At 50.3% G+C, this 115343-nt stretch carries 101 protein-coding genes, 3 tRNA genes and 1 riboswitch (2 of these 105 only partly in view); of the genes, 54 read left to right on the top strand and 50 right to left on the bottom strand.

All coding sequences use genetic code 11. The features are described from left to right. On the top strand, positions 1-780 hold the 3' portion of the coding sequence (locus IMY23_RS02640; protein WP_192820606.1) for a glycoside hydrolase family 97 protein. 1356 nt of this gene lie to the left of the window's left edge; the window shows 780 of its 2136 coding nt (coding positions 1357-2136); its start codon lies beyond the left edge, outside the window; the stop codon is at positions 778-780. A 342-nt stretch (positions 781-1122) separates the two neighbouring features. Here the strand turns inward: IMY23_RS02640 and IMY23_RS02635 are convergent, their stop codons facing one another. From IMY23_RS02635 to IMY23_RS02605, 7 genes are all read right to left on the bottom strand, one after another. Continuing rightward, entirely contained in the window at positions 1123-3267 is a 2145-nt protein-coding gene (locus tag IMY23_RS02635; protein ID WP_192820605.1) for a glycoside hydrolase family 97 protein, read from the bottom strand. 89 nt (positions 3268-3356) lie between these two features. After that, positions 3357-4928: an alpha-amylase family glycosyl hydrolase gene (locus IMY23_RS02630; protein WP_192820604.1), complete on the bottom strand. Its 1572-nt coding sequence runs from the start codon at positions 4926-4928 to the stop codon at positions 3357-3359. Positions 4929-5039: 111 nt separating this feature from the next. After that, positions 5040-7631 (bottom strand): alpha-amylase family glycosyl hydrolase, encoded by a 2592-nt coding sequence (locus tag IMY23_RS02625; protein ID WP_192820603.1) that lies wholly within the window; start codon positions 7629-7631, stop codon positions 5040-5042. Between the two features lie 66 nt (positions 7632-7697). After that, complete coding sequence (locus IMY23_RS02620) at positions 7698-8876, bottom strand: DUF4961 domain-containing protein (RefSeq protein ID WP_192820602.1); 1179 nt, start codon at positions 8874-8876, stop codon at positions 7698-7700. 25 nt (positions 8877-8901) lie between these two features. Continuing rightward, entirely contained in the window at positions 8902-9426 is a 525-nt protein-coding gene (locus IMY23_RS02615; protein ID WP_192820601.1) for a DUF5004 domain-containing protein, read from the bottom strand. Positions 9427-9446: 20 nt separating this feature from the next. Continuing rightward, positions 9447-10853: a RagB/SusD family nutrient uptake outer membrane protein gene (locus tag IMY23_RS02610; protein WP_192820600.1), complete on the bottom strand. Its 1407-nt coding sequence runs from the start codon at positions 10851-10853 to the stop codon at positions 9447-9449. A gap of 10 nt (positions 10854-10863) precedes the next feature. Further along, positions 10864-13956: a TonB-dependent receptor gene (locus IMY23_RS02605; RefSeq protein ID WP_192820599.1), complete on the bottom strand. Its 3093-nt coding sequence runs from the start codon at positions 13954-13956 to the stop codon at positions 10864-10866. 420 nt (positions 13957-14376) lie between these two features. On the opposite strand from IMY23_RS02605, the gene IMY23_RS02600 reads away from it, so the two are divergent. Further along, the gene (locus tag IMY23_RS02600) at positions 14377-15423 is read left to right on the top strand and encodes a LacI family DNA-binding transcriptional regulator (protein WP_192820598.1); all 1047 of its coding nucleotides are present in this window, start codon (positions 14377-14379) and stop codon (positions 15421-15423) included. A gap of 187 nt (positions 15424-15610) precedes the next feature. Here the strand turns inward: IMY23_RS02600 and gldG are convergent, their stop codons facing one another. From gldG to IMY23_RS02560, 8 genes are all read right to left on the bottom strand, one after another. Continuing rightward, a complete protein-coding gene (gene gldG, locus IMY23_RS02595) occupies positions 15611-17326 on the bottom strand; it encodes a gliding motility-associated ABC transporter substrate-binding protein GldG (protein WP_192820597.1) in 1716 nt (571 codons plus the stop codon). Continuing rightward, a complete protein-coding gene (gene gldF / locus IMY23_RS02590) occupies positions 17320-18048 on the bottom strand; it encodes a gliding motility-associated ABC transporter permease subunit GldF (protein ID WP_192820596.1) in 729 nt (242 codons plus the stop codon). Before gldF ends, gldG begins: the two co-directional genes overlap by 7 nt. 128 nt (positions 18049-18176) lie before the next feature. Continuing rightward, the gene (locus tag IMY23_RS02585) at positions 18177-18680 is read right to left on the bottom strand and encodes a hypothetical protein (protein WP_192820595.1); all 504 of its coding nucleotides are present in this window, start codon (positions 18678-18680) and stop codon (positions 18177-18179) included. A 203-nt stretch (positions 18681-18883) separates the two neighbouring features. Next, entirely contained in the window at positions 18884-19804 is a 921-nt protein-coding gene (gene gldA / locus IMY23_RS02580; protein ID WP_192820594.1) for a gliding motility-associated ABC transporter ATP-binding subunit GldA, read from the bottom strand. Positions 19805-19810: 6 nt separating this feature from the next. Further along, a complete protein-coding gene (locus tag IMY23_RS02575; protein ID WP_192820593.1) occupies positions 19811-20524 on the bottom strand; it encodes an SDR family oxidoreductase in 714 nt (237 codons plus the stop codon). Positions 20525-20684: 160 nt separating this feature from the next. Then, complete coding sequence (locus tag IMY23_RS02570; protein ID WP_192820592.1) at positions 20685-21038, bottom strand: DUF5615 family PIN-like protein; 354 nt, start codon at positions 21036-21038, stop codon at positions 20685-20687. Further along, positions 21035-21268 (bottom strand): DUF433 domain-containing protein, encoded by a 234-nt coding sequence (locus tag IMY23_RS02565; protein WP_192820591.1) that lies wholly within the window; start codon positions 21266-21268, stop codon positions 21035-21037. The genes IMY23_RS02570 and IMY23_RS02565 overlap by 4 nt, the downstream gene beginning before the upstream one ends. 108 nt (positions 21269-21376) lie before the next feature. Next, complete coding sequence (locus IMY23_RS02560; protein ID WP_192820590.1) at positions 21377-22090, bottom strand: SDR family oxidoreductase; 714 nt, start codon at positions 22088-22090, stop codon at positions 21377-21379. Positions 22091-22192: 102 nt separating this feature from the next. On the opposite strand from IMY23_RS02560, the gene IMY23_RS02555 reads away from it, so the two are divergent. Beyond that, positions 22193-22921 (top strand): ABC transporter permease, encoded by a 729-nt coding sequence (locus tag IMY23_RS02555; protein WP_192820589.1) that lies wholly within the window; start codon positions 22193-22195, stop codon positions 22919-22921. A gap of 10 nt (positions 22922-22931) precedes the next feature. After that, positions 22932-23750 carry an ABC transporter ATP-binding protein gene (locus IMY23_RS02550; RefSeq protein WP_192820588.1) on the top strand — a complete coding sequence of 273 codons (819 nt, stop codon included), beginning with the start codon at positions 22932-22934 and terminating at the stop codon, positions 23748-23750. Between the two features lie 520 nt (positions 23751-24270). Here the strand turns inward: IMY23_RS02550 and IMY23_RS02545 are convergent. The 4 genes from IMY23_RS02545 to IMY23_RS02530 all read right to left on the bottom strand — a co-directional run bounded on the left by IMY23_RS02545 (position 24271) and on the right by IMY23_RS02530 (position 28022). After that, positions 24271-25572, bottom strand: a complete 1302-nt coding sequence (locus IMY23_RS02545; protein WP_192820587.1) for a NupC/NupG family nucleoside CNT transporter — start codon at positions 25570-25572, stop codon at positions 24271-24273. Between the two features lie 96 nt (positions 25573-25668). Then, positions 25669-26295, bottom strand: a complete 627-nt coding sequence (locus tag IMY23_RS02540; protein ID WP_192820586.1) for a bifunctional nuclease family protein — start codon at positions 26293-26295, stop codon at positions 25669-25671. Between the two features lie 18 nt (positions 26296-26313). Further along, entirely contained in the window at positions 26314-27282 is a 969-nt protein-coding gene (locus tag IMY23_RS02535; protein ID WP_192820585.1) for an electron transfer flavoprotein subunit alpha/FixB family protein, read from the bottom strand. Positions 27283-27284: 2 nt separating this feature from the next. Beyond that, entirely contained in the window at positions 27285-28022 is a 738-nt protein-coding gene (locus IMY23_RS02530; protein ID WP_192820584.1) for an electron transfer flavoprotein subunit beta/FixA family protein, read from the bottom strand. Between the two features lie 61 nt (positions 28023-28083). Here IMY23_RS02530 and IMY23_RS02525 point away from each other — a divergent pair, with 61 nt between their 5' ends. The 10 genes from IMY23_RS02525 (at position 28084) to IMY23_RS02480 (ending at position 35940) form a co-directional block, all read left to right on the top strand. Continuing rightward, positions 28084-28422, top strand: coding sequence for a tetratricopeptide repeat protein (locus tag IMY23_RS02525; RefSeq protein ID WP_192820583.1), 339 nt, complete (start codon positions 28084-28086; stop codon positions 28420-28422). A 387-nt stretch (positions 28423-28809) separates the two neighbouring features. Then, on the top strand, positions 28810-29217 hold the full coding sequence (locus IMY23_RS02520) for a hypothetical protein (protein ID WP_192820582.1): 408 nt from the start codon (positions 28810-28812) through the stop codon (positions 29215-29217). A gap of 94 nt (positions 29218-29311) precedes the next feature. Further along, complete coding sequence (locus tag IMY23_RS02515; protein WP_192820581.1) at positions 29312-29740, top strand: hypothetical protein; 429 nt, start codon at positions 29312-29314, stop codon at positions 29738-29740. A gap of 346 nt (positions 29741-30086) precedes the next feature. Next, positions 30087-30713: a hypothetical protein gene (locus IMY23_RS02510; protein WP_192820580.1), complete on the top strand. Its 627-nt coding sequence runs from the start codon at positions 30087-30089 to the stop codon at positions 30711-30713. Then, a complete protein-coding gene (locus IMY23_RS02505; protein ID WP_370589797.1) occupies positions 30710-31009 on the top strand; it encodes a winged helix-turn-helix domain-containing protein in 300 nt (99 codons plus the stop codon). Before IMY23_RS02510 ends, IMY23_RS02505 begins: the two co-directional genes overlap by 4 nt. 296 nt (positions 31010-31305) lie before the next feature. Further along, positions 31306-31641: a potassium transporter KefB gene (locus tag IMY23_RS02500; protein WP_192820579.1), complete on the top strand. Its 336-nt coding sequence runs from the start codon at positions 31306-31308 to the stop codon at positions 31639-31641. A gap of 42 nt (positions 31642-31683) precedes the next feature. Next, on the top strand, positions 31684-32928 hold the full coding sequence (locus tag IMY23_RS02495) for a hypothetical protein (protein ID WP_192820578.1): 1245 nt from the start codon (positions 31684-31686) through the stop codon (positions 32926-32928). A gap of 137 nt (positions 32929-33065) precedes the next feature. Next, the gene (locus IMY23_RS02490; protein WP_225986388.1) at positions 33066-33338 is read left to right on the top strand and encodes a hypothetical protein; all 273 of its coding nucleotides are present in this window, start codon (positions 33066-33068) and stop codon (positions 33336-33338) included. 211 nt (positions 33339-33549) lie between these two features. Then, positions 33550-34098 (top strand): DoxX family protein, encoded by a 549-nt coding sequence (locus IMY23_RS02485; protein WP_225986387.1) that lies wholly within the window; start codon positions 33550-33552, stop codon positions 34096-34098. Between the two features lie 126 nt (positions 34099-34224). Further along, complete coding sequence (locus IMY23_RS02480; protein WP_192820575.1) at positions 34225-35940, top strand: serine hydrolase; 1716 nt, start codon at positions 34225-34227, stop codon at positions 35938-35940. 155 nt (positions 35941-36095) lie between these two features. Here IMY23_RS02480 and IMY23_RS02475 read toward each other — a convergent pair whose 3' ends face one another. From IMY23_RS02475 to IMY23_RS02445, 7 genes are all read right to left on the bottom strand, one after another. After that, on the bottom strand, positions 36096-36599 hold the full coding sequence (locus tag IMY23_RS02475) for a hypothetical protein (protein WP_192820574.1): 504 nt from the start codon (positions 36597-36599) through the stop codon (positions 36096-36098). Between the two features lie 21 nt (positions 36600-36620). After that, positions 36621-37679 (bottom strand): B12-binding domain-containing protein, encoded by a 1059-nt coding sequence (locus IMY23_RS02470; RefSeq protein ID WP_192820573.1) that lies wholly within the window; start codon positions 37677-37679, stop codon positions 36621-36623. A gap of 11 nt (positions 37680-37690) precedes the next feature. After that, positions 37691-37990: an antibiotic biosynthesis monooxygenase gene (locus tag IMY23_RS02465; protein ID WP_192820572.1), complete on the bottom strand. Its 300-nt coding sequence runs from the start codon at positions 37988-37990 to the stop codon at positions 37691-37693. 514 nt (positions 37991-38504) lie between these two features. Beyond that, positions 38505-40556: an OmpA family protein gene (locus IMY23_RS02460; RefSeq protein WP_192820571.1), complete on the bottom strand. Its 2052-nt coding sequence runs from the start codon at positions 40554-40556 to the stop codon at positions 38505-38507. Positions 40557-40575: 19 nt separating this feature from the next. Next, positions 40576-41661, bottom strand: coding sequence for a tetratricopeptide repeat protein (locus IMY23_RS02455; protein ID WP_192820570.1), 1086 nt, complete (start codon positions 41659-41661; stop codon positions 40576-40578). Positions 41662-42237: 576 nt separating this feature from the next. Then, positions 42238-42843, bottom strand: coding sequence for a porin family protein (locus IMY23_RS02450; RefSeq protein WP_192820569.1), 606 nt, complete (start codon positions 42841-42843; stop codon positions 42238-42240). A gap of 278 nt (positions 42844-43121) precedes the next feature. Next, the gene (locus IMY23_RS02445) at positions 43122-45944 is read right to left on the bottom strand and encodes a DUF4961 domain-containing protein (protein ID WP_192820568.1); all 2823 of its coding nucleotides are present in this window, start codon (positions 45942-45944) and stop codon (positions 43122-43124) included. A 205-nt stretch (positions 45945-46149) separates the two neighbouring features. Between IMY23_RS02445 and IMY23_RS02440 the strand changes: the two genes are divergently transcribed. After that, positions 46150-48171 carry an alpha-amylase family glycosyl hydrolase gene (locus IMY23_RS02440; protein ID WP_192820567.1) on the top strand — a complete coding sequence of 674 codons (2022 nt, stop codon included), beginning with the start codon at positions 46150-46152 and terminating at the stop codon, positions 48169-48171. A gap of 141 nt (positions 48172-48312) precedes the next feature. Here the strand turns inward: IMY23_RS02440 and IMY23_RS02435 are convergent, their stop codons facing one another. Further along, positions 48313-49659 carry a glycosyltransferase family 4 protein gene (locus tag IMY23_RS02435; protein WP_192820566.1) on the bottom strand — a complete coding sequence of 449 codons (1347 nt, stop codon included), beginning with the start codon at positions 49657-49659 and terminating at the stop codon, positions 48313-48315. Positions 49660-49882: 223 nt separating this feature from the next. Here IMY23_RS02435 and IMY23_RS02430 point away from each other — a divergent pair, with 223 nt between their 5' ends. The 4 genes from IMY23_RS02430 to IMY23_RS02415 all read left to right on the top strand — a co-directional run bounded on the left by IMY23_RS02430 (position 49883) and on the right by IMY23_RS02415 (position 55176). Beyond that, a complete protein-coding gene (locus IMY23_RS02430) occupies positions 49883-52315 on the top strand; it encodes a TIM-barrel domain-containing protein (RefSeq protein ID WP_225986386.1) in 2433 nt (810 codons plus the stop codon). Positions 52316-53134: 819 nt separating this feature from the next. Next, positions 53135-53410: a hypothetical protein gene (locus IMY23_RS02425; RefSeq protein ID WP_192820565.1), complete on the top strand. Its 276-nt coding sequence runs from the start codon at positions 53135-53137 to the stop codon at positions 53408-53410. Between the two features lie 83 nt (positions 53411-53493). Beyond that, a complete protein-coding gene (locus tag IMY23_RS02420; RefSeq protein WP_192820564.1) occupies positions 53494-53991 on the top strand; it encodes a hypothetical protein in 498 nt (165 codons plus the stop codon). A gap of 435 nt (positions 53992-54426) precedes the next feature. Beyond that, complete coding sequence (locus IMY23_RS02415; RefSeq protein ID WP_192820563.1) at positions 54427-55176, top strand: hypothetical protein; 750 nt, start codon at positions 54427-54429, stop codon at positions 55174-55176. Between the two features lie 182 nt (positions 55177-55358). Here IMY23_RS02415 and IMY23_RS02410 read toward each other — a convergent pair whose 3' ends face one another. Both IMY23_RS02410 and IMY23_RS02405 read right to left on the bottom strand, forming a co-directional pair. After that, positions 55359-57155: a glycosyltransferase gene (locus tag IMY23_RS02410; protein WP_192820562.1), complete on the bottom strand. Its 1797-nt coding sequence runs from the start codon at positions 57153-57155 to the stop codon at positions 55359-55361. A 159-nt stretch (positions 57156-57314) separates the two neighbouring features. Then, positions 57315-58172, bottom strand: a complete 858-nt coding sequence (locus IMY23_RS02405; protein ID WP_192820561.1) for a nuclear transport factor 2 family protein — start codon at positions 58170-58172, stop codon at positions 57315-57317. A gap of 284 nt (positions 58173-58456) precedes the next feature. Between IMY23_RS02405 and IMY23_RS02400 the strand changes: the two genes are divergently transcribed. Next, the gene (locus tag IMY23_RS02400) at positions 58457-58900 is read left to right on the top strand and encodes a thioesterase family protein (RefSeq protein ID WP_192820560.1); all 444 of its coding nucleotides are present in this window, start codon (positions 58457-58459) and stop codon (positions 58898-58900) included. A 459-nt stretch (positions 58901-59359) separates the two neighbouring features. Here IMY23_RS02400 and IMY23_RS02395 read toward each other — a convergent pair. The 3 genes from IMY23_RS02395 to IMY23_RS02385 all read right to left on the bottom strand — a co-directional run bounded on the left by IMY23_RS02395 (position 59360) and on the right by IMY23_RS02385 (position 59768). Further along, positions 59360-59433, bottom strand: a tRNA-Arg gene (locus tag IMY23_RS02395). Between the two features lie 61 nt (positions 59434-59494). Beyond that, a tRNA-Pro gene (locus tag IMY23_RS02390) sits at positions 59495-59568 on the bottom strand. Between the two features lie 112 nt (positions 59569-59680). Next, positions 59681-59768 (bottom strand) — tRNA-Ser (locus IMY23_RS02385). A 277-nt stretch (positions 59769-60045) separates the two neighbouring features. On the opposite strand from IMY23_RS02385, the gene IMY23_RS02380 reads away from it, so the two are divergent. From IMY23_RS02380 to lysA, 11 genes are all read left to right on the top strand, one after another. Continuing rightward, on the top strand, positions 60046-61014 hold the full coding sequence (locus IMY23_RS02380; protein WP_192820559.1) for a VWA domain-containing protein: 969 nt from the start codon (positions 60046-60048) through the stop codon (positions 61012-61014). Then, positions 61011-61919, top strand: coding sequence for a hypothetical protein (locus IMY23_RS02375; RefSeq protein ID WP_192820558.1), 909 nt, complete (start codon positions 61011-61013; stop codon positions 61917-61919). The genes IMY23_RS02380 and IMY23_RS02375 overlap by 4 nt, the downstream gene beginning before the upstream one ends. Before the next feature lie 340 nt (positions 61920-62259). Then, positions 62260-63444 (top strand): acetyl-CoA C-acyltransferase, encoded by a 1185-nt coding sequence (locus IMY23_RS02370; RefSeq protein ID WP_225986385.1) that lies wholly within the window; start codon positions 62260-62262, stop codon positions 63442-63444. 71 nt (positions 63445-63515) lie between these two features. Continuing rightward, positions 63516-64841, top strand: a complete 1326-nt coding sequence (locus IMY23_RS02365; RefSeq protein WP_192820557.1) for a toxin-antitoxin system YwqK family antitoxin — start codon at positions 63516-63518, stop codon at positions 64839-64841. Positions 64842-65238: 397 nt separating this feature from the next. After that, entirely contained in the window at positions 65239-66285 is a 1047-nt protein-coding gene (bioB, locus tag IMY23_RS02360) for a biotin synthase BioB (protein WP_192820556.1), read from the top strand. A 9-nt stretch (positions 66286-66294) separates the two neighbouring features. Then, positions 66295-67464, top strand: coding sequence for an aminotransferase class I/II-fold pyridoxal phosphate-dependent enzyme (locus tag IMY23_RS02355; protein WP_192820555.1), 1170 nt, complete (start codon positions 66295-66297; stop codon positions 67462-67464). Beyond that, the gene (bioD, locus tag IMY23_RS02350; RefSeq protein WP_192820554.1) at positions 67401-68054 is read left to right on the top strand and encodes a dethiobiotin synthase; all 654 of its coding nucleotides are present in this window, start codon (positions 67401-67403) and stop codon (positions 68052-68054) included. The genes IMY23_RS02355 and bioD overlap by 64 nt, the downstream gene beginning before the upstream one ends. After that, positions 68041-69324, top strand: coding sequence for an adenosylmethionine--8-amino-7-oxononanoate transaminase (gene bioA / locus IMY23_RS02345; protein WP_370589794.1), 1284 nt, complete (start codon positions 68041-68043; stop codon positions 69322-69324). The genes bioD and bioA overlap by 14 nt, the downstream gene beginning before the upstream one ends. Before the next feature lie 206 nt (positions 69325-69530). Continuing rightward, entirely contained in the window at positions 69531-70730 is a 1200-nt protein-coding gene (locus IMY23_RS02340) for a beta-ketoacyl synthase N-terminal-like domain-containing protein (RefSeq protein WP_192820553.1), read from the top strand. A 569-nt stretch (positions 70731-71299) separates the two neighbouring features. Further along, complete coding sequence (locus tag IMY23_RS02335) at positions 71300-72634, top strand: aspartate kinase (RefSeq protein ID WP_192820552.1); 1335 nt, start codon at positions 71300-71302, stop codon at positions 72632-72634. Continuing rightward, positions 72627-73772 carry a diaminopimelate decarboxylase gene (gene lysA, locus IMY23_RS02330; protein ID WP_192820551.1) on the top strand — a complete coding sequence of 382 codons (1146 nt, stop codon included), beginning with the start codon at positions 72627-72629 and terminating at the stop codon, positions 73770-73772. The genes IMY23_RS02335 and lysA overlap by 8 nt, the downstream gene beginning before the upstream one ends. 329 nt (positions 73773-74101) lie before the next feature. Here lysA and IMY23_RS02325 read toward each other — a convergent pair whose 3' ends face one another. From IMY23_RS02325 to IMY23_RS02315, 3 genes are read right to left on the bottom strand one after another with little or no spacing between them, the layout of a single operon-like run. Further along, complete coding sequence (locus IMY23_RS02325; RefSeq protein ID WP_192820550.1) at positions 74102-75352, bottom strand: homoserine dehydrogenase; 1251 nt, start codon at positions 75350-75352, stop codon at positions 74102-74104. Next, entirely contained in the window at positions 75331-76386 is a 1056-nt protein-coding gene (metX, locus tag IMY23_RS02320; protein ID WP_192820549.1) for a homoserine O-acetyltransferase, read from the bottom strand. The genes IMY23_RS02325 and metX overlap by 22 nt, the downstream gene beginning before the upstream one ends. An 8-nt stretch (positions 76387-76394) precedes the next feature. Next, entirely contained in the window at positions 76395-77729 is a 1335-nt protein-coding gene (locus IMY23_RS02315) for an O-acetylhomoserine aminocarboxypropyltransferase/cysteine synthase family protein (protein WP_192820548.1), read from the bottom strand. A 264-nt stretch (positions 77730-77993) separates the two neighbouring features. Continuing rightward, a riboswitch (SAM riboswitch) is annotated at positions 77994-78105 on the bottom strand. Positions 78106-78725: 620 nt separating this feature from the next. Between IMY23_RS02315 and IMY23_RS02310 the strand changes: the two genes are divergently transcribed. The 6 genes from IMY23_RS02310 (at position 78726) to trpS (ending at position 83706) form a co-directional block, all read left to right on the top strand. Then, positions 78726-79661 carry a phosphoribosylaminoimidazolesuccinocarboxamide synthase gene (locus IMY23_RS02310; protein WP_192820547.1) on the top strand — a complete coding sequence of 312 codons (936 nt, stop codon included), beginning with the start codon at positions 78726-78728 and terminating at the stop codon, positions 79659-79661. Between the two features lie 68 nt (positions 79662-79729). Further along, entirely contained in the window at positions 79730-80107 is a 378-nt protein-coding gene (locus IMY23_RS02305) for an STAS domain-containing protein (protein WP_062545662.1), read from the top strand. Between the two features lie 19 nt (positions 80108-80126). Continuing rightward, positions 80127-81044 carry a ribonuclease Z gene (locus IMY23_RS02300; protein WP_192820546.1) on the top strand — a complete coding sequence of 306 codons (918 nt, stop codon included), beginning with the start codon at positions 80127-80129 and terminating at the stop codon, positions 81042-81044. A gap of 44 nt (positions 81045-81088) precedes the next feature. Next, a complete protein-coding gene (locus tag IMY23_RS02295; protein ID WP_192820545.1) occupies positions 81089-81880 on the top strand; it encodes a queuosine precursor transporter in 792 nt (263 codons plus the stop codon). Between the two features lie 98 nt (positions 81881-81978). Continuing rightward, the gene (locus IMY23_RS02290) at positions 81979-82632 is read left to right on the top strand and encodes an alpha/beta fold hydrolase (protein ID WP_192820544.1); all 654 of its coding nucleotides are present in this window, start codon (positions 81979-81981) and stop codon (positions 82630-82632) included. Positions 82633-82731: 99 nt separating this feature from the next. After that, positions 82732-83706 carry a tryptophan--tRNA ligase gene (gene trpS / locus IMY23_RS02285; RefSeq protein WP_192820543.1) on the top strand — a complete coding sequence of 325 codons (975 nt, stop codon included), beginning with the start codon at positions 82732-82734 and terminating at the stop codon, positions 83704-83706. A gap of 80 nt (positions 83707-83786) precedes the next feature. Here trpS and IMY23_RS02280 read toward each other — a convergent pair whose 3' ends face one another. Both IMY23_RS02280 and IMY23_RS02275 read right to left on the bottom strand, forming a co-directional pair. Beyond that, positions 83787-84983 carry a hypothetical protein gene (locus tag IMY23_RS02280; protein ID WP_192820542.1) on the bottom strand — a complete coding sequence of 399 codons (1197 nt, stop codon included), beginning with the start codon at positions 84981-84983 and terminating at the stop codon, positions 83787-83789. A gap of 124 nt (positions 84984-85107) precedes the next feature. Beyond that, entirely contained in the window at positions 85108-85509 is a 402-nt protein-coding gene (locus IMY23_RS02275) for a hypothetical protein (RefSeq protein WP_192820541.1), read from the bottom strand. Positions 85510-85669: 160 nt separating this feature from the next. Between IMY23_RS02275 and hppD the strand changes: the two genes are divergently transcribed. Continuing rightward, positions 85670-86770, top strand: coding sequence for a 4-hydroxyphenylpyruvate dioxygenase (hppD, locus tag IMY23_RS02270; RefSeq protein WP_192820540.1), 1101 nt, complete (start codon positions 85670-85672; stop codon positions 86768-86770). 105 nt (positions 86771-86875) lie between these two features. Next, positions 86876-88624 carry a phospho-sugar mutase gene (locus IMY23_RS02265; RefSeq protein WP_192820539.1) on the top strand — a complete coding sequence of 583 codons (1749 nt, stop codon included), beginning with the start codon at positions 86876-86878 and terminating at the stop codon, positions 88622-88624. A 5-nt stretch (positions 88625-88629) separates the two neighbouring features. Here IMY23_RS02265 and IMY23_RS02260 read toward each other — a convergent pair whose 3' ends face one another. Beyond that, positions 88630-88842 (bottom strand): hypothetical protein, encoded by a 213-nt coding sequence (locus IMY23_RS02260; RefSeq protein WP_192820538.1) that lies wholly within the window; start codon positions 88840-88842, stop codon positions 88630-88632. 86 nt (positions 88843-88928) lie between these two features. On the opposite strand from IMY23_RS02260, the gene IMY23_RS02255 reads away from it, so the two are divergent. The 3 genes from IMY23_RS02255 to IMY23_RS02245 all read left to right on the top strand — a co-directional run bounded on the left by IMY23_RS02255 (position 88929) and on the right by IMY23_RS02245 (position 92398). Further along, entirely contained in the window at positions 88929-89255 is a 327-nt protein-coding gene (locus IMY23_RS02255) for a hypothetical protein (RefSeq protein WP_192820537.1), read from the top strand. Between the two features lie 347 nt (positions 89256-89602). Further along, positions 89603-91462 carry a glycoside hydrolase family 2 protein gene (locus IMY23_RS02250; RefSeq protein WP_192820536.1) on the top strand — a complete coding sequence of 620 codons (1860 nt, stop codon included), beginning with the start codon at positions 89603-89605 and terminating at the stop codon, positions 91460-91462. A gap of 171 nt (positions 91463-91633) precedes the next feature. After that, positions 91634-92398 (top strand): MBL fold metallo-hydrolase, encoded by a 765-nt coding sequence (locus IMY23_RS02245; protein WP_192820535.1) that lies wholly within the window; start codon positions 91634-91636, stop codon positions 92396-92398. A 165-nt stretch (positions 92399-92563) separates the two neighbouring features. Here the strand turns inward: IMY23_RS02245 and IMY23_RS02240 are convergent, their stop codons facing one another. After that, positions 92564-92935 carry a hypothetical protein gene (locus IMY23_RS02240; protein WP_192820534.1) on the bottom strand — a complete coding sequence of 124 codons (372 nt, stop codon included), beginning with the start codon at positions 92933-92935 and terminating at the stop codon, positions 92564-92566. A gap of 314 nt (positions 92936-93249) precedes the next feature. Continuing rightward, the gene (locus tag IMY23_RS02235) at positions 93250-93570 is read right to left on the bottom strand and encodes a hypothetical protein (RefSeq protein WP_192823840.1); all 321 of its coding nucleotides are present in this window, start codon (positions 93568-93570) and stop codon (positions 93250-93252) included. A 420-nt stretch (positions 93571-93990) separates the two neighbouring features. Between IMY23_RS02235 and IMY23_RS02230 the strand changes: the two genes are divergently transcribed. Further along, the gene (locus tag IMY23_RS02230) at positions 93991-96456 is read left to right on the top strand and encodes a S9 family peptidase (protein ID WP_192820533.1); all 2466 of its coding nucleotides are present in this window, start codon (positions 93991-93993) and stop codon (positions 96454-96456) included. 259 nt (positions 96457-96715) lie between these two features. Further along, a complete protein-coding gene (gene msrA, locus IMY23_RS02225) occupies positions 96716-97393 on the top strand; it encodes a peptide-methionine (S)-S-oxide reductase MsrA (RefSeq protein ID WP_192820532.1) in 678 nt (225 codons plus the stop codon). A 70-nt stretch (positions 97394-97463) separates the two neighbouring features. On the opposite strand, the gene IMY23_RS02220 is transcribed toward msrA, so the two are convergent. From IMY23_RS02220 to IMY23_RS02180, 9 genes are all read right to left on the bottom strand, one after another. After that, the gene (locus IMY23_RS02220; RefSeq protein ID WP_225986383.1) at positions 97464-97772 is read right to left on the bottom strand and encodes a peptide-methionine (R)-S-oxide reductase; all 309 of its coding nucleotides are present in this window, start codon (positions 97770-97772) and stop codon (positions 97464-97466) included. A gap of 14 nt (positions 97773-97786) precedes the next feature. Continuing rightward, the gene (locus IMY23_RS02215) at positions 97787-98173 is read right to left on the bottom strand and encodes a methionine-R-sulfoxide reductase (protein WP_192820531.1); all 387 of its coding nucleotides are present in this window, start codon (positions 98171-98173) and stop codon (positions 97787-97789) included. A gap of 172 nt (positions 98174-98345) precedes the next feature. Further along, entirely contained in the window at positions 98346-100112 is a 1767-nt protein-coding gene (locus tag IMY23_RS02210; protein WP_192820530.1) for a S41 family peptidase, read from the bottom strand. A gap of 325 nt (positions 100113-100437) precedes the next feature. After that, entirely contained in the window at positions 100438-100791 is a 354-nt protein-coding gene (locus tag IMY23_RS02205; protein WP_192820529.1) for a DUF6370 family protein, read from the bottom strand. A gap of 189 nt (positions 100792-100980) precedes the next feature. Then, positions 100981-101190 (bottom strand): alkylphosphonate utilization protein, encoded by a 210-nt coding sequence (locus IMY23_RS02200; RefSeq protein WP_192820528.1) that lies wholly within the window; start codon positions 101188-101190, stop codon positions 100981-100983. Positions 101191-101257: 67 nt separating this feature from the next. After that, entirely contained in the window at positions 101258-101617 is a 360-nt protein-coding gene (locus IMY23_RS02195) for a DUF2200 domain-containing protein (protein WP_192820527.1), read from the bottom strand. Positions 101618-101794: 177 nt separating this feature from the next. Then, the gene (gene dnaB, locus IMY23_RS02190) at positions 101795-103369 is read right to left on the bottom strand and encodes a replicative DNA helicase (protein WP_370589788.1); all 1575 of its coding nucleotides are present in this window, start codon (positions 103367-103369) and stop codon (positions 101795-101797) included. Between the two features lie 121 nt (positions 103370-103490). Further along, positions 103491-104108, bottom strand: a complete 618-nt coding sequence (locus IMY23_RS02185; RefSeq protein WP_192820525.1) for a hypothetical protein — start codon at positions 104106-104108, stop codon at positions 103491-103493. A gap of 7 nt (positions 104109-104115) precedes the next feature. After that, a complete protein-coding gene (locus tag IMY23_RS02180; RefSeq protein WP_192820524.1) occupies positions 104116-104469 on the bottom strand; it encodes a hypothetical protein in 354 nt (117 codons plus the stop codon). A gap of 156 nt (positions 104470-104625) precedes the next feature. Between IMY23_RS02180 and IMY23_RS02175 the strand changes: the two genes are divergently transcribed. The 3 genes from IMY23_RS02175 (at position 104626) to IMY23_RS02165 (ending at position 107634) form a co-directional block, all read left to right on the top strand. Further along, complete coding sequence (locus IMY23_RS02175; RefSeq protein ID WP_192820523.1) at positions 104626-105138, top strand: hypothetical protein; 513 nt, start codon at positions 104626-104628, stop codon at positions 105136-105138. Between the two features lie 218 nt (positions 105139-105356). Continuing rightward, positions 105357-106739, top strand: coding sequence for a UDP-N-acetylmuramate--L-alanine ligase (gene murC, locus IMY23_RS02170; RefSeq protein ID WP_192820522.1), 1383 nt, complete (start codon positions 105357-105359; stop codon positions 106737-106739). A 79-nt stretch (positions 106740-106818) separates the two neighbouring features. After that, complete coding sequence (locus IMY23_RS02165) at positions 106819-107634, top strand: 3'-5' exonuclease (RefSeq protein WP_192820521.1); 816 nt, start codon at positions 106819-106821, stop codon at positions 107632-107634. Between the two features lie 213 nt (positions 107635-107847). Here the strand turns inward: IMY23_RS02165 and IMY23_RS02160 are convergent, their stop codons facing one another. After that, on the bottom strand, positions 107848-108642 hold the full coding sequence (locus tag IMY23_RS02160) for a M48 family metallopeptidase (RefSeq protein WP_192820520.1): 795 nt from the start codon (positions 108640-108642) through the stop codon (positions 107848-107850). 245 nt (positions 108643-108887) lie between these two features. On the opposite strand from IMY23_RS02160, the gene IMY23_RS02155 reads away from it, so the two are divergent. From IMY23_RS02155 to IMY23_RS02125, 7 genes are all read left to right on the top strand, one after another. Further along, complete coding sequence (locus IMY23_RS02155; protein WP_192820519.1) at positions 108888-109136, top strand: hypothetical protein; 249 nt, start codon at positions 108888-108890, stop codon at positions 109134-109136. 80 nt (positions 109137-109216) lie between these two features. Next, positions 109217-109828 carry a fumarylacetoacetate hydrolase family protein gene (locus tag IMY23_RS02150; protein WP_192820518.1) on the top strand — a complete coding sequence of 204 codons (612 nt, stop codon included), beginning with the start codon at positions 109217-109219 and terminating at the stop codon, positions 109826-109828. A 109-nt stretch (positions 109829-109937) separates the two neighbouring features. Beyond that, the gene (locus IMY23_RS02145; protein ID WP_370589785.1) at positions 109938-111719 is read left to right on the top strand and encodes a M23 family metallopeptidase; all 1782 of its coding nucleotides are present in this window, start codon (positions 109938-109940) and stop codon (positions 111717-111719) included. 28 nt (positions 111720-111747) lie between these two features. Further along, positions 111748-112398, top strand: coding sequence for a hypothetical protein (locus IMY23_RS02140; protein ID WP_192820517.1), 651 nt, complete (start codon positions 111748-111750; stop codon positions 112396-112398). Positions 112399-112487: 89 nt separating this feature from the next. Continuing rightward, positions 112488-112931 (top strand): thioredoxin-dependent thiol peroxidase, encoded by a 444-nt coding sequence (gene bcp, locus IMY23_RS02135; RefSeq protein ID WP_192820516.1) that lies wholly within the window; start codon positions 112488-112490, stop codon positions 112929-112931. 131 nt (positions 112932-113062) lie between these two features. Next, positions 113063-113920, top strand: coding sequence for a transketolase (locus IMY23_RS02130; RefSeq protein WP_192820515.1), 858 nt, complete (start codon positions 113063-113065; stop codon positions 113918-113920). A 52-nt stretch (positions 113921-113972) separates the two neighbouring features. Continuing rightward, positions 113973-115343 carry the 5' portion of a VWA domain-containing protein gene (locus IMY23_RS02125; protein WP_192820514.1) on the top strand. Its footprint extends 24 nt past the window's final position, so 1371 of the gene's 1395 nt are visible here — the first part of the coding sequence; its start codon is at positions 113973-113975; the stop codon falls past the right edge of the window.

Raw genomic sequence — 115343 nt, 5'->3', positions numbered from 1 at the left:
GAGCACCATGACGGCCAGATGATGGTGAACCACTACATTCACGTGGCCAAGCGCGCCGCCGACTACAAAATTATGGTCAACAGCCATGAAGCCGTAAGGCCTACCGGCTTGCACCGCACTTATCCCAACTGGTTTGCCCAGGAATCTGCGCGCGGGACGGAGTTTGAAGCCATGGGCGGCCTGGCCCCGGAACACAGCACCATTCTCCCGTTCACCCGCATGATGGGCGGCCCCATGGACTACACCCCCGGCATTTTCCAGACCGAGCTTTCCAAAAACGGCTTCGGGCACAACGGCCGTGTAAACACCACGCTGGTGAAACAGCTGGCCTACTACGTGACCATGTACAGCCCCCTGCAGATGGCCGCCGATTTACCTGAGAACTACGCCAAATACCCGGATGCATTCCAGTTCATCAAAGACGTGGCCCTGGATTGGGATGACACCTATGTGCTGGAAGCCGAGCCCGGCGATTACGTAACCACCGCCCGCAAAGCCAAAGGCAAAAACGAATGGTACATAGGCGGCATCACGGATGAGAACCCCAGAACCGCCACCGTGAATTTCAGCTTCCTGCCCAAAGGCAAAAAATACATCGCCACCCTTTACGCCGACGGCCCCCAAGCCAGTTATGATAAAAACCCGCAGAGCTACACCATCAGAAAAGTGCTGGTGACGTCTAAAAGTGTTTTGAAACAAGGTTTGGCGTCTAGCGGTGGCGTGGCCATCAGTGTGAAAGAAGGCAGCAAAGACGAAATGAAAGGCCTGAAAAACCTGTAGTTATTTTCAGCTTTCTTAAGAACGGAAGAGCCCGAGGTTAGCGCCTCGGGCTCTTCCGTTTTAGGGCTCATTTTCAGAAATGAGGCTGAAAACGCATTGTAGATTTGTACGGACAGGTCGCGACCTGTCCATCACGTATTCCTGATTCACGCTTTTGTTGACGGTGCTATTTTGATTTTTCCATGGTAAACAGCCAACCTATGCTACCGTTTTGGCCAGGTCGTGGCCTGGCCCTACTGCGTGAATACGCACTTGAGAAAGGCTATTACGTTTTGCCTCATTCCTCACTTCCGTTTTCGGCTTCATTTTCAGAAATGAGCCCGAAAACGGCCAGCTAAATACTTACAGCTTCTTCAAACCTTTGGAACTGGTCTTGGTGGCGTCCTCAAAACTGATGGCGAAACCGCCGCCTGGGGCCACGTGTTGGGAAAATTTTGACTTGCTGCTCACCAGTACTTTTTGAATGGTGTAGGCCTGCGGATTGGTTTTGTAGTGCGCGTCTTTGGCATCACTGTAAATAGTGGCGATGTAGGTTTTGCCCTTGTCCAGAAAATCAAATTTTAGTGTAGAGGTGCGGGCATTGGTGCCGCCCACGCTGCCCAGAAACCATTGGCCGGTACCTTTGGCTTTTCGCGCGACAGTGACATACTCGCCGGGTTCCGCTTCCAGGTAGCGGCTATCGTCCCAGTCCAGGGCCACGTCTTTGATGAATTGGAACGCATCTAAAAAGCGGTTGTAATTTTCGGGCAAATCGGCGGCCATTTGCAGGGGACTGTACAGGGTCACGTACAAAGCCAGTTGGTTGGCCAGGGTGCTGTTCACGTGGCTTTTGTTGTCGGGATTGAGCTTGCTCAGGTCCATCTCAAAAATGCCGGGCGTGTAATCCATGGGGCCACCAATGAGGCGCGTGAACGGCAAAATGGTGACGTGGTTAGGTTTGCTGCCGCCAAATGACTGGTACTCCGTGCCCCGGGCAGATTCATTCCCGATGAGGTTGGGGTAGGTTCTGGCAATGCCGGTGGGCCGCACGGCCTCGTGCGCGTTCACCATGATTTTGTAATCGGCGGCTTTCTCCAGGGCGTATTGGTAGTGGTTGATGAGCCATTGGCTGTAATGGTTTTCGCCGCGGGGCAAAATATCACCCACGTACCCGCTTTTCACGGCATCATACCCGTTGTCTTTCATGAACTGGTAGGCTTTGTCCAGGTGCCGTTCATAGTTGCGCACCGAGGAAGACGTTTCATGGTGCATCATCAGTTTCACGCCTTTGGCTTTGGCGTAGTCGCGTAATTCCGGCAGGTTAAAGTCTGGGTAGGGCGTCAGGAAATCAAACACGTAGTCTTTGGTGTGGCCAAACCAATCTTCCCAGCCCACATTCCAGCCTTCCACCAGTACCGCGTCAAAGCCATGCAGGGCGGCAAAGTCAATGTACTTCTTCACGTTGGCCGTGGTGGCGCCGTGCTTGCCGTTGGGTTTGGCTTTGGAATAGTCCGTGACGCCCAATTGTACAGTGGGAAAATCATCGGTATAGGCCCAGGAGCTTTTGCCCGTGATCATCTCCCACCAAACGCCAATATATTTGACGGGCTTGACCCAGGATACGTCTTTGATTTTGTTGGGTTCATTGAGGTTGTAGGTGACTTTAGACGCCAGAATATCAATGGCTTTGTCACTCACCAACACGGTGCGCCAGGGCGTGGACCGCGGAGCCTGCATGTACCCTTTGTCACCGCGGGCATCGGGCGTGAGCCAGGACTCAAACACCAGCTTCTTGTCATCCAGGTTGAGGTGCATGGCGGGGTAATCCAGCAAGGCCGCTTCGTGCAGGTTGATGTACAAACCATCGGCAGATTTCAGCATTAATGACGTCTGCACGCCGGTGGGCGAAAACGAAGTCTGCGAGACGTTGTCTGTGATGGACCTGGCCATGAGACCTCTGATTTCGGAGAGCCTGGAGGTGGTGAAGTCGTATTCCTGCGTATCATAATCGCCGGGAATCCAGAAAGCGGTGTGGTCCCCGGCCATGGCGAACTGGGTTTTCTCGTCTTTGATCACGAAATAGGTGAGGTTCTTCTGCGTGGGGAATTCATACCGGAAGCCCAGGCCGTCGTTGTACAACCGGAACCGGATGACCATTTGCCGGTCACTTTCCTTTTGGTTTAACGTGACGGCCAGTTCCTTGTAATGGTTGCGTATGGATTTCACCTCGCCCCAGACCGGTTCCCAGGTTTCATCAAACGCGCTCACCTGGCTGCCCGCCACCTCAAACCCACTGAGCAAAGACTGCTTGTCGTTTTTCAACTCAAACCCCAGACGGCTAGGCATAATGATGGTTTTGCCTTTGTAGGTCAGGCTGTAAGTGGGCTCACCGTTGGCTTGCAGCGCGAACTGCAATTTCAGGTTCCCGTTGGGCGAAGAAAGCTCCTGGGCAGAACTGGCGGTGACCATAGCTAGAAAAATGCCGATGATGGATAGAAATCTATACATAAACAAAACGTGTGACAGTAAAATATAGCGGTGCCTTGTGGCTGTTTTCGGGGTCATTTTCAGTTTGGAGCCCGAAAACGGAAATGGTCTTACTTCTTCAAAATAATAGTACCGAAGGCTGGGATCTGCACGGCAGTTTTGTATACACCAGCACCTTTGTCTTTGAAATATACTTGCCCAAAACCCGCCATTTCTGGCGTTTTAGGAATCGATGTGGCAACCCCTGAAAGATTGTGGATCACCAGCAGACTCTCGCCTTCATAGACCCGGACAAAGGCGCTGAGGGCTTTGTTCTCTAAATTAACCGGCACAAGGCTCCCGTAGGTGAGTGCTTTGTTTTTGTTCCGGAGGCTGATCAAGGTCTTGTAATTGTGGAACATGGAATTCTTGTCCTTTTTCTGGGCAGCCAAGGGGGCCACGGTAGCGTCTGTGCTGAATTTCGGTTTGATCCAGGTGGCGCGGTGCTTGTCTTTGCCGGGGGCGTCCCACAGAAACGGCTCTCTTATGCGTTCATCTGGTTTTTTTCCGGTCATGCCAATTTCCTCGCCATAGTACAGGTACGGCGACCCCGGCAAAGTGAGCAACAAAGCCGCCGCCAGTTTGGCCTTGGCCACGTCATTGTTGAGCGTGCTCAGAATGCGGTTCTGGTCATGGTTGCTCAGAATAGTAGCGTCAATGAACTGCGGGTTGATCTTGCTGTAATAGTTAGTAATGCGAGCGTGCTTAATGGCAATGGAGTCTCCCCGGCCCGCATTCAGTGCCCCGGCAATGGTCCAGCCCATCTCAAAATTGAACAGGGCGGGTAGCCCTTTCAGGTACGGGGCCACCACATCGGCGGGCGCCCAGACTTCACCCACCAGGTACACATCTGACTTTACTTTCTGCATCTCACTTCTGAAATATTCCCACCACCGGTGGTTGTCTTGGGGCCGCTCATCCGGGAAAATGTGGCGCGCCGCATCTAGCCTGAAACCGTCCACGCCCATCTGGGTGAGCCAGAAACGGCCAATCTTAAAGATTTCGTCGCGGAGTTTGGGGCTGTCAAAGTTCAGATCGGGCATGCCGCCGTAGAAATAGCCGTAGTACAGGTAGTCGCTGCCTTCCAAGGGGTGCCAATGCCGTGTGTTATCTGAGTCTGCGCCGGTGGGCCGACCTTCTTTTTGGGTCTGTGGGTCAGATTTATGGGTCCAGACGTAGTATTCCCGGTACGGGCTGTCCATGTTCCTAGCCGCCTCCAGAAACCACGGGTGCTTGCTGGATGAATGGTTGATGACCAAATCCACCACTACTTTTATGTTGCGCTTGTGGGCTTCGCGGGTGAATTCCTGGAAGTCCTGCACCGTGCCATAGTCTGGGTGGATGCCGTAATAATCTGTGACATCATATTTATGGTAAGACGGCGAGGGGCTGATAGGCATGAGCCACACCGCCTCCACGCCCAGGTCTTTGAGGTAATCCAGCTTGGCCGTCATGCCCTTGATGTCGCCTTTGCCATCTCCGTTGGAATCTGCGAAAGACTGCACGAATATTTCATACGTAACGCCGCGGGGCCACTGGCTAACCTGCCTATTCTGTGCCTTGACAAATTGCCCCACTAGCAGGACAGCCAACAATAGGACCAGCTTTAAGCTGAAGGAGAAATAGTTTTTCATAGAAATCATAGGAACGCGGCAAAAGAACCTGTGGTCAATATTTGATTTTTCCGTTTTCGCGCTCATTTCCAGAAATGAGCCCGAAAACGGAAAAGGATTCGTGTTAAAAGAGTATACTTTCTAATGTTGCACCACCAGGCGCTGCATGCTCACATGCTTTCCGCTTTGCACTTTCACAAAGTAAATTCCATCGGCTAATGCTTGGGTAGAAAGCACGTGTTTCTCTCCTACCCATGGGGTCGTTTGCAGCATTTTCCCGGTGGCATCATACACAGAGATGGTAGTTTTGTCAGAAGCTCTTCGCTCCATTTGCAGCACTGCCTGGGTTTGGGCGGGGTTGGGGTAAATGGCGAACGAAATGCTTTTTTCTATTTCCCGGGCGCTGGCCAATGTGGTAGGGTTGAGCAATAAAATCCAGGTTTGGTCTGCGCCCAAGGCAACGCCACCGGTAATAGTCCAGTTGGAGAAACCCCCCTGGTCATTAAGGGTCACCTGGCCCATGGCTTGGTTGGAATAGCCTTCGGTTACCGCGTACACGCCCGCCGGCAAAGAGGACACCGCCAGGGAAACAGTTGGTGACGCAACTGCTTCAGAGCCGAAATTAGATACCACCACCGCTGCCTTTCCATCATAAATACGGGCATAGCTCAACATAGAGGCTTGGGTAGAGGACATTTCCTGGTAATAGCCTTTGCGCAGGGCTTCCACGTCATTTCTCAGGTGGATGAGTTTTTTGTAATGCTGGAGCAACGAGGCCGGGTCATTGGCCATGGTCTGCACGTTGAACTGGGCCGCGTTGCTGTTCACTGCCCGCCAGGGAGTACCAGTGGTGAAACCAGCCTTGCTGTCAGAGGTCCATTGCATGGGTTTGCGTTTGTCTTCGTCCACCCCGGCACCCAGCATACCAATTTCCTCCCCGTAATACAGAAAGGGCACGCCCGGCATGGTCAGGTACAGAGCAGCGGCCTGTTTCATTTGGGCCAAATTTCCGTTCAACTCCCCTAGCACGCGGTTCTGGTCATGGTTAGACAAAAAGGTGGCGTATTGCAGCTTGGGGTACAGCTGGTTCACCAGGCTCAGTTGGGTTTTGAGGGTCGCCGGGCTATTGTTCTTCACTGAATTAATCAGCGTGGCTGCCAGGTCAAACTCAAAGCAGACATCCAGGCGGTTATTCTCCACATAAGGGACCACCGAGGCGGTAGAGGACCAGGCCTCGCCCACGGTAAAGGCGGTTGCCTTGGCGCTTTTGGTTACCTGGTTGAATTCCTCTAAAATCTGGAAGGTCTCAGGGGTGTTTTCCATGCGGGCACCGTCTTCGTCCAGGTACTTAACCGCGTCAATGCGGTACCCGTCCACGCCTTTATTCAGCCAGAAACGGGTGATGTCCCACATGGTGGCTTTAAGTTGGGCATTGCTCCAGTTCAAATCTGGCATGCCGCTGTAGAAGAGGCCGTAAAAATAGTTTCCGTTTCGCGGGTGCCACACGCCTTGTCCCCAAGGTCCCGTATACCCCGGGTTGGTAGCTGACCACACATACCAGTCACGCAACGCGTTGGAGGTGCTACTCGCCGACTGCGTAAACCAAGAATGCTGATCAGAGGAATGGTTCATCACAAAATCAATGATGACTTTGATGCCCCGGGCATGGGCGGCGGCCAGGAACTCCTCAAACTCTGCCATGGTGCCGTAATCAGATTCTGTGGCGTAGTAATTAGTCACATCATAGCCGTGGTAACTAGGCGATTCCATCATGGGCATGAGCCAGATACCCGTAATGCCCAGGTCTGTTTTGGTATCTGGGTTACCATCATTGAGGTAGTCCAGTTTCTGAATGAGCCCCTTGAAATCTCCCTTGCCATCACCGTTGCTGTCATAAAAACTTCGCACGAAAATTTCATAAAAAACCGCATCGTTCCACCAGTGGGTGGTGTAATTGGTATTGGGTATGGAAACGCCATCGCGGGTGCAGGTTCCAAACACATAGGTGGGCGAAATGGTATTGTTGCTGGTGGCGTCAATGGTTCTGTGGTAAACTCCCTGGCCCGCCTCCACGCCGCAGGCCACCGGAACAACTTCTGCATTGGCTAGCGTATTGCCGTTGATGAATTTGTATTGGAATAACCCACCAGTGGGCAGGGAGATTGTAACGTCATAAATTCTGTCTCCGTCAGGGTCTGTCAATGGCAAAGAGTTGGGGCTCCAGTCGGTACCATAGCCGGCAAGCACCTGAAAATTACCTGCCACGTGCACCCCCATTGGTGACACCGTCTGCTGGCCCATGTCCACGGAAAGTGTGAGTTGCGGCGAGCACCCGTTGAAAGGTACTACCGGCAGTCTTACACCTGAAGTCCCCACTGTTACTTGCCGGTTTACGTTTCCGGCGCCGTCTGCCTTGCCACAGTCCGCAGATACCAGCTCTGGCCCTGCATTCCAGCTGTTGCCGTTCACGAATTTGTATTCATACACGCCCGCGGGCACTTGTACCGTCAGTTCAAAAATCTGGTCATTGTCAGGGTCTTGCAGGCGGGTGGTGGCGGGGTTCCAGTCACTGCCAAAACCAGCATCAGACTGAAAGGTACCGGCCACGTGTACCCCGGCAGTAGATACATTCTGCTGGCGCATGTCTACCCTAAACGTAAGCGGCACCTGCTGGCCCAAACTGACTAACGGGGAAAAAAGGAACAGGAAAACAAGGAGACTTAACTGTTTCATGACTTGGGTTGGGGTATTAGAAAACAGACCCGGCTGGCGGGTCGGGTCTGTTTGAAAAACTATGTTTTACTCTTTGGTGATTTCATAGGTCAAATCACCGCCGCCTATTTTGTCATCATCGCTGTTGAACACTCCTTTCCTGACCACAAATTTAATGATGTTGATTTGTCCGCCCGCTGGCACATTAAAGAAGCGCGAAGGCACAATGGTCAAGGAATAGATGCCGTTTCCTTCGTTTCGCATTTTTACCTTGGTGCTGGTGCCAACATCTCCCCAGCCTACCGGCTCAAGGTAACCCGTAGAACTTTCTGCCCCGGCGTACACATACAGGTCACCGGTATAATTTTGCATAGACGGTCTGTCTTCCTGTTTGTTGTTATAGTACAGGGTGAAAGCATCATCCTGCGTGAATTTGCTTGGAAAAACCCGGGTTTTTGGCTCTGGCATAGGACCAATAGGATTCACCGTAAGCGTGTGGTCTGCACAACCATCGCCTTTGGCGCGCTTGTCACCAGACAGATCCCTGAACAAGAGTTTGATGTTGCTCATGACAGACGTACCGTAATACTCGCTTGGCACAAAAGTGATGGACCACAAATTATTGCCTCTGTTGATCATACGGCCACCTTCCCAATCTACGCCCCATGCCTGACCCGCTGGTTGAACAGAAAAGTCCTGGGCGCCAGAGTGCAGGTATACCTGCGAAGCTCCAACTAATCCGCCCCCTTCATTACAGGCGGCGGCGTTTGCGTCAAACCAGATGGTCACCCGGTCATTGGGGTTGAAAGACGTTGGCTCAGTATAGACAAACTGCCCGCCATTGTACTTGGAGGCCGTTACCACAATGTCATTGTTGTCTGCGTTTTTCCCGGTCTGGCTGCCGTCTCTGTTTCTGAAAACGAATAGCAGGTTTTCCAGGTCAGTGCCGGCAGGAATGTTGTAGAAGGAACGCGGCGTAAGGGTGATTTGCCATTTGTTCTGCTCACCAGGTACTTTGGTCATTTTTCCGGGGGCGAAATCAATGCCCCACTCCTGGCCGGTTGGCTGGAAGGCCCAGTTGTTAGCCCCAGTGTGCAAATACACCTCAGAGGCGCCCTGCAGGCCAGAAGTGCCTACCGTGGCATCATAGATAATGGTGATGCGGTCGTCTGCCCGGAACGCGCCTTCTTCAATGGTGACCTGCGCGTTTGCTCCTATGGCTAGGAATAAGCATAACAAGAACGCACTTAGTATTTTATTTTTCATGGTTGCTTTCTTAAAATGGTCCTGCTTATTGCGCCACGCGCTGTAAATCATAGTCATACCTGATAATGGCCTCTTTGGCCGAAGCAGGGTCTGCGGCATCTTTTCTGACCATGCGCTCAAACATGAGTCTGGTAGCCGGGAAAGCCGCTCTTGGGGCAGATCCAAGTTTAAGTGTCACGTTTTTGGTATCAGCACCCACCAGCCGCACCTCCGTAGGATATTCTGGGTTGTCAAAGGTCCAGGTACCACTGGCTGGTAAAAACACAGGGCCGTCTAGCGCTTCTACCGTGAAGGTGTTGGGGCTGGCCATGAATTTGATTCTGGCAGTAGAGAAATCAAACCGATCCGTTAAGGTCAACTGCTTGTTGGCCGCGTTGGCTGGCGCCTTTAAGTCATGCTGCACCACATTAGCGACTTTCCAGGTTCCTACCAGGCCCTCGGTTTTGCTGAAAGGCGTTCCCAGCTCTCCCACCAAATCATCTGGCTGGCAGGCGCTCAACAGAAGTACCATGCACAGCGCACTCCACACTAAATTTTTAAGCTTTTTCATGATCGTATGTTTTATGGAAATTAGTTAGCGCAACCTCCCTCTGGGTTTCTCTGGAAGTTAGGGTTGGCAGATACTTCATCATCAGGAAACTGGATAATTAACCCAGGGCAGTTCCAAACGGCGCCTCTTATTCTCAAGGTTGGGTTCTCACGGACGGCTATGCGTTTTAAGTCATGCAACCGCACCCCTTCTGTGGCTAATTCAATTCTCCGCTCCTGCCGGGCAATGTCTATAATTGTGCGGGCATTGGCGGTGGCACTCACGGTGTTGTTTCCTGCACCATAGGCCCGTGTTCTGATATCATTCAGATCAGCTATGGCAACTGGGAGGTTTCTGTTTAATTCCGCCGCTGACTCAGCCCTGATCAGTTTTAGCTCAGTGACAGACAGCAACGGTACATTAAAGAAGTCAGGTCCATTGTATTTGGTAATGAACACTTCTTCATTGGGCGTTCCGGGGTTCACCACTCTAAACCATTCCTGACCTCTTTTGTCATTGGGGTTAGACGTGGCATCTGCTAACAGGTCAGCCGCCACGCGCACGTTGGGCCTTCTGTTATTGTCTGACCGGTAGTGATCCTGCACCCGGGAGCTGGAGTTGCTGTTCAACCCGGTGCTGACCAAGGCAAACACATCTTCGGTACTTCCGCCAGCTTTAAACCGATTCTTGAAATCCTGCTCAAACCGGAACGGGCTATTTTTCAAGACATCATCTGAAAAATCATAGGCTTTTTGGAAGCTGTTCATCTGAAAATGCACCTTGGCCAAATACCCTTTGGCTGACCAGCCGGAGGCGTAGTTGTTATTCACCGGCGGGATAAGTGTGGAAGCCTCCGTTAAATCTGCGATAATCTGGTTGTATACCTGGGCCACTGTGGCGCGCAGCAAAGGCTCCTGGGTTGGAGTAAGTCTGAGCGGAATACCCAGGTGGCTGTTGTCTGTGGTGAAGCCGTACGGCTGAGCAAACAAACGAACAATCTCAAAATGGCTGATGGCCCGCAAAAACAACGCCTCACCTTTTATGCGATTTCTTTCTGCATCTGGCAAGCCCTGAATCTGATCTATATTGGCGATCAGTACATTTGCCCGATAAATAGTGCGGTAGCCATCTGCCCAGAAAGATCTGGTGGATCCGTTGAAGATGGTGGAGTTGCGGGAATAGTACTCGTTCCAGTCTCCGGTTATGCCTGTGCCGTTGATATTATCTGCCAACAACTCAGAAAAGACCCAGGAACTGCCACCCATGAAATTACCCGCCCGTAACACTTCATACGTAGAGGCCAGAATCAATTGGGCGTTGGCAGGATCCTTGAAAATATCATCTTGCAGGCTCACATTCTTTGGTGGAATATCCAGCAGGTCATCACAGGAACTTACAGTAAGGGAACCAGCCAGGGCCAGCACCGATAGGAATCTATATCTTTTCATTTTGGATCGCTTAGAATTTTAAATCAACACCTACGGTAAACGCTTTTTCCTGGGGAGGCGTCAGGTAACTCACATTCGGGCTAAGGTTTCTGCCCTGGGGCCCATTGTGGTCACGTACAATCTCCGGGTCCATGCCCGGGAATTTGGTGAAGGTGAGTAGGTTGGTGCCTACAAAATAGATGCGGGCGTTTTTCACTTTGGCTTTTTCCAACAAACCAGTAGGCAGGTTATAGCCAAAGGTCAGGTTTCTCAACCGCATGTATGACGCGTCATACAACCAAAGATCTGTGTTGTAATTCCATTCGCTGGAAAGGCCGTAAGCGCCTGGCTGCGTGGTTAATTTTGGATAAGTGGCAATGTCACCCGGCTTTCTCCAACGGTCCAGCATCTCACGTCTCATGTTCCAGTCCGACGTTACGCCTAGTTGGCGCTTAATGGCATCATCATAAATGTCGCCGCCTTTGGTGAAAGCAAAAAGAACACTCAGGTCAAAGTTTTTGTAAGAGAAAGTATTGGTAATACCTCCGGTAAAGTCAGGCAACACATTGCCCACAATCACCCGGTTGTCTAGGTTGAACGTCATGGTTTCTTGTCCGTCTTTGTCAAGCCAGATGGGGGCTCCGGTAGCTGGGTCCACGCGGGAAAAGCGCACCAGGTAGTTCACTCCAACCGGCTGGCCTACAAAGACCCTGGTATCACCGGCCCCTGAAATAGCGTCTGGCGAAGTAATGCCAATGCTCTTCACTTCATTTTTGTTGTGGGCGATGTTAAAGGAAGTAGACCATTTAAAGGCTTTGTCAATGTTCACGCTCGTGAAACTGAACTCCACTCCTTTGTTCTGGACTTCGCCAATGTTGGTAAGGCTGCGGTTAAAGCCAGCCGAGGCGGGCGTCACCAAATCAATCAAGACATCCTTGGAGCGCTTATCATAAAAGGCGAACTCAGCGGTGATTCTGTTTTTGAACAAGGCGAACTCAAAACCCAAATCATAGGAATTAAGCGTTTCCCACGCCAAGTCCGGGCGGTTCAACTGTACCGGGAAGAGAATCTGGCTACCATTGTAGGTTAAGGTACCTTCAGACCTGAAATAGCCCCATCTTCTGTAGTTGTCAAAATTAGCGTTACCGGTCTTCCCCCAGCTGGCCTTCAACTTGAAGAAATTCACGAAGGAGATATTGTCTTTGAAGAAGTCCTCCTCAGAAATAATGTACCCCAACCCCACAGAAGGGAAGAAGCCATACCGGTAATCAGAACCAAACCTGGAGGAACCGTCTACGCGACCAGTGGCCTGCACAATGTATTTATCTGCCAAGGTGTAGTTCACCCGACCAAAATAGCTCAGAAAAGCCCATTCTTGGTAGTTAGGGGCACCCAGCACCACAGACGTTTCATCAACTTCTGGATTGGTGTACAGCAATCCGTTAGCCTTGCTGGCTCTTTCATTCATGGAAAGCGTGTTGGACCGTTGGTACTCAGACCCAAGCAGGAAACTTAAACTGTTCATTTCCCCCATCTTTAGGTTGTAGTTGGCGGTAGCCGACAAGTTGTAATTGGTCACGTAGGTTCTCCATTCTTCGGCGGAACCAAAACCTGTGGTGTTGTTCAGGGCCGGTGGGTTGTATTGGCTATCTCTAATGTCACCGTAGTCCAAGCCGCCACGGCCCGTGAGGGTAAGGTTCTCAATGGGCGAAAACTCTACATAAGCGTTGTTGATGGTTCTGATTTCCCTGGTTTTCCAGTCAGTAGCCTCCAATTGGGCCACTGGGTTGTTCCCGATACCAGCCCCATTGAAATAAGACCCGTCTTGGTTGTAAACCGGATAAATGGGAAGTGCCGTAGACATGGCAGCACCCAAACCACCGCTCCAGGCGGCAAACACCCTGTCATTCAAGCCTTGGCTCAAAGAGGTATTGAAGCCAACTTTGACTTTAGGCAGGAGCAGGTAGTCCACATTCAACCTTCCGCTCATTCTGCGCAGGCTGTTGCCTTTTAAGTAGCTTTCATTGTCGTTATAAGCTAAGCCTGCATACAGTGAAAGTTTTTCTGTGCCTTTGTTCAAGCCCAGGGAGTATTCCTGCTTCACGCCGGTTTGGGTGGTTTCACCTAACCAATCTGTATTGGTGTTCAAGGCATCTTCCCAGGTAACACCGCCAAAAAGGGGCGCCCGGCCTACATTGCCATCATTTTCCCATGCTTCCTGCCGAAGTGTTAACCACTCTCTGTTATTCAGGAAATCTGGCAGTTTGGTAGGCTTTGATATACCCGTGCGGGCCGAGAAGTCAATAGAAGCTGCGCCTTTCTTCCCTCTCTTGGTGGTTATCAAAATCACGCCGTTAGAACCTCTGGACCCGTAAATAGCCGCGGCAGAAACGTCTTTCAACACTTCCACCGACTCTATATCATTGGGGTTAATGGTAGCCAATGGGTTGTAGTTCATGGCTCCACGGTCACCGTTCAAAAACGGATCTTGCGTGATGGGAATTCCATCCACTACATATAAAGGGTCACCACCAGCAGTTAAAGAGCCTATGCCCCTGATTCTGATGACAGAACCAGAACCGGCCAAACCACTTCCTTGAATCACCTGCACACCGGCGGCTCTTCCTTGCAAGGCCGCCTCAAAGCTGGGGGCGGGTTGCTGCGCCAACACGGCACCGTCAACTTTGGCAATAGAACCAGTGATTTCTCTGCGCTGCTGGGTACCGTACCCAACTACCACCACTTCGTCTAAGGCCTTTTGGTCAGCGACCATTAGAACAGTTAGAGCGTTCTGACTACCTACGGCTACTTCTTGTGAGAGGTAGCCAATGTAGGTGAACACCATTCGGGCGTTGGCCCCAGTGACTGGCAATGAAAAACTACCGGAAGCATCTGTAGCCGTGGCCGTAGTGGTTCCTTTCACCTGAACGGTCACCCCTATCAGCGGGCTACCGCCCGAGTCCCTTACCATCCCTGACACCGTGCGCTGTTGGGCAAAGGCAGCTCCCGCTGTGAGCATAAGCATGGCTATTGCCATCACCAGCAGAGAAGAAAATCTCCTGAAGTGCTTGCTAGCCTTGCCGGTTTCACCAGGAAGTAAATCTTGAAGTAATGATTTTAACATAGAGCAAGGTTTAGATAAAATTATTGGATTAAGGCAAAACACTATCAACCCTTCAACGACTTGAAATACAGCAGCTTACTAATTTTTTCAAGTTACGAAATCGATTTCGCTAGCTAGTTAGGAAAATATCGTCAATTGTCAAAACAATCAAGACGTTAACAAGTAAAGATTTTTTAAAATATTTTTAATCTTACCTTCCTTTAAAGGGACATTTTTGAATTTTATACTCTCTAAAAGGCATTTTTTAATTTTTTTAATAATTACCTTTAATGATAGATGGCCTCTGAGCATCTTTACCAAGTTCCTAGATTAAGACTTTAGCAAGGAAATCGTTGTCAATATGTCGGGATTTTTGAAATCTTGATAATTAGGCTTCTCACCAAATCTTTTTGTTACTTGCCTTGAAATTGTTTACTGCCCATGGCCAGAATTACCATACATGATATTGCCAAGCAACTTAACACTTCGCCTTCCACGGTTTCAAAGGCCTTAAATGACCACCCTTCTATAAGTGCCGCCACCAAAGAACTTATTATAACCGCGGCCCAGAATCTTAATTACAAGCAAAACCGACTGGCCTCCTCGCTTAGGTCTGGCAAAACCAATATCATTGGTATTCTAATTCCCAGCTCTGAGATAGGCTTTTTTGCGGCTGTGGTGCACGGCATTGAAAGGCTGGCCCGTACCAAAGGCTACAATGTGCTGTTGTTCCAGTCTAATGAAATGGGCGAATATGAAGTGGAGGGAATTGAGACCCTGCTCATGTCCAGCGTAGATGGCATCATTGCCTCAGTTGCCAAGGAAACCACTAATTATGATCACTTCCTGGAAGTGAAAAAGCGCAAAGTACCCTTGGTCTTGTTTGACAGAATTAGAGAGGAACTTCAGGTGCCCTCGGTGGTTATAGATGACTTTAAAGGCGCCTACATGGCCACGGAACATCTTATTCAACAGGGCTACACGCGTATTGCCCATATTTCAGGACCCCAACACGCCAAGATCTTCAATGACCGGCTCTGTGGTTATGTAGAGGCACTACGAGCTAACAATCTGCCTGTGAACGATGATTTGATTCAGTACGGGAAAAACTCTTTGGACTCAGGTCGGGCCGGGGCGGCGCAGTTGTTGAATGGGGCCAGCAAGCCAGATGCTATTTTTGCCGCCGTGGACTTTACCGCCTTGGGTGCGCTGCAGTATATAAAAGAAAGCGGGGTAAAGATACCAGAACAGGTAGGCTTAATTGGCTTCGGAAATGAATCTTTCAGTCCGTACGTGACGCCTTCCCTTTCTACCATTGACCAACAGGCGGCCAAAATGGGGGAAGAAACGTTTCAGCTGTTTTTAGAGGCGCTGGCCCAAAAGAATGCACCCCCTGTTGACCTTATAGAAGAGTCCGTGCCCAAAAAGATCATATTAGACCCTTTGTTGGTGATCAGAGAATCTTCTGCCAGAAAGCCGATGGTGTAACCAAGCCTATCTTAATTTCTTAAACTGAGATAAATTCCCAAAACCGACCAAAAGAAAAAACCTGTTTTCGGGCTCATTTCTGGAAATGAGCCCGAAAACAGGTTTGTACTTTACAAGTGTTCAGCGAGTTATATATGCCCCTACCCTCTTCAAAATAATACAGATTGGAAGGAATAGCGCTTTAAAATTACCGAGCGTATTTTCGCTTGCGCAGCCAGAATTTCAAGGCCCCAAAAACCAGCAGCAACACCAACGGAATGCCCAGGTTGACCGCTTGCCATTTGGTGCGCTCATCGCGCAGTTTTGCTTTGTCCAATGGCCGAAGCTGGATTTCCTTGCCGCGGAGTTCTATCAAACCTTTTTCATCCAGCAGGTAATCTACCACGTTCTTGAGTAGTTCCTTATTCGCGTAGCGCGTGCGGGAAAAACGGTCGAAGCCCAGTTCTAAAGGTCGGCCGGAGCGCGGGTCAACCTCGTTGCTGGCCAAATCACCGTCGGAGAAAATCACCAGTTGCGTGGGCTTACCTTTCGCCTGAAACGGAATCTGCACGCCTTCAGGTACGGGACGGTTGGTAAACACAGAACCAAAGGAACCTTCCAGCAAGTATCCCACTGGAATGGCGTTTTGGCTGAAAAGTTTTGGGTCGCGGTCCACGCGCGGGTCGTTCAAGGAAATGGACACCGGCGAATCGCGCTTGCGCGAATACTGCGAGGTCCACATCAGCGGCGTTTTTTTGATGCCAGCCGCTTTCACAGTGTCAATAGAACTTACAAACTTGGTCTGTACGGCGTCCAGATTTTTAGTAAGCGGCAAGGTGCTGAAGTTGTTGATCAACGGGTAATAGCGCCACGGCACCAGCTGCGTCTGCGGTTGGTTGCCCATGTAGCCCGTGACCATGGGAATAAAGCTGGCGTTCAAGTCCTGCACCAAGTCTGGGTTCACGCGCACCCCGTATTTGAAGAGCAAATCCTGCAGGTTCAAATCATAGGGGAAGGCCACCGAGCCTTCGGGCTTGATGCTATCTAAGCTGGCGCGCACACCGTCCAGTAAAAACAGCATCTTTCCTCCGCGCATGATGTATTGGTCCAGTTTGTATTTGGCGGCTTCTGAAAAGGACTTGGTGGGCTTGAGCATGACCACCAGGTTGAAGTTGTCCAGGTTGGGCGCGGTTGTCAAATCCACTTTGTTCACGGTGTAGTACTCGGAGAGCGTGCCCAGAAAGTCAGCGCCTTGCGGAAGCCACAGTTCGCCGTGGCCTTGCAATACGCCAATTCTACCGGCGCTGTTAGCCGCTACTTTCTTCATGGCCGAAGCCAGCTCATATTCCAGCCCTTCAATGCTTTGGTTCAGGCGAACATCGGGCGGCGAGGCCTGGTTTCCTTTCAAAAGCGTTGCCGACGTCTCACGGTCACCGGCTTTAATCACCGCGCCCGGGAATACTATTTTCTCTACTTTCTTATCGCCTTCCTGCGCAAACAAATTGGTAGGTTGCAAGCCTTTCTGTACCAGTTGCGTGTAGAATTGATTTCGGGCCTCTGCGTTGGTATTCGCGCTTGGGTCTACAAAAGTGTACTGGACTTTACCATCTGAATACAGCCTAAATTCCTCCAGCGTCTCGCGGGTACTGTTCTGCAACCTTCTAAAACCGGCCGGAAATTCGCCTTCCAAATAGACAGTTACGTCTACCGGACCTTGCAAATTAGCCAGCAAGTTTTTGGTTTGTTCTGAAATGGAATAACGTTTGTCCTGGGTTAAATCTATCCGGAAAAAATAGCGGTTGGCCACGAAATTGAGCACCAGCAGCAGCCCGACGGCTACCAAGAAAAAGGTCCAGTCCTGGCGTCTTCGGCTGTCTGCCACGGGTTGCGGCCCAACTGTGGTTGAGTTTTTCTCGTCTACCATTTTCTGCTCTCCAACACCAGTTTAGTACCCAACAACATCACGGTAATCACGCTCAGGAAATACAACACGTCACGGGAATCAATCAAGCCTTTGCTGATGGAACTGTAATGATACGAGATGCCCAGCTGCGCGATGTAATAGCTGGCCGTGCCCCAGGCATCAATAGATGCCAGCAGATCAAAGCCGGTATAGACCATGTAACACAGAAAAACTGCCAAGATAAAGGCCACAATCTGGTTCTCGGTGAGCGAAGAGGCAAACACGCCCATCGCCACGAACACCGCCGCCAGAAACACCAGCCCCAGATAAGAACCCGCCACCGCCGCCGAGTCAATGTTCCCCACCGGGTCGCCTAGCTGGTACACGCTCACATAATACAACAACGTAGGCAGCAGCGCGAAAATAGCTAACAAAAGGCATGCGAAATACTTACCCAGCAGCAACTGCGTGTCTGACAATGGTTTGGTCAAGAGCAATTCCATGGTGCCGCCCTTCCGCTCCTCGGCGAAGGTGCGCATGGTAATGGCCGGAATCAGAAACAGGAACAGCCAAGGCGCCAAGGTGAACACGCTCTGCAGATCGGCGTAGCCGTAGTCCAGCACGCTGCTGTCTGGAAACACCCACATGAACAAGCCCGTGGCCACCAAAAACACGCCTATGACTATGTAGCCAATGAGCGAGTTGAGGTACGAGTTGAATTCTTTACTTAAAATTGCAAACATATTTTTAAATTCGATACAAGTATCAGGACACAGGTATCAAGACTATTTTAAAAATTGATAATTTTCTGTTTTTGGCTTCAATTCTGGAAATGAAGCCAAAAACTGGTTTTAAATTCTACATTTAACTCTTAAGGAATAGCCCAAGCAGCTGTTATCTTGAAATTTTCATTTACCTTCTGAATATCGAAAAGATACTGCTTGCCTGGGTGCTTGTCAGTTTCTTCAAAAACAGTGTAAGCAAAGCTATATGAACACCTCTTATCTTTAGTATTGAAATGAGTAATAATTATAAACTCTTCGGGCAGTTTATATTGTGCAACTTCCTTTTCAAGCTTCTTATCTGAAAAAATTTTATAGAAATACACGTCAAATTCCTTTCTTGTCACAGTGACATAAGGTTGATTAACGTTTGTTGGGCCCATTTCTTGGCAAAAGCTGCAAGTAAAAGGGAAAGCGCATAGGGCAGCCAATTTATCTTTGTCCCTTTCTTTAATAGCAACTTTTAAGTCGGCCCAGAAATTTTGCAAAAGAGTTTTATCTGTTTTTGACAAAGATGATAAGTCACATTTGCCTTGGCTTAGAGCAGTGAAGGAAATACAACAACTTAATAATAAAAATAAGAGGTATTTCATGATTCAAAAATTACTTCATTTAACCCTTCTTTATATCTAACAACTCTCAAACTCTGTCATCTTGGAAAGATCTTGTGGGCAAACTAGTCAGGCTTTTACTAAACGCTATTAAAGTTTGCCACCGAGATCCTTTCAGGATGACAAAGTGGGCTGCGTTTCCGTTTTTGGCTTCGTTTCCAGAAATGAGCCCGAAAACGGCTTTTCTATTTGCCTGCCTTCGTTAAATCCTGGAACAGTTTTTCCAGTGAATTTTCTTCCTGTTGCAATCCCACCAAGGGCCAGCCCTTCTCTCCGGCCAACCGGAAAATTGCGGAGCGCAGATCGGTTTTCCCTTCAGCGATGATGCGGTATTTGAGGTTTCCGGCGGGTTCCACGCGCTGCACGCCGGGCAAAGTTGCTAAAGAAGAAGTGTCCGCGTCGGCTTCAAATTCTGCCAGGATTCTGGTTTCTTTTCGGCCCATGTTCTTCAGTTCTGCTACCGGGCTGTCGGCTACCAGTTTTCCTTGGTTGATGATCAGCACGCGGTCACAGAGGGCGCTCACTTCCTGCATGATGTGCGTGGAAAACAAGACTGTTTTGGCCTGACCTACTTCCTTGATCAACGCTCTGATTTCTACAATCTGGTTAGGGTCAAGACCGGTGGTGGGCTCGTCCAGAATTAAAACGGCCGGGTCATGGATCATGGCCTGCGCCAGACCCACGCGCTGCCGGTAGCCTTTCGACAAAGCGCCAATTTTCTTGTGCTTCTCGCGGTCAAGGCCGCAGAGCTGAATCATTTCATTGGTGCGGGCCGTGAGTTCACTTCCGCCCAGGCCGTGCAGCTTACCCACGAAATGAAGATACTCGCGCACGTACATATCCAGATACAGCGGGTTGTGTTCGGGCAGGTAGCCAACTTGCCTGCGCACTTCCTTGGGTTCCTCCAGAACGTCATGGCCGTTTACCAGCACGGTGCCGCTGCTGGGCGGCAAGTAGCAGGTGGCAATCTTCATGGTCGTGGACTTACCCGCGCCATTCGGCCCCAGGAACCCGACGATTTCGCCGGTGCCCACCGTGAAGGAAACGTGGTCCACGGCAGCCTGCGCCCCGTAAAGTTTGGTAAGGTCTTTTATTTCGATTCCCATCAGGGGCTATTTCTTTTTCTCGGGCCGTCCCTTCGGCATGAGCGGGCGTACCTCAATGTCTACGTGGTGGTAGTTAGGCGGCGATTGCAGAACGTGCAGAATGGTGGAAGCAATATCTTCGGGCTGCATCATATTCTCTGGGCTAGTGCCCGTGCCTTCAAAGCCATCAAAAAACTGGGTGGCGGTGGAGCCCGGGTAAATACACGTTACTTTAATGCCATGCGGCCGAACTTCCTTGAACAAGGAATGCGAGATGCCGCGCACCGCGAATTTGGTGGCGCAATAGCCGCTCATGTTCTCAATACCGGTGAGGCCCGCAATAGAGGAAATATTGATGATGTGGCCTTCCAGCTGCTTTTTCATCTGCGGAATCACCAGGCGCGTACAGTAGAAAATACCGTTCACGTTGGTGTCCATCATGGTGTGCCAGTCCTTCGGGCTCATGGTGTCCAGCGCGCCTTGTATGCCCAAACCGGCATTGTTGATTAGCACTGAGATGTTCTGCCTTAGCCGCTCCACCGTCTGTTCATACGCAAACAGCACCGACTGCTCATGGCGCACGTCGCACTCAAAGAAATAGAAATCTGGGTGCGAAATCTTGGGTCTGGACCGGCTCCAACTCACCACGGTAGCTCCCTGGTCTAACAACAATTTAGCGGCTGCCAGCCCAATCCCGCTGCTCGCCCCGGTGATCACCACTACTTTTCCTTCTAGTTCCATAGCATAGAATTTGCTCAAATTTAATCAAAAGCCGTGTATAGTGTTTAGTTGTTCGTGATTAGTTGTCGGTGATTCCTAAAGATTGAAAATCTTGCTTGTGATAAACTGAAGACATTTCCGTTTTCGGGCTCATTTCTGAAAACGAGCCCGAAAACGGAAATTACTCATGGCCAATTAAATCAGTGTTATCCATTTCTACACAGTTACAAGTCTCAAACATTTGAATTACTTGCCCTAGGTTGTTGGCAAATAATTGATACAATTCTTTATTTCTGATATTACCCGTAGAAATCAAGAGGAGCCGTTTTGGTATGCCTTTGATGTAGTAAGAATCCAGGAAATCAGCATCTTTGGTTACAACTATTCTGTTTTGAGTAACAGAGATTTCCCTGATCTGTTGGTCTGTGGTTCTTTCTTTATCAGGAAGATCATCTGTATGCACCGCATCAAACCCTCTATTATTTAGAATCCAGGCAATGCCGGAAGGTAATTGAGCATCAACTATGAATTTCATGCCACCACTTTATGCATGGCTTTCACTCTGGTAATTCTGGAGGCATACGCCAAACAAGCCCTTATATCCTCTTCTTCCATGGCAGGGTAATCCTCCAGTATTTCTTGAAACGTCATACCGGAAGATAGCAAGTCCAACACCATCTCCACGGGGTATCGCATGTTTCTGACCGTAGGTTTTCCATGGCAAACCTCTGGGTTAAGCGTTATTCTACTGAGTAATGATTCCATGAGCACAAGAATTTTATTCCGATTAAATCATATACGCTACTAAACATTCATCTTCCGTATTCGGGCTCATTTCAGAAATTGAGCCCGAAAACGGAAAGACTTTATCCCCTAAATATCACCCAACTGTGGCCTGAGCAACAACTCTTCAATCACTGTCTGCTTAGACAGCGCGAAGGCACCCCAAATGGCGCCGGCCACGTCCTCTGATTTCATGAAACGGTCCTGGGGCAGGTCCACGCCTTCCCAGCTGGCCGTGTAGGTGGCACCGGGCAGTACGGCGGTCACGCGTATGTGGTGGGGTTTGAGTTCTTCGCGGAGTACGCGGGTCATGCCGTAGAGCGCGTGTTTGGCAATGCAGTACGAGCCGCCGTTGGTGTAAGCCGTAATGCTGGCCGTGGAGCAGATGGTGAAGATGTAGCCGTCTTTTCGCTTAATCATATCGGGTACCAGGCCTTTGGTGAGGTCATAGGCGCTGTAGAGGTTGGTGTTGATCATCTCGCGGAGCACGGTGTCGCTTTCCTCATGAATGGTGCCCGGTATGAAAAAGCCCGCGTTGTTCACCAGCACGTCTATTTTCACCTTTAGGTCTTTGATGTAGTTCACAAAGCGTTTCACCTCCCCTTCCTGGCTTACGTCAATGACCTGGTAAAAGACCTTTGAAAATGTGTAGGTTTGCTCAATGTCAAGCTTAAGGCGCTGTAAGTCCTTTTCGTGGCGCGAGCAGGTGATGATGTGGAAACCTTCAGCGGCGAAGCGGTCAATGATAGCCCGCCCAATTCCTTTGGTGCCGCCCGTTACCACTATATATTTTTGAGTGACCATGCTGTTTTTCTTTTTTCAACGTAATATAGGCATTTGAAACCATGTAAGGCCAGTCTTTGCCGTTTTGCGCATGCCTATACTGCTGGTTCTCCCTAAATCCCCATGAAAAACCTAGGTTCTTACCTTCTCTTTTTGTTCAGCGCGGTCCGGCGGAGCGAGTCGCCGCGTATTTTGTTTAAACGCACCATTGACGAGGCCATTCTCATAGGCATTGACTCCATCTTTATTGTGGCGGTGGTGTCTTCGTTTATTGGCGCGGTGACCTGCGTGCAGATTTCCTATAACCTCAACAGTGCCTTGATTCCAAGGTCCACCATTGGGTTCATGGTGCGCGAGATGACCATTCTGGAATTGGCCCCTACCATTACGTCTATTGTGTTGGCGGGTAAGGTGGGCTCCAACATTGCCGGCGGTTTGGGCACCATGCAGATCACGGAGCAGGTAGACGCGCTGGAGGTGATGGGCATTAACGCCAACTCATACCTGGTCATGCCTAAGATTCTGGCCGCGCTGCTGGTGTTTCCTATGCTGGTGATTATTGCCATGTTCCTCTCCATTCTGGGCGGGTATCTGGCCGGCTCTTTGTCTGGCGCGTTGTCTGGCGAAGAATACGTGATTGGCCTGCGCTCCAGCTTTGTTCCCTACAACGTGACCTTCGCTATTATCAAATCCTTTGTGTTCGCGTTCCTTATTTCTACCATCTCCTCGTACAAAGGGTTCAACACTCGCGGCGGGGCCTTGGAAGTAGGAAAGGCCAGTACCAACGCTGTGACCAACAGCGTGATTGCCATTTTGATCGCCGATTTCATCTGCGCGCAGGTGCTGCTTTAGAAGTACAGACATGATTGAGATCCACAACATCCATAAAACCTTCAATGACAAAAAAGTGCTGGACGGCATTGACGGTGTTTTTGAGTCCGGTAAAATGAACATGCTCCTGGGCGCCAGCGGCACCGGCAAAAGCGTGCTGCTCAAGTGCATTGTGGGCCTGGTTAAGCCTGATGTGGGCAACATTACTTATGATGGCCGCGTGTTCGCCAACAACCGGCTTGACCTGAGGCAGGAAATCAGGCGGAAGATTGGCATGTTGTTCCAGGGCAGCGCCTTGTTTGACTCCATGAACGTGAACGAGAACGTTGAATTCCCGCTTAAAATGCTCACCGATATGAACCGCACCGACCGCAAAGCCCGGGTGGAATTCTGTCTCAAACGTGTGGGCCTGGAAAACGCCGGCAAACTCATGCCCTCAGAACTGAGCGGCGGCATGAAGAAACGGGTGGGCATTGCCCGCGCCATCGCCCCGCACTGCACCTATTTATTCTGTGACGAACCCAACTCCGGCCTGGACCCGCTCACCGCCATTAAGATTGACGAACTCATCAAAGAAATCACCGAGGAATATGACATCACCACCATTGTGGTCACGCATGACATGAACTCGGTGCTGGAGTACGGCGACAACGTAATGTTCCTCTACCAGGGCAAGAAACTCTGGGAAGGCAACAGTTCTGAGATCATGGACACCCGCGTAAAAGAACTAAACGACTTTATCTTCTCTAACCGCCTCATGCGCGACGCCAAGAAAGTGGAGCAGATTGAGGAAGAGGAACAACGCCAGGAAGACCAAAAGCAAGACGAAGAAAAGAACCGAAATCTGTAACTGATTTCTTTCTTCTTTTTTCCGTTTTCGGGCTCATTTCCGGAAATGAGGCCAAAAACGTATTCCTAAAATCCCCTCTCCCGCTGGGAGAGGGAAATGTATTTTCATTGGGAAAGTACTTAGGACTGGCGCGCGTCTCCAGACTCGTGACTTGGGATGCGTGGGGTCTCCAGACTCCAGTTTCAGCATTTCCGGCTTATGTTTCACGCCAGAGAAAGGTCGGAGAGACTAGAGAGAAAAATGCTCCCTCATCCTAGCCTTCTCCCAGAGGGAGAAGGGATATTGCTTTTTACAACTTTTGGCTCATAGGCATGGAATACCTTGTTTAGGTGTATTTCTCAAAACCTAAGCCGTGGGCTCTAAAGACCTCGTAGTGCGCGCAGCTCCTACGAGTGTCTACGCCAAAGACCAACTAAAAATGCCTCACCTGTTTGAAATACAAGGGAGGCATTTTCCCGTTTTCGGGCTCATTTTCAGAAATGAGCCCGAAAACGGAAATTTCTTAAGAGCGAAATTACGCTTACAATTCAAACAAGATACCGGCAATGGTAGCAGTCATCATACAGGCAATGGAGGCGCCCAACAGCGCACGCAAGCCAAGCTTGGATAGATTGCCTTGCTGACTGGGTGCCATGCCGCCTATGCCGCCAATCTGGATGGCAATGGAGCTGAAGTTAGAGAAACCGCAGAGCGCATACGTGGCCAGAATAATGGACTTCTCAGAGATGGTTCCGGCGTTTTTCATCTTGGCCAAATCCATGTAGGCCACAAATTCATTCACGGCGGTTTTCTGGCCCAACAAACTACCTACCTGCAAAGTGTCTTGCCACGGGCTGCCCATCAAGAAGGCAAAGCCCCTGAAAATCTGCCCCAGGATATACTGGAAGTTCAAGCCCTCAAACCGACCGCCGGTGCTGGAAACAATCAGTTCGTTTAACCCGGAGAAACCGCCCAGCCACAACAGAATTGAGTTCAACAGGGCAATCACGGCAATAAAGGCCAGGAGCATACCGCCCACGTTCAGGGCCAGTTTCAGACCATCGGCGGCGCCGGTAGACATGGCGTCAATCACGTTTACCCCCAGAGATTCTTTGTTTACCTCTAATTGGGTGTTGATTTTTTCGGGCTCGGTCTCAGGTACCAGAATTTTGGCCATCACAATACCCGCGGGGGCGTTCATGATAGAAGCCGTTAATAAGTGCGCCGCGAAAATAGCTTTCTGAACCGGGTCATCGCCACCCAAAAAGGCAACGTAAGCGGCCAGTACACCACCCGCCAAGGTTGCCATACCACCTGTCATCAAACACATGAGTTCAGAACGCGTCATGTTCTGGATGAACGGTCTTACCAATAAAGGAGCCTCGGTCTGGCCCAGGAAGATATTACCTGCCGCCGAAAGACTTTCAGCTCCAGACAAACGCATGCCTTTTGACATCACCCAGGCAATGCCGTACACAATCTTCTGCAAAATGCCCAGGTAATACAGACCGGCGGTCACCGTAGAGAAGAAAATGATGGTGGGAAGTACTTTAAAGGCAAAAATATAGCCCGTGCCTGCCGGCGAATTTGGTTTTGCCAATTCCCCAAAAAGAAACTCGGCACCAGCATCGGCAAAGCTCAACAGCTTCACAAACCCCTCACTCACGGTCTCAAATCCGGCTTTCACAAACCCTACCTCGGTGACCAATACACCGAAGATGATTTGAATAAGGACCCCTACCCCTACCAGGCGCCAACTGATGGCCTTTCGGTTGGTGGAGAAGAGAATTGCAATCCCGATGAGGACAAAATAGCCGATGGCTCCCTGAAAAACACTGGTCATAGTGAAACAAATTTGTCAAAAGTAAGCCAAATTTCACGCAAAAAGAAAAAGTCCTGACCGGGGCCAGGACTTTCTTTTATCGAATTTGTAAATAGTTTATTCGCCGCGCTTGTTGAGTTCATCTCTTATCTTGGCGGCCTTCTCGTAATCTTCCTTTTCCAGGGCCTCGTTCAACATGGTGTTGAGCTCTTCCACAGACACGTCCGTGATTTTGTTGCCGCTGCCAGCGCTGGCAGAAGCTGCCTTACCGGTTTCTTTGCCCGAGGTGGGGATTTCATCGGTTTCCTCGTCTTCGTCCTCTTCTTCGTCCAGGTCGCTTAAGATGATGCCGGCCTCTGAGAGCACAGACTCCACGGTGTAGATAGGAACCCCAAACCGAAGCCCGATGGCAATGGCATCTGACGGTCTGGCGTCCAGCTCAAATTCCTTCTCGCCGTCTGAACAGACAATTTTGGAGAAAAACACGCCTTCCTTTAAATCTGAGATCATGATTTCCTGCACGTTCACGGCCATTTGCTGCGCAAACGACTTGAACAGGTCATGGGTGAGCGGGCGGGTGGGGTTTATCTTCTCAATCTGGATGGCAATGGACTGGGCCTCAAACATACCAATAATGATAGGCAGGCGGCGGCTCCCGTCTTTCTCCCCCAATACCAGGGCGAAAGAGCCAGACTGCGACTGACTGGACGACAAACCAAGAATCTCTAGCTCAATTTTCTTCACTTTTTCTCTTCTAAATGTCTATAAAGCCTTGGCGGCCTCTATCAATTTTGGCACTACCTCCAAGGCGTCGCCCACAATGCCGTAATCTGCGGCTTTGAAGAACGGGGCCTCCGGGTCTTTATTGATAACGACAATTACTTTAGAAGAGTTGACCCCGGCCAAATGCTGGATGGCTCCGGAGATACCAACGGCAATGTACAAGTTAGGGCTCACGGTGATACCGGTCTGGCCTACGTGCTCGTGGTGCGGTCGCCAGCCAATGTCGGCCACGGGCTTGGAACAGGCGGTGGCGGCGCCTAAGGTTTTGGCCAGTTCCTCTATCAGGTGCCAGTTCTCAGGGCCTTTCAGGCCGCGTCCGCCAGACACAACCAGATCCGCTTCGGTTAAAAGAATATCGCCAGACTGCTTGATGGTTTCTTTGGGCGCGCCCGTGAAATCTGCGTCTGCTAAATCTGCCGAGAAATTCTCTACCGTGGCGGTGGCGCCAGCGGCAGTCTCAATCTCCACAGCGTTTTTCTTAACGGCAATGATTTTCTTGTCTGCGGTGAGTTCTACGTCTGAGAACGCTTTGCCGGAGAATACCCCGCGGCGCACGGTAAAGGCAGAACCAGAAATTTCTGGCAAGGCCACCACGTTGGTAGCCAAGCTGGCGCTTAACTGCACGGCTAATCTGGAGCCAATGGCGGCCCCAATGTTGGAGTTGGACAACACAATCACGCTGGAGTTCTCAGACGCGGCGGCTTTGGCAATCACTTTCACGTAAGCGGCCGGTACAAAATTGTGCAGGCGGCTGTCATTGTCAAGTAATACTTTGGTAATGCCCTGCTCCCCTAAAGAAGTCAAGGCGTCGGCTTGCACATCACCTATGGCTACGGCGGTGGCCGAGGTGCCCAGAGACGTGGCTACTTTGCTCCCGTACGAAGCTGCTTCCAGGGAAGACTTCTTCACTTCGCCGTTCGCGCATTCTATCACTACTAATACTGACATGCTTATAGAACTTTAGCTTCGTTACGTAATAATTTAATCAGCTCTCCGGCATTCTCTGCGTCAATCATCTTCACGCCAGACTTGGCCGGAGGCAATTCATACTTCTGCACGCTGGTTTTGGCGTCTTGCCCTACCGGTTCCAACACCTGCAACGGCTTGGTGCGAGCGGTCATGATGCCGCGCATGTTCGGGATGCGGGGCTCGGTCATGGGCTGCTGGGCGCTGGCTACTAAAGGCAAAGAAACTTCTATGATTTCTTTTCCACCTTCAATCTCGCGCTCCAGAGTAGCGGTTGAACCGTTCACGTCTAGCTTAATGGCCGGCGCAATGGTAGGAATTCCTAACAGTTCGCCTACCATGCCGTGTACCTGGAACCCATTGTAGTCAATAGACTCGCGGCCCATTAAGATAAGGTCATAGGCGCCTTCTTTGGCTACGTGCGCAATCTGCTGCGCCACCAGGAAAGCATCAGTGGGTTTTACATTCACGCGTATGGCATCATCGGCGCCAATGGCCAGGGCCTTTCTAATATTTGGCTCCGTATCTGCCTCGCCCACGTTTAATACCGTGACCGTGCCGCCCTGGGCTTCTTTGAGCTCAATGGCGCGGGTGAGGGCGTATTCATCATATGGGTTAATCACAAACTGCACGCCACCGGTGTTAAACGCTTTGCCGTCAGGGGAAAAGGTTATCTTGGTGGTGGTATCTGGCACGTTGCTAATGCAAACTAAGATCTTCATGTGACTTAGGGTTAGCTAATTTAGGTTAATTTTGAGGGCAATTTAAAGAATAATTATTCAAATGGAAACGAATAACAGCAGATTGGCCCAACTCCTGGCCTTCCTGGAAGATGACCCGCATGATCCGTTCACACTTTACGCCATCGCCACTGAGTACCGCGCCTTCGACCTGGAGAAAGCTCGTTCTTTCTATGAGAAACTGCTGACCGAGCACCCCGACTATGTGGGCACGTATTACCATGTGGCCAGCCTCTACCTTGAACTGGGTGAACCGGACCTGGCCAAGGCTGCTTACCAGAAAGGCATGCACGTGAGCCGGCAGCAGGGCCAACAGCACGCGTTCTCAGAATTGCAGCAGGCGTACAACAAGTTGATGGGCTTAGATTACGAAGACGACTAACAAAAGTTAGGCATGCATACTAGTTTCCGTTTTCGGGCTCATTTTGGGAAATGAGCCCGAAAACGGGTTTCTACACTTCAAACCATTGCGTCTTCCTCTTGACAGTTACTTGGGTAATAATCCGGGTAATTGGTTCAATTAGCGCTTAGGGCGTTAAAAATATAATAGGATTGGAAGTGAAATTTAAGCCGTTTCACTAGTATTCCCTACTTTCTATCGCCATTTTCGGTATTTTGGAATTTAATTCTAACTTGTAAAACCAAGCGCCAACAGAAGGGCAATGCTTTTTTATAAAATGCACCATTTGGTAAACATAAATATTAAGATATATTGCTGATAAGTATACCTAGTGTGTTTATACAATAGTTAGCGGTAAGGCATAGAAAAATGAAGAATAGACTCTTAACAATCTTATTACCGCTTTTTCTCTTTAGTTGCAATGAATCCAAAGAATTCAAAACGACAAAAGAAGAATCGACTAAGTATATAAGCGTGGAAATTAATACGCTTCTTGAAAATCCCAGCCGATTTGACGGAAAATATATAGAAGCAACGGGAATCTTGCTCTATGAATTTGAGAATGTTGGATTATATAAAACTCGGGCGGACGCAAACAGGAAAGATTCAAAAAATGCTCTTTGGACGGACTTTGAAGAAGGATTATTGCCTGAAGAAGAGCTGGAAAAGCTGAAAAATAAAAAAGTTATTGTTCGCGGACTGGTGAATTCTGCAAGCAAAGGTCATCTAATGCAATTCGCTGGGACTTTAGAAAAAGTAGACTATCTAAAATATTAAAAAAAGCCCTACCGCTAACAAGAGCTAAACGCCAGCATCGGCCGACGGCCTCCGCCGTCGTTTAGCCAAACCGTTGGGCGTAATACATAAAAATATGAAAGAACATCTAATTAACTTACTTCTAGAAGAATATAAACAACAATGCTTGTTCGATGAATTGGAAAAACGAGGAATTCAGATGGACAAGATTTGTGTAAATAATAGGGATATAGTCCTGGATATTATAGGCTTTCCAAGAGACAACACCTTACAGTACGATTTTGATTATATAAATACCGGAGGAGATATACTAAATCCAACTAAGAAAATTCCTGATAATGATATGTTTTGCCGTGACTGGCTCATTGACAATTTTTACGATTCAATTGAGAAGCTTAAACAAGAGCAGAGAGTTTCAGTCACTAATAACGGATTGAAAATCGAAGAGGAAATCGATGAAAATGCTGTTAGAGCTCAACTAGCACAACATGTTGATTGGCTTTACAAAGAATTTGACAAGTATAAAAAAGGAGAAACAGAATAAAAAGTACTCCGCCCAACAACGGCTAAACGGCATCTCGGCCGACGGCCTCGCACGTTTTTTTATACTAACCGTTAGCCTAAATTCACTTTATCTCAGCCATTCATCCTAACCTGAGCAACGTGCTCGTCTAAAGTATGACGCAGAGATTTTTCTGTTTTCGGGCTCATTTCCAGAAATGAGCCCGAAAACAGAAAAACACCAAAAATCAATCTCCTAACATAAAGGAATCACCTCAAAAGTATGTGGCCAAAAAGGGGTTCATAGGACACCTCTATCACCTTTCCTCTGCCCGCAGGTTGTAGTTACGGGTTATCTTGCCTAGCTTTGGATAGCAAAGAACTTTTAGATGAAAGACGAAAAGGATTACATTCGGGACATTGCCGAGATACGCACCATGATGGAGCGTTCCTCCAAGTTTCTGTCGCTTTCTGGCTGGGCGGGCATTATGGCGGGGGTTTATGCCTTGGCTGGTGCCTATGTGGCGTATAAAATGATGGGGTTCACTCCCTTTGACTTGTTGCAAGGCAAAGCCCAGCCCGGCAACAACCCAACCGACTTTCTGCAGGTAGTGGGTGTGGCAGTGGCAATTCTGGTGCTGGCTATTGGGTCGGCGGTTATTCTTTCTTATAGAAAAGCCCAGAAAAGAGGCGAGAAAATCTGGAACGCCACAGCCAAACGCGTGCTTATCACCATGGCGGTTCCGTTAGTGGTGGGAGGCTTGCTGGCCCTCATCTTCATCTCCAAGGGTTTGATTGCGTTTGTGGCGCCGGTTACGCTGCTGTTCTACGGGTTGGCTTTGTTCAATGCCAGCCGGTTCACGTACGAAGAAGTGAGAAGCCTGGGCCTCATTCAGATCCTGCTGGGGTTGGTGAGCGCCTATTTTGTAGGGTACGGACTCCTTTTCTGGGCCCTGGGCTTCGGGTTTGTCCATATCTTCTACGGCATTTCTATTCATTACAGGTACGAGCGGTGAAAGTTTCAATACATGGGTTACACAAGGCATTTGAGAGCAGGATCAGGTTGGGCATTATGTCTGCCCTGGCCGTGAACGACATGCTGGATTTCAACGCCCTCAAAGAATACCTGGACGTAACCGACGGCAACCTGGCCAGTCACCTGAAAGGGCTGGAAAAGGAGGAGTTCATTGGCGTGGAGAAAACATTTGTGGGCCGAAAGCCCAACACCAAATACGTCATGACCAAGGCAGGCCGAAAAGCTTTTGATGACCACCTCAAAGCGCTGGAACAACTCATTAAGGCCCAGAAGTAGCCAAATCCGCCTTTCTTACTTTCCAACTAAAAAAAATATGCACAACCTTTTGGTGGATTGAAAGTAAAATCATTAGCTTTGTAACGCAAAGTACTTTTACCAACCACCTGTTTAAATCGCTTACCAAAGATGAAGACTGCTCTCAAAACATCAACCAAAGGAACAGGCCTTTACTCGGCAACTACTAAATGCAAAGAGGCAACAAAATTCTAAGCTAAATTTTTTTATCTTTTCACTTTGTAAATCAAAGTACTTTATTAAAATCAAAAGAATTCTAAACATTTAAAACAAAAACCATGTCAGTAGAAAACAACGTAATCGCCAGCACCCGCAAACCTTATTCTGTAGGCATTCCTATTTTGGTAGGGGCCGGTATCGCCTTGCTAGCCATTTCATTTTTCGTCTTCGGGGTGGATAATCCGCACCCGGGTTGGGGTAAATTCTGGCAAATAAGACCGTTGATTGTGACGCCGCTGGCGGGCGCGGTGGGTGGAGCGTTCTATGCCTTCATGGATTACCAAACCTCTAAAGGGTTCAACCGCACCATAGCCGTTTTGCTGAGTTTTGTGGTGTATGTGGTGGGTCTCTGGATGGGAATTGTACTGGGCCTGGCGGGCACCATGTGGAATTAAGACGCGCTTAATAGATAAAAACAACGCTTCTACGCAACTGCCATGAAAGACGAGATCAAAACCCATTTGCAGAATCCCCAGCAATTAGAAAAACTGTACCGCAGCAACAAGGTGGCTTTTAAGCGGGATTTCAGCACCCTTTATCCAGAACTGCAAGGCAATTCCCTGGCTGATTTCTGGCAAGAACGGTTGCACTTTGAAAAGGATGACCTTTCATGGGGCAGCGGCAAGGAACTGGTCTTTGTGCTGGTGGCAGCTGTAGTGGCGGGCCTCATCGCCAAATTCCCAGCCATCACTGGCCTTGACCCAGCATTTTTCTACCCGCGTAACATTGGGTTTATCATATTTCCGGTCCTGATGGCCTATTTCGCGTGGCGGTACAAAGTGTCAAGAGGCAAAATCCTTTTGGCAGCGATTGCAACTGCCGTAGGCCTGGTGTACATCAACTTTTTGCCAGACAACCAGAACAGTGATACGCTGGTGCTGGCTTGTATTCACCTGCTCTTGTTTCTATGGGCCATTTTAGGGTTTGCTTATGTAGGCGATTCCGCTGATGTGACGGGCAAACGCCTTGGGTACCTCAAATACAACGGGGACCTGGTGGTCATGACTACGCTTATTTTAATTGCCGGCGGAATAATGACTGGCATCACCATTGGGCTCTTCCAACTCATAGGCTTCCGGATTGAGGAGTTTTACTTTAACAACGTGGTGGTGTTTGGTTTGCCGGCCGCCCCTATTCTGGGCACGTACCTTACCCAGACCAACCCGAACCTGGTGGGCAAAGTATCGCCGGTCATCGCCAGAATTTTCAGCCCGTTGGTGTTGGTGATGTTGATGGTGTATTTGGTGGCCATGGTGTTCTCCGGCAAAGACCCGTACAATGACCGCGAATTCCTCCTGGTTTTCAATGCGCTCTTGCTTGGCGTGCTGGCCATCATCTTCTTTTCGGTGGCGGAGTCTTCTTCCTCTGGGAAAAGCCGCGCTGAGTTGTGGGTGCTCTTTTTGCTTTCGGCGGTCACAATTCTGGTGAACGCCATTGCCTTGTCGGCTATCTTGTTCCGTATCTCAGAGTGGGGAATCACCCCTAACCGCTTGGCCGTCCTGGGAGGCAATGTCTTGATCCTAATTCACCTGTTTTTAGTGACGGCCCAGCTTTTCAAAGTGATTTCTAAAAAAGCAGAAATTGCCCAGGTGGGCAGAACCATAGCCTACTACCTACCGGTCTATGTGATTTGGGCCATACTGGTTACTTTCCTATTCCCGGTGCTGTTTGGGTTTAAATAAGCTTATGTCATTGCCTATAACACTTAAAAAAGGCGAAACAAACTCAAAAAAAACATCTCTCGGGTACACTCAAAGCAAGTCAACTATAGAGCGTCCCTTTTTTAAATCAGAAAATCACCCTTTAAACCTATAAAATGATGAGCAGCAGTTTAACTATTTGGAATAGCATCAGTTGGGTTTTTGGCCTCTTGCTGCTTACCGTGGGTGTCCTGAATGTGATGTGGGTCCATCCGGTGCCCGGCATTATGTATTTCTTACTTGCCCTGCTGTACTTCCCCCCGCTTACCGACCTGCTTAAAGACAAAACAGGCATTTCAGTGCCGGGCATTTTGAAAGTGCTTCTGGGGATTGTGTTGGTGTTCTTCTCGCTGGGCGTAAGTGACCTGGGCGACATGATAGACAAGTGGTGAGGTTTGGCCTCGTTTTATATCCTACCTAAATAGTTGCCCTTCCATGTCCTTATCCTCAACCTTAGAAAGACTCCATGCGCAGGCGCGGAGTAATTGGTGGCTCTGGGTTTTCGCTATTTTTTGCCGGGTGGCCCTGGCGGCTGGATTTTTACCTTCTGGCTATGTAAAGATTATGGGCGAGCGGTTCACGGTTCTTTCGGTGAACCATCCCATGGGTAATTATCTTGAGGCAATCTTCCACACGGGGTTTTATTACACCCTCATCGGCGTGTTTCAGGTATTGGCGGCCCTGTTGCTGCTGATTCCAAGAACGGCGGTGCTTGGGGCGGTGGTGTACTTCCCTATCATCCTCAACATCTGCCTGCTTTCCATCTCGGTGCGGTTTGAAGGGTCTCTGGTTTCCTCGCCTCTGATGGTGCTGGCTAATTTGTACCTGCTCTGTTGGTATTACCAGCATTGGAAATACCTGCTGCCCTTTAACCATAACCCAGAGCAAGCAACCTTGCCTACCTATAAAAATCTGAACAGGAAATGCCCGACCTTCTTTTTCCTGGGAACAATGACCACTGTTGTTGCGGTAGGGCTGGGATTGTCCTTTGGGTTTGAAATGATGCCACGCAACACCAGAAAAGAATGCAAAACCCAGTGTGAGGACAGTGCTAACCCAGCGGCCTGTATTACTTTCTGTGATTGCATCCATACGCAAGGCCAACCGTTGGGCAAATGCCTGGAAACTTACAACCAAGCGCCCAGAAACTAACCATCTTTCCTTTTAGAAAAAAGCAAAACCTCTTTGTAAGCTGAGATAGGCAAACAGGAAACAAGGGCATTATTAACTTTGAATTACAAAGTACTTTCACAACACCACCTCTTAAACAAAACAATCATGACACTTGAAAAAAGAAGTTTTAGAATCCCCGAAGGGCAGACTTTTAAAGGTTTCGCCTGCATTGGGCTATTCCATTTCCTGGTTTTGTTTCTGATTGCCTTCTTCCTGGGTTCTGGCAAGGCAGCCGCGCAGGACAAAACCGTCGACGTTGAAAAAGTGTTTCAATGGGCCTCTGCTGCTACCCCGGGCTGCGCCTGCGCCGTGTCAAAGAATGGACAAGTTCTATTCTCACGGGCGTATGGGTCTGCAGACCTGGAGCGCGAAGCACCGCTTACCACCGCCTCGCTCTTTGACATTGGTTCGGTTCGGAAGCAATTCATTGCGGCGGCTGCGCTGCTTTTGGTGGAGGAAAACAAATTATCCTTGACCGAGGACATCAGAAAGTACGTGCCGGAACTGCCTGATTATGGCCACAAAATCACGTTGAACCACCTGCTCACCCATACCAGCGGCCTCCGCGACTGGACCGGACTCCTACCCCTGGCCAATGGAAAACCAGAGGCGCTCTCCCTTATCCTGCGACAGCGGGGCCTGAACTTTACACCCGGCAATGAGTTCTCCTATTCCAACAGCGGTTATGTGTTGTTGGTGGAGATTTTGGAACGGGTGAGCGGCATGCCCTTCTCTACCTTTGCCCAGGAACGGTTGTTTGGCCCTTTGGGCATGACTTCCACCAAATATGTGGTCACCATGACTGAGGTACTCAAGCACCGGGCACTGGCCTATGAAAAACAGAAAGACGGCTGGCGCCATGACATGTACTGGGGCAATGACCGGGGCGGTGGCGCCATTTATAGCACCGCCGAGGACATGCTGGTCTGGAACAATGCCTTATCATCTCAAAAGCTGAGTGCGTTTGTCACCGGGAAATTGCAGGAACCAGCCAAACTGAACAACGGACGCAAGCTGGGTTACGGACGCGGCTTGTTTCTGGAAACCTACAGAGGCGTGCAAGAAGTTTACCACACGGGCGGCGCGGCCGGCTACCATGCCTGGGCAGGCCGTTTCCTGGAGCAAGGCGTCTCTATTGCCGTGCTGTGCAACTCCAACGCCATGCCAGCCTCTGGTATGGCTGAAAAAATTGCTGATCTGTATGTTACCTATTCCCAAGACATACCAGCCCCCATTGGTCCGCCGCCAGCTTTAACCGGTGATGCACTGACTGACGCCAAAACATACGCGGGTCTTTATTTCAATGCCCAAAACGGCGAACCGCTGCGCCTGGCCGTAGACCGTGACCGCTTAAGAGTAGTCAATGGACCGGCATTGGTACCAACGGGCAAAGGTAGGTTTAAGCGGGTGGGCGCCAACGTGCAGTATATGTCACAAGATGAATTTGAACTCAACTTTCTGTCTACAGATCAGGTGGAATTTATCTCCATGGAAGGCAAGAAGGCCCTGTACCAGAGAGCAAAGCCGGTTTCTACGACCGCCCCTGATCAACAAGCTTTGGCCGGACGTTACACCAGCGACGAAATTGGAGGCTTCTTTGACATTGCCCCCGGAAAAGACGGCCTCATGGTCAGGGCGAATGACGCCGCCGGACCTGGTTTCAAATTAAACGCAGTGGACAAAGATACTTACCAAATGGGCGGGGTACTGCTCAAGTTTCTGCGCGACAAGGCCGGCAAAATAATAGAGCTCCATTACAGCAATCCGGTGGTCAGGAACATCAAATTCTCTAAGGCTGGCGCTATTTCCGCAAGTCGTTAACACTAACTTTAACTTATGAAAAAGTCTTTCTGTTTTCGGGCTCATTTCCAGAAATGAGCCCGAAAACAGAAAGACTTTTTGGCGGTATCACCTTGCGAAGTTAAAAGCTTACAAGAGCGCCGTTTAGGTAAAGGGATTTATTCAAAATAAGCAACCTATGGCATCTCCTTGGGTGGAGAGGCTTTCTTGTGGGCGCGGTGGAGTTCAATGTTTTGCCTGATCAATTCGCGGCGGGCGTTCACCAATTCATTGTTTACCCGGCTGAGTTCCTCCAACAATTCCACGTGCTGCGAGTCTGGTTCCCATTCTTGTTTTTGCTGATCCTGTGATGCAGAAGAAGGTGCATTTTCTGCGTTGGGTAACAGCGGCGCGGTGTTCCAGAAAAGCCACACTTCCTGCTGGCTTACGGTGGCGCCTACCGTGAAGGATTGCTGGTCAGGCCCTTCGCCTAACATGATCTCAGGAAGAAGCCTCGTATTGTCTGACAGGTCTTGCCACCACTGTTCGGCCAGTTCTCTGGAGGAGCGCGGCAGAAGGTTAAAAAAGCTTTCGCCAACAACGGTAGCCTGAGGCAGGCTGGGAAAATCAGTGCGTACCACTTCCAACACCTTGCCTGCCTGTGTGCACCGCCAGACCATGCCTCCTGTCTTCCTTTCCATCCGTTGTCCTCCCCAGTAGTTTTATTCTTTTTTTGTCACCAAGTGCAAAGCCATGGCCAGAGCTTCCTGGGCGTTCTGGCTGTACCCATCGGCGCCAATTTCTTTCCAGAGGTCGGGCACCACGTTGAAGGGCCTTCCTCCCACCATGATTTTTAGATAACTGAACTCCTCCGTCTCGCGCAGGGCGGCAATCATCCTGGCCACCAGCTGTATGTGAAACGTCATGGTAGCCGACAGCAAAAGCAAATCTGGCTTTTGCTGGCGCACGGTTTGCAACAGGCTTGCAACAGGAACGTTGGCACCCAGGTAATACGTATCCCAACCTTCCATCTCAAAGAAATCGCTTACCATTCTAATGCCCACTTCGTGCAGATCACCAGACACACAGGTGGCAATCAATCGGTACCCATTGCGCTCATTACCAAAGATGTACGGATATAGCTGCGACATAACGCTCTGGGTCACGGCGGTGCAGAAATGTTCCTGGGCCACGCTGATTTTGTTGGTTTGCCACAAGTGCCCTACGCGGTGCTGCACCGGCTCAAAGATGTCCAGGTAAATCTGTTTGATGTCTACGCCCGCCGAAATCTGGTCCAGAATGTGGTCGGTCGCTTTTTTGCGGGAACCGGAAAGCAGAAGTTCCAGGTAGGTCTCGGCCAGCGGGGTCAAAGGAGCGGGTTCTTCTACGGGCAGGTTGTTTTTCTCGGCCAGTTGCTGCACGGCGGCATTGAGGTGGTTGGCCACCAACACGTACTGGTCAATGGGCAGATGCTGCGCCACCACTTCCTTGAGAATCACCAGATGGTGGTGCAAATCCTGCACCGCTATTTGCCGTGACTCCAGCACCTGCTGCGCCCAAGTGACATAATCACTGAAGAGCACCATGCTGTTAGCGCTCACGGCTTCTATCAAAAACGAAAGGTGATAAAGCGCGTCTTCGTGGCATTTTTCGCGGCCAATGGCGCCGTAGCGGGCTTCCAGGTCTGGGTGCCGTTGGTAGACCAGCTTGGTGGTGTCTGCGGCTAACCTGGTGGATAGGCGCTTAAGGGTGGCGGCGGCTTTTTTCCTGATTTCTCCCATGCGTGGCCCGGCTATTCACAGATGTGCTCAAAAAAACGGATTTTGGCAGAACGCGGAACCAGTTTCAGGCCCTTCGGGATGCCGCTGTGCGATTCATGGTACATGTGGCTGTGGTGCCAGGTTTTGTAGCTTTCCTCATTGTTCCATTGCGTGATCAGCCAGATTTCCTGCGGGTTGTCTGTGGGCGAAATCACCTGAAGCTTGATGAAACCGGGGGCGTTGTTAACAAAGCCGGGCCTGTTCTGGAAGGCTTCTTTCACGGCGGGCGCCATGTCATTGGCAATGGTGAAGGTACTCAGCGCAATAAACATAGTTGAATCTTTTAAGCGGAAGAACCCAAAAATCAGTGCAGCTACTTAAAAGAAAATGACTGAGACAGCCACCTGCGCCAAGCTTTGGGGGGCAAAGCTGACCCCAAGTTATCTTACTTCTGGAAAAAGGCCAAGGAAAAAATGAATTAAATCAAATCTACTCCCCTGCCAATTCTCTATAAAACCCATAGTTCTTCCTGAGGCTTAACTAGATGGAACCGACCTGCTGGCCTAAAGGCGCAAGTGCCAATTTGGAAATAGAATCAAGCCCACTTTGCCCAACCTTGGCGCTGCCCACCGCTTGAAACTTTGCCACTCAACATTTCCGTTTTAGGGCCCTATTTTGGAAATGAGCCTGAAAACAGGAAATTCTATCCTAAACCAAAGCATAAAAAAAATTCCGTTTTAGGCCTCATTTCTGAAAACGAAGCCTAAAACGGAATTCCTGGTATTAGTAAGTTAACCAACCAAAGCGAGCCTGAATGTTACCTCTCTCCTATTGGCTGGCGCAGTGCTATTTGGTAGTCAACTGCAGTTCCACCAACGGTGCGTTGACCGATGGCTTTACGCCGTTTCCTTTGGCTTGCAGGCGCTTCACGTTAATGCCTTTGGTCACCAGGTAGTCCAGCACGGTTTTGGCGCGGCTCTGGGCCAAGGCTTGGTCTTTGGCTTCCTCCTCGGTGGTGGCAGCATAGGCGACCACTTCGGCTTTGAGGCTGCGCTTGTCTTTCATGAGTTCTACCACGCGGTCCAGTTCAGAAAGTGATTCTGGTTTCACGCTGGCTGCGTTGGCCTCAAAAAACACATTGTGCAGGGCCAGCACGTTGACCCCATCTACCGGTTGCAGTTTCACATTCACCTCTGTTTTCTTGAAGGCTGTGCCGGCGCTTAAGTCTACGTTGTGCGACGAAAACAGCATATCATTGGCATGCAGCACCACGCCATAGTTTTTCCCGGCGGGCAAAGAAACCACATATTTGCCGGTCACCGCATTGGACGTAAAAGTGGCAATCACTTCTTTTTTGGCGTTGTCTACCAGGTCAATCTTGGCTTCCATGGGCTTCTGGGTTTTGCCGTCGGTGACCACACCGGTGAGGAGCACCGCCTGCGGGCCGCGAGTTTCCACGGTGGGCTGTTTGGTGGGCTGGGCGGTATAAAGGGCCGTGCTGGCAATTAAATCATCTTCTGAACTCAGTAAAACCGGTTTCTCCGGCCCCAGGAACGTGACTCTGAACAAGTCTGCCTGTGGCTTGCCGGCTTCCAATTTAAACCCCGCCATGTACCCAAACCTGCCGCTGGCTTCCATGGCCAGGAACTGGTCATCATCTGGCGAATTCAACGGAAAGCCCAGGTTTTCTGGTTTTGACCATTGGCCGTTCTCTAACACGCTCTTGAAAATGTCATGCCCGCCCATGGAATTGTGGCCTTCTGAGGTGAAGTACAAGGTTTTGCCATCGGGCATTAAAAAGAGGTTGCCTTCATTGTAAGGCGTGTTCAGGTTAGGCCCGGCGTTTACGGCTTTTCCCCAATTGCCTTTGCTGTCTTTCACTGAGAAATAAATGTCCTGCTGGCCAATGCCGTTGGGGCGGTTGCTGATGAAATACAGGGTTTTACCATCATAGGAATACGTAGCCGATGACTCGCGCGCATTGGAGTTGATTTCCTTGCCCAGGTCTTCCGGCTTGGACCATTGGTCGCCTTTGAGCACGGTTTCAAACAGGTCGCCCTCGTTTTCTTCGCGCAGGAAAATCAAACGTTGCCCGTCAGTGGACAAGGCCAGCGCGGTTTCGTCTTTCTCTGTGTTCAGGGCCTCGCCCATCTGCTGCGGCACCGACCATTGGCCGCTTATTTTGTTGCTGATGTACAGGTCCAGGTTCAGCTGCTTGTCAAGCTTGGCTTTGGTTTCCTGGTTGGCAGGCCGATTAGAAGAAAACACCATGCGGCTTTCATCGGCGGCAATCACAGCAAACATTTCATTATACTGGGAATTGATGTCCTGGCCCAGTGGGTCTACGAACACGCGCAACGGTTTTTTCTGCAACTCCTGCCCAGAAAGACATTCGCGCACGTGCTTGTTCACGCGCTCAATTTTTTCCTTGTTTTTCTCCGTGGGCAGCGTGGTCAGGTATTTCTTGTACTCAGTGGTGGCTTTTTTCCAGTCCAGCAGAAGATGGTAAGTCCGGCCTAAATAAAAACCGACTTCTGGGTCCACGGCTGGGTTGAGCTTGCGCGCGTTTTCCAAATGCGTGGCGGCATTGGTAGCGTCGCCGGCAAACAGGTAACTCACGCCCAGGCGGTAGTTCAATAATGCGCTGTTGGGATTGAACGCGTAGGCGGCTTTGTAAGGCTCAATGGCGTTTTTGTAGTTGGTCTTGCGGTAAGCGTCATCGGTTTTCTTAGACGTAGCCGCGAAGATCTCGTCGCCGGCATCCAGCTTCTTTTTGGCTTCTCTAAACCCGTCTTTGTTGGCTTCAAAGTTCTTCTTGTCAAACTCCAGGTTGGTCTGCCCAAAGGCGGTCTGCAACGTGAAAAGACAAAAAAGGGTAAGTGCGGTGTGTTTCATCATGGCTGTACAGGCGGTTGACTTATTTCTCATTGCAGTTGCCTAAAAAATTACGGGCTACTTTCACATCCAGGGCCACGGCGCGCTCCCAGTCCTGGCAGGCAGACGCGTCACGCAGCATTTCTTTGGCGTTGCCGCGGTTGAGGTAGGCGTACCCGTAGTCTTTGTCAATCTGAATGGCCAGGTTGCAGTCTTCCAGGGCTCCTTTAAAATCATGAAGTTTGTATTTGGCGGCGGCGCGGTTGTTGAAGGCCAGCGCATATTGCGGGTTCAGCTGCAGGCTTCTTGAGAAATCCTCAATGGCCCCAGCAAAATCTCCGGCCTCAAACCGGGCTTTTCCCCGGTTGTTGTAAGCCAAATAGTAGTCTTTGTTGCGCTCAATGGCCCGGGTGTATTCTTCAATGGCCCCGTTCACGTCGCCTTTGGCTTGTTTCAGGCTGCCCAAACTCACATAGGCGATGGCAATGTCTGGGTTGTTCTCAATGGCTTTCCTGAAATCTGCCTGGGCACCGTCCAAGTCTTTGAGCTGGCGTTTGGCGCTGCCGCGGTCATGGTAAGCGTAGCCGTTTCTGGGGTTTATTTTCAGCACTCCAGAATAATCTTCCACGGCACTCTTGTAATCACCGTTCACAAAATGCAGCCCGGCCCGCTGGTACAAGGCTGGGTAATGTGTAGGGTCAGCGGCGACGGCTTTGCTGAAATCATCCAGGGCGCCGGCGTTGTCTTTGAGTTGCACGCGGGCCCGGCCTCTGCTGAAGAACGCCTGGGCGTTGGTGGCGTTCAGGTCAAGCACTTTGCTGTAGCTGTCAATGGCCTTCTGGGGTTCTTTCATTTCCAGGTAGGTGTTGCCGCGGCTAAACCAAGCCTGCTCAAAGGTTGGTTTTAAGGCAATAGCCGAGTCAAGGTCCAGCAAGGCCTGCCGAAATTCCTTCTGGGACGCATAGGCTTGTCCGCTTTTCAGCAATTGCTCAGCCAGCAGGTCCAGTTCTTTGGCTTTAGCCAAGGCCGCGCTGTCAACGGGGACGGGCGCAGGCACCTGCGTTTCCTGGGCCACCCCAGAAAGACAAACCAGCAGAAAGCACAGCAGCAGTGTCAAATGTTTCATCATGAGATATTGGTTGGAATATGTGTATAGAAAGCGATAAAAAGCCTTGCCAGAAAACCCACGGCAAAAAGAAAAAATCAGATCTTTTGGAAAGTGTACAGGCAGAAAACTCTGCGTAAAGGCGGCTACTGAAGAGGTGGGGGGAAACCTTCAGACACTTTAATAGAAAGCCGACCTTAAAAAATAGTATAAAAGTGGGTTCTAAGTTAATAATAAAGTTTTATAAGTACTAACCATACATAGTTGGCGGGCCATATAGTTTCTTGTGGGTCATAAAAATTTCCGTTTTCGGGCTCATTTCCAGAAATGAGCCCGAAAACGGAAATTAAACGGCAAAATCTTTAAACAACTATTTGACTATCAAGTTATAATTACGGTGAAGGCAGTTAGAATTGTAAGAGTAGCTAGGTAACTAGCTAGGACATTGCAGGTACTACTTCTACAAAAATCTAAAGTACAGTTTTGCTTTTCGCACAACGCATAAAATCAAGAAATACAAAAAGCGGCAGCCGGTCTTTGGTAGACGGACTGCCGCTTTTTTGAAAGAAATAATAACGGGATTAATTATTTCTGAAGAAATTACTTACCAATGAATTTATAGCCCAAACTGACCATCACTTGCTGGCCGGCCATGTCAAAGCTGTTGCCGCCGTCTGAGAAGGTGCGGGTGAGGCGTTCATAGCGCGCATCAAGGGTGATCCGTGAAATATCCACGCCGGCGCCTACTTGAAAACCCCAGTCGGCGGAATCCAGGTACTTGCTGACTTTCTCTTCGCCAAATTCACTGTTGATCAAAATAGAGGCCACCGGGCCGGCATACACCCGCGCAATGCTCAGGAAATTATAGCCCAGCAAAATGGGCACGTCTAGATGGGAGAAGCCCACTTCCCGCACTTGCGTGCCTGCTGAGCCTGACCCAGAAGGCATTTCCAGCTTGCCCCCAGACGTGGAGAACACTGCTTCTGGCTGCACCATAAATCCGGCCACGCTCACCCGCGCGAAGGCCCCCGCATGGAAACCCGTGATGTTGTCGCCCTCTTTGAACGCCATGGCCGTGCCTTTGGGGTTTTTCACATTAACGCTGGAGGAACTCACGCCACCTTTGAGGCCGAGGGTGAAAAGTTGCGCCTGGGCCGCCATGCCACCGGTCAGGAGCAGCACCAATAGTAAACCTAATTTTTTCATAGCTTGAGATTTTTAACCTTAAAAACGGGTGCAAGTTAAAAGAGATTTCAAGCGGATGTACATTTTTTTGCGAAGCCTTTCATCACTCTTTCGCCTCTTCTTTGCAGACAGAACTTTCTTGGTTTAACATGAAACCAGTTTAGCACGAAGGAAAAAATAGCAAAACCCGAGCGCACCATAATAGCAGTCAAAAGGAAAATCCCGTTTTCGGGTTCATTTCTGGAAATGAACCCGAAAACGGGATTTGTTTTGGTAAGCAAATGCTACATAAATAGAGATTACATCACCACCACCTGCACCATTTGGGCATTGGTGCCGGTCACCACTTTGCAGAAGTACAGGCCGGGCGCCAGCTTTCCGCCGCCTTGCGTTTTGAGTGGTTGGGCCAGCAGTTGCTTACCGGCAGTCAATTTACCGTGGTTGGTCTGCGTCACCAATCTCCCAATCTGGTCATATACCTGAATGCTCACCTCAGAAGCGGCTTTCAGCTGGAAGCTCACCTGCACCTCACCGCCAGCAGTTGCTGGGTTAGGATAGACCGCCAATTGCTCCGTTAAGCTGTTCACGTTTTCTTTCACGCTGGTCACTACTCCTTTGTCATTCACTTTCACGCTGGTGTACAAGCGGTATTCGCCGGGCTGCAGCGTGATGGGTTGGTTTAAGTTGGTGACGCTCAGGGTTTGGCCGGTGCCGTACTCGTACCAGGTACCGGTATTCTGGAACTTGGGGTCAATGCTGCCCGCCGTCACCCCGAAATTCCCGAGCACCGCCACTTTCATGCTGGCATCCTGGAGATGAATGGCCTTGAGATCGCTGCCTAAATCAAGGGTGTAGTTAGCGGTTTCAAAGACCGGCTGGTTGATTTTCAGTTTGATGAGGCTGGCGTAAGTGTCATAGAGCTTTCGGCGCGCGGGGTTGGTATAGTAATCCCATAGAATGGGTTTATTGCCGGTGCGCCCGTTCTGGTTGATAGAAATGTCATAGCCCACTTCGCCAAATTGCCAGATCATTTTAGGCCCCGGAATGGTGAAGAAAAAAGCGGCGGCCAGCTCCATGCGCTGCAGGGCCGTGTTCAGGTTTTTGACATTGTAAGAACCAGCGCTGTTGCCATAGTTCAAGGCCTCTACCATCTGTCTTTCCTCATCATGGCTTTCCATGTAGCCCACCACGTGCGGGTCTGCCCAACCGCGTTGTTTGTAGGAAATCCAATTGAAGTTGGAGTTGTTGGTAAAGCCCAGAATAGCCTGCTTGTAATTGGTGTGCAGGTTGCCCCACAGCATCATGCCGTAGCTGGATAACACGGTTTCTTCATTGTTATCCGCGAAGTGCTCCAGAATGATATAGGCATCGTTCTGCACGTTCTTGATATGGTTGGCCATGCGCCGCAGAATGTCAATGCGCGTTTGGTCATACTGCCCCCAGGCACCCACGTTGCCCAGCGTCTGCTTCTGCGTGAATCCTTTGGAAAGGTCAAAACGGTAACCGTCTACTTTGTATTCCTGAAGCCAGAATTCGGTCACGCGGTCTACAAAATATTTGGTGGCATCACTGTCATGGTTAAAGTCATGGCCCACGTTGAAATCATGCTTTGGATCTGGGTTAAACCAGGGGTTGTTGGGCGCGGTCTTGCCGGTGGCGCTGTTGTAATACAATTGCACCATGGGTGACTGCCCGTAGGAATGGTTGAGCGCGATGTCCAGAATAACGGCCATGCCGCGCTTGTGGGCTTCGTCAATGAACTGCTTTAACTTGTCTTTGGAGCCGTAGTACTTGTCTGGCGCGAAGTAATACACAGAATTGTAGCCCCAGCTCAGGTTTCCTTCATACTCCATGATAGGCATAAGCTCAATGGCATTCACGCCCAGGCGGCTCAGGTAATCCAGGGTATCAGAGAGGGTTTGGTAATCATGCTTTTCAATGAAATCGCGCACCAGCAGTTCATACACCACCAGGTCTGTTTTCTTGGGTTTGGCGAAGTTGGTCACCTGCCAGTTGTAGGCCGCCTGGTTTGTCTGAAAAACAGAGACCATGCCGGTGGCTTTGCCCGTGGGGTACGCTTTGAGGTTTGGGTAAGTAGCCGGTGAGATATAACGGTCTTCATTGGGGTCCAGCACTTTCTCGGTGTAAGGGTCCCCTATTCTCAGGGTTTCGTCTACCACATACTGGTAGGCATATTCCTGGCCGGGCGTGAGGTTGTTGAGTTGCACCCAGTAGCGGCTGCCGTCTGGAGTTTTGTTCATGGGGGTAGCCCCCACCTGCCAGTTGTTGAAATCGCCTACCACGTACACGCTCTGCTTGTAAGGCGCAAACAGGTTCAGTAAAATGCTGGTGCCGCTTACATAAGTAATGCCGTCTTTGGCGTTGTTGGGCAAGGCCTGCACCGCCATGGGGGCGCGTACCACAAACGTGAAAGAATCTGCCACGGTGGTGTTGTTCAGCTCAGCGGTCAGTTTTACTTTGTTGGCCCCTGGCGTGGTGGCGGTTACCGTGGCTTCTAAACTAGAGACATTGGCCTGCTCACTTACTTTTACGCCATTGACAAAGAGTTTCAGGTTGGCGGGCACCGAGGAAGTACTTCTCACCTGGAGGATTTGGTTCTGGTCCACAAACAGGCCGTTCATGCCCACGCCAGGCTGGGTGATGGATGCATTGAAACTACCGCTGCTAAACAGGGACACTTTAATGTCTTTGCCACCTACATCTTTCCCTTCCTTGGATCCATCAGAATTCCGGAACACAAACATAAGCGCCGTGATCTGTTCACTGGCCGGCACATTGTAAAAGGTTCTGGGCGTGAGCGTGATTTGGTACCGGTTATTGCCCAGGGCCACCATCATGGCTTGTGGGGTATTGGTGGCCCAGCCGGCTTTCACGTATTTCCAGTCATTGTCTGAGGTGCTCAGGTTGGTCAATACGCCCGTGTGCGCGTAAATGGGATGCGTTACGTTGGCCAGACCGCCCGTGCCCTTGGTGGCATCAAAGGTGATGGTGACGGGTTCATTGGCCGTAGGAAATGCCGGCGACCAGGTCACCACCTGGGCCTTGGCCATATAGCTGCCCAGCAACAGCAACAAGCCAAGAAGTAGATTCGTACGTTTCATGCTATAGATAGACCGTTAAGTGAGGGAATGATGTAAGACCAGAAATCAAGTTTTACGAAATCGATTTCCTTGCGAATTTATCAAATAAACCTTCCATTAACACAATAGCTTTGATATTATTTCATCACTTCAGAATCAACCACTTGAAAAGTTGCTCCTTCTCTGGTGAACCTGTACCTTTTCCTGTTGCTTAAGCTCCGCCATTATGCCCAAGGTTAAACCTGTATTACCCCTCGTCACGTCAGATTCCTGGCTCCAGCCCTTTTCCCCGCAGCTGGAACAACGGCTCTCCCGTTTTACTTCCGCCCTGGCCTCGTTGAAAGACGAAAACACTTCTTTGCCAGCCTATGCCAACTGGCACCAGGAGATGGGGCTTCACTATGAAAAAGAAAACCAGGGCTGGCGCTACCGGGAGTGGGCCCCTGCCGCCCTGGCGCTTTACCTGATTGGGGATTTCAATCACTGGGACCGGCAGCGGCACCCTTTGCAAAAGCAGGAAAACGGACTCTGGGAAATCTTTATCCCCGCAGCAGAATGTACCATAGAACACGGCCAACGTTACAAAGTGCATGTGGTGGGCGCAGACGGCAAGGCCCTGGACCGGGTTTCGCCATTCACGTTCAGGGCGGTGCAAGACCCGGAGACCTATGATTACGCCGGCCAGGTCTGGCAACCGGAGAAAAATTTCAAATGGACCGACAAAGCCTTTAAACCCACCGCCATCACAGCGCCGCTCATCTATGAATGCCACGTGGGCATGGCGCAGGAAAAACACGGGGTGGGCACCTACAGAGAGTTCGCAGACCATATTCTGCCGCGCATTGAAGAGACCGGATACAACTGCATTCAGCTCATGGCCCTGGCTGAGCATCCGTATTACGGCTCGTTTGGCTACCATGTCTCTAATTTCTTCGCGCCTTCCTCTCGCTTTGGCACGCCTGAAGATTTGAAATACTTGGTGAACGAGGCCCATAAGCGGGGCATTGCGGTCATCATGGATTTGATTCATGCCCATGCCGTGAAGAACGTGGCCGAAGGCTTAGCTGATTTTGACGGCTCTGGGGGGCAGTACTTTCACCAGGGCAAACGCGGGCACCACCCTGGCTGGGATTCCAAACTTTTCAACTATGGCGTGCCCGAGGTGCGGCGGTTTTTGCTTTCCAACGTGCGCTATTGGCTGGAGGAATTCCATATAGACGGCTTCCGGTTTGACGGGGTCACGTCTATGCTCTACCACCACCACGGCGAAGGAGTGGCATTTGACAACTACAGCCGTTATTTTGACTCTTGGGTGGATGAAGACGCCATTTTGTACTTGCAGTTGGCCACCGAGCTCAGCCATAAACTCAAACCCGGTTCCCTGCTTATTGCCGAGGACATGAGTGGCATGCCCGGCCTTTGTCGTCCGGTGAAGGAAGGCGGCATAGGTTTTGATTTCCGCCTGGGCATGGGCATTCCAGATTACTGGATCAAAACACTCAAGCACAAGAAAGACGAAGACTGGAACCTGGACGAAATCTGGCACGAACTCACCAACCGACGGGCTCAGGAAAAAACCGTGGCTTACGCAGAATCTCATGACCAATCTCTGGTAGGCGACAAAACGCTGGCCTTCTGGCTCATGGACAAGGAAATGTACACCCACATGCGCACCGTGGACCAGCACCCTGTCATTGACCGGGGCGTGGCCCTGCACAAAATGATCAGGTTAATTACCCTGGCTTTGGGCGGCGAGGCTTTCCTGACGTTCATGGGCAATGAGTTCGGTCACCCGGAATGGGTGGATTTCCCAAGGGAAGGAAACAACTGGAGCCACCAATATGCCCGCCGTCAGTGGTCACTGGTAGACAACCCAGATCTGCGGTACCGGCACATGTGGCAGTTTGAAAAAGAGATGCTGCACCTGGCCCAGACGTACCACTTGCTGGGGCATGGCAATGCGCACAAACTGCACCAGGACAACTTCAATAAGGTGCTGATCTTTGAGCGTGGCGATTTGATTTTCCTTTTCAACTTCCACACCAGCCACTCGGTGCCAGATTACCGGTTCCCGGTGCGCGAGGCGGGTAGCTACCACATCCTACTTTCGTCTGATACCCCGGAAACTGGTGGGCATGACAGGGTGGACACTTCCCTCACGTATTTCTCTTTGCCCACAGAATATGGCCCACGGCTGAGCGTCTATTTACCCAACCGCACCGCCCTGGTCATGCGCCGAATAGAATAGAATTCCCGTTTTCGGGCTCATTTCTGGAAATGAGGCCGAAAACGGAAAATCTTCACTGGAGTTACCTATAAAAAAGAGAGGCTTGCCTGTTTCCACGGCAAGCCTCTCTTTTTTTTTGAAATTCAACTTACGTTCTTAGTATTACTTATCTTGACTCAAAGCCGAAGAGAGGGCTTCATACACTTGGTCGGCGGTGGCGGTCCAGGTAAGTTCTTTCAAGGCTTGCTGGTTGGCTTCAACTGTTTTTTCGCGAAGGGCGCTGTCATGGAGCAACTGCAGAATATGGTTGGCCAGGCCAAGGGTGTCATGGGGGTCAGAGACGCGGGCCTGGGGCAATACCTCGCCGGCGCCGGTCTGGTTGGTGAGCACCACCGGCAACCCGGCCTGCGTGGCCTCCAGCGCGGCCAACCCAAATGGCTCAGACACCGCGGGCAGACAGAACACGCCAGACGTACGCAGTAAGGCTCCAGACGCTTCCGCATCTAGGAAACCAGTAAAGGTCACGGCTTCCTCAATGCCTAACTTCTGCACCTGCTTTTTGGCTTCTTCCAGCTGTGGGCCATGGCCGGCCACCACAAAGGTCACATCCGGGTCCATTTCCAGCACCTGTCTGGCTACTTTCAAGAATTGAAGGGTTCCTTTTTGGGCCACCAATCTTCCCAGGAAAGTGACTTGTTTTTTAGGCTGGGCAATAGGTGTCTGGGCGGGGGTTTCAGAGATTCCGTTGTACACCACTTTGATCTTGCTGGCGGGCACGCCATAGCGCCGCACCATCATTTGCGCGGTTCTCTCGCTCACGGCCAAAATCAAATCTGCCTGTTCCAGGGCTTTTACCTCCAGTTCATAAATCCAGCCCCAGGGGTGCCCAATCTGGCGGTCAAAGGATAGGCTATGAACGTGCAGCACCAAGGGTACTTTGCGCTGGTTCTTTATTTCCATGCCCGCCAGAAAGGTCATCCAGTCATGGGCATAGACAATGTCAAATTCTTTATGGGAAGCCAGGCGCGCGGCAAAGCGGGCAAACTGAATCACTTCAAAATTGAGGGTGCCTTTGGGACCGGCAGCGTAGGTGATCTCCGGCTGACCGGCGGGGCGCTCCTGCTGCTGTTCTATCTGTGGCTGCGCCTTTGCCGAATTACTGTCTGGGGTATTGGCGTATAGGATAGAATCTTCTTCGGCTGGCTGGGTTGATAGTGGCTGGTACGGTTCATCATAGGGGAAAAGGTTGGCCGGCACGCGGTGCATGGTGCCAAACCGTTCTAATGATTTCTCAACGGGCGCCTGGGAAATGGTGGCCAGGTCCATGTCAGAAAGACCCAACACCTGGGCCTGGTGCTGTAGGGCCTGCTCATTGGCCTGGGGCACAATCATGGTCAGGTCTACTTCCGTGGCCAACGCCTCCGCTAAATGAAAGCAGGCTTTTCCCACTCCTCCGTTCAGAACCGGCTGGTCTTCCCAGCCTAACATTAGTACACGCAGTTTCTTCATTTTTTACTTCAATTCAACTTTCTTGCCGGGCAAAGCAAGCGCGAATATATTAAATATAGGGGCATGCCCCGCGAAGATAGTCTAAGTATATCTATTTATTTTTTTGCTACTTTGTCAATAACAAGTATACAGGGCTGTATTTTCCGTATTTATGCGCCCGCCTTTTTGCTTAAATACCTAGTCTCAGGCCTAAACCAAACCACCGCCAACCTGTTCCTTTTACATGGATAATTCTATTCTGGACACCAATTACATGATCAATGACCTGGGCCAACAACGCGAGGAGTTTTTCGCGGGAACGGTGACCCAGTTGCTGCCTGAAAACAACTACGTTACGTTTATCTGTGACAACCGCGTGGCCCTGCGGGTAGAGGCGGTCTCCCCCACAGTGCTCCGGTTTAGGTTTGCGCCAGACGGCACTTTTGGTAGAGATTTTTCCTATGCCGTAGATGGGCAACGCTCCAAAGACCCGGTAAAATTCAAGGTAAAAACCCTGGCAGACCACTACCGGCTCACCACCAAGGAACTGATCTGCACGGTCTCCATGAAAGGCCTCATCACCAGAATTCTGGACAAGTCCGGTAACCTGCTCAATGAAGACGAGAAAGGCTTTCACTGGGAAGACCACAAAGACTACGGCGGCGAGATTGTAAAAATGAGCAAACGCGCCCAACCGCGCGAGTGCTACTACGGCCTGGGCGACAAAGCTGCCAATATGAACCTTCGCAGCCAGCGCTTTGAGAACTGGGGCGCCGACACCTATGGCTACACCAAAGGCTCTGACCCGCTCTACAAAAACATTAATTTCTTTCTGGGCCTGCACCAGCGCAACGCCTACGGTATTTTCTTTGACAACACGTTCCGGTCATTTTTTGACTTCGGGAAAGAGCGGGACGAGGTCATGAGTTTCTGGGCCCAGGGCGGCAGCATGGACTATTATTTCATCTACGGCCCTACCCTCACGCAGGTAGTGGAACGCTACACGCTTTTGACGGGCACACCCGAGTTGCCGCCCCTCTGGGCCCTGGGCTACCACCAATGCAAATGGAGTTATTACCCAGAGTCGGTGGTAAAAAACCTGGCTGCCGGTTTCCGGGAACGTAAAATTCCCTGTGACGCGCTGTACCTGGACATTGATTACATGGAAGGTTTCCGGTGCTTTACCTGGAGCCAGAATCATTTTCCGGAGCCTGCGCGCATGGTGCGGGAACTCAAGGAAGACGGCTTTAAAACGGTGGTGATCATTGATCCCGGCATTAAGATTGACCCCGACTATGAGGTGTATCAGCAAGGCGTGGAAAACGATTTCTTCTGCCGCCGCGCCGATGGCCCGCTGTACAAAGGTACCGTGTGGCCGGGCCTCTGCCATTTCCCAGATTTCACCCGTGACGATGTGCGTACCTGGTGGTCTGGCCTGTTTCAGGGACTAATTGCCGACATTGGCGTGAAAGGCGTCTGGAATGACATGAACGAACCGGCAGTGTTTGAGATTGGCACCTTCCCCAATGACATACGGCACCATTATGACGGCGAGCCGGGCAGCCACCGCAAGGCCCACAACATCTACGGCATGCAGATGGCCCGCGCCACCTATGAAGGCGTAAAGCAGTTCTCTTACCCAGACCGGCCTTTCACCATCACGCGTTCGGGGTACGCGGGCGTGCAGCGCTATGCCTCTGCCTGGACCGGCGACAACATTGCCTCTTGGGACCATCTGTGGTTGGCGAACATCCAGTGCCAGCGCCTGAGTATTTCGGGGATTTCTTTTGTGGGCTCAGACATTGGCGGGTTTATTGAGACCCCAGACGGTGAGTTATACATCAGGTGGCTGCAGTTGGGCATCTTCCATCCGTTTTGCCGCACGCACTCCTCCGGGGATCACGGCGACCAGGAGCCTTGGTCGTTTGGCGAACCGTTCACCACGCTGGCCCGCAAGTTCATTGAGTTGCGCTACAAACTGCTGCCTTACCTCTACACCACTTTCTGGCAATACACCACGCAAGGCACGCCCATGCTACGGCCGCTGGCGCTGCTGGATCAGTTTGACCCCGAGTGTTACAACCGCATGGCGGAATTTGGCGTCGGCGACCACCTCTTGGTCTGCCCCATCACCCAACCGGGCGTAGACGGCCGCATTCTGTACTTGCCACAAGGCGAATGGTACAACTTTTGGACCAGTGAACGGGTAACCGGCAAAGCCGAAGTATGGGCCGAGGCCCCGCTGGACCGCATTCCGGTGTTTGTGCGGGCTGGCGCCGTGCTGCCATTGTACCCCGTGCAGCAATATGTAGGCGAGTTGGAGATTACCGAAGTGACTTTGCACGTGTACTACAGTGCCCAGCCCTATACCAGCACCCTGTATGAAGACGGCGGCGAAGGCTACGGCTACACCGAAGGCAATTTTCTGATCAAAACGTTCCAGACGGCCACCACTCCTACTACTTTCTCCTTGGCCCAATCCAAGGAAGGCAACGGCCTGGATAATTATGGTTCTTACCGCGTCGTTATTCACGGCCTGCCCGCCCTCACGGCCTCTGTGCTGGTAGACCACCAGGAAACCGCCTGGGAAGCTTCCCCAGATTTCAGCATGATTGTGGTGACCGTGCCTTCTACTTTTAAGGTATTGAGTTTGCATTCAAAGCCGGTAGGTGTTTAGCTAGATTTTCCCGTTTTTGGGCTCGTTTCTGGAAATGAGCCCAAAAACGGAAAGTATTAAGATATTGCTTGTGGGCTATATAGTATGCTCGGTTGTACAGGTACGGTTTTTTGTCAAAAACGACAATTAATTGTAGGTTTAGGTAAACACATAATGCTGATAAGTATACCTGGTATGTTTATTAAGTAGTTGTGCGCAAGTGAAATAATGAATTGACAACTTGAACTGCAGAAAAAATTATCATCAAGAGTAGCAGAAGTTCAAAAATAAAATCGGTTAGCGTGGCAAAAGCCGCAAAAGAAAATCAGCAAGATTTTTTAAATTAGCTTTACAAAAGAAATTGAACGCCGCCCGACTTTGACCAACGAATGTCGCAAAAGTAGCAGAAGAGGGATTGACGTTGCGTTTGAGCAAGAACGGACGCAAAATGCTTGCAGAACCGACAGAGTGAAATGCGTTTTCGGCCTCTTTTTCGGAAATTAGGCCAAAACTGGACGGACAAATAAAAAAGTCATACGCTCCGATTTTCTGTTTTCGGGCTGTTTTTCCAAAATCAGGTCAAAAACAGAAATAATATAAAGCGCGGGGAAAAGTAAAAGAACACCTCCGCACAACAACGTGTAAACGCCAGCATCAGCCGACGGCCTTCGCCGCCGTTTACACAAGTACGTTGTGCGTAAGTGAAAGAACTTTTTACCAGCTGGCACGGCAGAAAAATTATCAGCAAGAGAAGCAGAAGTACAAGAAAAAAATCAGCTAACGTGGCAAAAGCCGCACAAGAAAATCAGTAGGATTTTTTAGATTAGCTTAGCAAAAGAAATGGAACGCCGCCCGACTTTGACCAGCAAAAGAGGAATTGACGTTAAGTTTGAGCAAAAAGAATTTATCAGCAATGCGTACGGTCGGACGATTGAGTTTTCGGCCTGTTTTTCGGAAATAAGGCCAAAACTGGACTTGCGTACGAAACAAGCTAAACGCTTCGCTTTCCTGTTTTCATGCTGTTTTTCTAAAATCAGGTCAAAAACAGAAAAAGAGAAAAGCGCGGGGAAACTTGAAAAGAACACCTCCGCACAACAACGTGTAAACGCCAGCTAGGCCGACGGCCGTCGCCGCCGTTTACACAAGTCCGTTGTGTGTAACCATAATTAAAAAAATAGATATTCATTAAAACAATTTACATGGGCTTTTTTGATAAAATTTTAGGGACAAGTCAATATAAAGTTGAGAGTTTAGTCACAAGCATTTATAAAGATTTAATGCAATGGGACAATATGCGCTCAACAGTTGGTATTAGAAATATGCGCGGTATGGACAGCTTAAGTGCGTCTTTAAAATTAAGATTTGATGAATTATGGTCTCTATATTCACAAGATATGGGCAAATTTGTTTCATCTTCAATCACCATCGATTCAAGAAGGGTTCCTTTGACAAACATGGTTATGCTAATCATCGATTGTGCTCAAGATTTTGAAAAAACATGTAAAACTTCAGTCCTAAGTCAGGATTGGAAAAAATTCTATTCTTTAGTTACCTCTAATATGCCTGGAGCTAAGGAAGAGGAAGAAGAATGGGATGAGGATGAGGATGAGGATGAAGAATACGAAGAAGAGGAAGAAGATGAGGATGAAGAAGATGAGGATGAAGGTGGAAAATACAATTTTAGAAGAGATTACTAAAAAAATGGCTTCACACAACATTGTATAAACGCCAGCATCGGCCGACGGCCTCTGCCGCCGCTTATACTAACCGTTGTCAATAAAGCTAAATAATCAAACAACTCTATTAAAACGTAAGGAAATTTAGTACAAGGTTTAGGAAAATCAAAGCGGTAGTATGGCACAATAACAACCCTGTAAAAACTTTACTTAATAAGCTTATGGAAAAGAGCAATTAAATCTGCTTTTACTGACCACAGAATCTGGTGTTTAAAAAAGAAAAATATTACTGGTCCAGAACAGCAAGACACCCACTGAAATATGCTTTTTCAGGTTGCATAGCCTATTTAAATAAACATTACCTCTCCTTTTTATCATTTAGAAAGCAGGAATTAGCACCGTCTGCAAATTTTAGGCGTACTAGTACAAGAGGTAGTTTTTATTTAAAATGGGAATATGAAGTCAAAATATATTCTAACCGGAATTTTGTTATGGCTGGCCTTAGCTGTGCAGGCGCAAATAGGAACCAGCAGAACCACCGGTATAGACCCCAATCAACTTGCACCCACTGAGCAATTTGGGCAACACAAAAAATATAGTATTTCTGCTGGGTTTGGGTATTATTTGCCGCTCTTATCAGAAAAAAACGTTGGATATCAGAATGCAGAATACAGCCCAGAAATAGGGTTGGGCATCAGTTATTTTATTTCCCTGGACTATGCGCTCACGCAGGATTTATTTGTGGGAGTTGGTTTTAATGGCAGCTATGCAACAGCCCGTTTCATAAAAAACGCTAACCTAAACGGCGAACAGATAAACGGGTACTTGAAGGCGGGAGCGTTGGAGAACTCAAATTTCTTACTGAACCTCACGTATGCGCCTTCCGGGAACGGGTGGCAGCCCTACGCTAAACTAGGGGTAGGCTTTTTTAAATCAGAACTGGAGTTGGGAGATATACCGCTCAGATTAACCAATAATGTAGAAAGTGAGTTATTCCCCGATTATAAAGCCAGCGGGTTGGGCATTCTGCCGGAAATTGGCTTAAAGTACAAGCAATTCGCTTTATCTTCCGCGTATGCCTTGCCATTCAAAAAACTAACCGGCGAGGAGAACCCAGAACCGGGAGCCTTTCCCTCCACCGGAACCATAAAATCGCATGGTCTGCAGGTTAATGCTTCATATCGCATTTATATTTTCAGGAAGTAACAATGCTTCTCTGGCCGTAATAAATTGGCTTTTAGCATAGTTAACAAGTATAGAGTTCCAAAATAAGAATTCTATGATTTTCCGTTTTGAGCCTCATTTTCTAAAACGAGCCCAAAAACGAAAAACACGCCCACAAAAAAAGAGGCCTTTCAGCCTCTTTTTCTTTTATCAATAATCATAATTTACTCCTGCGGCGAAGTCAAAGCCAGTTGGTAGGCGCGTTCATAATGCACCAGCAGTTTTTTCCAGTCAAACATCTCAGAGGAACTCTCTACTTTGTTGCGTTGGGCAATGCGCTCGCGGCGGCTGAGTTCCACGTAATCCATGAGGTGCTGGGTGAGTTGCTCAGCTGATTCGTCAAAGCCTTTCTCATGGCGGTTGATCACGTAGATGCCTTTCTCGGTGTATTTTTTCACGTGCTTCTTCACGTAATCGCCAAACCCGGAGAGGTCACTGGTCACGGCCGGAATGCCGCTGGCCACACACTCCAATGGCGTATAGCCCCAAGGCTCATAGTAGCTCGGGAACACGCCCAAGTGACAGCCCCGCACAAACTGCCCGTATTCCATGCCGAACAACGGGTTGGTGGGCGACACAAAATCTGGGTGGTAGACTATTTTCACACGGTCATCGGCGTTATTCACCAGGTTAGACTCCCGCAGGAAATGCAGGATTTCGTCTGTCTTGTCATTGACCAGATTGTGCGTGACCACCGGCGGCAACATGTGCGTTTTCCAGGATTGCACGGTGCGACGGTAGCGCAGGCGCCAATAGTCATCCACAAAATTTGAGAGTTCAGGCAATTTGTGGTCGGTGCTGGAGGCGGCCTCATAGAACAAGCGCTCCCCTACCTGCTCCTGAATGGCCTGACACGTGCCCTGTATCTCTTCCATTAGCGCCTTGGAGTGCAGCACGTCTGGGTTAATGGAATGGAACGGCTGCTTGGTAATGAAGAACATCACCACGGTCATGTCAGACTTGGCCACTTTCATGCGGTGGTTTAGGCGGGCCAGGGCTTCCAAGGTTAAATCGAAGCCTTTGTTCCTGTATTCAAAACGGCCGGAAGTGAAGAAGTACAGCGTTTTCTCCAGATCAAACGGAAAGCTCTGGAAGAAATGCCCCATCACAAACCGGTGAATTTTCTTCTTGTAGGTAAGGTGCAGGTTCTGGAACTCGTGCATGGCCGTGAACCGACGTATGTTCAAACCGTTGGGCAACACCGTATCCGGAATACGGTCCAGAAGGTAAATGCATTCCCGCACGGTGACTTCGCTCACGGTGGTGAACACGTGGGACCCGTGCGCCGCTGCCCGCTCAATAGAAACCGCTGGTTCAATATTGAAATTGCGCGCTTCCTTGCGCCAGTCCACCGCCGTGAGCTGGTCATAGAAATTGGGGTCGTTCATGGCCAGGTAGCGGCCCAGCAGCGTGGCGTGCGTGGTGAAGACAATTTTCACGGGCACCTGTTCGCGGCGCAGGTCTGGTATGGCAGAACCCACCATCCATTCATGGAAATGCGCCACCACCTTGGTTTTCTGCGCCAACTCAGACACGTACCGCTTCACCAAACTCCCGAAGGCCAAGACCTGGTTCAAGAGATCTTCATTGGAAGTGGGAATGTAATGCTTCTCCCAGAGTTGTTGCTTGATGCTGTCCAGGTCGCCGTACGCACTGAACGGGTTAATCAAAATAATGCGGGGCCTACCGGTCACCAGCCACGTGCCATAATGCGCCTCCACGCCCTGCTCGCGCAGTTTTAGGACTGCTCTTCCGAATACATCAGAATAATCATCAGTTGGTTCAAACTCGGCGGCGGCCTGCTGCGGGAAGTAGGGGCCAATGAGGCAATATTGGTCGCCCCAGTATTCCATCATGGCGGGGACTTTTGATCTAATGACGGTATAGATTCCTCCCACCTGATTACAGGCTTCCCAGGCAATTTCTAACAAGTACGGCGAGGCAGATGTGGTATTCGGCATAGAAAAGGGTGCAGTTTTACCTATTTACTTAAAATAGCGCATAACGGATATAGTAGCGGCCACGTTTTATAAAAAGTTTAAACGCCGCTCTATTTTCTAGCCCGAAGGGCTGCGTTAATACCCGCCCAAGATAGGCCTTTATTTCAGGCCATGGCAGGGTTATTCTTTTACCAGTTCGGCAATAAGGCTTTCATGTAGAATCTGCCACCCTTTAACTTCATCTTTCCGCCAGACGCGCATGTACGGGCCTGCCTGTTTTATTTCTTTTCCGTCTTTGCGCAACCGTAGTTCACAGAGGCCATACACCACGCCCAAATCACCGGAAGCCGCTATCTGAGATCCTTCTGGCCTAAACGAAAGATGCGTGGTTTCTTTCAAAAGGTCATCGCGCTGGGCGGCGGTCACGCTGGGAAGGCGGTTGGCCCGGAACAGTCTGGCTTCTGGGTGCAAAACCTTGCTGTACGCCGCCAAAGAACCCGCCGCCGCCTTGCTGAACGCTGCGTCATGCGCCAGTAAATTGGTGGTTTTTTGTTGAGTCTTAGCGGTTTTGTCTGGCAACACATACAGCAGGGTATCATCTTTCACGGCGGTGCTGTGCGGACCGTGCGGGCCGCCCAGGTCAATCACAAATTTCCATTGCCCGTCTGACTGCCGCAGCCACACCGTGGCGAAATGCCCGAAAGCCACAGCTTTTCCTTTGACCTTGTAGGTAAACGGGCCCGAGGTATAACCCAACTCCCCAGACACTGACACCGTCGCAAACGTTGGTTCCCAGTGAAGTTTTCCCACCGTGTCAGGCGGCAAGTTCAGGTAGAGGTCGCGGCCTTTCACCAGTTTCCCTTTGCCAGCCAGCAAAGAAGCTTCGTTCATGTGCTGCAGAAACGCCGCCCGGGTGTCCTGGTCCAGCGCCATCTGCGCGAAGGCCCGTTCGGCCTGTACCACCTGCTGCACAGCCGTTTGGCCTTTTACCTGTAAAAAACTGAAAAGGCAGATGAGAAAGAGAAGGGTGGTTTTCATGACTTGATTGCGTTTCTTCGCGTATGCAGATTTGTTTTGGTGGACATTTATATGATTCAACTCAGTGTCAATTTGATCTTGCTTTTCAGATTGAAGTGGGTGCGTTTTCATTTCCGTTTTTGGCCTCGTTTCTGAAAATGAGGCCGAAAACGGGAGTTGCTAGTTTCGCTGGCCTAACTCTTTGAAATGTTGCCTTTGAAAACCTCACGTTTATCTTGTTGATTTCCGCCGAAAGATACTTTTTTCTCTTAAATATTAAGTTTTACCTATTTAACTAGAAATACATGAGTGCCATTTATGAAGGTCACGTGATTTGGGCGCAGGTAGACGCCAACATGCATTTGCGCCACTCGGCTTACGCCGATTTTGCGGCCCAGGCCCGTATTGCGCTGCTGGACAGCCTGGGCCTGAATTTCAAGATGTTCCAGAAGTTGCGGCTGGGCCCCATTCTGTTCAAAGAGGAACTGCACTACCTGCGCGAAGTGGGCCTAAACGAGAACATACAGGTAAAAACCATGATGACCAAGGCCCGCGAAGACGGTTCGCGCTGGTCCATCAAACATGAACTCTACCGCCAGGACGGCATAAAAGCCTGCATCATTCTGGTAGACGGCGCCTGGATGGACCTGGCCCAACGCAAACTCACCGCCCTGCCCGCTGACTTCTCCCAGCAATTCCTGGACCTTCCCAAAAGCGAGGATTTTGTATTGGAGCAGGCGAAGAACTAGGCTGGAATTATAACTCAGGAAAAGGGAAACTTCTTACTTGAGTTGGTTGCTTGTCAATATTCCGTTTTGGGGCTCATTTCTGGAAATGAGCCCCAAAACGGATTTGAATAGTTCGCTCCATCGCTTATAAAATAATTATATCTGATAAGCCTGCCTTTGTTGGTGTTATCACCAACAAATCCTGGAACATTGGCTACTCTGCTTGTTGGTGATAACACCAACAAGGGCAGGCAGCAAGGATTTAGGTATGTGAAATAGTAAATGGAAATTCTAGACTCGGGAATGTTACACTTCCATGTCAAAATGAAGTGGCCCATTTTCCGTTTTCGGGCTCAAATCTGGAAATGAGCCCTAAAACGGAATTGCCTTGCCCGACCTGGATAAGAAATTACCCTCGAATAGTGAAGACACAAAAAAGCCACTTATAAGTTTTATCTTATAAGTGGCTGATTTTCAATGTGATCCCATTTGGATTCGAACCAAAGACCTACTGCTTAGAAGGCAGTTGCTCTATCCAGCTGAGCTATGAGACCATCGAAACAAAAATGAGTAATGGAGAATGTCTGTACATCCAACATTACTCATCTTTTTTCGTCGGGGTGGCAGGATTCGAACCTACGACCTCCACATCCCAAATGTGGCGCGATACCGGGCTACGCTACACCCCGAGTCTTGCGATTACAAAGAAACCTTCTTCTCAAACCAACCTTTCCTGGTAATCGCGGTGCAAAGATACTGATTGAAATCTTCTTGTCAAAACAAATTTTCAAGAATATTTCGCGGAGAGAGGGGGATTCGAACCCCCGGTACCCTTTAGAGGTACGGCAGTTTAGCAAACTGCTGGTTTCAGCCACTCACCCATCTCTCCGGGCTGCTCTTCCGGTCAAAGAGTGTGCAAATATAGGCGAACCAAAAGCAGATTCCCAAGGCCACCGGTAAAAAAATTATGAAGCCCGTTGCCCGCTCGTGCTCACCTGGTTCAATTACAGCGGATTACCTGCGCTAAAAACTGAAATTATTTTCCAGAAACTTCGTTTTACCCCACACCTGGGCCTTCTTTTGGCAACAGAAACACCCCGCTGCGTCTGCGTTCGCTTTTGTATCTTTGCCCAGCCCGCTGATAAAATTTCTTTTTTAAGCTGCCTATGACGTGGTATTTGCCCTTTACAACTATTGAGTTCCTGCTGTGCCTGCTGTTTCTGGTGCTGTACGGCGGTTACCTCTATAGAATCAAGCGGCTGGCGCACCAGTTCGGGCAGACCGCCAATACGCTCTGGATCAAGGCGGGCATCCGGACGGCGTACATGGGCTTATTGATTGTGGCTTTGCTGGGGCCGTCCTTCGGGGCCATGACCAAGGAAATAAGAACCAACGGCAAAGACGTGTTCATCGCCGTGGATTTGTCACAGTCCATGAACGCCACAGATGTGCCGCCCAACCGGCTGGCCAAGGTAAAGCTGGAACTGCAGGATTTCATTTCGCGCTCAGACGCTGACCGGGTGGGCTTGCTGGGGTTTTCGTCTGAAGCCTTTGTGCTCAGCCCGCTCACTTTTGACAAAAGCGCCCTGGATCTGTTTGTGCAGTCCTTGAAACCAGAACTGGCGCCCCGCGAGGCTGCCCAACTAAGCCCCGTGCTGGAACTGGCCCGCCAGAAATTCAGTGAGAGTGAAACCGCCCGCGACCTGGAGCGCTCCCGCATCTTGCTTATCTTCTCAGACGGAGAGAACTTCGGGGAAAACACGCAGGCGGCCATCAAGGAACTGCAAAAACAGAACATACGGGTGTTTTGCGTGGGCGTGGGCACCTACGCGGGCGGCAAAATCCCGGAAGGGCGCAGCTTCAAGAAAGACGAAGAGGGCCAAACCGTGCTCACAGCCCTGGACCCCACCGCTTTAAAAGAGATAGCCCAGGCCACCGGCGGCGAGTACGTGGAAATCAACCAGAACATCAGTGAAATGCCCAAACTCCTCAACGCCGTGAAAGCAGTGAAAAGCGAAGTGCGGCAAACCAAAGTGGTGGAGGTAGCGGCCAACAAATTCATTTACCCTTTACTGCTGGCCTTGGTCTTGATTGCCCTGGACGTGTTGTGGACCCTGCAAGTCTTGAAAATATGAGGATTTTCTTGGTTTTTCTGCTGCTCACCTTCGCCCCGCTAGACGGGCTGCAGCGCATTGCCCTGCGCAACCAGTACGCCGTGCAAGCCCAGCAAGCCTATGACCAAAAGAAGTACCAGCAGGCCGCCGCGCTCTATGAAAAAGTCCGGAATTTTGAAGGCAAAGACGTGGGGCCCTCCATTCAACTGAACCTGGCCCACTCCTATTTTCATGTGCGCCAGTTCAGCCAGGCCTCCCCTATTTATCGGGCGCTTCTAAAATCCACCTCAGACTTTCAGATTAAATCTGTGATTGCGGGGCAGCTAAGCGTGATTGAAGCTGAAGAAGGAAACTATACTAAAGCCTTGGCCCTCAGCAAGCAAGCCCTGGTCTATGACGAATTAAACCAGCAGGCCCGCTACAATTATGAATTGCTGCAGAAATACCTCATTCTGCACCCAGAGAAAAACAAACTCCCGCCGCCCAACCGTCAACGCAACCCGCAGGCCGGGCAAACTGGTGGCGCGCCTCAGACTAGCCCCGGTAGCGGCACTTCGCAGGCCAATACGGCTGGGGCAAACGGACTGGGCGGGCCCGGCAGTCAACCTTCTGGCACCGCCCCGCAGCCTGCAAACCAGGGCAACTCTCAAAACCAAAACCAGGGAAATAGCCCGGGGAACGCGCAAGGCACCGATAGGAATGGTCAAAACCCCAACAACCCAGGTTCCGGAAACCGCGGCAACCAGGAAGCCAACCAAAACGATGCGTTTCTGCAGACCCGCTATGAGCGCCTGCAAAAACTGAAGCTGAGCCCCGAGAAAGCCCGCCAACTCTTAGACGCCATGCGCCAGGAAGAAACGCAGTACATTCAGCAAATCCCGCGGCGGCGCACCAAAAAGCAAAACCCAACCGGACCAGACTGGTAAGCTGTTTTCGGCCTCATTTCTGGAAATGAGCCCGAAAACAGCTTACCAGTAATGTAGCGTCGTTCCGCGGCATGATACTAATGGAAACTGATTCAACTGATCTTCTGAAGACTAATACAACTTCTGTTTTTGGCTTCATTTCCAGAAATGAGCCCGAAAACAGAAGACCTCATTCTCAAAGGCAGGGGAATCTTCCATCCATAAAACTTTCCTGAAAAATCTGACTTTCCAAATTCCTGAGTATACTTGGGGCAAAGGCAAACTTTCGTAGCCTAACAAGCGTTTGCTTTTTACAACCTATTCAGGTAATTTCAGGGCCTCAAACTAGAACAAAACTAACATGCAGATCAAAGAAGTATATGTGATTTCGGCGGTTCGTACTCCCATTGGGAGTTTCGGGGGCGCCTTGGCCAGCTTGTCTGCCACGGAGTTGGGCGCTATTGCCATTAAAGGCGCCGTGGAGAAAGCCGGAATTGACAAAAGTCTGGTGCAGGAAGTGATCATGGGCAACGTGTTGTCGGCCAACGTGGGCCAGGCACCGGCCCGTCAGGCCGCCGTAAAGGCAGGCTTGGGCTATGAAGTGGAATGTACCACTATCAATAAAGTGTGCGCCTCGGGTTCCAAGGCCATCATGTTCGCCTCGCAGGCCATTATGCTGGGTCATAAAGACGTGATTATTGCCGGCGGCATGGAAAGCATGAGCAACGTGCCGTATTATTTGGAGAAAGCGCGTTTCGGGGCGAAGATGGGCCACGGACAGATGACCGACGGTTTGATTAAAGACGGCTTGTGGGATGTGTACAATGACTACCACATGGGCAGCGCCGCCGAGAACACCGCCAAGGAAATGGGCATTACCCGCGAGATGCAGGACGAATACGCCATCAACTCTTACAAAAAAGCTTCTGAGGCTGCCAAAGGCGGTTTCCTGAAAGACGAGATTGTACCCGTGGAGATTCCGCAGCGCGGCAAAGACTCTATTTTTGTCACCGAAGACGAGGAATACAGCAAAGTGAACTTCGATAAAATACCAGGCCTGCGCCCGGTGTTTGACAAAGCCGGAACGGTAACCGCCGCCAACGCCTCTACTTTGAACGACGGCGCTGCCGCCATTCTGTTAATGAGCAAGGAGAAAGCCGAAGAACTTGGCTTGAAACCAATCGCTAAAATCAGAGGCTTCGCCGATGCCGAGCAGGACCCGAAATGGTTCACCACCACGCCGGCCCTGGCCATTCCTAAAGCTCTTAAAGCCGCGGGCGTTGACGCGTCTGAGGTAGATTTCTACGAAATTAATGAAGCGTTCTCCGTGGTTTCATTGGCCAACAACCAGAAACTGGGCTTAGAAGGCGGCAACGTGAACGTGTACGGCGGCGCTGTTTCCTTGGGCCATCCGCTGGGCGCTTCGGGTGCCAGAATTGTGACCACCTTGATCAATGTGCTGCACAAAAGAGATGGCAAGATTGGCGTGACCGGTATTTGCAACGGCGGCGGCGGGGCCTCTGCCATTGTGGTGGAGCGCATGTAATCCTCCAAATTTCATACTAAACAAAAAAGCCTTGCGTTCTAATGTAAGGCTTTTTTGTTTGTTTTGCACCCATGAATAGATTTCTGTATTGCGTGGCGTTTTTGGTCTTATTTACGATTTGGAGCCCCAAAACGCAAGCCCAGACGCGCGTGGTCACGTATTATGATTCATTGCAGTCTGCCATTAAGGAAGTCTATTTCATCAAAACCAAGCCAGACACGGTCATTCACGGGTATTACAAAAAATACTACCCCACCGGCGAACTGGAGGCCCTGGTGAAAGTGATTGAAGGCAAACGCGACAGCCTTTACACCGAGTTCTTCACCGACGGAAAACCCAAACTGACCGTGCCCTACAAAGACGGCAAGAAAAACGGCCCTTTCTGGGCAGTGTATCCCAACGGTCAGAAATTGCAGGAAGGCTTCTACGCCAATGACCAGCAAACCGGCGTGTTCAAAAGCTATCACCCCAATGGCCAGCTCAAGCAGGAAACCACCTTTAAAGACGGCTTCCCAGAAGGGTCTGTAAAGGAATATTTTGTGGATGGCACCCTGAAATCTGACATCACCTACGCCCAGAAAACCCAGAGCGGCCCGGCCCGCACCTTCCATAAAAACGGCAAGGTGGAAACCGAGACCACCTACAGAAACGGGATGATCTTAGGCGACATCAAAACCTATTATGACAACGGCCAGCTGGAAACCGAAACCACCAGCAACGGCCCGTCCAAACCTGCCAAATTCAAAAGCTATTATCGCTCCGGCCAACTCATGACCGAAGGCGGCGTGTTGGCCGGCAAACCCGAAGGCCCTTCCACCTCTTACCATGAGAACGGTAAAAAGCAGACGGCCGTGACCTACAGCAAAGGCGCGCGCATGGGCCTGGCCCAAACCTGGAATGAACAAGGCAACCTGGTGCAGGAAATTCGCTACAGCAATGGTGAGCGCGACAAGAAAATCACCCGGTACCATGCCAACGGCGCCGTGGCCGGCCAGGAAGAGATCAAAGACAACAAACGGTTTGGCACCTGGCAGCAGTTCTTTGAAAACAAACAGTTGAAAGCCACCGAGCCCTATAAAAACGGCAAAATTACCGGTGACCGCCTCACCTACCATGAGAATGGGCAGCTCGCCTCCAAAGCCACGTACCTCAACAACAAAATCATCTCCGCCGAAATTACTTTTTACCCGTCGGGCAAGGTGAAGTCTGAGACGTTCTACAAAGACGGCCTTAAGTTCGGGACGTTCAAGCAGCTCTATGAAAACGGCAAAACGGAGATGGCCGGTACCTTCCGGAACAACCGCGAAACCGGCACCTGGACCTATTTTGACGAGACCGGCAAACCCGTGAAAAAAGTAGAATATCGCAATGGGCAAGTTGTGGCAGACAAAAAATAAGTTGCTAGTCAGTTTCCGTTTTGGGGCTCATTTTCAGAAATGAGCCCCAAAACGGAAAGTGTAGCGTCGTGGCCCTGACACGACGTGTCTATAGGAAACGCGAACGCCTAAACTCGCAACTAATCTAAATCCTGGGCATGGTGGCAAGCACAGTTTTTCCAGGGTTGAAACTTTGCTGCTTCGTAGCACCGCGTCGTGTCAGGGCCGTAACGCTACGGAGAATTCTCTCCTTCAGAAAAAACAATCAGCCATTAGCCATAAGCAATTTTTCGTTTTCGGGCTCATTTCCAGAAACAAAGCCCAAAACGCAGAAAAAGGCCGTTCTAAAAAAGGTTAAAAATTTCCTTCCTTGCGTGTAACCGCGTACTTTAGTAGCCCAAACTAGAAACGCATTCCTATGACGGACGCCACGTTGACTACCCCAATCCGCACGGACTGGACCATGGATGAGATTCGCGCCATTTACTATAAGCCTGTCTTAGAACTCATTGTGGAAGCCAGCCAAGTACACAAGAATTTTCAGGCCACCGGCGAAGTGCAGGTCTGCACCTTGCTCAGCGTGAAAACCGGCGGCTGCCCCGAAGACTGCGCCTATTGTCCGCAGGCCGCGCGTTACCACACAGACGTGCCCGTGCACAAACTGCTCAGCAATGAAAGCGTCTTAAAAGCGGCCCAGGAAGCCAAAGACGGCGGTTCAACTCGTTTCTGCATGGGCGCCGCCTGGCGCGAGGTGCGCGACAACCGCGACTTCGACCGTGTATTAGAGATGGTGGAAGGCGTGAACGAAATGGGGCTGGAAGTCTGCTGCACCCTGGGCATGGTCAACGAATACCAGGCCGAACGCCTGAAGCAAGCCGGCCTTTACGCCTACAACCACAACCTGGACACCTCCGAGGAAAACTATAGCAACATCATCACCACCCGTACGTACGGCGACCGCCTGGACACCATTGAGAACGTGCGCAAAGCCGGCATCTCTGTCTGCAGCGGCGGCATTATTGGCCTGGGCGAAACCGATGACGATAGAATTGCCATGCTGCACGTGCTCAGCAACTTAACCCAACACCCTGAGTCTGTACCGGTGAACGCACTGGTGCCCGTAGAAGGCACTCCGCTGGCCGAGCAGCCGCGCGTGAACGTCTGGGAAATGGTGCGCATGATTGCCACCGCCCGTATTCTCATGCCACAGACCATGGTCCGTTTATCGGCTGGGCGGCAAGAGATGACCGTGGCCGAGCAGGCGCTTTGCTTCTTGGCCGGGGCCAACTCCATCTTCTCCGGTGACAAACTCTTGACCACGCCAAATCCCGGCTTCGCCGATGATAAAGCCATGTTTGAATTACTGGGCCTCACACCGCGCAAATCGTTTAAAACCGAGACGGCCTGCGGTGGCACCATGCCTGCCACGGCAGAAGCCATCACCGCCCAACTGAGCGCCAACTAAGCCTAACCCATGAAATTCCCCCATCGGCTGCAACGGCAATTGGAGGCGCGCGCCCAAAACGGCACGCAGCGCAGCCTTAAAACCGTGGCCCCAGACCTGGTGGATTTCAGTTCCAATGATTATTTAGGCCTGGCCCGTTCTGAAAAACTGGCAAATCTGGTTTTAGAGGAAGTAGCAGGTTTTCCGGCCCATGGCGCCACTGGTTCCCGGCTATTAAGCGGAAACTCTCAATACGCCCAGGAATTAGAGGGAAGTATTGCGGCCTTTCACCACGCAGAGGCGGCTTTGCTCTTTAATTCCGGCTACGCGGCTAATACGGGATTTTTCTCGTCGGTTCCGCAGCGCGGTGATACCATTTTCTATGACGAGGCCAGTCACGCGTCTATCAAAGATGGCATCAGGCTGAGTTTTGCGCAGAGTTTTGCGTTTCGGCACAATGATTTGGAAGACCTGAAAGCCAAACTGACCCGCGCCCAAGGCGATGTGTACGTGGCGGTTGAGTCACTGTATTCCATGGATGGGGACTTCGCGCCGCTGCAAGAATTGGCTGTTTTTTGCCAGGAGAAAGGCTTGTACCTGGTAGTAGATGAGGCGCACTCCAACGGCTTGTATGGCCCGCATGGTGCAGGTTTGGTCAGCAGTTTAGGTTTAGAAGACCAAGTGTTTGCCAGAATCATGACCTTTGGCAAAGCGTTGGGTTGCCATGGCGCGGCGATGGTAGGGTCTAAGCAGTTGCAGCAGTTTTTGCTCAACTTCAGTCGGCCGTTTATCTACACCACGGCCCTGCCATTGACTTCGTTGGCGGCTATCAAAATGGCGTACGCGCTGTTGCCAACCGTGGAGAAAGAAAGAAAAAAGGTGCATGCTTTGGCTGGGTTTTACCAGCGGTTAAAAATGACTTCCGTTTTCGGGCTCATTTCTGAAAATGAGCCCGAAAACAGCCCCATACAGGCCTGGCATTTGCCTGACCCTGTTGCCTTAAAAGACGTCTCCAGCCAATTGCAGCACGCGGGGTTTGACGTCAGGCCGGTGTTCAGCCCCGCGGTGCCCGCCGGCAAAGAGAGATTACGATTAGTGCTGCACGCTTACAACACCACAGAACAAGTACAAGAACTATGGAATTTGCTTACCCTACGCACCCCAAACGCTACTTCATCACCGGCATTGGCACAGACGTAGGGAAGACCGTGGCCGCCTCGGTACTTACCCAGGCCCTGGAAGCAGATTACTGGAAGCCTGTACAAGCCGGAAGTCTTGATGATTCAGACACCCACACCGTGCAGCGGCTGGTCTCCAATTCCAAAAGCGTGTTTCACCCTGAGGCCTACCGCCTGAAGATGCCCGCCTCGCCGCACACTGCCGCCGCCGCTGAAGGGATCAGACTTTCCTTAGATAAAATTCAGGCCCCTGAGACCCAGAACCATTTAATTGTGGAAGGCGCGGGCGGCGTGATGGTGCCCCTGAACGAAAACGATTTGATCATTGACCTGATCCAACGCCTGAAACTGGAGGTGATCTTGATTTCCCGTAATTACCTGGGCAGCATTAACCACACGCTGTCTACGGTGGAGGTGCTGCGCTACCGCAAAATTCCCATTGCGGGCATAATCTTCAACGGCGTACCCAATGATTCTACCGAGGATTTTGTGCTGTATTACACCAAGTTGAAGCGCCTGCCCACCATTCTCTGGGAAGACGAGTTTGACCAGTACACTATTCGGCGGTACGCCAAAACCTTTAAAGACTACTTTGCGGGTGAGCCAAACTAAATATCTGTCAGAGCGGGATTTGGCCGTGAACTGGCACCCCTACACGCAGATGCAGACCGCGCCGCCGCCCATAGGCATTGTGCGGGGCGAAGGGGCGATTTTATATTCGGAAGACGGAAAGGAATACATTGACGCCGTGAGTTCGTGGTGGGTGAACCTGCACGGGCACGCGCACCCACACATTGCGCAACGCGTGGCCCAGCAGTTGCAAACCCTGGAACACGTGATTTTTGCGGGGTTCACGCATGAACCGGCCGTGGAATTAAGCGAGCGGTTGCTTTGTCTGCTGCCCCAAAACCAGAAGAAAGTCTTTTACACAGACAATGGCTCCACCGCGGTGGAAGTCGCCCTGAAAATGGCGCTGCAGTTCTGGTACAACCAAGGCATTCCCAAAACCAAAATCATCGCCTTTGAAGGAAGTTACCACGGCGACACGTTCGGGGCGATGGCGGTGAGCGAGCGTTCCGTTTTTACGCAGCCTTTTCAGCAGTACCTTTTTGACGTGGCCTTTTTGCCCGTGCCTGTGCCCGGCCGTGAAATGGAAACCCTAGATGCCCTTACTGCACTTTTAACCCAAAGCGACAGCGCCGCTTTTATCTATGAACCTCTGGTGTTGGGCACGGCCGGTATGGTCATGTATGCACCGGAAATCCTAGATCAGATTATTTCGCTTTGCCACCAGCACCAGGTGTTGTGTATTCAAGACGAAGTGATGACAGGCTTCGGCCGCACAGGAAAACGCTTTGCCGCCGATTACTTAACGCAGCAACCAGATTTGATGTGCTTTTCAAAAGGCATTACCGGCGGCACCATGGCCTTGGGCGTGACCACCGTTTCCCAACAGATTTTCAATGCCTTTTTAAGCGAAGACAAAACCCGCGCCCTGTTCCATGGGCATTCGTACACGGCCAACCCCGTAGCCTGCGCCGCCGCTTTAGCCAGTTTGGACTTGGTGGAAAATCTGGAATTTCAGAAAAACTTGGATAGAATTTCAACATCACACGCCAATTTCAAAACAGAATTTGAGCACCAGCCAGGCATAAAAGAGTGTCGGCAGACGGGTACTATCCTGGCAGTGGAGTTCGCGGTGGAGCAGACGTCCTATTTTCATTCTTTGCGTGATAAACTCTATAATTTCGCCTTAGAGAATGGGGTTCTTTTGCGGCCGCTGGGCAACATTGTGTATGTCTTGCCGCCCTACTGCATCACAGAAAATCAGTTAGAAAAAGTGTATTCCACGCTGGAAGGCATGCGCAAACTGGTGCAATAATGAGCGTTTTTGACCTCCAAATTGGAAATAAGCCCTATGAGCATGTTTAAATTTGCCTTTTGCACTGCAAACTGGCATCAAAAGAACCTGGCATCGCCTTTTTCTCTCACCGTAGCGCTGCTACGCTACTCAAAAAACGCTTCGCCAGAACCTTTCGCTCCCTGTTTTCGCTGGCTAAATCAAAATTTAAACAAGCTCTAAAACAGATGCGTACTAGCGAGCAGGAGTTTATTGTGATCAGAGGCATGGGGTCGGTCTCGGGTTTGGGCTGTTCCAGTTCAGAAGTCAAGGAAACGTTGGCTTCGGGCAAAACTACTTTCTCCCCTTTTTCTGCCACTGATCCTTCGCCAGTCAGTAGAATTTCCAGTTCTGGAGAAGCATCTATCCATGCTCTTGTCCAAGAAAACCCAGTGTACGGCACGCTTGACCGATCGGTGCAACTCGCCATGGTGGCGGCCCGTCAAGCCCTGCAAGAAACCAACTGGACTTCTGCAGACCTGGAAGACATGGGCGTGAACATAGGATCTTCGCGCGGCGCTACGGGTATGTTTGAGCAGTACCACCAGGAATATCTTTTAAATCCCACCGGCAGATTGTCTCCCGCCGCCTCTCCTAACACTACTTTGGGGAATGTTGCCAGTTGGGTAGCCCAGGATTTACAGGCGGCGGGCCCGGTGATTAGTCATTCGGTGACCTGCAGCACCGCCATTCAGGCGTTCGCCAACGGCGTGGCCTGGCTGAAGAGCGGCCTGGCAAAACGCTTTATGGTGGGCGGGACCGAGGCACCTTTGACGCCGTTCACGGTGGCCCAGATGAAAGCCATCGGCATTTATTCCACGCTTTCCGCAGATAATAATCCATGCCGCCCCTTGAACTCAGAAGGCCTTAACACCTTTGTGCTGGGTGAAGGTGCCGCTGTGTTCGCGCTGGAGCGCATGACGCTCTCTGAGATGAAAACCTTAAATCAACCACAGGTGCTGGTAGTATCTGCCGTGGGTTTGGGATTTGAGAAAGTGCCCTCCAAAACTGGACTTACCCCAGACGGACAGCATTTTCAGAAGGCCATGCAGGCTGCTTTAGCCCAAGCAAACCTAGGCCCCCAACACATACAGGGAATTCTAGTGCATGCGCCCGGTACCAAGGCCGGAGATGCCGCAGAAATGGAAGCGTTGCACCAGGTTTTTGGGAACTCTCTTCCCACCTTGCACACTGTTAAAAATCAGATTGGCCACACTTTAGGAGCTTCCGGGGCTTTGTCGGTAATGGCGGCTTGTCATTTGTTGGGTGTAGAAAATCTTACTTCTAATTCTGGTCGCGCCAAAAGCAAACAACATTTCTTGGTGAACGCGGCTGGTTTCGGGGGAAATTGTGCCAGCATCTTGTTAAGCCATTTGGTATCTGAATAGGTACTTTTATGCATTTCCCTGTCTAAACTTTGCTTGGGCAATTACCTTACTTCTTTGGTTTACCCCTGGAGTTAAACCCAAACTGCGCACTCCTAAATTAAGAGTCTTGGTCCTGTTCCGGCAGACAGGATTTCATTTCCCGTTTTCGGGCTCATTTCTGGAAATGAGCCCGAAAACGGTACTCACCCATCTGGTTTTATCTTCACCGCGTGAGGGATAGCAGCGGAAAGCCCGCAGCGCCAGCGAGGACTTGCAGCGCATAGCCCGACCCGCAGGGGCACGCCCAACTTTTAATTGAGAATTGGGAATTAAGAATTAGGAATTTGAGGGAGATGAGATTCCGTTTTTGGCCTCGTTTTGGGAATTGAAGCCGAAAACAGGAATGATAAGATTTGGTCAAATAAGTGAGGGCAAATTCTATTTTATAAATGCCTTGTTGCCAGCCAAAACCATTTTTAGATCAGGGGAAATTTCTTTGGGGTTTTGTGAGAAAATCTCTTGAAATGAAAGGCGTATTTGCAAGGCTGGTACCGGTTCCTTTTGTAAATTCGCAGGTTTATTTTATTTCTATGAAAATCATGAAATTCGGGGGCACCTCTGTTGGCTCAGCAGAGCGCATGGGGGCTGTCTCGCAATTGATTCCGGCCCAGGAACCGGTGCTGGTGGTGTTGTCTGCTATGTCGGGCACTACCAACCACCTGGTGCAGATTGGGCAGCAGCTGGCGCAGGCAAACGTGGCGCAGGCTCTAGTTCTCACAGACCAATTGGAGCAACGCTATAAACAGGTGGTTGCCGAATTATATAAACAGGACGATTCCAAAGAAAAAGGCCACCAAGTGCTGCAAACGGTGTTCGCAGATATAAGAGCGTGTCTGCACAAACCGTTTTCCGCGGCCATTGAGAAAATCATTTTAGCGCAGGGCGAATTATTGTCTACCCAACTTTTCCAGATTTTCCAGGAAGAGAAAGGGGTGACGTCTGTGCTGTTGCCGGCGTTGGAATTCATGAAAATCACCGACGAGGACGAGCCCGACCAAGCTTACATCAGGGAGAACCTGCAGAAACAATTGGCCAAGTACCCAGACCACCACTTGTTCATCACGCAAGGCTACATCTGCCGAAACCACCGAAACGAGATTGACAACCTCAAGCGGGGCGGCAGTGACTATTCGGCGTCTTTGATGGGGGCGGCGGTGCGCGCCCAGGAAATCCAGATCTGGACCGACATTGACGGCATGCACAACAATGACCCGCGCGTGGTCAAGAACACCTACCCTATTGCCGAACTGTCGTTTGACGAGGCGGCGGAGTTGGCTTACTTTGGCGCGAAGATTCTGCACCCGTCCAGCATTTTGCCCGCGCAGCAGCACAACATTCCGGTGCGTTTGTTGAACACCATGCAGCCCCAGGCGGCGGGTACCATTATTTCGTCTAAAAGAACGGGCAAGGAAATTAAGGCAGTGGCGGCCAAAGACGGTATTTACGCCATCAAGATAAAGTCCAGCCGCATGTTGTTGGCCTACGGTTTCCTGCGCAGCGTGTTTGAGGTGTTTGAACGTTTCAAGACGCCCATTGACATGATCACCACCTCTGAGGTAGCCGTTTCTTTGACCATTGACAATGCCACGTATTTGCCAGAAATCACCGAGGCTTTACAGCGTTTTGGCACCGTGGAGATTGACTCAGAGTTGACCATTGTCTGCGTGGTGGGTGACTTTATGGAAGACAAGCCTGGCGCCGCCTTAAAAGTGGTGCAGTCATTGAGCCAGATCCCGTTGCGCATGATTTCTTATGGCGGAAGCAAAAACAACATCAGCTTGCTGGTCAATACTATACACAAAGAGAAAGCCCTGATTTCTATCAATGAAGGCGTGTTTTCAGAAAGGGGAAAAAGCCATGAGTAAGCAACATTTACCGGTGCTAGCCAAACACGCCACGCCGTTTTATCTCTATGATCTGGGTTTGCTCAGAACTACTTTAGACCAAGCCAAAACCGAGGCCCAGCAATACGGCTACCACGTGCATTATGCGCTCAAAGCCAACGCCAACGCCCCTATTCTGGCCGAGATTCTGGAAAGAGGTTTTGGCGCGGACTGCGTGAGCGGCAACGAAGTGAAGCGTGCCCTGGAAGCCGGTTTTACGCCGGAAAATATTGTATTCGCGGGCGTGGGCAAGTCAGACGCGGAAATCAACCTGGCCTTGCAGTCCGGTATTTTCTGCTTTAACTGTGAGTCTGTGCAGGAACTGGAGGTGATTCAGGAACTGGCGGCCGCCCAGGGCAAAACTGCCCAGGTGGCGCTGCGCATTAACCCCAACGTTGACGCCTATACGCACAAATACATCACCACCGGCCTGGAGGAAAATAAATTCGGGATCAATACCTGGGAACTGGAAAACCTGTTGCCGAATTTCTCACATTGGCCAAATATCAAACTGATTGGTTTGCACTTCCACATTGGGTCGCAGATTACAGATTTGCGGGCGTTTGAGAACCTGTGCGGGCGCGTGAATGAACTGCAGGATTGGTTTGAGGCCCGCGGCTACACGTTTCCGCACCTGAACGTGGGCGGCGGCCTGGGCGTGAACTACCAGCAGCCCGAAGAACATCCCATCGCAGATTTCAAGGAATACTTCGGCATTTTCAACCGCTTGCTCACCAAAAGGCCAGGCCAGCAAGTCCATTTTGAATTGGGCCGGGCGTTGGTGGCGCAGTGCGGAAGTTTGATCTCCAAAGTTTTGTACCTCAAGCACGGGCAGAAAACCAATTTCGTGATTCTGGATGCGGGCATGACCGAGTTGATGCGTCCGGCGCTGTACCAGGCTTACCATAAAATTGAGAACCTCACCAGCAATCTCCCGGCCAAAACCTATGACGTGGTGGGCCCCATCTGCGAGTCTTCTGACTGTTTCGCCAAAGGCATTGAACTCCCAGAAACCCACCGTGGCGATTTGGTAGCCATTAAAACCGCCGGCGCCTACGGCGAAGTGATGGCCTCCGCGTATAATTTGCGTGACCGCGTGCAGGCCGTGTATGTAGACTAGGGTTTTACTTTTTCAAGATTTCCGTTTTCGGCCTCATTTCCAGAAATGAGGCCGAAAACGGATTTTTTGTTTCTAGCCTAAATAGCATTTCAAATAATAACTTTCTACCTCAGACCGTATCCCGCCTGCCACACGGGGATTCTCCCCTTAAGGGGGGAACCTGCGTTAGACAGGTTATATCTTTTCGTAATTATCTTTCCGTTTTTGGCTTCATTTCTGAAAATGAGCCTAAAAACAAAACGCCCGGTGCCAACTGGTACCGGACGTTTGCCTAACGAACCAACCTATAAACAAGCTTCTTTAAAAGGCCGAAAGCATGACCTTTTTAATTATGACAAAACAGCTTCGGCCTTCTCCTGTTTCTGCACTTTTGTTTTGGTAAAATCTGAGGAAAGAGCCAGGATGAAAGCACCGGCTTCGCGAATTTTGTCCTGGTGCTGCACTAAATTCCCCAGGGTAACAGTCCCCACAACGGCCTCGGCATCTGGCGCGCACTCAATAATCTGCTGGTGCTCTAATTCCAGAGTGTCAAACAAAGCTGGGTCTGATGTTCTGAGGTACACTTCAAGGGTATGGTCCAGCGCCAAGGCAGGTATTCTTAGCGTCTGGTTTAATTTTCGGTACCCGTACTGGTAGTCTTTACTGATGGAAATCACATCAGACAACACCGCCGCACCCGTGGGGTGCCCGCCCGCGCCGCGGCCTTTGAACAATTGCGGCCCAGAATAGGCTCCCTGCACTACCACACCGTTGAATTCCTGCTCTACAACGTTAAGGTCATCAGTGGCTTTTACCAGGCTGGGCAGCACCAACGGCACCAATTCTCCTTCTGGCGTCACGTGCACCGAGGCTATTAATTTAATGCTGCTATTGTTGTGCTTCGCGAAGTCAAGGTCGCGCTGGCCCAGGAAATCAATCCCGAAGAAAGCGACTTCCTCCGGCGCCAGCGTTCTCCCGAAGGCGTGGGCCGTTAAGATGCATAGTTTGTGCCGGGAATCGGCGCCGGCCACGTCCAGCCACGGGTCCAGTTCGGCGAAGCCTTTGTCCTGGGCTTCTTTCAGGGCTTCATGGTACGGCTTCTGTTGCTGGAAAATCTGGCTCAGGATGTAATTGGATGAACCGTTCAGAATGCCGTGTACGCGCACCAAAGGTTCATTCGCGAAATATTCTTCCACGGCTCTAATGATGGGAATGCCGCCGGCCACTGCTGCTTCATACAACAGCACGCCGCCAAATTCCTGCTGCAGCGCCAACAACTCGGGCAGATGGAACGCCACCAGTTTTTTGTTGGCGGTGACCACGCGTTTGCCTTTCCGGAGCGCGGCAGTCACAATCTGGTAAGCTTCTTGGGCATCACTAATGGCTTCCACCAGCAGATCCAACCGGTCATCTTGCAAGACTTCCTCGGCGTCATAGGTAAAATATTCCGGGCTTAGCGGACGCACCTTGGTGGGGTCTTTCACGCAGATTTTCTCAATCTGAAACGGCAACTGGGTTTCGCGCTCCAGAATATCATACAGCCCCTGCCCTACGCAGCCAAACCCGAACAAGCCTATTTTTAGAATACGGTTGGAATCCATGTCTTTCTCTGTGGTTTTTTCTTTAAAAAAGTTTCTAGTGCCTCCTGCAACTGACCAGCCTCCAAAAGAAAACCGTCGTGCCCAAAACCTGACCTGATTACCTGGAACGTGGCATTGGGAATGTGCCGTGCCACCAACCGCTGCTCTGGTAGGGGGAACAGCAAATCAGAATCCACGCCAATCACCAACGTTTCGGCTAGTACCTGGCGCAGGGCATTTTCCACGCCGCCCCGGCCCCGGCCCACGTGGTGGCTGTCCATCATTTTGGTGAGGTGCCAGTAGGTAAAGGCATTAAAGCGGTTGGCCAGTTTTTCGCCCTGGTATTGCTGGTAAGTAGCCGCCCTGAAGTGGTTCAGCTTTTCAAGGCTGTTCTCCTGTTGGCCACCGTTGTAAGCCTGGTAGTTGCGGTAAGAAAGTAAGGCGATGGAACGCGCCGTTTTCATGCCGTTCAGACCGGCGTCATCGGTGTTCAATTGCCAGGTTACGTCTTGCTCAATGGCCATGCGCTGGCTTTCATTCAGGGCAATGCCCCAGGGCGTTTGCTGCGCGTTAGAGGCCACCTGCACCAGGCGCCTCACCGCCTCCGGCCGAATGATGGACCATTCCAAGGCATGTTGCCCGCCCAAAGAGCCACCCAGCAAGACATCAATCTGGTCAATGCCCAGTTCTTCGCGCAGGTAATCAAAGGCCCGCGCTACATCTCTATTAGTAAGCTGCGGAAACGTGTGGTAATAAGGTTTGCCGGTGTCTGGGTTCAAACTAAGCGGACCCGTAGAGCCGTAGCAACCGCCCAGCGTGTTGGCGCAGACAATGAAATGGGTGGCCGGGTCAAAGGTTTTTCCTTCTCCAAAAAGCTCGCCCCACCAGTCTTTCACAAACGCGTTGCCGGTAAGCGCATGGCACACCCAGATGACGTTGCTCTTGTCTTGGTTGAGCGTGCCCCAGGTGGTGTAAAAAAGTTGGAAGCCGGGCAATGTTTGCCCAGACTCCAACGGAAATTCAAAGTTGTATTCAAAAACGCGGCCTTTCAACATGGTTACTCTTAGTTTAGAGAAGCCTCCAGCTTCAGGTCACGTACTTTCACTTTGGCGAAGGCTTGCTCAAAATCGGCTTTCACATCCTCCAGGTGCTCAATGCCCAAAGACACGCGCAGCAAGGTAGGCGTCACGCCCGCCGATTTTTGTTCTTCTTCATTCAATTGCTGGTGCGTGGTGGAGGCCGGATGAATAATCAAGGTTTTGGCATCGCCCACGTTGGCCAGGTGGCTCACCAGTTCAAGGCTGTTCACAAAAACCTCGGCTTCTTCTTTTCCGCCTTTCAGATTGAAGCTTAACACACCGCCAAACCCACGTTTCAGGTATTTTTTGGCCAGGTCATGGTATTTGCTGGACGGTAGACCCGGATAATTTACGCTGTCCACCAACGGGTGCTTATCCAGCCATTCGGCCAGGGCCTGCGCGTTTTGCACGGTGCGGTCTACCCGTAACGACAAGGTTTCCAAGCCTTGAATCAACTGGAAGGAATTGAACGGGCTGATAGCCGGGCCGAAATCGCGCAAGCCTTCTACCCTGGCTCTGATGGCGAACGCAATGTTACCGAACGGACCTTCAGAACCGAATACATCCCAGAACACCAGGCCGTGGTAGCCTTCAGAGGGCTCACTGAACTGCGGGAATTTGCCGTTGCCCCAATTGAAGTTTCCGCCGTCAATGATCACGCCGCCTACGCTGGTGCCGTGCCCGCCAATCCATTTGGTAGCCGAAGCCACCACCACATTGGCACCGTGCTCCAGCGGCCGGAAAAGATAGCCGCCCGCGCCAAAAGTGTTGTCTACTATAAGAGGTAAGTCATTTTTCTGGGCAACTTCCGCAATGGCCTCAAAATCAGGAATGTTGAAACGTGGATTGCCAATGGTCTCTAAATAAATGGCTTTGGTATTTTCATCTACCAGCGCCTGATAAGCCTCCGGCGAATCATCTTTCGCGAAGCGTACTTCCACGCCCAGGCGCTTGAAAGCCACTTTGAATTGATTGTACGTTCCGCCGTACAGGTTGCTGGTGGTCACAAAATTGTCTCCGGCCTGCAGAATGTTGTTGAGCGCGATGAACTGCGCCGCCTGCCCAGAACCCACGGCCAAAGCCGCCACGCCGCCTTCTAAGGCCGCAATGCGTTTCTCAAACACATCGGTGGTGGGGTTCATGATGCGGGTATAGATGTTCCCGAACTGCTTGAGTGCGAACAAATTGGCCCCGTGGGCGGCGTTCTCAAACACGTAAGACGTAGTCTGGTAAATGGGAACAGCGCGTGAGCGGGTAGTAGGATCTATTTCTTGGCCAGCGTGCAGCTGTAACGTCTCAAAACGATGTGAAGTTGACATAAGAATACAAGGTTACTTTTAAAAAATGTGATAATACCGAGACACTAGGGAAAGGTACGCATAGCCGCAACCGGTCGCGGAAACGCGGAAAACCCTAGAAAATGCAGGAATTGGGGATTAGCGACAACAGCAACAAATACCCGTCATGGGCATTCGTGTCTCCAGCGTGGCGCAGAAAGAAAGGGTGTAACCATGTTGCGCTACGCGTGGCAGCGACTTGTACTTGTCAGAAGTGGGAGTGTGGGTGTTTTCCATCTTCGTATCAATTTATATTCCCCAGCGCAATATGTCATCTGGGATCAGGACTTAGCACCTTACCTCTTAGTAGGTTGCTAGAGCTTCATTGAGCCTGTCTCTCCGCTCTTCTTTATAAATCAACTACCGGAATAATTGACTTGATACTGCAAATGTAGGCCCCAGTTTTTAATCTCCAAATTATTTTTAAAATTTTTTACGAATATTTTTTTTACGATGCTCGCAACCAAGCCAACCATTGCTTAACAATTCAATATCATAACCTAACTTTAATTAGCATTTTTTACAGCTATAAAGGATTGTAGCTTAATTTGATTTGGTGTAAGTTGGTTTCCGTTTTCGGCCTCATTTTCAGAAATGAAGCCAAAAACGGGGAATCGGCATAAACGCAAGTAGGCTTTGCAATCACACCGCCTTTGTTGGTATTATCACCAACAAACGGAATGGCTTTCTTTTGCTTGTAACTGAAAACACCAACAAAGGCTAAGCAACCAATCCTAGCAATACTGCTTTCAAATTATGCCTGTTTCTGAAAGTGGCTTTCCAGTTTTAAAGTAGACTAACCGTTCCGCGGAACGGCGTGACCTTTCTGAAATGCGTTTTTGGCTTCATTTCCGGAAACGAGGGCAAAAACGGAAATCTTTGAAAACGACAGAAAATAAAACCTTAATCATTTGATAACAACTGCATCGGCTTGTAGGGTTGGTATCCTTTTCTAACTTTGCCACATTATCTTTTCCTATGCAAGCGTTAAAAGAGACCAATTTTGAATTCGCGCAGCAAACCGGCTTTTACAGGGGTAAGGTGCGGGACGTCTATTATTTCCAGGACCGCCTGGCCATGGTGGCCACAGACCGAATCTCGGCGTTTGATGTGGTGCTGCCGCGCGCCATCCCCTACAAAGGCCAGGTGCTGAACCAGATTGCGGCCAAGTTCCTGGCGGCTACCAAAGACGTGGTGCCTAACTGGGTCATTAGCCACCCGGCGCCCAACGTGACCATAGGCAAGCAATGCGAGACGTTTAAAGTGGAGATGGTGATCAGAGGCTATCTGGCTGGCCACGCCTGGCGCGAGTACAGTGCCGGCAAACGTACTTTATGCGGAGTTGACATGCCTGAAGGTTTGCGCGAGAACGATCCTTTCCCGGAGCCTATCATCACCCCCACCACCAAAGCCGCCGAAGGCCACGACGAAGACATTTCCCGTGAAGAAATCCTGCGCCAGGGCATTGTCTCAGAAGCAGATTATAAACAGTTGGAAGCGTACACGCGCGCCTTGTTCCAGCGCGGTTCAGAGCTGGCCGCAGAACGTGGCCTGATTTTGGTAGACACCAAGTATGAATTCGGGAAGGCAGACGGTGTGATTTACGTGATAGATGAAATTCACACGCCAGATTCGTCAAGGTTCTTTTATTCAGAAGGTTACCAGGCGCGGCAGGAAAGTGGCCAGCCGCAGCGGCAACTTTCTAAGGAGTTTGTGCGTCAATGGTTGATTGAGAACGGTTTTCAGGGCAAGGAAGGTCAGTCAATCCCCCACATGACAGAGGCCAAGGTTTCAGAAATCTCTAAGCGCTACATAGAATTATATGAACAGCTGCTGGGCGAGCCCTTTTTACCGCAGGACTATGCCACTCAGCCACTTACGCTGCAAGAAAGCATTGCCGCAAACATTTTTTAACCTACATTGTTACAGATATTCCACCAAAATTTGGTAGATTCGCATTCTAAACCTTTTTGCTGTTACTTATGAAGTACACAATTGATAAAAAAGAAAACTACACCATCATCACCATAGATGAAAAGAAGCTGGATACCACCATTGCGCCAGATCTTAAGTCTGAGTTTGTGAAGTTGAATGCAGAAGGTATCACCAACTTAATCCTTGATCTTACCAACGTAAAATATACTGATTCCTCTGGGCTTTCTTCTATCTTGATCGCTAACCGTCTTTGCAACTCTTCTGGCGGTGTGTTGATTTTGACCGGGCTGCAGGAGCACGTGACCAAGTTGATCACCATCTCTAAGTTGGAGTCTGTGTTGAACATCTTGCCAACCGTAGAGGAAGGCATTGACCGTGTGTTCCTGCACGAGATTGAGAGCGATCTCACCAAGAAAGAAGAATAGTCTTTAAGCAGGCCGCAGTTTGGACTTTGAGCTGAAAATACTTGGTAGCTCTTCTGCCACGCCTTCTTTTGACAGACACCATACCGCCCAACTACTCACAGTTGGCAGTCAGATCAACCTGATTGATTGCGGCGAAGGGACGCAAATGCGCCTGATGCAGTACAAAGTAAAGCATCAGCGCATTTGCAACATCTTCATCTCGCACCTGCACGGTGACCACTACTTTGGCCTGGCCGGCCTGCTGTCTACCATGCATTTGCAACAGCGCACGGCTCCCCTCAACCTCTTCGGGCCCAAAGGCCTGGCCGAAATCCTTACCCTTCAATTTAAATACGGCGGCACCCACCTGCCCTACCCCATTAATTTTGTGGAGGTAGACACTACCGTTTGCCGTAAAATCTTTGAAGACAAGTTCATGACGGTGCACAGCCTGCCCATGCAGCACCGCGTGCCTTGCTGCGGCTTTCTGTTCAAAGAGAAAGTAAAACCGCGCCATCTACTCAAAAACAAGCTCCCCGCCTTTCTCACGCCACCACAATTGGTGCGCTTGAAATGGGGCGAAGATATCAAAAACGAGCAGGGCGAAGTGCTGGTGCGCAATTCTGACGTTACCACCAACCCCAAGCACAGCCGCAGCTACGCCTATTGCGCTGACACCAAGTACAAAGAAGACATTTTGCCCCACATCACCGGCGTAGACTTGCTTTACCATGAATCTACGTTCCTGAGTGACATGGCCCACCGTGCCGAACACACTTTTCACAGCACCGCCGCGCAGGCCGCCACCCTGGCCCAGAAAGCACAGGTGAAACGCTTGTTAATCGGGCATTTTTCGGCGCGCTACAAAGACCTGCTCCCGCTGCTGGAAGAAGCCCAGGCCATCTTCCCCAACACCAACCTGGCCACCGAAGGCAAAACCGTGAGCGTGTTGGAATAACGCCTTAGGCTGCGTACCTTTTCTCGTCAGAATCTACCACTTGTATGGCCTCTCCTGCTCTCCCAAACTCCATGGGCGCCAAAAAACGAAACCTGTTCATGGTGCTCTGCGGCATCTTTCTCACCAACGCGTTGCTGGCGGAATTGATTGGCGTGAAAATCTTCTCGGCTGAAGGCCTTTTTGGAATGGCTGGTGCGCAGATTCCAGTGCTGGGCACCAAGTTTGATTTTAACCTCACAGCCGGCGTAATCATCTGGCCCGTAGTCTTCATCACCACCGACATCATCAATGAATACTTCGGGAAGAGCGGCGTGAAGCGCATCAGTTTCCTGACCGCGGGTTTAATTGCCTATGCCTTTCTGGTGATTGTCACCGCCACTGAACTTCCGCCGGCGCAATTCTGGCTAGACATTAACAACCAAGGGCCCAACGGCAGCGCCTTTGACATGAACTTCGCTTTTAACAAAGTCTTTAAACAGGGCTTGGGCATTATCATTGGGTCCTTGGTGGCGTTTCTGGTGGGGCAGATTCTGGATGCGCACGTGTTCCATTGGCTCAAGGGCCTCACCGGCAATAAGAAAATCTGGCTCCGGGCCACCGGCTCTACCCTGGTTTCCCAGTTGGTGGACACGGTGGTGGTGCTGTACATTGCGTTTTATGTGTTCGGGGATTGGGATTTGAAAACGGTGCTTTCGGTGTCAGTGATTAATTACCTCTACAAATTCACCGTGGCGGTGCTGCTCACGCCGTTGTTGTATGTGGCCCATGCCTTGATAGACCGATACCTGGCCGGTGACCGCGAAGTCCCGTTTGATACGTTCATCGCCAAAGAGTAAAACCTATTTTCGGGCTCATTTCTGAAAACGAGGCCAAAAACGGAAATCCTCACGTCTTTTTAACTCTACAATAACCACCTACATCCGTACACGTCCGCATGACCCAACCTCCCCTTTACCTTTTGAGCGGGCTTTGCGCCGATGAACGGTTGTTTCAATTCCTGACCCTGGACCATCCCAATCCGGTGATTCTGAAGTGGTGCACGCCTGCCCCGGAAGATACCATGGCCAGCTATTCCACCAAATTAATCGCGCAGATGACACCCAGCCCGGTGCCGCCTATTCTGGTGGGCTTAAGTTTCGGCGGCATGGTGGTGCAGGAAATAGCCAAACAGATGCCGGTGACCAAAGTGATTCTGCTGTCCAGCCTGGCTGATACGCGGCAGTTGCCCTTGCATTACCGGGCGGGCGGATGGCTGCAGTTGCAGAAATGGCTGCCGTTGGACTGGTTTAAGCATTGGCTAGCGCCGGCCCACTGGCTTTTCGGGGCGAAGTTGCCAAAGGAGAAACGGGTTTTTGACGCCATCATCCATGACACGGACATTCCGTTTTTGCGTTGGTCCCTGACTCAGATTCTGAACTGGCGGCACCTGGCCAACCCAGAGAATACGGTGGCCATTCACGGAGACCAGGACAAAATTCTGCCGGTGCCGCACTTTAAGCCTTTGCATGTGCTGCCGGGCGGCGAGCATTTAATGGTGATGGGCCGGGCCCAGGAAGTAAGTGCCTTGATTAACCGCTATCTGCGGTAGGCCGTTTTCGGGCTCATTTCTGAAAATGAGGCCAAAAACGCTTCTGGTTTTCCAGTCTGGCCTGCAATCGCTTACTTTGTGCAAAAGAACCGTACCACCATGGCAAGAATTCTTACCGGCATCCAAAGCAGTGGCCGTCCGCACCTGGGCAATCTGCTGGGCGCCATCCTTCCCGCAATTGAGCTTTCCAAAAAATCGCAGAACGACTCACTTTATTTCATAGCAGATTTGCACTCGCTCACCTCCATCAGAGACGCCGAGGAACGCAAAATGAACACCTATGCGGTGGCGGCTGCGTGGCTGGCCTTCGGGTTTGACACCGATAAAAATATCTTCTACCGCCAGAGCGATGTGCCTGAGGTAACGGAGTTGACGTGGTATTTGAGCTGCTTCGCGCCGTACCCCATGCTGGCCAACGCGCACTCGTTCAAAGATAAGTCGGCGCGCCGGGGTTTGGCCGATGTGAACGCCGGGCTCTTCACCTACCCTATCTTGATGGCCGCCGATATTCTCTTGTATGACGCGGAGTTTGTGCCCGTGGGCAAAGACCAGGTACAGCATCTGGAAATCACCCGTGACGTGGCCAGCTCATTCAACCACATTTACGGGGATACGTTTGTGTTGCCCGAAGCCAAAGTGGACGAATCTGTGATGACCGTGCCTGGCCTTAACGGCGAGAAAATGAGTAAGTCTTATGGCAACACCATTGATATTTTCCTGCCCGAGAAAGAATTGCGCAAACGCGTGATGGCCATTGTCTCAGACAGCAAAACCCTGGAAGACCCCAAAGACCCCGCCACCGACACCACCTTCAAACTGTATTCCTTAATTGCCACCCCAGCAGAAACTGAAATCCTGCGCCAGCAGTATTTGGCCGGCGGCTACGGCTACGGCCACGCAAAACAGGCGCTGTATGACTTGATTCTGACCAAATACGCCGAGCCCCGCGAGCGCTTCCATTACTACATGAACAACTTGCCGGAGCTTGACGCCAAACTAGCTGAAGGTGCCGCCAAAGCCCGCGCCATTGGCAGCGGCGTGTTGAAACGCGTTCGGGAGAAGTTGGGGTTTTAGATTGGTATCACGTAGAAGGTATCAAGTAGCAAGACTTGTGTAAAACAGGAAAGCCGAGGCAATTGCTTCGGCTTTCCTGTTTAAGTAGTCTTCACAAAAAATGATTTGAGTGTATCTGATGAAAAATAGAAATAATAATTCTTCCCTAGAAATGTCCGATCCATGAGAACTTCTTTTAATGTGGAATCAACTGGACGCTTTTTTAAGCTATTAATTGAATTTAAAGGAATTACTTTATAATCAGTTGGATCAGTTGCTGAAAAAGTATGCAAGCGTTTTTTTTCTTCGTCCATAAAGTAGACTTGATGTTGGTCATCTAACCAAAACATGGGTAAAGCATAGTCTAATTCATTATAGAAACCATCATATCTGTACTCAGCTATTTTTTTCCCATTCACATGATAGAAAATTAAATTTTTAGTTTTCCTATCATATTTTTCCTCCCATTTCTTTTTAGCCTTGTTGTAATATCGCTCCACATAATCATATAAAGCAAAAAAAGTAGTGTCTGTCAAAAACTTTGCAGCTACCATATCTTCCTTACCAAATTTGAATTTATAGTTACCAGGCCCAAATAGAGTATGGCAGTTTAGGAAGTATTTTCGGTTTGGGCTGGTATGAACTTCGCCATCACATCCATTCCCTCCGGTGCTACTGTAAGATTCTAATTGCAGTAAATTACCTTTCAAATCAGTTGAAAAGAATGATATTCCGCCAAAATCACTATCAGGAAGCCCAAACCATATATCAAATAACACTCTTCCATCAAGCGTTACTCCTCTGAATTGAGCTGCCATAGGTACACTTTCTATGATAAAGCCATCATTCTCCAATTTCAGAAAATCATGTTTAGTAAACTTTTTATCAAATAAAACTTCCCCATTTTTACTCAATTTGATTTTATAAACATGATTATGGGCTTTCATGATCCGAACACTTTTTAGTTCTCCATCAGCACTATCTCTAAGAGTTTCTGTCAAAGAACTGTCATTTAGACTATATCCTTCAGTAACAGCTTTAAAGGTGTCATCTCCAACCTTTAATTCTACTTGGCTATTCATGTAATCATACTCTCCCCTTTTGAAAAGATATTGAGTATAATATGTTGTATCAATTCGTTTTGTAAGGGTTAATGGTGGTGATAGCTGCGGTGTGCCAGAGGAGGAATCTGTCACTTTTGCCACCTCTTTTTTCTGGCAAGCCCATACTGAAACCAAAACCAAGAAATAGTACCACCAGTTTTTCATACCCCATGTTAGGAATTTCCTGACAATCATAAAAATCAAATCCTGTTTTTGGCTCCGTTTCCAGAAATGAGCCCGAAAACGGAAAATGGCCCACGCGCAGCATTGCCTGCACGTGGGCCATTTCTATAAAAATCTTGCTACCTGATACTTGATACTAGCTTGCTTGCCACACTTCCTGGCGCACGGTCTTGCCTACGCTCAAGATAAGGCGGGTGGGGTTGGGCACTAGCAACAGGCGAGCCTCTTTGTTGGGGTAGGCATCGGCTTCCACCCAAACGCCTTCCTTGCCGGTCACGTCTACCTGGCCTTCAGCGTTCAGGGCTTCAGGCAAGTAAGCGGTGGGCAGGAGCACGTCGGTGTCGGGGCAGATTTTCTGGTGCACGTCGCCCAGCACTTCTTCCAGGTATTCGCCGAAATTATCGTTGAACTCGTCTTCCATGTCATGCAGTTCCTCCTCCACTTCGTCATAGCGGTCATCATTGTAGGAAAGTTTGCTGAGCTCCTGTTTTTTCTGGATCATGGAAACCAGACGCGTATTTAATTCTTGGATATTCATGCGTTCGTATTTTTCACAAATTTTATAACATATTGCGCTATTTCCAAGTAGATGGGCCAAAACCCTGCGTAAACTACCTATTTTCTTTCCGGCGCAATTCTTCTATTTTTACCTTTCTTGCCGTGCCCTGGCACGTAAACCGTCATAAAAAACCTCTAGAATGGAAACTCCAATAGATTTTCTTCCTTTAAACGGCACAGATTACATAGAATTTTACGTGGGCAATGCCAAGCAGAGCGCCTATTACTACCAAAGTGCGTTCGGGTTTGAGCTGGTGGCCTACGCGGGCCCCGAGACCGGCGTGCGCGACCGGGCTTCTTACGTGCTGCAGCAAGGAAAGGTGCGTTTTGTACTCACCACGTCGCTGGACCCAGATTCCGCCATCTCAGAGCACGTGCGCCTGCACGGCGATGGCGTAAAGGTCATGGCCCTGTGGGTGGACGATGCCTACAAATCTTATCAGGAAACCACCAGTCGCGGCGCTAAATCGGCGGGCGAACCGCAGACCCTCACAGATGAATTTGGCGAAGTGAAAGTGGCTTCCATCTTCACCTACGGCGAAACCATTCACACTTTTGTGGAGCGCAAAAACTACAAAGGCGCGTTCATGCCTGGGTTTGTAGCCAGAAAAAGCCCGGTGCCGGTAAACCCGGTAGGTCTCAAGCATGTGGACCACTGCGTAGGCAACGTGGGCTGGGGCGAAATGAACACCTGGGTAGATTTCTACGCCAAGGTCATGGGCTTCCAATTGTTGCTCACCTTTGACGATGAAGACATCTCCACCGAATATTCTGCCTTAATGAGTAAAGTGATGAGCAACGGAAACGGCTACGTGAAGTTCCCCATCAACGAGCCCGCCGAAGGCAAGAAGAAATCACAGATTGAGGAGTACCTGGACTATTACAAAAGTCCCGGCGTGCAGCACATTGCCATCGCCACAGATGATATTGTGACTACCGTGGGTGAATTGCGCCGCCGTGGCATTGAATTCCTGAGCGTGCCCGCCTCTTATTACGCCGATTTACTGCAGCGCGTGGGCGCCATTGACGAAGACCTGCAGCGCCTGCAGGAGCACAACATTCTGGTGGACCGCGACAACGAAGGCTACCTGCTCCAGATTTTCACCAAGCCCGTGGAAGACCGCCCCACCGTGTTCTATGAAATCATTCAGCGGAAAGGAGCCAAGTCCTTCGGGAAAGGGAATTTCAAGGCGTTGTTTGAGTCTATTGAACGCGAGCAGGCCTTGCGCGGAAACCTTTAGATAATGCGTGAAGGAGTGAAGGAAGGAATTAGTGAATGAAGATACCAACACTTGTTTCCTAAGTCACTCCCTCACTCCTTCCTTTATTCAATCATTAAACTTCCTATGGAAAATAACCTACAACTAGATTCTTCCCTCCAAACCAAAATAAACGCCTGGCTGGAAGGTGGCTATGACGATGATACCAAAGCCGAATTACAGAAATTGATAGATGCCGGCGATACTGAAACGCTCACTGATTCTTTCTACAAAGACCTGGAGTTTGGCACCGGCGGGCTTCGCGGCATTATGGGCGTGGGCAGCAACCGCATGAACCGCTACACCGTGGGCATGGCTACGCAGGGTTTGAGCAATTACCTGTTGAAATCGTTCCCAGACCAGCAGGTGAGCGTGGCCATTGCGCATGACAGCCGCAACAACTCAGACGTGTTCGCCAATGTGGTGGCAGATGTGTTCAGCGCCAACGGCATAAAAGTGTACTTCTTCAAAGAGCTACGTCCCACGCCCGAGCTGTCGTTTGCCATCCGGCATTTGGGTTGCCAGAGCGGCGTGGTGGTCACGGCTTCGCACAACCCCAAAGAATACAACGGCTACAAAGCCTACTGGAACGACGGTGGTCAGGTGACCGCGCCGCATGACAAGAACATTATTGCCGAAGTTAACAAAATCCAGAGCGTGGAGCAAGTAAAATTTGAGCGAAACGAAGCCAACGTAGAATTCATTTTGGACGAGGTGGACCAGGCGTATCTGGACAAAGTAGCGACCTTGAGCGTGGACCCGGCCATGATTCAGCGCCAGAAAGACCTCAAGATTGTTTTCACGCCCATTCACGGAACCGGCATCACGCTGGTGCCACGCGCGCTGGAGCGGTTCGGGTTTACCAATGTGCACGTGCTGGAGGCCCAGGCTACGCCAAACGGGAACTTCCCAACGGTGGTCTACCCTAACCCCGAGGAGAAAGACGCCATGAACCTGGCCATGCAAAAAGCCAAGGAACTGGACGCTGATTTGGTCCTGGCCACCGACCCAGACGCCGACCGCGTGGGCATTGCCGTGAAAGACCTGAACGGCGAATGGGTGCTGCTCAACGGAAACCAAACCGCCGCGCTCCTCACTTATTACATTCTGCAGGCCTGGCAAAAAGCGGGCAAACTCACTGGCAAAGAGTACATTGTGAGCACCATTGTGACCACAGACCTAATCAACCGCGTGGCCGAAGGCTTTAACGTGGACTGTTTTGAGACCCTCACCGGCTTCAAATACATTGCCACCATCATGCGCGAGAAAGAAGGCGAAGCCCAGTACATCTGCGGCGGCGAGGAAAGCTACGGCTTCCTGGTGGGTGATTTTGTGCGGGACAAAGACGCCGTTTCTGCCTGCGCCATGATTGCCGAAATGGTAGCCGCGGCCAAAGACCAGGGCAAGAGTCTGTTTGAACTCATGATTCAGATGTACACGGAGTTTGGGTATTACAAGGAAGACTTGATTTCCCTGACCAAGAAAGGCCACCGTGGCGCGCTGGAGATTCAGGAAATGATGCAAGAGCTTCGTGAGAACCCACCCAAGACCATTGCCGGGTCAGATGTGGTGGAACTGATTGACTACAAAACCGGCTTTAGAAGAAATCTGCAAACGGGCGCTGAGCAGGCCACCGGCCTGGAAAGCTCCAACGTGCTGCAGTTCCTCACGGCGGACGGCACCAAGATTTCGGCCAGGCCTTCGGGCACGGAGCCTAAGATCAAATTTTATTTCAGCGTGCGCGAGCCCTTGGCCAACGCCCAGGAATTTGACCAGGTGAGCCAGAAACTCGACCAGAAAATTCAGGTCATCATCACAGACATGAACTTGAAGTAATACGTCTAATTAAAATAGGAAAGCCGCTTTTTCATTTTTGAAAAGGCGGCTTTTTTTGCGCTTGGTTTTCCGTTTTCGGGCTCATTTCTGGAAACGGAGCCAAAAACAGAATCCGCCTGCGCCTTCTCACAGAACTTGAAAAAGCCAGCTTCCAAAGAAATAAAATTGCCTGGTGCAGCCCTTGCTAAAAATGCAGAAATTAGTAATTTACAGAGCATTTATTTCAAGCTGAAACAAAAGAATTCAAGAGGCAGCAAGTCCTAAATACTTTACGTACTAACCTGTAAACACCCACTGCTTACACATGGAAAAGACCATTTTTATGACGTTCAAAGTTTTGGTGATTCTGGTGTTTATGCTCAAAATCGGCAACTGGTTTTTAGACTACCCAGTTGAAACCAATCGCCTTCTAAATTTGGTTATGTTCAGTTTAATTGGTGTTGCCTACATTGCTTTTGGCCTGGCCTGGGATAAGCCTTTGAGTAAGGTCATCATGGTTGCTTGCGGGGCCTTCCTCATTGGTATGAACTTCTTGCCCAAAAATTCATTCCTGGAAGTTCTGAGCATTGTTAGCCTCTTGGCGCCCATGCTTATTGCGCGGTTTTCACCCTCGCAGGAAACTGCTTCGTAGAACCTTTATCCTCTTTTAAATTCGTTTGACTCCCGTTTTCGGGCTCATTTCCAGAAATGAGCCCGAAAACGGGAGTTTCTATTTGTAGAAGAGTTTTCCATCAGGCAATATTCTTTAGAGTTGAAAAGCCAGATATGCCTGGCCTAGCGTGAATTAGCCTTCAGGTACAACTCAATTATAATTTATATGGCGCAGATGGCCGGGTAGAACAAAGTGATTTTCTCCTACCCAAGGGCAGCAGGGGGCGTTTTGTCTAAACCTCGGCAAGATTTGAAAAACAGGTAATCTACTCCCGCACAAATCCCGTTAAAGACGGAGAACCTTTGACCAAAAGCAAAACTGCCCATATGCAATCGCACCACCCCAACCTGAGCACCACCGAGAGTTTTGAGAGCGCCCACCGCCAACCTGAGGACCTGAATCCCCTCCCCCGCGCCATCATTCGGCCCAACACCTATTTCTTGCTGGACGGCGAATGGAAATTTGAGATGGATGCGGAAGACCGCGGCCTGCGCGAAGCCTGGTACCTGGGCCACAAGTTTGAGCACAACGCGAACTGGCCCGGCTCTGTGGAAGAGCACCTCACCCAAGCCAAAGGCCTCTCGGCCACGGCGGGCCCGACCTGGCATGACCGCGTGGTGGTTTGGTATGAACGCGAATTTCCCCGGCCCGAGCGCGTAGACACCAACGTAAAGTCCATGTTCCAGATTACTTTTGGGGCCTGTGGCTATGAAACCCGCGTGTGGCTCAATGGCCGGCTGCTCACCACGGTAGAAGGCGAAGAGGTGCACTACGGCGAATACACGTCCTTTTCTTATGAACTCAACGAAGAGCACCTGCTTCCCCAGAACTGGCTCACCGTGCGCATTGTAGACACCATGGACGCCGAGATTCCGCGCGGCAAGCAGGAATCACATGTGTACAAGCGCGGCGGCATCTGGTACCAAACCTACACCGGAGCGGTGCGCAGCGTGTGGCTGGAGACCGTGGAGCGCAACCGACTGCGGTCACGGTTTGGCGTGCAAAGCATTATTGAGAATTCCTTGGTGCGCTTCAATTTCACGCCGCGTATTCATGACCCGGGCATGTACCTGCTCAAACTCCAGGTTTTTGAACGCGACGTAGATAACACAGAGCCCATCGCCACCTCAGAATTTCCGCTCAAACTGGAAGTAGGCCAGAAACAACAGCACGTAGTCATGGAGATTCCGGGGGCCGAACTTTGGAGCCCTGAAACCCCCAAGCTGTACCGCCTGGTGGCGCAACTGATTGATTCCAGCGGCTACACTGCCCAGATTGAAGGCCACTTTGGCATGCGCAAGATTGAGGCCCGTGGCCGCTACATTTACCTCAACAACCAGGAGATTTACATAGACGGCATTCTGTACCAGCCCGGCACGGCCACTTATGAAGAAATGCGGCGCCACATGTTTGCCATGAAAGAACTGGGCTGCAACCTGGTGCGCGTGCATATTGCCGGCGTTGACCCCCGCATCTACAACCTGGCAGACGAAATTGGGCTTTTGCTCTGGGTGGAAGTGCCCAGCCCGCACAGCTCCACGCAGAAAAGCCGTGAGAACCACCGCGCCGAACTCATGCGCATGCTCGCCCTCACCGAAACCAACCCTTCGGTGATTATCTGGAGTTTGTACAACGAAGACTGGGGCGCCCAGGACATCGCCACCAACCCAGACACGCGCCAGTACATCATGGACATCTTCCATTACATGAAAATACGCTACCCGCAATTCCTGGTGGTGGACAATGATGGCTGGCAGCACGTTTCTTTTGAAGGAAAACTGAAAACCGATTTGCTCACCGCGCACGTGTACACGCCAGAGGTAGACCGCTGGTGCGAAGTGCTGGATCAAATTACTTCCGGGCAGATGGAAGGCGTGGCGGCGTTCCCGCTGGTGGTAGGCGACCAGTATTTTTACCGCGGGCAGTCGCCGGTGATCATCAGTGAGTGGGGTGGTTTCGGGTTTTCAGATTACGGCGGGCCCAATGACCTGGAAGAACGCGCCGACCGCATAAAACTCTTTAAACAGGAAATGCGCAAGCGCCGCATTGCGGGTGATGTCTACACCCAAGCCACTAACATTGAAGACGAACGCAACGGTTTGCTGGACCCGCAGACGGGCGAATTGTCGGTGCCGGCGGGTTTGCTCAATTCCCGTGGGCCTGCCAAAGAAGAACCGCAAGGGTAATAGTGGGTTTCTTTCATTTTCCGTTTTCGGGCTCATTTCCAGAAATGAGCCCGAAAACGGATTTTTTACTTTTCAGATTTCGGCCTTTAAACAAAACCTGGGTTTATTTGTCTTAGGGACAGCACATATCATCAAAACCATTCCTCAAAAAGCCTTTACATTTTTAAACCTATGAAATTTCCACAACTCCTTATTGCCTTTTTTTTGCTGATTTCCGGCAATGCCGTGGCGCAGAAGCCAACCCTTGACCAGATAGACACCAAGAAAGGTCCGTTGAAAATTCAGCCCATCACCCACGGAACGGTGGTGCTGCACTGGGACGCCAAAACCATTTGGGTGGATCCGTATGGCGGCGCGCAAGGATTTGAAGGCGTGGCCGCGCCAGACCTTATTCTCATCACAGACATCCACGGTGATCATTTAGACAAGAAAACCCTGGAAGCTGTGAACACCAGCAAAGCCATCATTATTGCGCCGCAAGCCGTGGTTGACCAGTTGCCCGAGGCCCTAAAAGCCAAAGCGGTGGTGCTGGGCAACGGCGAAACCACGTCGCAGCTGGGAATTTCTGTACGCGTGGTGCCTATGTACAACTTGCCAGAAACCGCTGATTCGCGCCACCCCAAAGGCCGCGGCAACGGCTATGTGCTGGAAATGGGCGGCAAGAACATCTATCTTTCCGGCGACACGGAAGACATAGTGGAAATGCGCGCCTTGAAAAACATAGACGTGGCCTTTGTGTGCATGAACCTGCCCTTCACCATGGATGTGGACCAGGCCGCCTCGGCAGTCCTTGACTTTAAACCGAAGGTTGTCTACCCCTACCATTACCGCGGCCAGGGCGGCTTAAGTGACGTGAACGCCTTCAAGCAAAAAGTAGATGCTGGCAAGAAGAAGATTGACGTGCGGCTGCGCAACTGGTACCCTCAGCAGAACTAGCAGGTAGTTTCAACTTATTAAAAACGGCAACGCCTTTCCAGCTTCTGGAAAGGCGTTGCCGTTTTTGGCTACGTTTTCAGAAATGAGCCCGAAAACGGTAGAGAAAAAAAAAGGCTACGCTGTGGAGCGTAGCCTGTGGTCTTACTACATGTGAAGCAGAAGGGTTTAAATTCTGTCTGGTTTGTTTTCAGATGGGGTGACTTCATCAGAGCCAAACTCCTGGTTTCCGCTCCTGATGCCGTTGGCTTCGCCGTCCATGGCGTCATAGCTGCCTTCAACTTCAAAGCCTGGTCCTTGGGAAATGGCCTCGGTGTCGGTGCGGTCATTGGCGCCGTAACCGGTAACTTCATCGCCGCCAATGTGCAGGTTCTCCAGTTTATCTTTTTGGTTGTCGCGTTCGGTGTCACCGCCCAGGCCTATGTTGCGCTTGGCCGAAGGATCTGGTTGGTTGCCCGGCGCATTGCGCTGGTGGCTTTCATCATTGATGTTGTTGGGTCTGTCTTGGTCTGGCGTATTTTCTTGGTCTGTGTGGTTCATAGCGTTGCAGATAAGTGGTGAACTGTCAATACGCACAGAAGGTACCGCATGTTGGCTTTCCTGGTAAATCAACGTTGCCCAAACTCAAGTGTTCCGGACCAGGAGGCGCAAAAAAAAGCACCTGGCGGGCCAGGTGCTTTCTAAGCAGTTTAGAGCATGGTTAAATTTGTCTTTTGTGCTGCAAACAGCCATCATATGAACCTGGATTGCGGTAGCGTCACACCATAGCGCGGCTATGCTGCTCAAAAAACGCTTCGCCAGAACCTTTTGCTACCTGTTTTCGCTTGCAGAATCAAAATCTAAACGAGCTCTTATCAGGATTTTCCTTTTTTGCCTTTCTTCCCTTTCTTTCCTTTTTGCTTGCCATTGGCTTTCTTTTGCTGACCCGGGGCAAATTCCTTGGCCGACTGCTGGCCGTACACTTTCTTGGCCTGGCCCGGCGGCATGCCCTCAGTGCGCGTGGTGGAAGAACCTGGCAAAGGAATGCCCGCCGGGTACGTCTCTGACGGAATGCCGCTTCTGGAAGTTCTGGTTGAGCTTGGCGTACGCGAACTGCTGGTGTTTTTGGAACTAGAGCAACTGGCGGCTACCAGCGTGAAGGCGAGTACCAAAGGAAGGTAAAGAAACTTTTTCATGGATGTAAAATTAAGGAAATGGGTGAACTCCCGAAAGCCTAAGCAAGGATAAGACCAATTTCTTGCCAGCGGAATTAACTTCTGCGCATTTGCCTTGCATCTACGGCCAGTTGGGCATTCCGTTTTCGGGCTCCTTTCTGAAAATGAGCCCGAAAACGGAAACGTTGATAAGTTGTCTGAGGAATATTCTGCCTGACCGTTACGGAAGCCTGTAATTCAAATTCGCTTGAATATAAAGCAGCATCTACCTTTAGAACATATAATACCCAATAAGTCAAATGCTTACAACCCTGCCCCTGATTTTATTAAGGGCCAGCCCGTTAGCCAGGTGGTTTTCAGAAAACAGGCTTTAGGCGTGTGGAGTTGCATGAGATAATTGTGTACTTTAGCAGAGAACAACCTATACCAACCTATACAAACATGGCAACCACTATTATTTCTCCCCGGTCACGGCTGGCCCTCTGGCTGATGGCGCTTTCGTTGGCAGGCCCGGCGGCGGCCCAGGCCCCCAAAGACCTCAACGTGCCCTACCAACGCCCTGCAGAATCTATTGCTAAACTGATTGAAGCCCCCGCCACGCCTACTGCGGTTTTTGACTCCAAAGGCGACTGGATGCTGGTGATGGAGCGCCCCGGCTACCCGTCTATTGACGAAGTAGCTGCGCCCGAGGCCCGATTAGGTGGTTTGAGAATTAACCCAGCGGTGAACGGCACCAGCCGAGGTTCCTCTTTCAACAGCCTTACATTCAAGAAAGTAACCGGCGGTCAGGAATTCACCGTGCAGGGCTTGCCGGCCAACGCGCGCATCACAGACGTGACCTGGTCACCAAATGAAAAGCAGGTGGCCTTTCTAAACACAGCCAACAACGGCATTGAACTCTGGGTCTTGGGCGTGGAGAACCGCACGGCCCGCAAACTCACCAACGCCACCGTGAATGACGCCTACGGCAACGCCTTCAACTGGGCGCCTGACAGCAAAAGCCTCCTGGTGAAACTTGTAGACACCAACCGCGGGAAAGCCCCAGATACCAACATGGTGCCGGTGGGTCCGGTGATTCAGGAAAACCTGGGCCGCACCGCCCCTTCGCGCACGTACCAAGATTTGCTCAAAAACCGTCAGGACGAAGCTTTGTTTGACTACTACCTCACCAGCCAATTGGTGCACGTGACTCTAGACGGCACGCAAACCCCAGTGGGCGGCAAAGGTGTGATTCGGTCTTTCAATTTATCGCCAGACGGGCAGTATCTGTTGGTGAATTCCACTAAGAAACCGTATTCCTACTTAGTGCCGGCCAGCCTGTTCCCCTATACCGTGCAGGTTTGGGATCGCCAAGGAAAACTGGTGAAAGAAATTGCAGATATTCCGTTGGGCGAAAACATTCCCGTAGGCTTCAACGCCGTGGCCACCGGTCCGCGCAGCGTTTCCTGGCGTCCCGACCAACCGGCTTCCCTTTATTGGGTAGAAGCGCAGGACGGCGGCGATGATAAAAAAGAAGTGCCTATCAGAGACATCGTGTATTTGCAAGCCGCACCCTTCACCCAGAAACCGGTGGCTTTGGTAGGCACCAAACTACGCTACAGCGGCATGACCTGGGGCCAGAACGACATGGCGCTGGTGATGGAACGCTGGTGGCGCAACCGCCAGGAACGCCGTTTGCTGGTGAAACCCAGCAAGCCCGGCGCTGAACCGGTGGTGTTGGTGGAACGCTCCTATGAAGACCTTTACACAGACCCGGGCTCACCGGTGATGACCAAAAACCAGTACGGCCGCAACGTGCTCATGACCGACAAATCTGGACAGAACCTGTTTATGATCAGTGAAGGCGGCTCCCCGCAGGGTAACCGTCCGTTCCTGAGCAAATTCAACCTGGCCACCAAGAAAACTGACATTCTATGGCGCTCTGAGGCTCCGTATTATGAACGCCCCGTGGACGTGACCAACCCAGACAAAGGAACGTTCATCACCCGCCGCGAGTCTGAGAATGATCCGCCTAACTACTACCTGCGCCAGGTAGGTTCCAAGAAACTCACGGCCATTACCAAATTCCCGCACCCGGCCCCGGATTTGCAGGGCATTCAGAAGCAATACCTCACCTACAAACGCAATGACGGCGTCACGCTCACCGCCACTTTGTACACACCCAAAGGGTACAAAAAAGAGCAAGGCCGTTTGCCAGTATTGATGTGGGCTTACCCAAGGGAGTTCAAAGATGCGGCCACCGCTGGTCAGGTGAAAACCTCGCCGTACGAATTCACGCGCATCAATTACGGTTCGCCGCTGTTCTGGGTAACCCGTGGCTATGCCGTGATGGATCGCACAGACTTCCCTATTGTGGGCGAAGGCACCGCCGAACCGAACGACACCTATGTAGAACAATTGGTAGCCAGCGCGCAAGCCGCCATCAATGAAGTAGCCAATCTGGGCATTGGGGACCCCAACCGCGTGGCGGTAGGCGGCCACTCTTACGGAGCCTTCATGACTGCTAATTTGCTGGCACACTCCAACCTGTTTGTCGCCGGTATTGCCCGTAGTGGCGCATATAACCGTACGCTAACGCCGTTTGGGTTTCAGGCCGAGGAGCGCACCTTCTGGCAAGCGCCGGAGGTGTACAACAAAATGTCGCCGTTCAACTATGCCAATAAAATCAAGACGCCTATTCTCTTGATCCACGGCGAGGCCGACAACAATTCCGGTACGTTCCCCATCCAGAGTGAGCGTTTCTACAATGCCCTCAAAGGCCACGGCGCCACCACCCGCTACGTGGTGTTGCCTTCTGAGAGCCACGGCTACGGTGCCAAAGAAAGTGTGATGCACATGCTCTGGGAAATGGACCAATGGCTGGAGAAATACGTAAAGAACAAACCACAGCCGCAGACCATGAAGTAAAATTTGAGGTAAGATAAAATCGGGTTTCTGTAAGAAGAGGCCCGATTTTTTTTGTGTAAAAGCTTTTGTAAAATGTCCTGACCAAAGACTGGGCGGTTACCTATAAGCTGAGCAGCACCCGCCGTTTTTGTGCGTATTTCAGAAAACGAAGCCAAAAATAGAATACCAGTACTTTCTTCCAGTTTCTTCTATTGACGGGCAACTTATAATTCAATGAAACCATCCACTATTTGTGAGCGCGAAACCCATACAAGAACCCATGGACCTGACACTTGAGAACCTTCCCACTATTGACCTAGTAAAGCATTCACAACAGGAAACGGCCACCTTTTCTATGGGCTACTTCTGGACACCCGAAGCCATTTTCGGGGCCACGGAAGGGGTCATCAGGACGCGCGTGGGGTATGCCGGGGGACAATCATCAGATCCTACTTACCGGAATATGGGTGACCATATAGAAACGGTGCAACTTGACTTCAACCCAGAAATTATATCTTTCTCAAAACTGCTAAACATCTTCTTTCAACACCACACGCCCACCAAAGAACCCAGAAAACGCCAGTATGCGTCTGCCCTTTTCTACCATGCAGCAGCTCAACAGACGCAAATCAAGCAAGCCATAAAAGCTGCCGAAGAAAAATTTGATCAGCCTATCCTTACGGAAGTCCTTCCTTTACAAGGGTTCTACCTAGCCGAGGAGCGCCACCAGAAATGGAAACTACGCCGGGCCACCGCGGTATTACAGGAACTGCAGCGTATTTATCCAGACTTTGAGAAGTTCAACAAATCAACGGTCGTGGCCAGGGTAAATGGTTATTTGAGCGGCTTCGGGGATAAGGGTTTGGTGATGGAGGAAATAGGAAGCTTGGGCCTCTCCTCCCCGGTGCAGCAAATGCTGTTGGCGCATTACCTCACGCAAGAAAATCCACTTGTATAAAAAAATTCCTGTTTTGGGGCTCATTTCTGGAAATGAGCCCCAAAACAGGAATGGCAACCGGTTATGATTATTAAGGTTGAAACCGAATGGAGTCAGCGTTGATGCAGTACCTTACTAGGCTGGGCGTACGGTTATCTTCAAACAAATGACCTAGATGCTGACCGCAGGTTTGGCAGAGCACTTGAATTCTGTGCCGGTTATAAGTTTCCAGCGTTTGTTCCCGAACACGGTCTGGCAGAGGTACCCAAAAGCTAGGAAAACCGGTTTTAGAGTCAAATTTCTGACCTGCCGAAAACAAAGGATTTCTGCATTGACTGCATACATAAACCCCGGTTTCTATGGGCTGATTTTCCCAATCAATGGTTCGGTTCTCAAACAACAGGTTACCGCGTTTTAGGATTCGTTCTCTGCCGGCACAAAAGACATGGAGATGGAATTCACGCAGTGGCGGGTGTTCTTAGCCGTGAAGCGTTCGCCTTTGAAGACGTGCCCTAAATGACCGCCACAATTGGTGCAGATGATCTCGGTCCGGCTGCCGTCGGCGTCTGGTACCTGGGTTACCGCCCCCGGAATTTCGTCATCAAAGCTGGGCCAGCCGCAGTGCGCGTCAAATTTGTCCTCTGACCGGTAAAGCGGCGCGTTGCATTGGCGGCAGATGTAGGTGCCCGGCTCCTTCACCGTGTACAGCTTGCCGGTGAAGGGGCGCTCGGTGCCTTTGCGTAAGATCACATATTCCTCCTCGGGAGTGAGATCATTGTATTTTTTCTCGTCGTTTTCCATGGTAAAAATTGGGTGATGTGTTAGTTATTAAACTCTCATTTCTGGCTTGATGTTTTCAAGGGCCGCCAGGATTTCCGTTTTCGGGCTCATTTCTGAAAACGAGCCCGAAAACGGAACGTGTGCTGGGGTTGAAACGAAATCTCAAGAAAGAACACAGCGATAAAATGTCAAATTACTCTTTTTTGGCGGGGCCGTTGATCAGTTCCAGGGCTTTGGCCAATTGCTCGTCTTTCTTGCTGAGCACGCCTTTTACAGTAGGCACCACTTCTTCATCTACCCGGACGCCCACGCGCTGGGTCACCGAATTATTGGGGTAAAACACCGCATTGCCCGAAAGGCTCACCGTGTAATTGCCCGGCAGCACCAGTCGTTTCACGTCACCGTCGGCGCCGGCGGTTTGCAGGCCCACGGTGATGCTGCCCGGGAACAGGCGCTGCAGGCTCATGGTGTGCCATTCGCCTATGCTTTGCGTACGGCCGTCTACCAGAATAACCACCTTGCCGGTGTAAATGAAATCTTCAGGGGTAACTTCTTTGGGGTAATAAACTTCCGGCAAACTGAGCCAACGGTAGGTGCCCAACTGGAACGGGTTCAACTGGTAATAGCGCGCGAAGTAATGGTTTTCCTTCCCGAATTTCTTGAACACGTACAGAAACACAAAATCGCTGTGGTCGGGCTCGCCTCGCATGTCAAAGATGATGCCTTTCCCTTTCACGGCCTTGCTGAACACGGAGTCCATGAGCCGAAAATCTTCCTCTGAGGTCTGGTCCTTAATCATCCTGAAGGTATCATCAATCTTGAAATACGCGATGTCTTTGGCCGCATACACCACGCCGGTGGGCTTTTTGGTAGGCGCGGCTTGTTTTTTCTTGAAGTACGTGTCCACCAGTTTGGCCTTGGCAGGCTCAGTGGGATTCATGAGGCGCAGGGTGGTGTTGATTTTCTCCTCACCGCGCGTGAGCGTGACCGCCATTACCGCATCCTCAGACCGAAACAGCAGGTTATCGCCCCACTCGCCTACCCGCGCCCAGAGCGCCTGCTTGTTGCTCACCGACAGCACTTGCTCCAGCGCCTCTACCCAGGTCTGCACGGCCACGCTGTCCAGCATGTCTATCACGTCGCCGCGGCGAATGTTGGAACGCCGGCACAGGGCTTCGTCAATAAGGTTAGTGACAATGATTTTACGGTCTGCGATCTGGTAATCAAACGGTGGGAAATACGCGTTTTTGAACAGTTTATCCTTGTGCTGCAGCTGCCGGAAAAAGGAATACGCCTGCGTGTCTTGCAGGCGCGCGTTGAGGCCCAGCAAAAGGCGTTCATATTCCTGCCGGGTGTCACATTGCGCGAACAGCGGGATGGCCTGCGCCGCCACGGCATCCCAGTTTTCATCCATGAGATGCCGGTACGGGTACAGGTAATCTACAAACGCCTTGAACTTGGCCAGCGCCAACATTCTGAGTTCATAGGGCAGGTTCTCATTGGCGGGCGTGGCGTAGGGAGGTTCATTCGGCATGGTGCCGCCGTACGGATTGTTCCGGACATAGGTGTATTGGTGCTGTTCACCGGTGAAGCGCCGCTCAAAGATCTGATCCAGCAGTTTCCGGTTTTCTGAGGTGAGGAATTTGGCCTTGATGCGCCAGTGGTCGTCTACGTTTTTGAGCAGGAAAGCACCTTTGGGTTGGTCTTTCTGCGGGGCCACTTTCTCTGTGTTGGGCACGCCTATTTGATTGAGCAGGTCTTTAAAAACAGCGTTCACCTGCTTTTGCGTCTGGGCAGAATCTACCAGCGGCAACTGGGCCAGAAACAAAGAATCTGCGTTGAGCTGCCCCGTGGCCGATGCCGGATGGTAATATTTTAGAAAGCCCCAGATCTGGAAGAAATACAGCCGTTTCTCCGTCTCAAGGTTGCCCTGCGCCGCCGCTGGCTTAAGAAAAGTCAAAAGCAATAAGGTAAAAACCAGAAAAAACCTGAGAACAGACCGCACCAACAACAAAGGGAAATTTCTAAATAGGGAAAGCATCATACATATAAACCAACTCCTTCCCTTTTCATTGCCCTCAGTCTTTGCATTATCAAATGGGACAAGCCGGAAAACAACCTAAAAAGCAGAAAGAGTATTTGCCAGCTTGTACGCAAGAACCTATATAGTAAGTTATCTATTCTCTGCGGAAGAAAAAGGGAGAAATGCGTTTTCGGGCTCATTTCTGGAAATGAAGCCGAAAACGTCAGCAATTCCTTTGAAGAAGTCCAAAAGCTCAAACCCTTCAGTTCTTCTTTTTGGGCTCTTCAGGCAACAGCTGGAACGAGGTGGCTTTAAACCGATTATCTACCACGGAGCCTTGCACGGTGGCTTTCCGGATGGCGTTGCAGAAACCGTCTTTGGCATGGGAATCGCCGTGCTGGTCAATGTCTGAGCCGTCTACAAAGTAGGCTTTGCCGTCTATGCGTACGGCCAATTCGCAGCCCGGCTCCTTCAGCCCGAAGTTGCATTGGCCGCAAGACGCTTCCACTACCTTCGCTGGCGTGCTTTCTGTGGGTTTAGCGGTGGTGGTGGTTCCTTGCGCCGCTGCGGCCAAACCGCTAAGGCTCAGAAATATGGCGAATACAAGTGTTTTCATGCATCTCTCGTTTAGGCTTCTAAAGTAAGGAAATTTGTATTCCGCTGCGCATGATTTTCCTGTTAAATCAAACAAACGCCCTGCTGCTTTCTGCCAACCTAACAAATACCTGTTTTAACTTAAGTGAAAGGCACAAAAAAGCCCCACTCTAAGCGAGCAAGGCTTATTTTATTTTACTTAAAACGCAGATTACACTTTCTTCACGAAGCAGGTTTTGAGCACCATCATAGATTTCTCTACTTTGCCTTCAATCTCCTCAGCATCATCGGTGAGCCTGATTTTGCGCACCACCGTGCCGCGTTTTATCACCGACGAGGAGCCTTTTACTTTTAAATCTTTGATCACGCTTACTGAATCGCCGTCGGCTAACAAGGCGCCGTTGCTGTCTTTTACTTCCATGGGTTTTGGTCTTTTTCTGGGCGCAAAATACCGTTATTAAAGAAGAATTGAAAGAAGGGGCTGGTCCTTACTTCCGCAGGATTTTCTCCAATGCCTTTCCCTTCGACAGTTCATCTACCAGTTTGTCTAGGTACCTGATTTTTTTCATCAGGCCGTCTTCCATCTCCTCCACTCGGTAGCTGCAAATCACACCCGTGATTTTGGTGACATTGGGGTTGAGCTCAGGCGCCTTGCGGAAGAACGTCTCAAAATCTGTTTTGGCGTCTAAATGCTCCTGTATTTCAGGGGTAGTGTAGCCGGTCAGCCAACTAATAATGGAGTCCACTTCGGCTTTAGTACGCCCTTTTTTCTCGGCTTTGGCTACGTAATGCGGGTACACGCTCGCCACCGAAGTGGTGTAGATTCTATGGTTCTCTGGGTTTTTCATAGGCGCAGGCTAGTAAACAACTACATTCACCAGCAAGATAAAAATTAACCGTAGAGCTTTTTACCCACGCAAATTTTTTCTACCCGTTTTCGGCTTCATTTCCAGAAATAAGGCCGAAAACAGAAAGACCGCTCCTTTAGCAGGAAGCGGTCTTTGGTCATTTGTTCGTCTGAAATATTAAAACGGCGGAGCGTCATCAAAGCCCATGGAGGGCGGTAAGCCGCTGCCGCCTTCGTTCATCTTACTGCCCATTCTGATAGAGTTGGGGCTTCCGCCGGTAGATGGCCCGTCAAAGTCTGAGGTGGGGAAACCGCTGCCGCCGTCAAACGGACTGCCGCCGCCAAAACCATCCTCCAAATTCCCGAACTTGGTGTACTTGCCAATGAATTTAAGCGCCACGCTGCCCACTTCACCGTTTCTATGCTTGGCAATGATCACTTCGCCCACGCCCTGGGTGGGGTTGCCCATTTCGTCTTCGGTGATGCCATAATATTCCGGACGGTACAGGAAGATAACCATGTCAGCATCCTGCTCAATAGAGCCAGATTCACGTAAATCTGAGAGCATGGGTTTCTTGTCGCCACCGCGGGTTTCCACGGCCCGGCTTAACTGCGAGAGCGCAATCACCGGCACGCTCAACTCTTTGGCTAACTGCTTGAGAGCCCGCGAGATGGACGCAATTTCCTGCTCCCGGTTTCCGCCACCTTTGCCGTCTGTGTTGCCGCTCATCAACTGCAAGTAGTCAATGATGATCATCTGGATGTCATGCTGGGCCTTCAAACGCCGGCATTTGGTCCGCAATTCCCTGATACTCAGGCCAGGCGTATCATCAATAAAGATGGGTGCCTGGCTTAGCCTTGTGATTTTATGGTTTAGTTGGGTCCACTCGTAATCTGCCAGGTTACCTTTCTTGATTTTCTCAGAGTCCAGCTCGGCCTCCGCCGAAATCAATCGATTCACCAACTGAATAGACGACATCTCCAAGGAGAAAATGGCCACGCCCTTCCCGAAATCCACCGCCGCGTTCCGCATAGCAGAAACTACGAAGGCCGTCTTACCCATTGCGGGGCGCGCCGCCAGAATAATTAAGTCAGACTGTTGCCAGCCCGAGGTTACTCTATCCAATGCCGTGAAGCCACTTGGTACGCCGGTAAGGCCTTCTTTCTGGCTTTTCTTGGCTTCCAGTTCCTTGATGGCCTTGTGCATCAAAGACTGCATGTCGTCAAAGTTCTTCCGGATGTTGCTTTCGCTCACCTCAAACAACTTGGCCTCGGTGCTGTCCAGGAGTTCAAACACGTCGGTGGTGTCTTCATAGGCGCGCCCCAAAACCTCAGACGAAATGCTGATTAAATCGCGCTTGATGGCGGCTTCGGTGATGATACGGGCGTGAAACTCAATGTTGGCCGCCGAGTTGACGCGCGTAGTGAGCTGGGTTACGTAATAAGCGCCGCCCACAAATTCCAGTTCGCCCTGCTCGCGCAGTTCCTGCGTAACCGTAAGAATATCAATTGGTTCAGATTTATCAAACAAGGCCAGAATGGCCTTGAAAATGCGTTGGTGCGCGTCTTTGTAAAAACTTTGGGGTTTGAGAAGGTCAATCACTGCCGTTAAGGCGTCTTTCTCCAGCATGAGCGCCCCCAACACCGCCTCTTCCAACTCCAGCGCCTGCGGCGGAAGTTTGCCTAATCCTTGCGGTTGCGCCGTCTGTTTTGGGTTCCAGGTGGCCTTGCCCCGCGCTGCTTTCAGTTTCATGTCCTCCATGTTAGCAAATGTAAGAACACAAGCCCCAGAGGTAATCCACAACAAGCGCCAACCTTTCCACAATTTTCAGGTGAATGTGGGTTGAAGGTTTGGGAAGAGAATTCCTATTATGCTAAAACCTTTCTACTCTATATTTATCGTAGAGTAACCAAGTTTCCCCTTCCCACATTTCAAATCCAACATAACCGGTAGATTTGCTCCAGTAAAGTTTCTTAATTGCTCTGTGTTGGTAACTCAATTGACTAAAGTGACCGTCTAACATTTCTGGACCAATTTTACCTGTTAATTGAATAACATCATCAAACACAGAAAAAGGAGTTATAAAGGTCTTCTCTTTCAAAGTTTTCAATTCATATATCAATTCACTTTTCCCGTAGTATGTAGCATTATACGAACTGAAGCTGAAATCAATTTCACTCCATTCATCTGAACTTCCAGATTTAATATCCAAAATTTCCCTATGTATAAAGTCCCCGACCTTTGGCCTTCTGTATTTTCCTAGAACTTGGATATGTTCATTCGTATACTTTTCCATTCTAAGCGAACTAGCAAAATTTTTCCTAGAAACATTAACGATATGCAACGTATCTAACTCATTTTCAGATGATTTAAATATCAATACATCTCCTGTTTTATAGGGATTCCACTGTAAATCAGACTTTTCTAAGTAAACTTTTTGATTACAACTAATAGATAATACAGTCAGTAGAATTAAAAAAAAGAATCGCATATGCCCTCTACTCCTGCCCTTCCTCCTTCACCGGTTCATTCTCCGTATCCCAATCAGTGCGTTTGCGGCCTAACACTTGGGTAAAGGTAGTGTCCACAAAATAATAATATTCCCGAACACGGCCTTTGTTGCCGTAATTGAATTTGTGCGTGACGCGGTAGGCGGGTGTGTTCTTGTAGTCATACTTGGTGAAGCCTTTAAAACTGTTGGAGGCGTAGCTGGCCTCGTCCAGGTTTTTGGCGTTCCATTCCTGTATCAGATTGCGGGCCTTGTCTTCATTGCTGAAACTGCCGCTACAGCTGGCCAAAAACCACAAACCACTAAAAGCCGATAATAACCAGAGGTTCCTAAAATTCTTCATCTCAACTAAATAGTTAGCACTACACCAGAATGATTGCCGAAACCTTACATTTACATAGCAACCTCCACCATCAGCGAATGTATACCTAAGAAAACTATCTTCTCTGTAAATCCCTACTTGAATAGCATATTCTTTTAAATAAGACCTGAAAGATGCATGAGAAACGTAATCTTTTCCTGGGTATTTACTTTATTGGCAGTAAACGCCCTGGCACAAAACCAACCTGGCAATGATGCGGCAGACAATTCTTTCTCTGAAGCCAGCAACAGGCGGCTAGGGTTGGGAATAACCCTGGGAAGTGCCGGATTTTATGGCTCAGTGAACGTCAATTATTTTATTGAACCACAGCTTAACCTGGAACTAGGCGCCGGGCTTGGCTATTACGGTGGGGCGCGGTACCATTTCCTGAAAAAATCGTACTCCTTTTCTGAAGAGCGTTTACAACCGTATGTAGGCGTGCTCTATTCCCTTATTCCATATAAAAGCTTTTTAGCTGCCGAATGGAACGGTTTCTTTTTCCCGCTGGGTGTTCAATACACCTTGCCAAAGGGTATTGCTCTAAGCGCCGAGATTGGCTATAAAACAGGCTATGAAGGCGCTACCGCCATGACAGCTCGGGCAGGTTTTTGGCCCGGATTTAAAGTAGGTTATTATTTTAAATCACGGTGAGAACCCAAACTGCAGTAGTTAGTCTTTCCGTTTTCGGCCCCATTTCCAGAAATGAGCCCGAAAACGAAAAGCTTTTAAGCGGGTCCATTCCATTTCCAGAACGCCGACCTTGCAAGTAATCCACAAATAAGTGGGCATTTATCCACAAATAGGCGAAGTCCGTTAACGTCCAGCGTGTTTTAAATTTTGCTACATTTGCTCTCTTTGAAAAACAATACATGAGTACAGCGGCGTATCAACACATTCACATGATTGCCATTGGTGGCAGCATCATGCACAACCTGGCCTTGGCCCTGCACCGGAAAGGCCTTAAGGTCACTGGTTCAGACGATGAGATTTTTGAACCGGCCAAAGGCCGTCTGGCCAAAGACGGCCTGCTGCCCGAAGCTGAGGGTTGGTTCCCAGAAAAACTCCATTCAAAACCAGACGCGGTGATTGTGGGCATGCATGCCCGCCCAGACAACCCCGAGCTGCTTTACTCCCAGGAGCACAACATTCCCATTTTCTCTTTCCCCGAGTTTATCTACGAGCAGAGTAAGCATAAGCAGCGGATAGTGATTGCGGGCAGCCACGGCAAAACGTCCATCACCTCCATCATTCTGCACGTGCTTCAGTACCACAACCGCCTGTTTGACTTCGCCGTGGGCGCGCAACTGGAAGGGTTTGACTTAATGGTGAAACTCACTGAGGAAGCGCCTATCATCATTATTGAAGGCGATGAATACCTCTCCTCTCCTATTCAGCGTGTACCCAAGATCCACAAATACTACCACCACATTGGCGTAATCAGCGGCATCAGCTGGGACCACATCAACGTTTTCCCCACCGAGGAAAATTACCGCGAGCAGTTTAGAATCTTCGTGGACATGACACCCAAGGCAGGCACCTTGATTTATAACCAGGATGATGAGCAAGTGCAGGAAATCTGCGTGCCCAACAACGGCGACGTGAACTACATCGGCTACACCATTCACGAGCATAAAATCAAGAAAAGCGGCAAAACCGTGCTCAAAACCAAGAAAGACGATGTGGAGATTCAGGTCTTCGGGGAGCATAATTTGCGCAACATCTCGGCGGCCAAGGAAGTCTGCAAGCAGATAGGCATCAAAGGTCAGGCGTTCTATGAAGCCCTGGCCAGTTTTAAAGGTGCGGCCCGCAGATTAGAGAAAATCGGCGAAAACGAGCACACGCTGGTCTACAAAGACTTCGCGCACGCGCCTTCTAAACTCAAAGCCACTTCTGAGGCCTTTAAAAAGCAATATCCCCAGCGCAAGTTAATTGCCTGCCTGGAACTGCACACGTTTAGCAGCCTTAACAAAGATTTTCTTCCACAGTACAAAGACACGTTTTTAGCGCCAGACGTGAAGATTGTGTACTTCAACCCCAAAACGCTGGAGCACAAGCGCATGCCCCCACTGGACCCAGCAGACCTGAAAGCCGCTTTTGGGGATGATTCCATTCAGGTTTACACTGACAACCAGGCCTTGCAGGAATTTTTGCTGAGCCAGGACTGGAAAGACAAAAACCTGCTGATGATGACCTCCGGAACCTTCGGGCAACTGAACCTGCAGGAATTGGCAGAAAAAATAACAGCTTCCTAAAAAGTCACGCATTTCGTCCAACTTTGAAGGAGACGGAAATTCAACTAAAGACATCAACCAGGTCAATAAAAGAACGCCTATGAAACTACATTTACGCAAGCCTATCGTCTTTTTTGACCTGGAAACCACCGGCGTGGACATCTGCAAAGATCGCATTGTGGAAATCAGCATGTTGAAAGTAATGCCCTCTGGCGAAGAGATTCTCAAGACCCGCCGCATCAATCCCACCGTGCCCATTCCCATTGAGAGCAGTATGATCCACAAAATCTATGACGATGACGTGGCCGATTGCCCCACCTTCGCGCAACTGGCCCGCTCGCTGGATGATTTCCTGAAAGGCTGCGATTTGGGTGGTTTCAACCTGATTAAATTCGACATTCCGTTACTGGCCGAGGAATTCCTGCGCGCCGACATTGACTGGGACATTGAGAACCGTGCCATTGTAGATGTGTGCCGCATCTTCCACCAGATGGAGCAGCGCACGCTCTCGGCGGCCTACAAATTCTACTGCGACAAAACCTTGGAGAACGCGCACTCCGCCGAAGCCGACACCATTGCCACCTATGAAATCCTAAAAAGCCAGGTAGCGGTGTATGAAGGAGTGCCTCTGCCTGGGGCTGAAAACACCGCAGATTTCCCGGTGAAGAATGACATGCAGGCCCTGCACAAATTCACGTTCCAGAAAACCGTGGACCTCTGTGGCCGCATAGTCTACAACGCCAACGGGGAGGAAGTCTTCAATTTTGGCAAGCACAAGAATGTGTCTGTGGTAGAAGTTTTGCGCCGCGAGCCCAGCTATTATGACTGGATGATGAAAGGTGACTTCCCACTTTATACCAAGAAAGTTCTGACCCGCATTAAACTGCGTGGGGCACTGCGACAGACGGCGTTGTAAATATTTTTTGATTCCCGTTTTTGGCTTCATTTCCAGAAATGAGCCCGAAAACAGAGAAGCCTCTTTCATTTGAAAGAGGCTTCTCTGTTTTACAATAGTCTTGCTAAATGATACCCATTACTTGATACCAACCAGCTACTTCGCTTTATCTGCCTTCAAAAGCAAGGCCATAAGCACCGCGCTGAAAATCAACCATTTCGTCTTCATAACAGATTAACGGCCGGTGTAGTATTTCTTAGCTTCGGGCATGTGTTTCTGGATGTCGGCGATGCGGGTTTCGTTGCTGGGGTGTGTGCTCAGGATTTCTGGGGCAGATTGTCCGCCGCTGCTGGCGGCCATGCGCTGCCAGAAGGTGATAGCAGTCTCTGGGTTGTAACCGGCCATAGCCATGAAGATCAACCCTAAACGGTCAGCTTCTGATTCTTGGGTACGCCCGAATTTCATCATGCCCACACCTGCGCCAATGCCATAAGCAGTGTTCAGAATCTGGGCCGAGGCCCCGCCGCCTAATCCGCCCAAAGTGGCGCCAATGCCTTCTGCCGCCATTTGCTGGCTAATGCGTTCGTTGGAGTGTTTGGCGATGACGTGGGCAATTTCGTGACCCATGACTACGGCCAGGCCGGCTTCGTTTTGGGTAACAGGGAGAAGACCGGTGTACACTGCGGTTTTGCCGCCGGCCATGGCGAAGGCGTTTTGCTGGCTGGCGTCTTCAATCAGGTTAAACTCCCATTGATAGCCTTCCAGCTGCGCCGAGGCTCCTTGCTGGCGCATGAAACTTTCCACGGCAGCCTGAATCTTACGGCCCACGTTTTTCACCATGTTGGTCTGCTGCGCGTTGCTAGACAGTTTGCTCTGCTTCATAAGGTCACTGTAGGCCTGAATGGACATTTGGGTCACCTCAGCGTCACTTACCAGCGACACCTGGCGGCGGCCGGTGATGGGCACCGTGGAGCAGCCCAGCGTCACGAGCAAAACAAAGGAAAGAAGGGCATTTCTTAAGGTCGTCATTTTTCTTGTTGGTTTAATGGAACAAATACCGGTGCGGTATTGGCTGAAAGCGCTTGCTTCAAGTTTTCCCCTATACGGAAGAACCCGCGCAAAGTGTTGGCCAAACCCTACCGGCGCACAAATCTATTTTTTCCTATATACAATTCCATGCCAAATTTTAAAGTATCCAAAGCAACAAAGCTTTTCAGATTGAGCTGGTGTTTCTATTATAGATATAAATGAATATGGTTCAGCCTTTTACAATCATGCACTTTCCTGCTTTGGCAATTCCAGATGCACTTCGTTTATTTTTCATCCTGAAAGGAACTTGCAGGCAAGCCAGGCAGGCTTTCCTAAACAGTAAACAATGTCTTTCCGAGAAATCAAAGGCGGGCTGGAACGCTTCAATCAAATATTTCGATGGGCACCAAGTTAACCAAAGACTTAACATTCCCGTTTTTGGCTTCATTTCTGGAAATGAAGCCAAAAACGGAAAAGCTTACTCCTCTTTCTAATACCAAGCCCCCAGTAACTTCTGGGTAAAAACAGGCGGTCTATTCAAAATGCCTTATCTTTGGAAACAAAAAGCCGCGCCATGAAAATACTAGCCATAGGAAGAAACTACGCCGAGCACATTGCCGAACTCCAGAACGAGGTACCCGATGAACCGGTCATTTTCTTTAAGCCAGACACCGCCGTGTTGCGCAACAATGAACCCTTTTACTTCCCAGACTACAGCACCGACATTCATTATGAAGTAGAACTGGTCATGCGCATCAGCAAGGAAGGCAAGAGCATTCAGCCTAAGTTTGCGGCCAGTTATTTTGATGGCATTGGCGTGGGCATAGACTTTACGGCGCGGGACCTGCAGACCAAAGCCAAAACCAAAGGCTTGCCCTGGACCCTGGCAAAAGGTTTCAACGGCTCCGCTCCTATCTCAGATTTCCTGCCGGTGACAGATTTTACGGCCTTTGACAACATCAACTTCGGGCTGAAGGTGAACGGGGAATTAAAGCAGCAGGGCAACTCCGGTATGATGATTCATGACTTTGCGGCCATTCTCGCGTATATGTCGCGGTTTATCACCCTTAAAAAAGGCGACCTTATTTTCACCGGCACGCCCGCCGGTGTAGGGCCCGTTAAAATAGGTGATAGACTTGAGGCGTTTGTTGAAGATAAAACCCTGTTGAATTTTGAAGTTAAATAGATTCCGTTTCCTCTTGATTGCGCTTACCCTGGGCCTTTGCTTTAATGCTTCGGCCCAAACGGCCCCACCTTTCACGGCTAACCCGTTTTTGTTTCCTATAAAACCGGGCGTGCAAAATTTCCTATCGGGGAGCATGGGCGAAATCAGGCCCAACCACTTCCACGGCGGCATTGACATCAAAACTGACATGCGGATTGGCTTGCCCGTGTACGCGGCCGCTGATGGCTATATTTCAAAAGTCAGGATTTCAAGCTACGGCTACGGCTGGCAGATATTTGTGACGCACCCCGGCGGTTTGGTAACCACGTACGCCCACTTGAGCGCGTTTGCCCCAACCCTAGCGCAGTATATGTTGCAGCAGCAGTACCAGAAAAAGTCCTTTGACATAGAAGTGAACCCTGAACCAGACCAGTTCCCGGTGAAGAAAGGCGACGTGATGGCCTTCTCCGGTAACACGGGCGGATCTGGCGGACCCCATCTGCACTTTGAGGTAAGAGATTCTAACAATAATCTGCTTAACCCCTTGCGCTACGGCTTCTCTGAAATTGTAGACCAGGTTCCGCCTACCGTGTACAATTTCGCGCTGAACCCCATGGGCATTGACGGACGGGTACAAGGTGAATTCTCGCGCAAGGAATTCACACCTACTAAAGTGGGCACAAATTACACCTACAAAGACACGCTCACGGCCGCCGGTTTGCTGGGTCTGGAAGTGCAGGCCATTGACCAATATTCCGGAGCAAATAACTCCAACGGCGTGCAGGCCATGGAACTCAAAATTAACGGCGAGACCGTTTATAGACATAACATAGACAATGTGCCTTTTGAAAAATCGAGGCAAGTATCGGCGCACATCAATTACCCGGTCTTAAAGTTGAACAACCGAGCTTTCCAGCGGTTGTATGTAGCTGATGGTAATACGCTTCCTATTTATGAAATTGACAATAACCGCGGAAGATTCAGAGTTGAAGAAGGCAAATTCTATGACGTGACCGTAGATTTGCAGGATTCTTACAGAAACGTGACGCAATTAAAATTTGTGCTGCGCGGCACCGGCACGGCTTACCAGGCTTTGGCCACCACTAAAATCACGGCTCCAAAAATCAGCCATGAAGTGATGGAGAGCATCTTGAAAATCACGGTGGCCGACACGGCTACAGCTCCCCGTAACCTGGATTTGTACATCGGGAATTTCAAGTACGCCGTGATTCCATCTTATACCACGGCGGCCGGTTCTGTGTACCTGTACAACATGATTGGCGGGGTACCAGATTCAGCAGAGGTGGGCTATACCAAAACGCGTTTCCCCTTTAACCACGTGGTTCCGCCGGGCACCGAGTTCTTGTACTCCAACCGTTTTATGGACATCACCTTCGCGGAAAAATCTTTGTATGACACGCTGTATTTACAGACCAGCCATGACGCCCAGGATGTGTTCAGCATCAACAATCCGTTGACCACACTGTACCAAGGCGCTAAAGTCACCATCAGGCCTAGGCAGCTTCCGGCAGACAAAACTAAAGCGGCGGTCTACAATCTGGGTTGGGGAAAATCGCGCGGTTTTCTGGGCGGCACCTGGAACGGCGATGCCATTACCTTTAACGTACGGGATTTAGGCAAATTCAAAGTCTTGAGTGACACCGTGGCGCCCACTATGCGCTTGGTGAAGAAATCTCCATCAGAAATCAGCTTCAAGATTGCCGATAATTTGTCGGGCATCGCGTCTTGGTCTTGTGAGGTGAATGGCCAATGGCTGCTCCTGAAATGGGAACACAAATCCTCAACCTTAACTTCTGAGCGGTTGGATAAAACGGTTCCGTTGAGCGGGAATGTGGTGTTGAAAGTGAAGGATTACATGGGGAATGAAGGGGTGTTTACCACTAAGATTTAGTTTTTAGTTGGGCTTAAGGGCATCAAATATGAAAAAGGCAATTCTGGTTTTGAGTCTAACATTCTGCCTTTTCAGTTGCAACAAAGCATCACCTGAGAATGAAACCCATAAATCTGATGTTAAAGATCAACCTGCAGAAGCAACTAATGAAAGGCCTGGTCTGAATCATTTTATCTCTGATAGCTCTAATTACAACCAAGTTTTCCTTAAAGAACTTGCTGATTACAATGAGCCTTATAAACTTATTGACAATTTCATTCAAATTGGAAGTGATTCCATTTACTTTCCTGAAGATCTCCCATTAAAACAAGCAACAATTTTTAGAGGGAGGAAGGACGATCAAGATTTTCGCTTAACTATCACACGAGTAAACCTGACAGATATAATGTATAGTTTTGAACTAAAGAAAAACGGTTCAAAAATACATTCTGAGTCTGGCAAAGCTATTCTTGGCCCTATGTTCTTTTTAGCTTCTGAGAATGACGTGGATACTGAAACAGGAGACGGTTATGGAAGTAGTGAGTATTGGGATAACTCTAAAGCTTGTGGCCTCGCGATAAGAATTGGAATGGAGCAAGACGACAATGGCAGACAAAGAGCAGTAATAACTTACGGATGTCCTAAAAGTAAGAACCCAAAATTAGATTTAGAGGAGTGTCCCACTCTTAGGGCAAATTAGAAACTTTCGTTTTCTGCTTCATTTCCAGAAACGAGCCCAAAAACGGAAATTCTTTCCCACTAATCACTATCAATCATCAACAAAACCAAATGGAAATAGGACAAACCGCCCCAGATTTTGAGGTGAAGGACCAAGACGGTAACTTGGTAAAACTGAGCAATTACCGAGGCAAGAAAGTGGTGCTGTACTTCTACCCCAAAGATGACACACCCGGCTGCACCGCCCAAGCTTGCGACCTACGCGACAACCATGAACGGCTTCTGGCGCAGGGCTACGTGGTATTGGGTGTGAGCGTAGACAGTGAGAAATCACACAAGAAGTTCATAGAGAAGTTCAACCTACCCTTCCCGCTGCTGGCCGACACGGAGCACGAGATTGTGGAGAAATACGGCGTGTGGCAGGAGAAAAGCATGTACGGCCGCAAATACATGGGCACCATGCGCTACACCTTTATCATCGATGAACAAGGCGTGATTGAGGACATCATCACCAAAGTAGACACCAAAAACCACACGGCGCAGCTTCTCAAATAAAGCCGGAAAGTTCAGACCAAAAGACTAGGCAAATCCCGTTTTCGGACTACTTTTGTCAAACGGAGCCAAAACCAGGAATTCTGGTCTTCGCCTGTTTACCAATCTAATCGTCAACACTTCAAAAAGATAGAATGAACCCTTTCAACTACAACGCTGAGCAATTGCTGGATGTGGCGCACCAGGTCCGGAGAGACATTGTGCGCATGGTACACGCCGTGAACTCCGGTCATCCCGGCGGCTCACTGGGCTGCGCTGAATTTCTGGTGTCTCTGTACTTCAAGCAGATGACCCACAACCCCAAATTCAACATGGACGGCATTGGCGAAGACTTGTTTTTCCTTTCCAACGGCCACATTTCGCCAGTTTGGTACAGTGTGTTGGCGCGCGCGGGTTATTTTGAGGTGAAAGAACTGGCCACGTTTAGAAAGTTGAATTCACGGTTACAAGGTCACCCTGCCACGGAGGAAAACTTGCCGGGCATTAGAATCGCTTCTGGTTCTTTGGGTCAGGGTCCGTCGGTAGCCATTGGTGCAGCGCAGGTGAAAAAGTTGAACAACGATGATAAACTGGTCTACGTGCTCACCGGCGACGGCGAGTTGGAGGAAGGCCAGGTGTGGGAAGCCGCCATGTACGCCGCCCACCACAAAGTAGACAACTTCATCTGGACCGTAGATTACAACGGCCAGCAGATAGACGGCCCCGTAGATGCCGTGATGAGCCTAGGCAACCTGCGCGCTAAGTTTGAAGCCTTCGGGTGGAAAGTGCTGCACTGCGAAAACGGAAACGATTTTGCCCAATTACTTCCGGTTTTAGATGAAGCAAAAGCTTTGACCGGTCAAGGCCAGCCTATCTGTATTTTGATGAACACCCAAATGGGCTACGGTGTGGACTTCATGATGGGCTCGCACAAATGGCACGGCGTGGCACCGAATGACGCGCAGTTGCAGGAAGCTTTGCTTCAGCTGAAAGAAACCCTCAACGATTATTAATTTGTAAGGAAGGCGGTCACACAACGGCTGCCTTCTCTTTTTCCTTTCAAGTATGACTCTGGCGCGTGTGGCGGTTCGGTGGCTTTTGGTGTTCCTGCTTCTGGCAGGCGCAGCCGTGTCTACCCAAGCCCAAAACAAACCCACTGCCCCCAAGAAAACCCGGTTGTTGTTCTTGCTAGATGCCTCGGGCAGCATGTTTGCCAAGTGGGAAGAAAGCGACCGCTGGCAAGTGGCCAAGAACATGCTGGCGCGCATGGCAGATTCGCTAAACACGTACCAGAACCTGGAAGTAGGCTTGCGTGTGTACGGCCACCAATCTACCGTGGCGCAGAAGAATTGCAAAGACACCAAGCTGGAAGTTCCTTTTGCGGCCAAAAACGCGGCCAACATCAGAAAAAAGCTGCAGCAGATTACGCCCAAAGGCAATACGCCCCTCACCTACTCGCTGGAACAGTCGGGCAATGATTTCCCAGATGACCCCAACAGCCGGAACGTCATCATCATCATCACAGACGGCGTGGAAAGCTGCGGCGGCGACCCCTGCGCTACTTCTTTGGCACTTCAGAAGAAACGCGTTTTCCTGAAACCGTTCATTATTGGTTTAGGCGATGACCCCGGTTACGCCCAACAGTTCGGGTGCATGGGGCAATATTACAACGCGTCAGATGTCAAGACCTTTCAGCAGGTGATGGACAATGTGATTAAAATCGCGCTGAAGAAAACCACCGTTTCGGTGGAGTTAACGGATGACGCCGGGAAGTCTGTGGAGACCAACGTGAACATGACTTTCCTGAACAATGTGACCGGTGCGCCTGAATACAACTTTGTGCATTACCTTGACAAAGCCGGCAAACCCGACATGTTGGACATAGACGCGCTGCTGAGTTATGATTTGGTGGTGCACACCACCCCGGCCGTGGAACTCAAAAACCTGAACCTCAAACCGGGGCAGCACAACACCATTAAAGTAAAAGCACCGCAGGGCTCGCTGTACCTTCGGCAAGACGCGCCTACGTCTTATGGGTCCATGATGGCTTTAGTAAAGGAGAAAGGCAGCCCACATTTGTTGCAGCAGCAGCGGTTCCCAAGCCAGGTAAAATATCTGGCGGGCACCTATGAGGTAGAGTTGCTCACCATGCCGCGCATCAGGCAAACCGTGACCATTAAGCAAGGTCAGGCCACTACTATTACCTTCGCGCCGCCGGGCATTTTAAACGTGACCCAGGACCTTCAGGGCTACGGTTCTTTGTACCTGTTAGAAGCAGACGGCAGCCAGCGTTGGCTCCACACCTTGCCCGAGGGCAGTAGCAAAATAAGTTTACCTTTGCAGCCGGGCCGCTACCGTTTGGTGTTCAGAATGAAGACCGCCAGCAGCAGCAAATTCACCGACGTAAAGGACTTTACCATAAAATCAAATTTGACC

This window comes from Rufibacter sp. LB8, from assembly GCF_014876185.1.
Classification (GTDB): Bacteria; Bacteroidota; Bacteroidia; order Cytophagales; family Hymenobacteraceae; genus Nibribacter.
This window is presented reverse-complemented; position numbering and strand designations above follow the sequence as displayed.

Excerpts from the sequence above, each read along its gene's own strand:
- dnaB (WP_370589788.1), bottom strand. The coding sequence starts at position 103,369 with ATGAAACTGAAAGCAGCGCGGGGCAAGGCCACCTGGAACCCAAAACAG.
- IMY23_RS02260 (WP_192820538.1), bottom strand. The coding sequence starts at position 88,842 with ATGCTCTGTAAATTACTAATTTCTGCATTTTTAGCAAGGGCTGCACCA.
- IMY23_RS02490 (WP_225986388.1), top strand. The coding sequence starts at position 33,066 with ATGAGCAGCAGTTTAACTATTTGGAATAGCATCAGTTGGGTTTTTGGC.
- IMY23_RS02370 (WP_225986385.1), top strand. The coding sequence starts at position 62,260 with ATGCAGATCAAAGAAGTATATGTGATTTCGGCGGTTCGTACTCCCATT.
- gldG (WP_192820597.1), bottom strand. The coding sequence starts at position 17,326 with ATGGTAGACGAGAAAAACTCAACCACAGTTGGGCCGCAACCCGTGGCA.
- IMY23_RS02530 (WP_192820584.1), bottom strand. The coding sequence starts at position 28,022 with ATGAAGATCTTAGTTTGCATTAGCAACGTGCCAGATACCACCACCAAG.
- IMY23_RS02525 (WP_192820583.1), top strand. The coding sequence starts at position 28,084 with ATGGAAACGAATAACAGCAGATTGGCCCAACTCCTGGCCTTCCTGGAA.
- IMY23_RS02165 (WP_192820521.1), top strand. The coding sequence starts at position 106,819 with ATGAAACTACATTTACGCAAGCCTATCGTCTTTTTTGACCTGGAAACC.
- IMY23_RS02375 (WP_192820558.1), top strand. The coding sequence starts at position 61,011 with ATGAGGATTTTCTTGGTTTTTCTGCTGCTCACCTTCGCCCCGCTAGAC.
- IMY23_RS02215 (WP_192820531.1), bottom strand. The coding sequence starts at position 98,173 with ATGGAAAACGACGAGAAAAAATACAATGATCTCACTCCCGAGGAGGAA.
- IMY23_RS02150 (WP_192820518.1), top strand. The coding sequence starts at position 109,217 with ATGAAAATACTAGCCATAGGAAGAAACTACGCCGAGCACATTGCCGAA.
- IMY23_RS02550 (WP_192820588.1), top strand. The coding sequence starts at position 22,932 with ATGATTGAGATCCACAACATCCATAAAACCTTCAATGACAAAAAAGTG.
- IMY23_RS02405 (WP_192820561.1), bottom strand. The coding sequence starts at position 58,172 with ATGAAAACCACCCTTCTCTTTCTCATCTGCCTTTTCAGTTTTTTACAG.
- IMY23_RS02365 (WP_192820557.1), top strand. The coding sequence starts at position 63,516 with ATGAATAGATTTCTGTATTGCGTGGCGTTTTTGGTCTTATTTACGATT.
- IMY23_RS02460 (WP_192820571.1), bottom strand. The coding sequence starts at position 40,556 with ATGATGAAACACACCGCACTTACCCTTTTTTGTCTTTTCACGTTGCAG.
- IMY23_RS02290 (WP_192820544.1), top strand. The coding sequence starts at position 81,979 with ATGACCCAACCTCCCCTTTACCTTTTGAGCGGGCTTTGCGCCGATGAA.
- IMY23_RS02625 (WP_192820603.1), bottom strand. The coding sequence starts at position 7,631 with ATGAAACAGTTAAGTCTCCTTGTTTTCCTGTTCCTTTTTTCCCCGTTA.
- IMY23_RS02570 (WP_192820592.1), bottom strand. The coding sequence starts at position 21,038 with ATGAAATTCATAGTTGATGCTCAATTACCTTCCGGCATTGCCTGGATT.
- IMY23_RS02245 (WP_192820535.1), top strand. The coding sequence starts at position 91,634 with ATGAAATTTCCACAACTCCTTATTGCCTTTTTTTTGCTGATTTCCGGC.
- IMY23_RS02325 (WP_192820550.1), bottom strand. The coding sequence starts at position 75,352 with ATGGATTCCAACCGTATTCTAAAAATAGGCTTGTTCGGGTTTGGCTGC.
- murC (WP_192820522.1), top strand. The coding sequence starts at position 105,357 with ATGAGTACAGCGGCGTATCAACACATTCACATGATTGCCATTGGTGGC.
- gldA (WP_192820594.1), bottom strand. The coding sequence starts at position 19,804 with ATGGGAATCGAAATAAAAGACCTTACCAAACTTTACGGGGCGCAGGCT.
- IMY23_RS02195 (WP_192820527.1), bottom strand. The coding sequence starts at position 101,617 with ATGAAAAACCCAGAGAACCATAGAATCTACACCACTTCGGTGGCGAGC.
- IMY23_RS02510 (WP_192820580.1), top strand. The coding sequence starts at position 30,087 with ATGAAAGACGAAAAGGATTACATTCGGGACATTGCCGAGATACGCACC.
- IMY23_RS02160 (WP_192820520.1), bottom strand. The coding sequence starts at position 108,642 with ATGACGACCTTAAGAAATGCCCTTCTTTCCTTTGTTTTGCTCGTGACG.
- IMY23_RS02130 (WP_192820515.1), top strand. The coding sequence starts at position 113,063 with ATGAACCCTTTCAACTACAACGCTGAGCAATTGCTGGATGTGGCGCAC.
- metX (WP_192820549.1), bottom strand. The coding sequence starts at position 76,386 with ATGTTGAAAGGCCGCGTTTTTGAATACAACTTTGAATTTCCGTTGGAG.
- IMY23_RS02305 (WP_062545662.1), top strand. The coding sequence starts at position 79,730 with ATGAAGTACACAATTGATAAAAAAGAAAACTACACCATCATCACCATA.
- IMY23_RS02520 (WP_192820582.1), top strand. The coding sequence starts at position 28,810 with ATGAAGAATAGACTCTTAACAATCTTATTACCGCTTTTTCTCTTTAGT.
- IMY23_RS02465 (WP_192820572.1), bottom strand. The coding sequence starts at position 37,990 with ATGTTTATTGCGCTGAGTACCTTCACCATTGCCAATGACATGGCGCCC.
- IMY23_RS02265 (WP_192820539.1), top strand. The coding sequence starts at position 86,876 with ATGGAAAATAACCTACAACTAGATTCTTCCCTCCAAACCAAAATAAAC.
- hppD (WP_192820540.1), top strand. The coding sequence starts at position 85,670 with ATGGAAACTCCAATAGATTTTCTTCCTTTAAACGGCACAGATTACATA.
- IMY23_RS02575 (WP_192820593.1), bottom strand. The coding sequence starts at position 20,524 with ATGGAACTAGAAGGAAAAGTAGTGGTGATCACCGGGGCGAGCAGCGGG.
- IMY23_RS02565 (WP_192820591.1), bottom strand. The coding sequence starts at position 21,268 with ATGGAATCATTACTCAGTAGAATAACGCTTAACCCAGAGGTTTGCCAT.
- trpS (WP_192820543.1), top strand. The coding sequence starts at position 82,732 with ATGGCAAGAATTCTTACCGGCATCCAAAGCAGTGGCCGTCCGCACCTG.
- IMY23_RS02185 (WP_192820525.1), bottom strand. The coding sequence starts at position 104,108 with ATGCGATTCTTTTTTTTAATTCTACTGACTGTATTATCTATTAGTTGT.
- IMY23_RS02235 (WP_192823840.1), bottom strand. The coding sequence starts at position 93,570 with ATGAAAAAGTTTCTTTACCTTCCTTTGGTACTCGCCTTCACGCTGGTA.
- IMY23_RS02445 (WP_192820568.1), bottom strand. The coding sequence starts at position 45,944 with ATGAAACGTACGAATCTACTTCTTGGCTTGTTGCTGTTGCTGGGCAGC.
- IMY23_RS02335 (WP_192820552.1), top strand. The coding sequence starts at position 71,300 with ATGAAAATCATGAAATTCGGGGGCACCTCTGTTGGCTCAGCAGAGCGC.
- IMY23_RS02620 (WP_192820602.1), bottom strand. The coding sequence starts at position 8,876 with ATGAAAAATAAAATACTAAGTGCGTTCTTGTTATGCTTATTCCTAGCC.
- IMY23_RS02610 (WP_192820600.1), bottom strand. The coding sequence starts at position 10,853 with ATGAAAAGATATAGATTCCTATCGGTGCTGGCCCTGGCTGGTTCCCTT.
- IMY23_RS02240 (WP_192820534.1), bottom strand. The coding sequence starts at position 92,935 with ATGAACCACACAGACCAAGAAAATACGCCAGACCAAGACAGACCCAAC.
- IMY23_RS02180 (WP_192820524.1), bottom strand. The coding sequence starts at position 104,469 with ATGAAGAATTTTAGGAACCTCTGGTTATTATCGGCTTTTAGTGGTTTG.
- lysA (WP_192820551.1), top strand. The coding sequence starts at position 72,627 with ATGAGTAAGCAACATTTACCGGTGCTAGCCAAACACGCCACGCCGTTT.
- IMY23_RS02630 (WP_192820604.1), bottom strand. The coding sequence starts at position 4,928 with ATGATTTCTATGAAAAACTATTTCTCCTTCAGCTTAAAGCTGGTCCTA.
- IMY23_RS02555 (WP_192820589.1), top strand. The coding sequence starts at position 22,193 with ATGAAAAACCTAGGTTCTTACCTTCTCTTTTTGTTCAGCGCGGTCCGG.
- IMY23_RS02380 (WP_192820559.1), top strand. The coding sequence starts at position 60,046 with ATGACGTGGTATTTGCCCTTTACAACTATTGAGTTCCTGCTGTGCCTG.
- IMY23_RS02140 (WP_192820517.1), top strand. The coding sequence starts at position 111,748 with ATGAAAAAGGCAATTCTGGTTTTGAGTCTAACATTCTGCCTTTTCAGT.
- IMY23_RS02275 (WP_192820541.1), bottom strand. The coding sequence starts at position 85,509 with ATGAATATCCAAGAATTAAATACGCGTCTGGTTTCCATGATCCAGAAA.
- IMY23_RS02605 (WP_192820599.1), bottom strand. The coding sequence starts at position 13,956 with ATGTTAAAATCATTACTTCAAGATTTACTTCCTGGTGAAACCGGCAAG.
- IMY23_RS02440 (WP_192820567.1), top strand. The coding sequence starts at position 46,150 with ATGCCCAAGGTTAAACCTGTATTACCCCTCGTCACGTCAGATTCCTGG.
- IMY23_RS02355 (WP_192820555.1), top strand. The coding sequence starts at position 66,295 with ATGAAATTCCCCCATCGGCTGCAACGGCAATTGGAGGCGCGCGCCCAA.
- IMY23_RS02280 (WP_192820542.1), bottom strand. The coding sequence starts at position 84,983 with ATGATTGTCAGGAAATTCCTAACATGGGGTATGAAAAACTGGTGGTAC.
- IMY23_RS02535 (WP_192820585.1), bottom strand. The coding sequence starts at position 27,282 with ATGTCAGTATTAGTAGTGATAGAATGCGCGAACGGCGAAGTGAAGAAG.
- IMY23_RS02205 (WP_192820529.1), bottom strand. The coding sequence starts at position 100,791 with ATGAAAACACTTGTATTCGCCATATTTCTGAGCCTTAGCGGTTTGGCC.
- IMY23_RS02435 (WP_192820566.1), bottom strand. The coding sequence starts at position 49,659 with ATGAAGAAACTGCGTGTACTAATGTTAGGCTGGGAAGACCAGCCGGTT.
- IMY23_RS02450 (WP_192820569.1), bottom strand. The coding sequence starts at position 42,843 with ATGAAAAAATTAGGTTTACTATTGGTGCTGCTCCTGACCGGTGGCATG.
- IMY23_RS02200 (WP_192820528.1), bottom strand. The coding sequence starts at position 101,190 with ATGGAAGTAAAAGACAGCAACGGCGCCTTGTTAGCCGACGGCGATTCA.
- bcp (WP_192820516.1), top strand. The coding sequence starts at position 112,488 with ATGGAAATAGGACAAACCGCCCCAGATTTTGAGGTGAAGGACCAAGAC.
- IMY23_RS02600 (WP_192820598.1), top strand. The coding sequence starts at position 14,377 with ATGGCCAGAATTACCATACATGATATTGCCAAGCAACTTAACACTTCG.
- IMY23_RS02560 (WP_192820590.1), bottom strand. The coding sequence starts at position 22,090 with ATGGTCACTCAAAAATATATAGTGGTAACGGGCGGCACCAAAGGAATT.
- IMY23_RS02500 (WP_192820579.1), top strand. The coding sequence starts at position 31,306 with ATGTCAGTAGAAAACAACGTAATCGCCAGCACCCGCAAACCTTATTCT.
- IMY23_RS02470 (WP_192820573.1), bottom strand. The coding sequence starts at position 37,679 with ATGGGAGAAATCAGGAAAAAAGCCGCCGCCACCCTTAAGCGCCTATCC.
- IMY23_RS02545 (WP_192820587.1), bottom strand. The coding sequence starts at position 25,572 with ATGACCAGTGTTTTTCAGGGAGCCATCGGCTATTTTGTCCTCATCGGG.
- IMY23_RS02475 (WP_192820574.1), bottom strand. The coding sequence starts at position 36,599 with ATGGAAAGGAAGACAGGAGGCATGGTCTGGCGGTGCACACAGGCAGGC.
- IMY23_RS02430 (WP_225986386.1), top strand. The coding sequence starts at position 49,883 with ATGGATAATTCTATTCTGGACACCAATTACATGATCAATGACCTGGGC.
- IMY23_RS02635 (WP_192820605.1), bottom strand. The coding sequence starts at position 3,267 with ATGTATAGATTTCTATCCATCATCGGCATTTTTCTAGCTATGGTCACC.
- gldF (WP_192820596.1), bottom strand. The coding sequence starts at position 18,048 with ATGTTTGCAATTTTAAGTAAAGAATTCAACTCGTACCTCAACTCGCTC.
- IMY23_RS02155 (WP_192820519.1), top strand. The coding sequence starts at position 108,888 with ATGCACTTTCCTGCTTTGGCAATTCCAGATGCACTTCGTTTATTTTTC.
- IMY23_RS02175 (WP_192820523.1), top strand. The coding sequence starts at position 104,626 with ATGAGAAACGTAATCTTTTCCTGGGTATTTACTTTATTGGCAGTAAAC.
- IMY23_RS02250 (WP_192820536.1), top strand. The coding sequence starts at position 89,603 with ATGCAATCGCACCACCCCAACCTGAGCACCACCGAGAGTTTTGAGAGC.
- IMY23_RS02340 (WP_192820553.1), top strand. The coding sequence starts at position 69,531 with ATGCGTACTAGCGAGCAGGAGTTTATTGTGATCAGAGGCATGGGGTCG.
- IMY23_RS02585 (WP_192820595.1), bottom strand. The coding sequence starts at position 18,680 with ATGAAATACCTCTTATTTTTATTATTAAGTTGTTGTATTTCCTTCACT.
- bioB (WP_192820556.1), top strand. The coding sequence starts at position 65,239 with ATGACGGACGCCACGTTGACTACCCCAATCCGCACGGACTGGACCATG.
- IMY23_RS02230 (WP_192820533.1), top strand. The coding sequence starts at position 93,991 with ATGGCAACCACTATTATTTCTCCCCGGTCACGGCTGGCCCTCTGGCTG.
- IMY23_RS02515 (WP_192820581.1), top strand. The coding sequence starts at position 29,312 with ATGAAAGAACATCTAATTAACTTACTTCTAGAAGAATATAAACAACAA.
- IMY23_RS02480 (WP_192820575.1), top strand. The coding sequence starts at position 34,225 with ATGACACTTGAAAAAAGAAGTTTTAGAATCCCCGAAGGGCAGACTTTT.
- IMY23_RS02255 (WP_192820537.1), top strand. The coding sequence starts at position 88,929 with ATGGAAAAGACCATTTTTATGACGTTCAAAGTTTTGGTGATTCTGGTG.
- bioD (WP_192820554.1), top strand. The coding sequence starts at position 67,401 with ATGGAATTTGCTTACCCTACGCACCCCAAACGCTACTTCATCACCGGC.
- IMY23_RS02400 (WP_192820560.1), top strand. The coding sequence starts at position 58,457 with ATGAGTGCCATTTATGAAGGTCACGTGATTTGGGCGCAGGTAGACGCC.
- IMY23_RS02455 (WP_192820570.1), bottom strand. The coding sequence starts at position 41,661 with ATGATGAAACATTTGACACTGCTGCTGTGCTTTCTGCTGGTTTGTCTT.
- IMY23_RS02315 (WP_192820548.1), bottom strand. The coding sequence starts at position 77,729 with ATGTCAACTTCACATCGTTTTGAGACGTTACAGCTGCACGCTGGCCAA.
- IMY23_RS02420 (WP_192820564.1), top strand. The coding sequence starts at position 53,494 with ATGGGCTTTTTTGATAAAATTTTAGGGACAAGTCAATATAAAGTTGAG.
- IMY23_RS02415 (WP_192820563.1), top strand. The coding sequence starts at position 54,427 with ATGAAGTCAAAATATATTCTAACCGGAATTTTGTTATGGCTGGCCTTA.
- msrA (WP_192820532.1), top strand. The coding sequence starts at position 96,716 with ATGGACCTGACACTTGAGAACCTTCCCACTATTGACCTAGTAAAGCAT.
- IMY23_RS02310 (WP_192820547.1), top strand. The coding sequence starts at position 78,726 with ATGCAAGCGTTAAAAGAGACCAATTTTGAATTCGCGCAGCAAACCGGC.
- IMY23_RS02410 (WP_192820562.1), bottom strand. The coding sequence starts at position 57,155 with ATGCCGAATACCACATCTGCCTCGCCGTACTTGTTAGAAATTGCCTGG.
- IMY23_RS02425 (WP_192820565.1), top strand. The coding sequence starts at position 53,135 with ATGGAACGCCGCCCGACTTTGACCAGCAAAAGAGGAATTGACGTTAAG.
- IMY23_RS02295 (WP_192820545.1), top strand. The coding sequence starts at position 81,089 with ATGGCCTCTCCTGCTCTCCCAAACTCCATGGGCGCCAAAAAACGAAAC.
- IMY23_RS02495 (WP_192820578.1), top strand. The coding sequence starts at position 31,684 with ATGAAAGACGAGATCAAAACCCATTTGCAGAATCCCCAGCAATTAGAA.
- IMY23_RS02615 (WP_192820601.1), bottom strand. The coding sequence starts at position 9,426 with ATGAAAAAGCTTAAAAATTTAGTGTGGAGTGCGCTGTGCATGGTACTT.
- IMY23_RS02485 (WP_225986387.1), top strand. The coding sequence starts at position 33,550 with ATGGGTAATTATCTTGAGGCAATCTTCCACACGGGGTTTTATTACACC.